Origin of the sequence: Thalassobacillus cyri, from assembly GCF_900107755.1 — a bacterium.
Classification (GTDB): Bacteria; Bacillota; Bacilli; order Bacillales; family Halobacillaceae; genus Thalassobacillus; species Thalassobacillus cyri.
Window position 1 is genome coordinate 57,672 of the sequence record NZ_FNQR01000010.1, and the last position, 98,126, is coordinate 155,797.

82 protein-coding genes, 2 tRNA genes, 2 rRNA genes and 4 pseudogenes (1 of these 90 only partly in view) are annotated in these 98,126 nt (G+C 40.6%); 30 read left to right on the forward strand and 60 right to left on the reverse strand.

The genetic code is table 11. The annotated features are described in order from the left end of the window. Positions 1-558, forward strand: the end of a protein-coding gene (locus tag BLV00_RS12800; RefSeq protein WP_093045380.1) for an MFS transporter. The gene continues 642 nt to the left of window position 1, outside the view; 558 of the gene's 1,200 nt are visible here — the last part of the coding sequence; its start codon lies beyond the left edge, outside the window; its stop codon occupies positions 556-558. A gap of 156 nt (positions 559-714) precedes the next feature. Here BLV00_RS12800 and BLV00_RS12805 read toward each other — a convergent pair whose 3' ends face one another. The 6 genes from BLV00_RS12805 to BLV00_RS12830 form a co-directional block, all read right to left on the reverse strand. Then, positions 715-1,479 (reverse strand): STAS domain-containing protein, encoded by a 765-nt coding sequence (locus BLV00_RS12805; RefSeq protein WP_093045381.1) that lies wholly within the window; start codon positions 1,477-1,479, stop codon positions 715-717. A gap of 212 nt (positions 1,480-1,691) precedes the next feature. After that, on the reverse strand, positions 1,692-1,907 hold the full coding sequence (locus BLV00_RS12810; RefSeq protein WP_176791529.1) for a DUF2187 family protein: 216 nt from the start codon (positions 1,905-1,907) through the stop codon (positions 1,692-1,694). A 148-nt stretch (positions 1,908-2,055) separates the two neighbouring features. After that, positions 2,056-3,486 carry a bifunctional metallophosphatase/5'-nucleotidase gene (locus tag BLV00_RS12815; protein WP_093045383.1) on the reverse strand — a complete coding sequence of 477 codons (1,431 nt, stop codon included), beginning with the start codon at positions 3,484-3,486 and terminating at the stop codon, positions 2,056-2,058. A gap of 80 nt (positions 3,487-3,566) precedes the next feature. After that, positions 3,567-4,199, reverse strand: coding sequence for a hypothetical protein (locus tag BLV00_RS12820; RefSeq protein WP_218131904.1), 633 nt, complete (start codon positions 4,197-4,199; stop codon positions 3,567-3,569). Positions 4,200-4,533: 334 nt separating this feature from the next. After that, the gene (locus BLV00_RS12825) at positions 4,534-6,072 is read right to left on the reverse strand and encodes a BCCT family transporter (protein ID WP_093045385.1); all 1,539 of its coding nucleotides are present in this window, start codon (positions 6,070-6,072) and stop codon (positions 4,534-4,536) included. A 285-nt stretch (positions 6,073-6,357) separates the two neighbouring features. Continuing rightward, positions 6,358-7,944, reverse strand: a complete 1,587-nt coding sequence (locus BLV00_RS12830) for a multicopper oxidase family protein (RefSeq protein ID WP_245728967.1) — start codon at positions 7,942-7,944, stop codon at positions 6,358-6,360. Between the two features lie 177 nt (positions 7,945-8,121). Between BLV00_RS12830 and BLV00_RS12835 the strand changes: the two genes are divergently transcribed. After that, positions 8,122-8,544, forward strand: coding sequence for a hypothetical protein (locus BLV00_RS12835; protein WP_093045386.1), 423 nt, complete (start codon positions 8,122-8,124; stop codon positions 8,542-8,544). 174 nt (positions 8,545-8,718) lie between these two features. Next, entirely contained in the window at positions 8,719-9,444 is a 726-nt protein-coding gene (locus BLV00_RS12840) for a toast rack family protein (RefSeq protein WP_176791532.1), read from the forward strand. 107 nt (positions 9,445-9,551) lie between these two features. On the opposite strand, the gene BLV00_RS12845 is transcribed toward BLV00_RS12840, so the two are convergent. Both BLV00_RS12845 and BLV00_RS12850 read right to left on the reverse strand, forming a co-directional pair. Continuing rightward, positions 9,552-10,148, reverse strand: coding sequence for a hypothetical protein (locus BLV00_RS12845; protein ID WP_093045388.1), 597 nt, complete (start codon positions 10,146-10,148; stop codon positions 9,552-9,554). Positions 10,149-10,343: 195 nt separating this feature from the next. Beyond that, positions 10,344-11,042, reverse strand: a complete 699-nt coding sequence (locus BLV00_RS12850; RefSeq protein WP_245728968.1) for a VCBS repeat-containing protein — start codon at positions 11,040-11,042, stop codon at positions 10,344-10,346. A gap of 145 nt (positions 11,043-11,187) precedes the next feature. Here BLV00_RS12850 and BLV00_RS12855 point away from each other — a divergent pair, with 145 nt between their 5' ends. Then, entirely contained in the window at positions 11,188-11,412 is a 225-nt protein-coding gene (locus BLV00_RS12855) for a hypothetical protein (RefSeq protein ID WP_093045389.1), read from the forward strand. A gap of 137 nt (positions 11,413-11,549) precedes the next feature. Here BLV00_RS12855 and BLV00_RS12860 read toward each other — a convergent pair whose 3' ends face one another. Next, entirely contained in the window at positions 11,550-12,074 is a 525-nt protein-coding gene (locus BLV00_RS12860) for a YehS family protein (protein ID WP_093045390.1), read from the reverse strand. Between the two features lie 286 nt (positions 12,075-12,360). Between BLV00_RS12860 and BLV00_RS22015 the strand changes: the two genes are divergently transcribed. Continuing rightward, positions 12,361-12,525 (forward strand): hypothetical protein, encoded by a 165-nt coding sequence (locus tag BLV00_RS22015; protein WP_176791537.1) that lies wholly within the window; start codon positions 12,361-12,363, stop codon positions 12,523-12,525. A 303-nt stretch (positions 12,526-12,828) separates the two neighbouring features. Here the strand turns inward: BLV00_RS22015 and rlmD are convergent, their stop codons facing one another. Then, entirely contained in the window at positions 12,829-14,298 is a 1,470-nt protein-coding gene (gene rlmD, locus BLV00_RS12865) for a 23S rRNA (uracil(1939)-C(5))-methyltransferase RlmD (RefSeq protein WP_093045391.1), read from the reverse strand. 205 nt (positions 14,299-14,503) lie between these two features. On the opposite strand from rlmD, the gene BLV00_RS12870 reads away from it, so the two are divergent. Continuing rightward, a complete protein-coding gene (locus BLV00_RS12870) occupies positions 14,504-15,262 on the forward strand; it encodes a DUF4397 domain-containing protein (RefSeq protein WP_093045392.1) in 759 nt (252 codons plus the stop codon). A gap of 133 nt (positions 15,263-15,395) precedes the next feature. Here BLV00_RS12870 and BLV00_RS12875 read toward each other — a convergent pair whose 3' ends face one another. Beyond that, positions 15,396-15,536 (reverse strand): zinc-ribbon domain containing protein, encoded by a 141-nt coding sequence (locus BLV00_RS12875; protein ID WP_093045393.1) that lies wholly within the window; start codon positions 15,534-15,536, stop codon positions 15,396-15,398. Between the two features lie 250 nt (positions 15,537-15,786). On the opposite strand from BLV00_RS12875, the gene BLV00_RS12880 reads away from it, so the two are divergent. The 3 genes from BLV00_RS12880 to BLV00_RS12890 all read left to right on the forward strand — a co-directional run bounded on the left by BLV00_RS12880 (position 15,787) and on the right by BLV00_RS12890 (position 18,361). Further along, complete coding sequence (locus tag BLV00_RS12880) at positions 15,787-16,527, forward strand: metal ABC transporter ATP-binding protein (RefSeq protein WP_093045394.1); 741 nt, start codon at positions 15,787-15,789, stop codon at positions 16,525-16,527. A 3-nt stretch (positions 16,528-16,530) separates the two neighbouring features. Further along, on the forward strand, positions 16,531-17,388 hold the full coding sequence (locus BLV00_RS12885) for a metal ABC transporter permease (RefSeq protein ID WP_093045395.1): 858 nt from the start codon (positions 16,531-16,533) through the stop codon (positions 17,386-17,388). Positions 17,389-17,470: 82 nt separating this feature from the next. Next, entirely contained in the window at positions 17,471-18,361 is an 891-nt protein-coding gene (locus tag BLV00_RS12890) for a metal ABC transporter solute-binding protein, Zn/Mn family (protein ID WP_176791541.1), read from the forward strand. Between the two features lie 67 nt (positions 18,362-18,428). Here BLV00_RS12890 and proB read toward each other — a convergent pair whose 3' ends face one another. From proB to BLV00_RS12910, 4 genes are all read right to left on the reverse strand, one after another. Then, the gene (gene proB / locus BLV00_RS12895; RefSeq protein ID WP_093045397.1) at positions 18,429-19,541 is read right to left on the reverse strand and encodes a glutamate 5-kinase; all 1,113 of its coding nucleotides are present in this window, start codon (positions 19,539-19,541) and stop codon (positions 18,429-18,431) included. A 407-nt stretch (positions 19,542-19,948) separates the two neighbouring features. Continuing rightward, positions 19,949-21,184: a DUF438 domain-containing protein gene (locus BLV00_RS12900; protein WP_093045398.1), complete on the reverse strand. Its 1,236-nt coding sequence runs from the start codon at positions 21,182-21,184 to the stop codon at positions 19,949-19,951. Positions 21,185-21,441: 257 nt separating this feature from the next. Further along, positions 21,442-23,583, reverse strand: coding sequence for a type IA DNA topoisomerase (locus BLV00_RS12905; RefSeq protein ID WP_093045399.1), 2,142 nt, complete (start codon positions 23,581-23,583; stop codon positions 21,442-21,444). 616 nt (positions 23,584-24,199) lie between these two features. Beyond that, entirely contained in the window at positions 24,200-24,721 is a 522-nt protein-coding gene (locus tag BLV00_RS12910; RefSeq protein ID WP_093045400.1) for a pyridoxamine 5'-phosphate oxidase family protein, read from the reverse strand. A 349-nt stretch (positions 24,722-25,070) separates the two neighbouring features. Here BLV00_RS12910 and BLV00_RS12915 point away from each other — a divergent pair, with 349 nt between their 5' ends. Then, positions 25,071-26,072 carry a tRNA dihydrouridine synthase gene (locus tag BLV00_RS12915; RefSeq protein ID WP_093045401.1) on the forward strand — a complete coding sequence of 334 codons (1,002 nt, stop codon included), beginning with the start codon at positions 25,071-25,073 and terminating at the stop codon, positions 26,070-26,072. 234 nt (positions 26,073-26,306) lie between these two features. On the opposite strand, the pseudogene adhE reads toward BLV00_RS12915, so the two are convergent. Next, positions 26,307-28,908: pseudogene (gene adhE, locus BLV00_RS12920) on the reverse strand (bifunctional acetaldehyde-CoA/alcohol dehydrogenase). 66 nt (positions 28,909-28,974) lie between these two features. Then, on the reverse strand, positions 28,975-29,202 hold the full coding sequence (locus BLV00_RS12925) for a hypothetical protein (RefSeq protein WP_093045402.1): 228 nt from the start codon (positions 29,200-29,202) through the stop codon (positions 28,975-28,977). A 199-nt stretch (positions 29,203-29,401) separates the two neighbouring features. Between BLV00_RS12925 and BLV00_RS12930 the strand changes: the two genes are divergently transcribed. After that, entirely contained in the window at positions 29,402-30,187 is a 786-nt protein-coding gene (locus BLV00_RS12930; protein WP_093045403.1) for an SDR family oxidoreductase, read from the forward strand. A gap of 104 nt (positions 30,188-30,291) precedes the next feature. Here BLV00_RS12930 and BLV00_RS12935 read toward each other — a convergent pair whose 3' ends face one another. From BLV00_RS12935 to BLV00_RS13030, 20 genes and pseudogenes are all read right to left on the reverse strand, one after another. Next, the gene (locus BLV00_RS12935) at positions 30,292-31,101 is read right to left on the reverse strand and encodes a 5'-methylthioadenosine/adenosylhomocysteine nucleosidase (RefSeq protein ID WP_093045404.1); all 810 of its coding nucleotides are present in this window, start codon (positions 31,099-31,101) and stop codon (positions 30,292-30,294) included. 532 nt (positions 31,102-31,633) lie between these two features. Next, positions 31,634-32,485 carry a DegV family protein gene (locus BLV00_RS12940; RefSeq protein ID WP_093045405.1) on the reverse strand — a complete coding sequence of 284 codons (852 nt, stop codon included), beginning with the start codon at positions 32,483-32,485 and terminating at the stop codon, positions 31,634-31,636. Between the two features lie 198 nt (positions 32,486-32,683). Then, positions 32,684-32,812: pseudogene (locus BLV00_RS22560) on the reverse strand (5-methyltetrahydropteroyltriglutamate--homocysteine S-methyltransferase); the annotation flags it as partial. Between the two features lie 461 nt (positions 32,813-33,273). Beyond that, positions 33,274-34,140: a MurR/RpiR family transcriptional regulator gene (locus BLV00_RS12950; protein ID WP_093045407.1), complete on the reverse strand. Its 867-nt coding sequence runs from the start codon at positions 34,138-34,140 to the stop codon at positions 33,274-33,276. Positions 34,141-34,286: 146 nt separating this feature from the next. Beyond that, a complete protein-coding gene (locus BLV00_RS12955; protein ID WP_245728970.1) occupies positions 34,287-35,216 on the reverse strand; it encodes a DMT family transporter in 930 nt (309 codons plus the stop codon). A gap of 60 nt (positions 35,217-35,276) precedes the next feature. Continuing rightward, a complete protein-coding gene (locus tag BLV00_RS12960) occupies positions 35,277-36,863 on the reverse strand; it encodes a BCCT family transporter (protein WP_093045408.1) in 1,587 nt (528 codons plus the stop codon). Between the two features lie 344 nt (positions 36,864-37,207). Beyond that, entirely contained in the window at positions 37,208-38,599 is a 1,392-nt protein-coding gene (locus tag BLV00_RS12965; protein ID WP_093045409.1) for a flavin monoamine oxidase family protein, read from the reverse strand. 36 nt (positions 38,600-38,635) lie between these two features. Next, on the reverse strand, positions 38,636-39,538 hold the full coding sequence (dapA, locus tag BLV00_RS12970; protein ID WP_093045410.1) for a 4-hydroxy-tetrahydrodipicolinate synthase: 903 nt from the start codon (positions 39,536-39,538) through the stop codon (positions 38,636-38,638). A gap of 64 nt (positions 39,539-39,602) precedes the next feature. Next, positions 39,603-41,093, reverse strand: a complete 1,491-nt coding sequence (locus tag BLV00_RS12975) for an aldehyde dehydrogenase family protein (RefSeq protein WP_093045411.1) — start codon at positions 41,091-41,093, stop codon at positions 39,603-39,605. A gap of 623 nt (positions 41,094-41,716) precedes the next feature. Continuing rightward, positions 41,717-42,841: a tyramine oxidase subunit B gene (locus BLV00_RS12980; protein WP_093045412.1), complete on the reverse strand. Its 1,125-nt coding sequence runs from the start codon at positions 42,839-42,841 to the stop codon at positions 41,717-41,719. A 794-nt stretch (positions 42,842-43,635) separates the two neighbouring features. Then, positions 43,636-44,604 carry an ornithine cyclodeaminase family protein gene (locus tag BLV00_RS12985; RefSeq protein ID WP_093045413.1) on the reverse strand — a complete coding sequence of 323 codons (969 nt, stop codon included), beginning with the start codon at positions 44,602-44,604 and terminating at the stop codon, positions 43,636-43,638. Between the two features lie 89 nt (positions 44,605-44,693). Continuing rightward, positions 44,694-45,746 carry a proline racemase family protein gene (locus BLV00_RS12990; protein ID WP_093045414.1) on the reverse strand — a complete coding sequence of 351 codons (1,053 nt, stop codon included), beginning with the start codon at positions 45,744-45,746 and terminating at the stop codon, positions 44,694-44,696. A 416-nt stretch (positions 45,747-46,162) separates the two neighbouring features. After that, on the reverse strand, positions 46,163-47,638 hold the full coding sequence (gene putP, locus BLV00_RS12995) for a sodium/proline symporter PutP (RefSeq protein WP_093045415.1): 1,476 nt from the start codon (positions 47,636-47,638) through the stop codon (positions 46,163-46,165). 477 nt (positions 47,639-48,115) lie between these two features. Beyond that, complete coding sequence (gene pruA / locus BLV00_RS13000; RefSeq protein WP_093045416.1) at positions 48,116-49,693, reverse strand: L-glutamate gamma-semialdehyde dehydrogenase; 1,578 nt, start codon at positions 49,691-49,693, stop codon at positions 48,116-48,118. Position 49,694: 1 nt separating this feature from the next. Beyond that, on the reverse strand, positions 49,695-50,621 hold the full coding sequence (locus BLV00_RS13005) for a proline dehydrogenase family protein (protein WP_425441682.1): 927 nt from the start codon (positions 50,619-50,621) through the stop codon (positions 49,695-49,697). Between the two features lie 204 nt (positions 50,622-50,825). Beyond that, a complete protein-coding gene (locus BLV00_RS13010; RefSeq protein WP_093045417.1) occupies positions 50,826-51,689 on the reverse strand; it encodes a MurR/RpiR family transcriptional regulator in 864 nt (287 codons plus the stop codon). An 806-nt stretch (positions 51,690-52,495) separates the two neighbouring features. Next, positions 52,496-52,892: pseudogene (locus tag BLV00_RS22765) on the reverse strand (HI0074 family nucleotidyltransferase substrate-binding subunit). Then, complete coding sequence (locus BLV00_RS13020) at positions 52,868-53,191, reverse strand: nucleotidyltransferase family protein (RefSeq protein WP_218131907.1); 324 nt, start codon at positions 53,189-53,191, stop codon at positions 52,868-52,870. The pseudogene BLV00_RS22765 and the gene BLV00_RS13020 overlap by 25 nt, the downstream one beginning before the upstream one ends. Before the next feature lie 188 nt (positions 53,192-53,379). Continuing rightward, positions 53,380-53,874 carry a DinB family protein gene (locus BLV00_RS13025; protein WP_093045419.1) on the reverse strand — a complete coding sequence of 165 codons (495 nt, stop codon included), beginning with the start codon at positions 53,872-53,874 and terminating at the stop codon, positions 53,380-53,382. 419 nt (positions 53,875-54,293) lie between these two features. After that, the gene (locus BLV00_RS13030; RefSeq protein ID WP_093045420.1) at positions 54,294-55,547 is read right to left on the reverse strand and encodes an aminopeptidase; all 1,254 of its coding nucleotides are present in this window, start codon (positions 55,545-55,547) and stop codon (positions 54,294-54,296) included. Between the two features lie 318 nt (positions 55,548-55,865). On the opposite strand from BLV00_RS13030, the gene BLV00_RS13035 reads away from it, so the two are divergent. The 5 genes from BLV00_RS13035 to BLV00_RS13050 all read left to right on the forward strand — a co-directional run bounded on the left by BLV00_RS13035 (position 55,866) and on the right by BLV00_RS13050 (position 59,297). After that, on the forward strand, positions 55,866-57,068 hold the full coding sequence (locus BLV00_RS13035; RefSeq protein WP_093045421.1) for an IS110 family RNA-guided transposase: 1,203 nt from the start codon (positions 55,866-55,868) through the stop codon (positions 57,066-57,068). 555 nt (positions 57,069-57,623) lie between these two features. Continuing rightward, the gene (locus BLV00_RS13040; protein WP_093045422.1) at positions 57,624-57,983 is read left to right on the forward strand and encodes a CidA/LrgA family protein; all 360 of its coding nucleotides are present in this window, start codon (positions 57,624-57,626) and stop codon (positions 57,981-57,983) included. Next, positions 57,980-58,669 carry an LrgB family protein gene (locus tag BLV00_RS13045; protein WP_093045423.1) on the forward strand — a complete coding sequence of 230 codons (690 nt, stop codon included), beginning with the start codon at positions 57,980-57,982 and terminating at the stop codon, positions 58,667-58,669. The genes BLV00_RS13040 and BLV00_RS13045 overlap by 4 nt, the downstream gene beginning before the upstream one ends. A gap of 35 nt (positions 58,670-58,704) precedes the next feature. Further along, positions 58,705-58,866 carry a Fur-regulated basic protein FbpA gene (gene fbpA, locus BLV00_RS21705; protein WP_143030723.1) on the forward strand — a complete coding sequence of 54 codons (162 nt, stop codon included), beginning with the start codon at positions 58,705-58,707 and terminating at the stop codon, positions 58,864-58,866. 125 nt (positions 58,867-58,991) lie between these two features. After that, entirely contained in the window at positions 58,992-59,297 is a 306-nt protein-coding gene (locus BLV00_RS13050) for a MerR family transcriptional regulator (protein ID WP_093045424.1), read from the forward strand. Positions 59,298-59,691: 394 nt separating this feature from the next. Here the strand turns inward: BLV00_RS13050 and BLV00_RS13055 are convergent, their stop codons facing one another. From BLV00_RS13055 to BLV00_RS13065, 3 genes are all read right to left on the reverse strand, one after another. Beyond that, the gene (locus tag BLV00_RS13055) at positions 59,692-60,270 is read right to left on the reverse strand and encodes a nucleotidyltransferase family protein (RefSeq protein ID WP_093045425.1); all 579 of its coding nucleotides are present in this window, start codon (positions 60,268-60,270) and stop codon (positions 59,692-59,694) included. A gap of 158 nt (positions 60,271-60,428) precedes the next feature. Beyond that, complete coding sequence (locus BLV00_RS13060) at positions 60,429-60,752, reverse strand: hypothetical protein (RefSeq protein WP_245728969.1); 324 nt, start codon at positions 60,750-60,752, stop codon at positions 60,429-60,431. A 104-nt stretch (positions 60,753-60,856) separates the two neighbouring features. After that, complete coding sequence (locus tag BLV00_RS13065; RefSeq protein WP_093045426.1) at positions 60,857-61,276, reverse strand: cytidine deaminase; 420 nt, start codon at positions 61,274-61,276, stop codon at positions 60,857-60,859. Between the two features lie 373 nt (positions 61,277-61,649). On the opposite strand from BLV00_RS13065, the gene BLV00_RS13070 reads away from it, so the two are divergent. Beyond that, positions 61,650-61,748 carry a YjcZ family sporulation protein gene (locus BLV00_RS13070; protein WP_082411984.1) on the forward strand — a complete coding sequence of 33 codons (99 nt, stop codon included), beginning with the start codon at positions 61,650-61,652 and terminating at the stop codon, positions 61,746-61,748. Positions 61,749-62,465: 717 nt separating this feature from the next. On the opposite strand, the gene BLV00_RS13075 is transcribed toward BLV00_RS13070, so the two are convergent. From BLV00_RS13075 to nirB (BLV00_RS13100), 6 genes are all read right to left on the reverse strand, one after another. Beyond that, a complete protein-coding gene (locus BLV00_RS13075; protein WP_093045427.1) occupies positions 62,466-63,086 on the reverse strand; it encodes a GNAT family N-acetyltransferase in 621 nt (206 codons plus the stop codon). A 601-nt stretch (positions 63,087-63,687) separates the two neighbouring features. Beyond that, positions 63,688-64,470, reverse strand: coding sequence for a uroporphyrinogen-III C-methyltransferase (gene cobA / locus BLV00_RS13080; RefSeq protein WP_093045428.1), 783 nt, complete (start codon positions 64,468-64,470; stop codon positions 63,688-63,690). Positions 64,471-64,525: 55 nt separating this feature from the next. Beyond that, positions 64,526-64,852 carry a nitrite reductase small subunit NirD gene (gene nirD / locus BLV00_RS13085; RefSeq protein ID WP_093045429.1) on the reverse strand — a complete coding sequence of 109 codons (327 nt, stop codon included), beginning with the start codon at positions 64,850-64,852 and terminating at the stop codon, positions 64,526-64,528. Positions 64,853-64,870: 18 nt separating this feature from the next. After that, entirely contained in the window at positions 64,871-67,282 is a 2,412-nt protein-coding gene (nirB, locus tag BLV00_RS13090; RefSeq protein WP_093045430.1) for a nitrite reductase large subunit NirB, read from the reverse strand. 139 nt (positions 67,283-67,421) lie between these two features. Beyond that, complete coding sequence (nasC, locus tag BLV00_RS13095) at positions 67,422-69,557, reverse strand: assimilatory nitrate reductase catalytic subunit NasC (RefSeq protein WP_093045431.1); 2,136 nt, start codon at positions 69,555-69,557, stop codon at positions 67,422-67,424. A 53-nt stretch (positions 69,558-69,610) separates the two neighbouring features. After that, positions 69,611-71,965: a nitrite reductase large subunit NirB gene (gene nirB, locus BLV00_RS13100; RefSeq protein WP_093045432.1), complete on the reverse strand. Its 2,355-nt coding sequence runs from the start codon at positions 71,963-71,965 to the stop codon at positions 69,611-69,613. Between the two features lie 381 nt (positions 71,966-72,346). Here nirB (BLV00_RS13100) and BLV00_RS13105 point away from each other — a divergent pair, with 381 nt between their 5' ends. Further along, entirely contained in the window at positions 72,347-73,816 is a 1,470-nt protein-coding gene (locus tag BLV00_RS13105; RefSeq protein ID WP_093045433.1) for a NarK family nitrate/nitrite MFS transporter, read from the forward strand. A gap of 398 nt (positions 73,817-74,214) precedes the next feature. Here BLV00_RS13105 and groL read toward each other — a convergent pair whose 3' ends face one another. After that, entirely contained in the window at positions 74,215-75,852 is a 1,638-nt protein-coding gene (groL, locus tag BLV00_RS13110) for a chaperonin GroEL (protein WP_093045434.1), read from the reverse strand. A 57-nt stretch (positions 75,853-75,909) separates the two neighbouring features. Next, a complete protein-coding gene (gene groES / locus BLV00_RS13115) occupies positions 75,910-76,194 on the reverse strand; it encodes a co-chaperone GroES (protein ID WP_028784560.1) in 285 nt (94 codons plus the stop codon). A 252-nt stretch (positions 76,195-76,446) separates the two neighbouring features. Between groES and BLV00_RS13120 the strand changes: the two genes are divergently transcribed. The 3 genes from BLV00_RS13120 to BLV00_RS13130 are packed head-to-tail and all read left to right on the forward strand — an operon-like array spanning position 76,447 to position 77,959. After that, complete coding sequence (locus BLV00_RS13120) at positions 76,447-77,166, forward strand: CPBP family intramembrane glutamic endopeptidase (RefSeq protein ID WP_093045435.1); 720 nt, start codon at positions 76,447-76,449, stop codon at positions 77,164-77,166. Then, positions 77,163-77,363, forward strand: a complete 201-nt coding sequence (locus BLV00_RS13125) for a YdiK family protein (protein ID WP_093045436.1) — start codon at positions 77,163-77,165, stop codon at positions 77,361-77,363. Before BLV00_RS13120 ends, BLV00_RS13125 begins: the two co-directional genes overlap by 4 nt. A 59-nt stretch (positions 77,364-77,422) precedes the next feature. Next, the gene (locus BLV00_RS13130) at positions 77,423-77,959 is read left to right on the forward strand and encodes a GNAT family N-acetyltransferase (RefSeq protein ID WP_093045437.1); all 537 of its coding nucleotides are present in this window, start codon (positions 77,423-77,425) and stop codon (positions 77,957-77,959) included. A gap of 34 nt (positions 77,960-77,993) precedes the next feature. Here the strand turns inward: BLV00_RS13130 and BLV00_RS13135 are convergent, their stop codons facing one another. From BLV00_RS13135 to moaC, 3 genes and pseudogenes are all read right to left on the reverse strand, one after another. Next, positions 77,994-79,412: an MDR family MFS transporter gene (locus BLV00_RS13135; protein WP_093045438.1), complete on the reverse strand. Its 1,419-nt coding sequence runs from the start codon at positions 79,410-79,412 to the stop codon at positions 77,994-77,996. A gap of 666 nt (positions 79,413-80,078) precedes the next feature. Further along, positions 80,079-80,468 (reverse strand): annotated as a pseudogene (locus tag BLV00_RS13140) (redox-sensing transcriptional repressor Rex); the annotation flags it as partial. Between the two features lie 5 nt (positions 80,469-80,473). Continuing rightward, positions 80,474-80,968: a cyclic pyranopterin monophosphate synthase MoaC gene (gene moaC, locus BLV00_RS13145; protein ID WP_093045440.1), complete on the reverse strand. Its 495-nt coding sequence runs from the start codon at positions 80,966-80,968 to the stop codon at positions 80,474-80,476. Positions 80,969-81,135: 167 nt separating this feature from the next. Between moaC and abc-f the strand changes: the two genes are divergently transcribed. From abc-f to BLV00_RS13190, 9 genes are all read left to right on the forward strand, one after another. Continuing rightward, positions 81,136-83,067 (forward strand): ribosomal protection-like ABC-F family protein, encoded by a 1,932-nt coding sequence (gene abc-f / locus BLV00_RS13150; RefSeq protein WP_093045441.1) that lies wholly within the window; start codon positions 81,136-81,138, stop codon positions 83,065-83,067. 154 nt (positions 83,068-83,221) lie between these two features. Further along, complete coding sequence (locus BLV00_RS13155; protein WP_093045442.1) at positions 83,222-83,932, forward strand: response regulator transcription factor; 711 nt, start codon at positions 83,222-83,224, stop codon at positions 83,930-83,932. Beyond that, positions 83,910-85,304, forward strand: a complete 1,395-nt coding sequence (locus BLV00_RS13160) for a sensor histidine kinase (RefSeq protein WP_093045443.1) — start codon at positions 83,910-83,912, stop codon at positions 85,302-85,304. Before BLV00_RS13155 ends, BLV00_RS13160 begins: the two co-directional genes overlap by 23 nt. 12 nt (positions 85,305-85,316) lie before the next feature. Then, positions 85,317-86,390, forward strand: coding sequence for an NAD(P)H-dependent flavin oxidoreductase (locus tag BLV00_RS13165; RefSeq protein ID WP_093045444.1), 1,074 nt, complete (start codon positions 85,317-85,319; stop codon positions 86,388-86,390). A 734-nt stretch (positions 86,391-87,124) separates the two neighbouring features. Continuing rightward, positions 87,125-88,036 (forward strand): 4Fe-4S dicluster domain-containing protein, encoded by a 912-nt coding sequence (locus BLV00_RS13170; protein ID WP_281243038.1) that lies wholly within the window; start codon positions 87,125-87,127, stop codon positions 88,034-88,036. 12 nt (positions 88,037-88,048) lie between these two features. Then, positions 88,049-89,323: an NrfD/PsrC family molybdoenzyme membrane anchor subunit gene (gene nrfD / locus BLV00_RS13175; protein ID WP_093045445.1), complete on the forward strand. Its 1,275-nt coding sequence runs from the start codon at positions 88,049-88,051 to the stop codon at positions 89,321-89,323. A 2-nt stretch (positions 89,324-89,325) separates the two neighbouring features. Further along, positions 89,326-92,427, forward strand: coding sequence for a molybdopterin-dependent oxidoreductase (locus BLV00_RS13180; protein ID WP_093045446.1), 3,102 nt, complete (start codon positions 89,326-89,328; stop codon positions 92,425-92,427). Positions 92,428-92,441: 14 nt separating this feature from the next. Continuing rightward, on the forward strand, positions 92,442-93,035 hold the full coding sequence (locus BLV00_RS13185) for a molecular chaperone TorD family protein (RefSeq protein WP_093045447.1): 594 nt from the start codon (positions 92,442-92,444) through the stop codon (positions 93,033-93,035). A gap of 17 nt (positions 93,036-93,052) precedes the next feature. Continuing rightward, positions 93,053-93,241: a twin-arginine translocase TatA/TatE family subunit gene (locus tag BLV00_RS13190; RefSeq protein ID WP_093045448.1), complete on the forward strand. Its 189-nt coding sequence runs from the start codon at positions 93,053-93,055 to the stop codon at positions 93,239-93,241. A 432-nt stretch (positions 93,242-93,673) separates the two neighbouring features. On the opposite strand, the gene tsaD is transcribed toward BLV00_RS13190, so the two are convergent. From tsaD to BLV00_RS13235, 9 genes are all read right to left on the reverse strand, one after another. After that, positions 93,674-94,708: a tRNA (adenosine(37)-N6)-threonylcarbamoyltransferase complex transferase subunit TsaD gene (gene tsaD / locus BLV00_RS13195; protein ID WP_093045449.1), complete on the reverse strand. Its 1,035-nt coding sequence runs from the start codon at positions 94,706-94,708 to the stop codon at positions 93,674-93,676. After that, a complete protein-coding gene (gene rimI / locus BLV00_RS13200; protein WP_093045450.1) occupies positions 94,695-95,153 on the reverse strand; it encodes a ribosomal protein S18-alanine N-acetyltransferase in 459 nt (152 codons plus the stop codon). The genes tsaD and rimI overlap by 14 nt, the downstream gene beginning before the upstream one ends. 1 nt (position 95,154) lies before the next feature. Then, positions 95,155-95,841: a tRNA (adenosine(37)-N6)-threonylcarbamoyltransferase complex dimerization subunit type 1 TsaB gene (gene tsaB, locus BLV00_RS13205; RefSeq protein WP_093045451.1), complete on the reverse strand. Its 687-nt coding sequence runs from the start codon at positions 95,839-95,841 to the stop codon at positions 95,155-95,157. Then, entirely contained in the window at positions 95,838-96,293 is a 456-nt protein-coding gene (gene tsaE / locus BLV00_RS13210; protein WP_093045452.1) for a tRNA (adenosine(37)-N6)-threonylcarbamoyltransferase complex ATPase subunit type 1 TsaE, read from the reverse strand. The genes tsaB and tsaE overlap by 4 nt, the downstream gene beginning before the upstream one ends. A 5-nt stretch (positions 96,294-96,298) precedes the next feature. Beyond that, on the reverse strand, positions 96,299-97,282 hold the full coding sequence (thiL, locus tag BLV00_RS13215; protein ID WP_093045453.1) for a thiamine-phosphate kinase: 984 nt from the start codon (positions 97,280-97,282) through the stop codon (positions 96,299-96,301). A 206-nt stretch (positions 97,283-97,488) separates the two neighbouring features. Then, positions 97,489-97,565, reverse strand: a tRNA-Asp gene (locus BLV00_RS13220). A gap of 106 nt (positions 97,566-97,671) precedes the next feature. Next, a tRNA-Met gene (locus BLV00_RS13225) sits at positions 97,672-97,748 on the reverse strand. 50 nt (positions 97,749-97,798) lie between these two features. Beyond that, positions 97,799-97,912, reverse strand: a 5S ribosomal RNA gene (rrf, locus tag BLV00_RS13230). Positions 97,913-98,033: 121 nt separating this feature from the next. After that, positions 98,034-98,126: ribosomal RNA gene (locus tag BLV00_RS13235) — 23S ribosomal RNA — on the reverse strand; the annotation flags it as partial.

Consider the following 98,126-nt stretch of genomic DNA (forward strand, 5'->3'; position numbering starts at 1 on the left):
GTGCCGATCGCCTTAATCAGCAGCCTGGTCGCATTATCTTACTCAAGCATCCTTTCATTCCTATCCGTTTATGCAAATGCTATCGGACTATCATCGGCAGCAAGCTATTTCTTCCTGGTTTTCGCGGTAGCCATGCTGCTCTCACGCCCATATTTAGGAAGGGCTTTTGACACTAAGGGACCGAGGTTTGTGATTCTGCCTTGTCTATTTCTCTTTGCAGTCGGACTTGTATTCATCAGCTTTACCAGCACAGCCTGGATGTTGCTTATTTCCGCTGCTATTATCGGGCTCGGTTATGGAACCCTGCTGCCAAGTTTCCAGACGATGGCTGTCCAGTCGGCTTCCATCAAGCGCAGCGGCCACTCAACCGCCACCTTCTTCATGTTCTATGACTCCGGGATAGCTGCAGGCTCATTCATTTGGGGACTGGTCGTCGCCCAGGCGGGATACCAACAGCTTTACATCATAAGCGCGGTTATCGTGCTGGTAGTAATCGCTTTATTCTGCATCCAGACAAAGAAACAACCTCGTTATGCACCAAAGGACAGCCCTGCATAAAAGGTAGGTATCCGCTGATCAAAAGTTTCGGGCTCTAAACAGTTGTCTAGTAAACACTGAGCTTAGTAACTTTAGCTATAGAAAAAAAAGGCATTTACAAAGCAGCCTCTTAACTGAGAGAAGCTACTTTGTTAATGCCTTTCTTTTTATAAAAATCTAATTCTGACCAGACTTTTTGATAATATACTCCAGCCCGGCATGCGCATTACGGAAAGTTGCTATTTCATTATTAAGTATTTCAAACGTCATCGCTAACTTCGGTGTGATACCGACAATGATGCACTCGGTGCCAATCAGCGTCAGGCTATTGTTCAACTGCTGGATTTGATGACTTATCCCTTCATCAAATGTATGCATGCCGCTTAAGTCGATCAAGGCATATTCAATATCTGCCGATGCACACGCTTTTAAAATAATAGAAGTCAGTTGCTCAGAACGCTCTCTGTCGAACATCCCAATCAAAGGTACTGCGATTGTCTTATCCCAAATTTTTATCAAGGGTGTCGACAATTCCTCGATCAGTTTGTCTTTCCTTGCTTCTTCTTCTGCCCTGGTGGTAACATCCATCAGCATCACGACGTACCCATCAATAGATTCCTCCTCATTTTTTATCGGAGTCACGACGATATCTGCTACAAAATTATTACGGATGTTGATACGGGCACGATGGGTATTCTCTATGTGTGCCATTATCTTTCGCTGAAATCCTGGGTTTTCATGAAATTGGTCCATATTCATCCCAATGACGTCTTCCGCTCTTTCAAGTCCATACAAAGGAGCTATTGCAGCAAAGAGCCCAAGCGCATTGTCATTCATCCATGTCACATGATAATCTTTATCTGCAATCAAAATATTTTCTCCGATGCTGTTTAAGGTATTTAATAATGATATATTATCTGGAATTTCACCATTACCCTTCATACTTATCACCTTACCTAACCTCGTTTGTAATGACCATTATATACCTTTTACCTTGATTTAAAAAATATCTATAACCTACAACATAGGAAAGCAACAGAAAATACAATAAGAAAAAGCCTGTATCCATTCTGATAGCTGGATACAGACTTTTTTCATTTTAACTTGTATAGCCATGACCGTAGCCATGGATTGGTTTCCATTTACTATATTTATCATTTTGATGAGTGAAGCACTTTATACTTGCCTGGAGCTACTACGGTATGCGTGTGTTCGAAACCTGTATCTTCCAGGTTCTCCATAACGCTAAGGTCCACCATGACACAACGCTGGCAGGAAGAAGTAACTACTTTCCCTTTGGCATCGACGCCATTCAATTTAAATGAAATGATATCTCCAATATTTGCTTCATGACCTTCAGGGGTTTCCATAGCTAACATCCTTTCGATTGAAATGAATATGATGTTTTCTGACATTATAACAAATTTATAGAAAATTTCCATCTTTTTGATACCTACCGGTTATTCATATCTTAAATTAAAAGGAGCAGCTTCCCGAGAACTGATCCGTTTATCCGTTTTATACACTAATGATATTTCCCATCTGCCCCGTTTCATAAGGACCTTTTTCCTTAAGAAAACTTCGCAGCACGTCGATGGCATGGGTTCCATTGTAGGTTTTCTGGGCCTCTTTCGTTTTGAATAACTGTTTTCCTCCCCCTGCCAGTTTATAAATTTTATGAAGATCAAGATCCTGTCTGCCTATCTGCATCGTTTGAATACGGTAACCTTTTGGATTGTACGGTTTAAAAGTCATCAACAAACCTGAGGAGCGCAGGATGTAGCCTCCTTTCTGTTGAAATGGATCATCAGAGAATACTTGCTCCAAGTTGTTTTCAAGGGTTTGCCACAGCGTATGACCATCCATTTCCAATGTAAACATCTCAGGATTAGTTGGTATGATGCTGTACAAATCTTCGAGCGATAAAGCACCATGAGACTTCGGTGAGCCATACCGCCAGCCATGGGAAAAAGCTAGATCACATTCGAACGCATGACGATAAGCATCGGTAAGAAAACGATCCATCGGAGCTTCATTCAATGTCATCCGGTGCAAAATAGAATTCGTGTCCCCCGCTATCGTTTCTCTTTCCATACGATAAGGTTCCATGGCTGTCTGAACGATTTCTTTCATCTTCCCATCTTCCCTAATAGTTTCATTCATATCAACCAATCGATAATCCGCATCCGTTACTTTACCGTTATCCATGGTGATATCCAGGTGACCTAAAAAAGAAGAGCTCGAGCCCGCTTGGACAATTAACGTTTCACCAGTAATAATCGGTTTTGTCACTCTGTCATGGCTATGCCCGGAAAGGACGACATCGATGCCACTCACCAGTGTCGCCAGCTTTGCGTCGAGCGGGAGACCCATGTGACTCACCAATATCACCACGTCGACTTCTCCTTTCATATCATTTACAATATCCCGTACTTCCTCGACCCCTCTGGAAAACTGAAGTCCTTCCGAAAAACTTCCAGGCATCGTGATGTCGACATAAGGGTATGATAAGCCGATAATACCAGCTGTCACCCCTTGCATTTCTTTAATGAGGTATGGATGGAGCAATGGTTCGCCCGTATCCTCATCTAAGACATTACAGGCAAGAGCCGGAAAAGGAAGGTGTCCCACCAGGTGCTTCAGCTGTTCTTTGCCATAGGCGAAATCCCAATTACCAGGAATGAAACCATCCAACTCCATCTGTTCCAATAAAGGAAGAATTGCTTCCCCTTTACTTGACATTAAGGGAAGGGTGCCATGGAAGAGATCGCCGCCATCAAAAAATAAAACATTATCATTTTCCCGTTTCACTTCTTTCACATAGTTGGCAATCCTTGCAAAGCCGCCAGCCTTTTTCAAGACAGGCCCATTCGCATGCCAATAAAGCTCATCGTGCATTTCGAGACATCCGTGGGTATCATTTTGTTGAATCAATGTCAATTTTTGCATGGTCCCTTCCTCCTCCGATTTCCAAACAAATCTAATCGTAGTGTTTTTAACATCAAAGAAATCATGCATACCCTGTTGGATTATTGTCCTGTCGTTGCCTCTTTCTTTCGAAAGATCAGTATCAGCACAAGGCCAGCCATAAGCAAGTAAAAGCCAGCGTGCATCCGGTAGCCCAGGATTGTCGGAGTATAAATGAACAGCCCTGTCACTCCTGATATCACACCAATCCCCACCACCAGCCAATAAGGATTACGAAACAGCAATGTTCCCAGAAGGAAGATTGCAGCTAGGACAAGGTCGACCCAGTGGCCGTTTTCAAGACCAAGTCTCGTAATCACTGTATAGCTGAAGAGGCTGATCGATAGCATGAGTATATAATCATAGAATCGCGGCAGATGATCAGCTCGCTTGATCCAAGCGACAAGCATTAATATAACGGAAGCGATATAGAATTCTTGTGTTCCACTGGGATAGGCAAGCACCGCCATCGGATTATCGATGAAGATCTCCCATTTGGTCACAAACTTGATACTGAAAAATAAAACGAACCACGTCGCCAAAAGTGAAATGAAGGAATCCATGCTTTTCTTTCTTTCACTTTTCGCTTTTTCGGTAAAAAAACAGAAAATGATGACTGCAATTATAAACGGTGCAACTCTCACTCCGAACAATGGTTGGATAAACATACCTTCATCACCTACTTCCTTTAACAATCAAGTATAAGTCTTTTTTATGAAGGAAAAATGAATCCACATTAGAAAGAACCCGGCTTGTCACCAAGGACTTATAGCGAAAACGCCTCCGTATTGATTTTGCAATTAAGCTCCCTTTACATGAAGAACAGTTTCGTGACTTTAGGTGGCGGTGATGGTGGCTGGGAAATCGAATCCTTCCCCAACACCCCTAATCTCCTCCAATATCGAAATTAAGTCTTCGAGTTTACGGCCCTATTGTTAAATAGGGCTCTTATGATGAATCAGTCACAACCTTTAACAGCGCCTTATAAAAAAATCTCTCACCAGCGAACTGATGAGAGATTTTATCACTTTATGATTTTCTAATATTGTGCTTCCAAGCCTGGTCTTTGTCGATCATCCGCTTCGCAGCATAGATGAGCAGGAATTGTATGAAGATAATCGGCAGACCCATCAGACCTGAAATTACTTCTAATGGTGGTAAGCCACCGATACGCATCAATAGCAATGCCAGACCTGTAATGACAGCGGCGATCACGATACGCAGTGTTTTAGGTGGTTCAAATTTACTCATATCCCTCGTACTCGTATAAGCCGCTACGGTATAGGTGGTGGAATCCAGTGTGGTGGTCAAGAAAATCAGTGCAACGATCATAAAGATGACAATAGCTATATTACCAAGAGGCAGTGTACCCAATATTTCCGGAATAGCTGCCATTCTTGCTTCATTTTCGACAAAATTCAAAATACCAAGGTCCCCTTCAAGATAACGATGGACACCTAATCCCCCAAGAACACCGGTGGCAATCCAAGAGATTAAAGTAGGGGCCAAGAGATACGTAAGAATCATTTCTTTGATTGTCCGTCCCCTGGAAATTTTGGCTGCAAACACACTATGGAGCATAGCCCATGTAGCACTATAGGCAAACCAGAATACAGTATTGCTTTGCACATGAGAAGCTTTCCCTTGATGTACCGACTCCGTGTTCAATGAAAGATTGATATAATTAGACAATAGAAATGAAATACTATCTGAGAAATAGTTCAAGATAAATACGCCTGGGCCAGCAATCAGTATGAAGATAGCGAAAAAACCGGCTATATACATATTCCATGTACTTAAGCGTTTGATCCCTTTCTCGATTCCTAAGTAAGCACTTAGTGAAAATAAAAATACCCAGATGATCGTGACAATGATGGTCATAGTGAATGACACTTCCATGCCTAACAAGTTGGATAAATTATGGGTAATAATCGGCGCACCAAGGCCTAATGTTACGGCAGCACCTGCCAGGATACTGATCAGGAATAAGATATCAAGGAACTTTCCTCCCCATCCATCTGTAAACTTATCCCCAAAAATGTCTCGGCAAGCTTCTGAGATACGCATTAACGGGCGTTTCTTCACATGAAGGATATAACCCATGGCTGGAGCAGCCATAACGAAGATAGCGAAAACCTGGAACCCCCACAAGAACATACTGTAGGAGTTCCCCCATAACAACGCTTCTGCTGATCCAGGGTCCACCCCTGCAGGCGGGTCGTTCGCTACCGATGTCCATTGCAGCATGCCGGTACGCATGATGGTCGAACCGACACCCATCGCAATTAAAATGGATGCATATTCAAAGAGAGTGAACCGGGGTTTTTCTTTCGGATCCCCCAGTACCACTTGCCCATATTTAGAAAATGATAAGTACAGCCCTGCTGCTACTAAGATAATTCCATACCAGAGATACCCCCAGCTGAACACCTCAACGATAAAGTCAAAAATAGAATTGAGTAATTCTAAGGACTCTTTTTCATATAAGGTTAATGGAATACTGATAGCAATGATGACTAGTAATGCTGGAACAAATATTGAGTAGTCAATCAGCTTCTTCTTATTCATCGAATCCTCCTCTATTTTCTCTCGCTTCGTAATGGTTCCCTTATCCCTAGTACCCTAAAACCAATATTTTTAACGAAAACTTAATATCAGCAACCATCCATTATTATCCATAACAAAAGCTCCGAGTCCTGGGATGACTGGAGCCAAATTACAATTAGGTTGTATATACAAATTTTGTTATCCTACCGCCTGGTGTCTCACCATTTTTCGATTGATGAAATGTTCGGATATCTAGTTCTATACCTTATTTTATAGATACATCGACTGGACCAAATAAAACTTCCATCATTTAAATAAGCGCTCTATTCTGGCTAATAATGAAGACCACATTTTTGATTTTTGAACTTCATAAGGCCGCATCATTTCATGGTCCTCATGTTCTAATATGTGACAATGCCAAACGTAACGCCCTGTATAAGGCTTAAAACGGGCGATAATCCTCGTCACTTCTCCTGGGTGTGCGTTTACGATATCCTTCCATCCCCGTTCATTTGGCTCTGGAGGTTTGCGATCACCGGTAAAAAGAATTTCCCCCTTCTCCTCAAAATGTTCTTCATCAAAAGGCTGGCGATCCAGAATCTGAAAATGAACTAGATGAAGATGGATAGGATGTGTATCCTCTGTTTCATTAATCAGGCGCCAAACTTCAATACCACCAAGGTGTGGTCTTTCTGAAATCGGATCATTCCACCGTTTATGATCTAATAACAGCAAAAGTCTCCCATATTCATCCTTTGTCTCAACAAGTGGCAAGTCTCTTATTTTTGTGGCTTGGGTTTCTGAAAGATATTGAATTTGACTTAATTCAGCAGTAATCGAACTCTTATCGACGTCTGAAAGGGGCAAGGAAACTCTGAACTGCATGATTTGTCCGGCCGTTTCCACATTTACTGGATCTCCTTCCGGAAAAGGCGTTGGCGCATCATTGGTCAACACAATCTTTTTTCCTCGCAAACCTGAAAAATCAAGGATAACATCGGCACGCTGGGCAGGTCCGAGCAATATTTCTTCAACTTGAACTGGCCTTTCAAATAAACCTCCATCTGTCCCAATGTGGAAAAAAGGCTGCCCTGAATCCAGACGTATACGGAAATACCGCGCATTTGCTCCATTGGCAATCCTAAAACGATATTTACGCGGTTCCACATCTAAAAAAGGATAAGCCTTCCCATTAACAATCATAAAATCTCCAAAGAATTCAGGTACAACCGAAGGGTCAACAGTTACAGCCGGGTCTTCAGATTTCCTTGGATAAAAAAGTGAGCCATCCTCAAGAAAAGATTTATCCTGTATTAAAAGCGGGATATCGTATTTGCCTTTAGGGAGGGTAAGGTCTCTTTCTTCATCATCATGAATCAGATAAAAACCTACTAAGCCGGCATAGAAATTCAGACGTGTGATCCCTACTGCATGATCATGATATAAAAGTGTTGCAGCCCTTTGTTGGTTAGGATAATCGTAGATTTTTTGGGTGAAAAAAGGTCCTGTTTCCTTAAAATCTCTTGTAAACCAGGCATCCGGGTAGCCGTCGCTTTCTGGTGGCACATGACCGCCATGCAAGTGAACAACGGTCCTTACTTCCGGACTATCCGGTTCGGCTCCATGTACTGTTTTATCTACTGGAAGCAAATGCTTAGAAGGGAGTGCATTTATCCATTTCACCTTTACGTGTTCCCCTTTTTTCACTTCGATGGTAGGACCAGGGTATTGAGCTTCATATCCCCATACTAAAGAAGGTTTAAGAGAAGCATGAAAAGAATGCTTGAATGGAAGCATCCGTACTTCATAATATATATCATTTTTAGCCCGTTGTTTAGGTTTGAGGGTCGGAGGAATCGGTAATTTATCAATGAACCTGATCAACCTCTTCAAGTGAAGGCCCCCTTTTCTTTTTCGTGTATATTATGATTTATGCGGGATAAGGCTCGTTCTATACAAAGCTCTGTTTTAATCAGGGAGAAATGGGTGAGGTAAATTTTGTGAATATTGTAAATTTATATTACTATTATACGGAGACAAATAAGTAATTAAAGGACAGTGATTAATTAGATGCTATATATATGGGATATTGAAGAAATCATAAAAAATACACTCCAAGAACACAATTTAGATATTAATTATGAAGCGAACAACAATTTGCCTGCACCGATGAGTTATAACGTATCGACTAATACGATAAGTTTCAATTATCTTGAAGTAAACGGGTATATCAGTAAAATTAAAATAAAGGAAACTGATGAAAACTTCGTAAAAATCATGCTATGCCATGAAATCGGTTATTACCACACCTTCAAGAAACACAAACACGATTTAAGGACGCTTAAGTATGGAGAAGATGATGAAATAGCCGAATTAAAATCTGAAATAGAAACGAATGCCTGGGAATATGGAAGAACATTGGTGCCAGTAAATTTACAGGAATCCTATGATAAAGTCCGGGAACTCAACGAAATGCTGATCAAGGGATTATAAGGTTCCTGACATTCATGCCAAATCCTCTCCAAAAATGGAGAGGATTTTTTAACCCCCTGAAAACACCTTTACGAACAATACGACTCTAGATCTAGATGAATTTATACCTGAAGCCGTTATTTATTCCCTATAAAAGATCTATAATGAAGATAGATGATTAAAGGAGCGATGTTTATGAAAAAGGGGCTTTTGTTATCCGTCGCAGTGGTGAGTGCTGGAATTCTATTGTTCACCGGTTATCAAATGGTGGGGGCTAAAGAAGGAAAAAGTGAAAAAGTTGTAGAACGAGACGACGCAGAAGCTTTAACTGTAGATTTGGAAATGGGAGTTGGAAGTCTGAACGTTTCACCAGGTACAAAGAAGTGGGTGGAAGGTCAATTCGAATATGATAATACAAAAAAAGAGGCTGTCGTTTCCTACAAGCGAAGCGGGAAAGAAGGCCATATAGACATCAGCGAAAAACGGAAATGGTTCCAGGTAAATATTTTCGGGTTCAATAAGAAAAGTGAGTGGAAGATACAATTGAACGAAGAAGTCCCAACTGACCTTAATGTAGAGACCGGCGTCTCCGATTCCTACTTGGATTTACGTGAGTTGAATTTGACAGAGTTGGATATTGATACTGGCGTTGGAGACGTCACATTAGATCTTTCCGGGGAAAGAAAAGAAAGCTTTCACACAAGTATCGATTCCGGGGTCGGTGCGAACAGAATATACCTCCCTAAGGAAATCGGAGTCAAACTGAAAGTAGATAAAGGCGTAGGTGATTTGAACATCGAAGACCTCATCGTCAAAGGTGACGGTACCTATGTAAATGAAGCGTATGAAAATGGAGCAGACGTAGTTATGGAGATTGATATCGATATGGGGGTTGGAGATATTACTTTAGAGGTGAAGTAATAGTAAAGGAACTTCCAGCGTGTAGAAGTTCCCTTTCATATCGTTATCAATATAATAGAGTAATAGTATAAGTTCGCCTATAAATAGAATCAGCTCAGCTCTCCGGTCTATTGATCGTAGAGCTTTTCTCTTTGATTTGTAATACTGGTATCTAATACCGTAATTTTTCTCTTTCCACTGATTAAGCTTCTTAATCGCGAATCCTCTTTTCTCGCTCTCCAAATGATTTGCGAAAAGTTTTCCGGGGTGAAATTGTAGTGATCGATCAGGTATTGCTCAAATGCTTCATGATCCACCTGATTGTTATGTTCCTTCGCATAGTTAATTAAAATACGGGTCAATTCCTTATAACTCATGCGTTTTGTTCCATCCTCTGAAACCGCTTCTGGATCTGTCGGAAGAATATAATCATTTTTTGCCGCTGCATTTGGTAAATGATCGTTGGTTTTGTGTGTCGCTTTTTCTACCACTTTATCTTCAGGAATATTTGGATTCAACTCTTTCAAATCGTTATCAGCTTCGTCAAAAGTCGCTATTACGGCAGCAGGATCATCGCCGCTCCCTTTTTTCTCCTCCAGCCGCTCCAGTCGAGCGATCAGTTCTTGCTGTTCTTTGGTAAGCTGATTCAGCATTTCCCGAAGCTGCTTTTTCTCCTCCTGGATATCCTCTAACCGCATGTATATAGCTTTACTCAGCGTAAACATGGTAAGGCACCCTCCTTTAATAGGAATGATTATAGTTATAATAGCATACGAAAAAGGCGGGTTATTAGATAACTGCCCGCCTAATTGAAAAATGATAGAAAAGTTGCTGTTAATATCCAGCGTTTAAGTAAGTGGAAATCACTTTAAAGAAAACTGTCTCATGGAGCCAAAGGCACGGAGTTATTTGAATTCCACCTATCCTTGAGAACCATAAATGGCTAAATCCTGATAGTCCAATACGAACATATAACCATTCCATTTTAATCTGTTTTGAATAGTGCCTAAAGTATCTGCATGATAGGTTCCAGCAATCTGCTGATAGGCAATGATTTCATACACATCATCAAATGCAAAATCAATTGGATATAAGCCGCTTATGGGATCTACCCATCCACTGACAGGCGACCTCAGCTTCCCATTTGTATCGTAAATTTCATTTAAATAACCTGGATCTCTCAGTGACAAATCGATCAGATACCTTGTGTTATTTCTTTTGCTTAATATTTCAACCTTGTAATTATCCTGGTACGTAACCTCATATTGATACGCCTGGTTAAATACCTCAGAGTCGAACAATAAACGGGCTTCGTTATTTACAAAAGAGAATATATAGTCATTTGTCATTCCACCACTTCCACCTGTAGGAATGGAAATTAAAATATCATTGATTCCATAACCGGTAAAATCCCCTAAAAACAGTGTGGGATCATATCCCATATTTTCCTTCAAGGGAATACTCACAGAAACTCCTGTCGCTCCATCCCGGATGCCGAGTGTCATATTTTGTATGATGGAAACATCTGACTCTCTGTAGCCGGTCACGTAAACAATATCGGGGATCTTGTCACCATTTACATCACCAGTTACAGAAGCGACCACACCAGAAACTCTCATGTTTGGGTTAAAATAATATTTATTCATATAAGGCTCCCTGCATGGATGCAATAACCTATGCACGCAACTGTATCCATGTTCACCACTTCATACAGGCACTTAGATCCTCTAAAAGTTATACAATAGAGTGGAAGGAGTGTCAGCTATGCCTTGGCAACAGAAAATTCAATACTTATATGGACAGCCGATTGGAGTTTCATTCATGGATGGAACAGGGACTTCAGGAATTTTATGCGGGCTTTCTGACGGCAAACTGCTCGTTATCGAATACTTATACCAAGCTCAATTCGCTTTAAAACAATACGATATGTATACGATTCAGGATATACATGGATTTCCACTTTGTCCGGATCAACAGCCACTATATTAATAAAACACATCAAAGAAAGTTGAGTAAAAATATAAAAATGAAAATGATCCCATGATATAAAAGATAGTTCGACTACTTTTATATCATGGGATCAGATTGTTCAGAGAAATAAAGCTTCCATGTTTGGACAAGCCACCCTATCCTCTAAATTTTATCGTTAATCCTTTTAAGAAATTCCGCGCGTACTTATCTCCACACTCTTTATAGTTCTTGTGCCCTTCTTTTCGTAATAACGCGCTTAATTCCCCTTTTGTTATCGTGACTCCCGCTTCATCTAAAATATCAATGATATCCTCACTCGTTAATTTCAGGGCAATTTTCACTTTTTTCAGCATGACGTTATTGACACTTGCATGATTCTTTATAGATCGGTCCGGTTTATTCGGCTGTCCAGGTTTTGGTTCTTGTGGTCCTCTTTTGAAAGTGATCAAACCATTTAAAAATGACTCTAACATGCTATTCGTGCATTTTATATGGTCATCATTTTCAACTGTATCCTCATTGTCATAGTCATCCTCGTAACTGTCATCTGATTTTGTAAGTACCTTTAACACTTCTTCTTTTGTCAAATCAACGCCACCAAGTTTAAATATTTCTACCATGTCTTGATCTTTTATATCCAGCGCATATCTCAATCTAATTAATATATCATTATTATCCATTTATAAACCTCCAATAATTTTACCTACTTACGTTACACCTTCTCAGTAATTCTAATATATAACCTTACAGAAATAATTCCAATACAAAAGGCATTTTATCAAATACGATCCTGATTCTTCAGTCATTATTATTTTTAGGGCGAATGATATAACTTTTCTACTTTGCGCTCCCTGTTTTATTTATTCCCTCACCCTTCCATAATATGGGCCAGCTGTCGAGGATATTTTTACTAAGGATTTTATTTCAATTAATGACAAAAGATAATAGTAAGAAGGAGGGTATCAAATGAAACGAAAAGCATTAAGAGATGGTGCATTAACTAACAATCAGACTCCTACAGAGAGCCTGCCTGAAAGGGAAAGTAAGGAGACATTTACAGATGCGGATGCTTCAAGAGCCCAGGAAAGAGCAAAAATAGCCGATCGGGAAGAGCTTGAAGGTAAAAAATAATAACAAAAGCGCAAGCGCCTTGTTCACCCCCGACAAGCTCAAGACAAGCCTTGCCGTGACGTTTATTGAACTTTCAGACCAATTTAAGTTTTTATTAAAGGTTTAAAGTATAAGTAAAACTAAGGCTTTCGCCATTAGGAAGCGGTGATAAGCCAAGTTTTTCTAATCACAGAGAGGATTGACTTAAGACCTCGAGGGGGTAGGCGCTGGAGCTGGATGCAGGTCGTTACAATGGGTGATCCTCACCCAGTAAGTTTTACAAATAAGATCTCTTAAATTCAACCAAGAAAAAGCAGGAACCCTTTATCGGTTACCTGCTTCTTTTAATACTAATTTTGCAACAGCTTCTACATGGTGGGTCTGAGGGAACATGTCCACCGGCTGAACACCTTCAACCTTATACCCATTCTTCACCAGGTACTTCATATCCCGTGCCTGCGTCTCGGGGTTACAGGATACATATACTACCCGCTTCGGCTGCAGCTTCACTACACTGGACAAGAAAGCTTCGTCACTCCCGCTTCGTGGCGGATCCATAATGACCACGTCAGCCTTCTCCCCTCGCGCTGCCATCTGCACCATGAACTCCCCGGCATCTCCCTGATAAAACCTGGCATTCTTCACGCCGTTACGTTTAGAATTGCGGATGGCGTCGCGAACCGCATCTTTATTCAGCTCCACGCCAATCACCTTTCCGGCTTTCCGGCTGGCAATCAGACTGATGGTACCGATCCCACAGTACGCATCCACCACGGTTTCCTTTCCAGTCAATTCTGCCATTTCAATGGCCTTTCCATACAACTTTTCCGTCTGTACAGGATTGATTTGATAGAAGGATTTCGCCGAGATTTCGAATTTCAGTCCGCAGAGGGTATCCGTTATGGTTCCTTTACCGAACAGCACCTTTTCCTGATCTCCGAGAATCATGCTGGTGTCCCGGTTATTTATGTTCATCAGAAGTGTGGTGATTTCCGGATGAGCCTTGCGCAGGGCTTTCACAAAATTATTCTTGCCCTTGAACACAGGTGAGGCCACTACAAGCACTACCATGATTTCTCCGCTGCCCTTGCCGACCTTTACCAGAACATGGCGCAGGAAGCCTTGCCCGGTGTCTTCGTTGTACGGCTGCATTTTAGAGGACTTAAGCATGCCCTTGATGGTCTGTACAATCTCGTCCGCTTTCGGATCATGAATGAGACACCGCTCCATTGGTATGATCTGATGGGTGTTCTGGGCGTACAGCCCGCCAATGACCTGCCGCTCCTTATTCAGACCGAATGTCGTATGGCTCTTGTTCCGATAATCATAAGAATCGTCCATAGTCAAAATGGCTTCCGGCTTTATGAACGGCTCCATAAGGGCATCTACAGTTTCCTGCTTGAAACGTGTTTGCGCCTGCTCGTTCATATGCTGCAGCTGACATCCCCCGCAAGCATAGTAATATTCGCACGGCGGCGTGATACGATCTTTAGACGGTTTGATCACCCGCTTCAGCTCGGCGTTAACATATCGCCCCCTTTTGGAAACGATCACCTCAGCCTTTTCACCAGGCATCAGATGCGCGACCTCCAGCCGCTTCCCTTCCCACTCGACAATGCCCTTGCCCTCATTGGTAAGACCCGAGCAGGTAACCTCAGCGGTTACGGTTTTCTGCTTGCCTTTAGGTTTGCCATCCGCTTGATTCCGCGACGAATTAGGTTTTATATTCTGTTTTTTTAATCGATTAGGTTTTTTTTCCGATTTTCTATGTCCTTTATGCTTTCGTTTATTCATAGGCACTTCCCATCTTTCTTCTTCCTTGACACTCCATTATATACTACCTTAGGCCGGCAGGTAAACGGTGCCTGCCTACCTCATTGTAGAGTTGATTAACTAGAGACCAGTCACCACGACAATGCATTCTTTATATAGGACAAAGTACCATCTTTTTAACATCGAATAGGCTAATGATGGAACTTTGTGTGAAAGGAGCAGAACAATGTATTATAATCCAAAGCTTTCTGCTGACCAACTGGCATGGAAAGCCATGAAATACGATTTGAAGGCAAACTATTATAAGTATTCCAACCCTGAGAAACATATTTATTATTATCAAAAACACCTTGCATGTATACAGCAATTAATGCATAGCCGTCAAGAAGGTTCGATGGGAATGGGCGGAAATCCAATGATCCGTGTGTTGCATGCTTCTCCAAACGCACCTGCAGTAGACGTGTATGCGAATGGACAAAGGATTTTGCAGAATGTTTCTTTTAAACAAACCAGCGACTATTTAAATGTTCCCGCCGGCCAATATAAAATTGAAATTTACCCTGCCGGTCAAACAACACAGCCTGTATTAACACAAATGGTTGAAATAGAGCCCAACAATATGTATACCGTTGCTGCTGCCGGTACAGTAGATAATCTACGATTAATTCCAGTAGTGGATAGTGAAAGCATGGCACCAAGAAAGGCTAAGGTCCGGTTCTGGCATTTATCTCCTAATGCCCCGGCTGTGGATATTGCTGTAAAAGGCGGTGATGTCCTTTTCCGCAATGTTTCATTCGGAAGAGCGACCCGTTACATCCAATTACCACCAACGACTGCCGAGCTTGAAGTCCGGGTTGCTGGTACGAATAATGTTGCGTTGACCATTCCAGGTGTGACATTAAACCCAAATCAAGTGTATACAGCAGTAGCTGTCGGGCTTGCCGGAGGGGAACCGCCTTTGGAGGCCATTTTTTTACACCCTTGAACGAAAGCAAGAAAAGCAGGCCTGTAATGGGTCTGCTTTTCTAGTAATAAAAGAAGACACTCTATATTCACGTAAAAATGTGCCTGACCCATTATCCCTTGGCATTAGCACGTCCTCAAAATTACCGTAAGAATCATTCTTCATCCCTTTTATGCCGACACTTCTCACATCTTTTAGAGTATACAAAAGCTTTTTGTTTATAAAACTGCTGTTCACCTACTGTGAAGATGAACCGTTCTCCGCATAAATAACATTTTAAATTCCCAAATTTCAATTTCTTCTACTCCTCCTGTTGACATGTTGTGAATAAAGTTATATATTTTGCATTAAGGAAACTTTTTAAGTATAAGGAAAATTTGTCACCTTTAAGTGTAACCGTCTATATACTACAAGGAATATTTTTTTACCCAAAAAGTTGCACTAAGGAAAATTGTATGCCTGATTAAAAATTTTATGGATAAACGCTAAAAATCTACTATAGGTTAAAAATGAGGGTGTATGTAGCATTAAAAGGAGGAGAATCCATGGAGAAAACGGCTATTTCTATCAAAGATCTGCATGTTTCCTATTATGGAAATGAAGCATTGAATGGAGTTAGCTTATCCGTACAACCAGGAAATGTGGTTGGAATTATCGGCCCTAACGGTGCTGGGAAGTCGACATTGATAAAAGCGCTGCTTAACCTAATTCCTAAGGATAAAGGTGATATCAAAGTACTTGGCAAGGCTGTAAAGGAAGTAAGGAAAAAGATTGCCTATGTCCCGCAACGCAATGATATTGATTGGGATTTCCCCATTACCGTACTTGATGCGGTACTTCTGGGCACTTATCCGAATCTCCCAATCTTTCGTCGCCCTAAGAAAAAAGAAAAAGAATGGGCGTTGGAGTGTCTTCAGCGTGTAGGCATGGAAGAATTCAAAAAGAGACAAATCGGTGAGCTGTCCGGTGGCCAGCAGCAACGTGTCTTTCTTGCCCGCGCATTAGCTCAAAAAGCCGAATTATTCTTCTTAGATGAACCTTTTGTTGGGGTTGATGTTTCCAGTGAAGAAATGATTGTAAAAGTATTGAAAGACCTTTGCTGCCAAGGAAAGACAGTTATTGTTGTGCACCATGACCTTAGTAAAGCAAACGATTATTTTAACCAGCTCATCCTGCTAAACAAAGAGTTGATCAGCTTCGGTGAAGTTAATGAAGTAATTCAATCTGAAATCATTGAAAGAGCCTACAAAGGCCAGTTTGCTTTTATGAAAGAGATGGGAGTGTAAAGGATGGCTTTTATTGAAGCGATTATGCAATACGGATTCTTACAAAAAGCGTTATTAACTTCGATTATGGTAGGAATTATCTGTGGTGTGATTGGCTGTTTTATTATTCTCAGAGGTATGGCACTGATGGGAGATGCCATCTCTCACGCAGTGTTACCGGGCGTTGCGATCTCCTATATGCTTGGCATCAACTTCTTCTTTGGGGCTGTTTTCACTGGTGTTGTTACAGCCATCGCAATCGGGTTTGTGAGTCAGAACAGCCGGATCAAACACGATACTTCCATCGGCATTATGTTCACGGCTGCCTTTGCGGCTGGGATCATCATCATAACCTTGCTGAAGAGTAGCACCGATTTATACCATATTCTGTTCGGGAACGTGCTTGCTGTCCGCTCATCAGATATGTGGATTACCCTTGCTATCGGGGTTGTTGTGCTAGCAGCTGTGTATCTCTTTTATAAAGAACTACTGATTACATCGTTCGATGAAACAATGGGAGCTGCCTATGGCCTGCCTGTCCGGTTGATTCATTACTTCCTGATGACCTTGCTGACGATGGTAACAGTTGCTTCTCTTCAAACCGTTGGTATTGTACTGGTGGTAGCAATGTTAATCACTCCAGCAGCTGCTGCCTATCTGTTAACGGATCGTTTATGGATAATGATTTTTCTTGCTTCTGCAATCGGTCTCATCTCCTCTATTGTCGGCCTGTACTTCAGTTTCACATACAATCTGGCTTCAGGAGCAACGATTGTTATTTCAGCAACCGCCATCTTTGTTCTCGTTTTCCTATTCTCTCCAAAGCATGGATTGTTATGGAAAATGTTAAAAGTCAAAAAGAAGAGAGCCTCACTTATTTAGTGTGAAATAATTGAAAATAGGAGGAAAATAAATCGTGAAGAAAAGGATTTTACTTTTAGCAGCCTCAATTTTAACGCTTATAATGTTAGTTGCCTGCGGAGGCCAGGAAGCCACCGGGAATTCAGCGAGTGATGGAAAGGTTCAAGTCGTGACCACCTACTCGATTGTATACGATATTGTTAAAAATGTAGGCGGGGATTTAGTGGATATTCACAGCCTGGCACCGATAGGGTCTAACCCCCATGAATATGACCCACTTCCTGAGGATGTTAAAAAAACAACGGATGCAGATGCCGTTTTCTACAATGGCTTAAACCTCGAAGCAGGAAACTCATGGTTTGACAATCTGATGGAAACAGCCGGAAAAAATGGCGAAAACGCTCCTGTTTTCCTTATGAGTAAAGGGGTCGATCCGATGTACTTAACATCGAAAGGCAATGAGGGTGAGGAAGATCCTCATGCATGGCTGGACATCCGTAACGGCATTCAATATGCCAAAAATGCAAGAGACGGCCTCATTAAAGTGGACCCTGAAAACAAAGAAGTCTATGAAGAAAATACCGAAAAGTATATTGCGAAACTTAAAAAAGTCCATGACAATGCTGTAAAAGAATTCAATGAAATTCCTGAAGAAGAACGTGTACTTGTGACAAGCGAGGGAGCCTTCAAATATTTCAGTGACGCCTATGGGTTCCAGGCTGAATATATATGGGAAATCAACCAGGAAAATCAAGGAACTCCCAATCAAATTACAAGAATTGTAGATATCATCAACGAAAAAGAAATAACCGGGCTATTCTTAGAAACTAGTATTGACCCGCGGAGCATGGAAGCAGTCTCTGATGAAACCAATGTCCCGATCAGGGGTACAGTGTTTACAGATTCCCTTGCCAAACCTGGTGAAAAAGGTGACACGTATATTTCTATGATGGAATCAAATATAAAAACTATTAAAGAAGGGTTAGAAGAGTAACCATAAAAAGCTGTCATCCTAAATTGATGACAGCTTTTTGAATGGACTCTTTTGCTAGATTTCACTCCTACTTCACGCTTTGGCTTACCCAATAGTCCCTATGAATAACGACCTTTTGATTACTATTGACTTTGATCATAGCCTCTGTGCTTGATAACCCCTTAATTTCTAACAATTGACTGGAAGAAAAATTCACACTGCCTTTTCCGATAAGCTGTCCCTTTACGTTAACTACCTCAACTACATCATTGATCTTAAAGTTACCAGTAATGTTTGTCACACCAGCAGGCAGGAGACTTTTCCCATGCCTTACTATAGCAGCTTCAGCACCATGATCGACTTCAATTTTTCCACTAGGAATGGAATGGAGTGCCAGCCACTGTTTAGCATTGTTCATACTGGCCTGTGAGCTGCTGCCGATATAAGTTCCATCGCCTTTCCCAGCCAGAATATCAACAAGCTTTTCTTCCCCCGTCCCAGATCCAATAAATATTTTCACACCTAAAGCTAATGCAGTGCGTGCTGCCTCTATTTTTGATTTCATCCCGCCAGTCCCTACTTTTGAACCAGTTTCTGAAGCCCCGTCTACTAAATGATCATCAATCGAATCAAGGAAATTATATCTTTTTGCAGTTGGATGAATGCGTGGATTCTGATCATAGATCCCATTGATATCTGTTAATATCATTAAAAAATCTGCATGCACCAGACCACTAACGAGCGCTGATAACATGTCATTATCACCAAAAGTCAATTCTTCAATGGCCACGGAATCATTTTCATTAATAATAGGTGTGACATTACGCTTTAAAAGCTCAGATAAAGTCGCATGTGCATTTTGATATTGCTCTTTGTGGAGAAAGTTTTGTCTCGTTAACAGTAATTGTGCTGCCACTATGCCATGCCTTTTAAACGCTTCCGTATAACCTTGCAATAATTGTCCTTGCCCTACTGCTGCGGCTGCTTGTTTTCCGGCTATGGTGACGGGCCGCGAGGAATATCCAAGGTCTTTAAATCCAGCTGCTACTGCACCAGAGGATACCAAAATCACCTCATGCCCAAGCTGCTTCAAACGTGCAATCGCATCTACGTGCTCACATAATTTTTCACTACTTAGTCCACCATTGATATTCGTTAGGGAACTGCTACCTATTTTGACAACGATCCTTTTCTTGTTCATTTTCCATTCACCACCCAACTTCTTGTTAGAAAAACTTGGCTTGTCGCCAAGTATTTATTGCGAAAGCCTTCGTATTTTCTTATCCTTTAATCTTTTAACAAAGTTAAACTTGAAGTGTAAAAAACGCCCTTCCACCCTTTTACAAAGGACAGAAGAGCATCGTCTCAGCAGTACCAGCTTCACTGATATTAGATATACTTAATATCCACTTTCAAATATCCTGATTTCATAGTATGAACCTTTCAGGCGATGAATGCTACTTCCTTTTACCTGAGGACTATCTAATGTTCCCTACCATTACTTTAAATTTTATAATTTTGTTAATATTCTATATTAATAAACTATTATGAAATAAATCTAATTAGGAGTCAATCTCTTTTCTATTACTATGGCATCATTTTCTTGAGCTATAACGATAAAATCCGCTTTTCGCCTTCAATTGCCTGGATAGGATCAATATCTTGCGTGAACTCCAAGGTACCCATATATTCATTTTGCTCATTTCGGACCGCGAAGTAGCGAATGTAAACGTACTTATCCTTAAACTTGATCCAAAAATCCTCACAATCTTTTTTTCCTGCCTTGAAATCATCCAGTAAAGCTTCTACGATATGTGCACTTTTGGGAGGATGGCAATTTTGAACGGTGCGTCCTATTACTGCCTTCGTTCGTGCAAAGATTCTTTCCTTTCCGTGCGAAAAATATCGGACAATATCCTTGTGACCGATGAACGTAATATCAACTGGTAAATGGTTTAGTATCAGCTCCAGCTGCTTAATTGAAAAAACACCGGTTTCCAGCTTGATATACCCTTCTCTGAATGTATTCCCATTTATATCAAGACTTTCAGGCTTCCATACCGCAGCTGGCTCAGTGAGACAGTACCCTATTTCATCACTTTCATGGGCTATTTTTATCCAATCATCCTCGGTTAAATTACTCAATGACATTGGAAATAGAATATGTTCCTCCCTGTATATCATTGCAGTTACTTGTTCCACTACATAATGCAAGGTACTTAGAACGGGCTCTTTATCCCCGTTATAATTTGGCAGCAGCTTTTTCGCATCCTTTATGGAGTCACGTATGTAATCATCCAGTCTCCACATATTTACGGAAGGGCCATTAATTCCATATTTCTCAAGGTACGGAAACAATAATTGCTCTTTCCGTGTGAAATGCTTATCCATGTCGTACAAGAGATTGCAGTCATCTATTAGCTTATAAATGTTGGCAGGCGAATCCTCTTTCTCAAATTCCTTTATACGTGGGATCAGTTTCGATTGCAGTAAACCCTCTATTTCTCTATTTTCCCTGCGAAAGGTGTGAATGGGATGGCCGGGTATATCTTGAGGATGCTGAACATCTAATATCTTTCCTTCCATAATGGTTAAATGAGCAGCAGATATTCTTTCAACTTCACTTTTAGACAAATCTTTTTCCTCTATCATCTCTCGTTGATACTGAGAGAGTTTGGCAATTTCGTCTATTGTCACTTTCCCCAGCTTTTCATCAACAAAGGCTTTAACTTCATCCACAGTTTTTCTATTATAGATATCCCAAAAAACTGATTTCAGCATTTCCTGGCGCTTCATGTTTTGATTCGAGCCAAGTTGCTCACGGTTGTTTATCAGTTCACTCATAAAATCTCTCCTTTTTAATTGCCTGTCACGTCAAATGAGAGTCATTCTCAATATAGGAAGTATATCACTTCTTATCTACGAGCTTAGTGACCGTAATCACAACCTAAACTGGAATTCATTCATTTTTTTAAACATTACTTCTTATTCCATTGTTCTTATGTTCTATTCCGTATCAGTAACTGAGCATATGGAACCATCCATATAAAAAAGCAGTTCAGTTAAGAGCGCAAATCGCACCTCAAAACTGAACTACTACCTTATGTTTTCTTCCCAAAATCAAATATGATTTTATAGTTTTTATCCAACACTAAAGCCGTGCTGAAGGCTTTCTTTCCTTTAAATCCTTTCAAAACCTTTGTACGCTTCTTCTCGCACAACGTCTTTATCATATGCTGCGTAAGCGTCTTCCCTGCTAGTTTCTTAGGGAAAGTCACGTTACATCCTTTTTTGTAGCCAGTGCACGCATAGAATTTGTAGCGGTCTACTACCGATCCATTCCCACAGGCAGGGCATTTGGCAATCGGTTCGTTCCACTTGCGTTTGTCAGGCTCACCAGTACTCCGTACATTCACCTGCTGGATGGCATCCGGCGTTTCCTGAATCAATTTATCTATGAATTGGCGGGTTTGCTTGATAAACAATTGCTTCGATCCATCGCCGCTTCCGATCTTCTTTAAATAAGACTCCCATTTGGCTGTCATCGAGGGACTGGACAGCAATGTCCCTTCAATTGCCTCACAGAGCATGACCCCTTTCTCGGTGATCGATACGTTGTTCCGCTTCACTTCTATATATTTTTGTGCTTTGATCGTTTCAATAATGCTCGAGCGGGTAGCTTCTGTACCGAGCCCCTCGACTTCCTTCAAAATCTCAACATCCGCTTCATCATTCACCAATTTCCCACACGTCTTCATCATACTGATTAGCTGACCTTCGGTGTACAGCTTCGGCGGCTGCGTCATGCTTTCCTTAATATTTAGTTTAGCCTCAACCTGATCCCCTTTTTGAACCCCGGGAAGGTCGGCTTCTTTTTCCTGCTTAGACTTGGTCGGCTTTGGAAACAGTTCCTTCCACCCTCTGTTCACATCTCTTTTTCCGGTAGACTTGAACGGTAAATCATGCACATGGGTAAAAATAGTCGTCTCCTCATATACATAGTCTTTGTGAAACATCGCAAGTGTCGTTGCCATGATTTCATTGTAAATATTGCGCTCGTCCCGGCTTAACCCACTCAACTTCTTTTGGGTAGGAACGGACTTTGTCGGAATAATCGCGTAATGTTCCTGCACCTTGCTGCTGTCCACATACCGTTTATTCGGTTTCAAGGACGAAGCCGTAAACGAGACGTTCATCGTTTCCTGGTACCCTTGTAAATTCTTAACTAAATAGGAAAACTCACTGTCGGTGATAAAATTACAATCCGTTCTTGGGTAGCTGACAAGACGCTTTTCATAGAGCTTCTGCATTATTTTGAGTACTTGCGACGGGGAATATTTCCAACGCCGGTTCGCGACACTTTGCAGCGTGGAAAGGGAGTGTAGCTTCGGTGACTTTTGCCGCTTCGTCTTTTTATCCATCCGCTGGATAACGCCTGGGAAAGCTTTCTTCTCCTGCAACTGATGATTGTCCAGCACAGCCTGGACCTTCGCTTTATCCTTTTCTTTTATCTCAGCCAGCCCTTTATATGTACCTGCCTGGGCATTGAAAAGTCCCTCGATCTGATAAAACGGCTCCGGCTTAAAATTCTCTATCTCCTTATGCCGTTGATAGATTAAATAAACAGTCGGCGACTGCACTCGCCCAATGGTAAGGTAGCTTCCATACCCTTTCTTCTGGAGCAGCAGAGTAAACAGCCGACTCGCATTGATTCCTACCATCCAGTCGCTGATTTGACGGGCTTTCGCTTCATCAAATAGGCGTAAGTCCTTTTCGTTATGTTGCAGTTGCCTGAACCCTTTCCGCACTTCGTCCTTTTCAAGCGAGTTAATCCATAAGCGTTGAATCGGCTTCCCCTTTACTCCAGTCAGCTGAAGGATACTGTAAAAAATATTCGACCCTTCCCGATCGACATCCGCTGCATTGACGATGAGATCCGCCTGCTGAAAAAGCTTTTTGACCGCCTGGAATTGTTCCCATTTCCCTTTCGCTACTTTTTCCAGAAACCGTTCCGGAACAATCGGCAGTTGATCCAGCTTCCACTTCTTCCACTCGGCTTTATAATCATGGGGTTCTTTCAATTCAACGAGATGCCCTACTCCCCAAGTGATGGTCGCCCCATTCGGGAAAGTATCATCCGCCCTGAGCTGGATGTATGTTTTTGTCTTCTCCTGTATCGTAAAAGCTTCGGCATACGCTTTTGCCTGCGAGGGTTTTTCCGCTAAGATGACTAATCTTGCCACGTCCTCGTACTCCTTTCGATGAATCACTGTTGAGGTTCGATGATAAAATTTAATTAATGAAGGGGGATGGTAATAAGGGTATTTAATAGGGGTGTCTGGAGTTTAAATCGAGAAGGATAAAACATTTAAACTAACGAAGAACATACATTCCCATCTATTATACTATATGTGAATAATGAATGGCAGGGAAAATATTCATCTCTTTTTAAATACAAAGGCGGGAAGCGCCTTGCTCACCCCCGACAAGCTTAAGCCAAGTCTCGTCGTGACGTTTTTTGTACTTTTAGATAAATCAAGTTTAATAAAGGCTTAAAGTATAAGTAAAACTAAGGCTTTCGCCATAAATTCTCGGCGATAAGCCAAGTTTTTCTAATCACAGAGAGGGTTGACTTAAGACCTCGAGGGGGTAGGCGCTGGAGCTGGATGCAGCCCGCTACAAAGAGGTTATCTACAAATACTGAATTTTATAACTTCCTAGATAACAAAAAAAGCAGGCACCTATGCTCGGTTCCTGCTTCGTCTTTACACATTCGCTTTTGGTTTCGTACCTGAGCCCACTTTGTGAAAGCGTTAAGGTAGAGGTCAGGTACTAAATTTGAGTTTGCTTAACAAAAAGTTATCTTGTGTTTTGATCAAAGTGGACCGTATCTTTTAAATCATTGCTATCATCTAATGATTTATTGCTGGTCATCTTTTTCACAAATTCCTTAACGGTCTTTACGTTCACGCCGGACTCCCAATATTCGGCGATTTCAGGTGTCACTTTGACCAGGACAACATTCGGGTCATCGGGAGAAGTGTTCAATAATCGTCCGAGTATCTTATTCCAATAGTCATTCTTCTTATCTTCATCCTGGACAAATTCAGCAGTGCCACTGATCGATACATAGGAGTTTCCTGCGTATGCCAGGTTAACGGCGGAATTACGTTCGATATCCCTATATTTTTCGGTATCTTTTTCGGTAATGAACCAGATTTCTTCCTTATCCATATCCATTTCTACTTCCTGGGTACGCATCGGCCGGGACATCAGCTTCCCTTCCGGAGTTAACGTGGTCAGCATCGCTACCTTCTCATCTTTAATCAAGTCTTTAATTTTCTTAATGGTTTCCTGGTTTTCTGAAGTTTGGTTAGCCATTTATGTTTCCCTCCTTCTGGTTCTTAGTAGTTATTGCTCTCCTTTTCCAAAAGAAAAAAACAGTCTACCTTCTATCCATCTTTTTCTTCTTGTTCCCGGATACACACAAATTTACACGTTCATTCTTTACCAAGAAGAGATCCACTTTTATTAATAAGGAAGTTCAACTATCTACCCCACTCATTTCCAGCGCTCTCGACGGCGACTTTCTCTTGCACTTTTCGTTTGATACCATTAAAGTATATATTGGTTGAAATCCAGCCTAAGTGGATATAGATAAGAAGCAGAAACATTTTCACTTTTTAATTTTGGAACGACCGCGTTCCTTAAGGAAAGGTTTAGATATATTATGAAAGATAACTTTTGGCATGAGTTGCCGCGACCGTTTTTTGTTCTTGCGCCGATGGAAGCAGTAACGGATGTCGTTTTTCGTCATGTCGTGAGTGAAGCAGCAAGACCTGACGTGTTTTTTACAGAGTTTACGAATACAGAGAGCTACTGCCACCCGAGAGGAAAAGACAGCCTGCGAGGCCGTCTGACGTTTACGGAAGATGAACAGCCGATCGTCGCCCACATTTGGGGAGATAAGCCCGAATACTTCCGCCAAATGAGTATCGGTATGGCAGAGATGGGATATCGAGGTATTGATATCAACATGGGCTGTCCTGCGCCCAATGTCGCCACAAAAGGGAAAGGCTGCGGGTTGATCCGTCGTCCTGATGTTGCAGCGGAACTCATTCAGGCCGCTAAAGCGGGTGGACTGCCCGTCAGTGTAAAGACCCGCCTCGGTTACACGGAAGTGGATGAATGGCATGGCTGGTTAAAGCATCTGCTGGAACAGGATATCGTTAACCTTTCTATTCATCTCCGTACAAAGAAAGAAATGAGTAAAGTCCCGGCACACTGGGAGCTGATTCCCGAGATCAAGAAACTTCGTGATGAAGTGGCCCCTGATACGCTTCTCACGATTAACGGGGATATTCCTGATCGCCAGAAAGGACTGGAACTCGTAGAGAAATACGGCGTGGACGGCGTAATGATCGGCCGAGGGGTCTTCCATAACCCGTTCGCTTTTGAAAAAGAGAAAAAAGAGCACACAAGCGAAGAATTGCTCGACCTCCTTCGCCTCCAGCTCGATCTTCATGATAAATATTCCGAAGAACTCGAGCCGCGTCTCTTCAAACCGCTCCTCCGCTTTTTCAAGATATATGTCCGCGGCTTCCGGGGAGCAAGTGAGTTAAGGAATCAACTGATGAACACAAAATCCACCGATGAAGTACGTGCACTGCTTGATGAGTTTAAAGAGGAATATGGTGGAGTAAAAGAAGAGAAAAGTTTTTCTATTTCGTAGTAAGTCTTTTTCGAGGAGAGAAAAGCCATTTGCGCTTTTCTCTCTTTTTTGAAGTGCCTGCTTCCCCACCGAGTTATCGCATTGACCGCTCATATGAAATTCGTACGTTACGAACAAGTTTAAAAAAGAGGCGTCTCAAAAGTTTTGGCAACTTATGAGACGCCTCTTTTAATCTTTAACCCATATAAGAGAATCGATTACATCTTACTATATATTTTCAGATAAGGTATGATGTTATACGCCTTTATACGCTTCGCGGTAAATCTGAGCTAACTCTGTTACAAGAGGAAGTTTTGGATTCGCAGTTGTACACTGGTCTTCAAATGCACGGTCTGCTAATACATCCAGCTTCGCTTCAAATTCTTTTGCATCCACCCCATTTTCCGCTAAGCTCATCGGAATATGAAGCTCTTGCGCCAAGCGGATAATGGCTTGTACTAAACTTTCCACACCTTCTTCAGTTGTACGTGCTGGTAAGGCAAGCATACGGGCAATTTCGGCATAACGTACATCTGCTTTAAAATGCTCATACTTTGGAAAAGCTGCAAATTTCGTTGGTTTCGTTGCATTGTAACGAATCACATGCAGCAAGAGAATAGCGTTGGAACGACCGTGAGCAATGTGGAACTCCGCACCTAATTTATGGGCCAAGCTATGATTAATACCCAAAAACGCATTCGCAAAAGCCATTCCTGCAATGGTAGAGGCATTATGCATTTTCTCACGTGCTTCCTCATCCTTATCCCCATTGCGGTAAGCTCTTGGGAGATATTCAAACACAAGCTGGATTGCTTTCATCGCAAGACCATCTGTATAGTCATTTGCCATATTAGACACGTAGGCTTCAATCGCATGAGTTAACACGTCCATCCCCGTATCTGCCGTAACCGTTTTTGGTACAGTCATCACAAACTGTGGATCGATGATGGCTACATCCGGTGTTAATTCGTAATCGGCTAATGGATATTTCACATTTTCTTCTTTATCTGTAATGACAGCGAAAGAAGTAACCTCTGAACCTGTACCGGATGTGGTAGGAATAGCGACAATTGAGCCTTCAACCCCAATTCAGGGTACTTGAATACACGTTTCCGGATATCTAAGAATTTTTGCTTCAATCCGTTGAAGTCTGTTTCCGGGCTTTCGTAAAAGAGCCACATTCCTTTGGCAGCATCCATCGCTGCCCCCCCACCTAAAGCAATGATGACGTCTGGCTGGAATTGCTTCATCATTTCCGCTCCACGCATCACGGTTTCACTAGATGGGTCCGGCTCTACATCAGAAAATATCTCACAATGTACATAATCTGGACGTTTGCGTAAGTAGTGCAGGATTTTATCGACATACCCTAATTTCACCATACCCTGTCTGTAACAATTAAGGCTTTTGAAATCTTAGGCATTTTAGCTAAGTACTGAATAGAGTTCTTCTCGAAGTAAATTTTTGGTGGTACCTTAAACCACTGCATATTATTGGTTCGCTTCGCCATTTTCTTCACGTTGATTAAGTGTACGGCCCCTACATTGTTCGATACGGAGTTCCCACCGTAAGTTCCGCATCCTAATGTTAAGGAAGGCATGTAAGCATTATAAATATCACCAATAGCACCTTGGGAAGACGGAGCATTCACGATTAAACGTCCCGCTTTCATGCGTAGACCAAAGGAGTCAATGACTTGCTGATCTGTTGAATGAATAACAGCAGAATGACCGATCCCTCCAAATTCAAGCATTTCTTCTGCTCTTTTTAAGCCTTCTTCTGTGGAGTTCACTTTATAACAGGCAAGTACAGGACTCAGCTTTTCTCTAGATAGAGGATATTTCGGACCAACACCCTTTAACTCTGCAACTAACATTTTCGTATCTACCGGAACGGTAATGCCTGCCATTTGTGCGATTTCGAAAGCCGGCTTTCCTACAATAGCTGCGTTTACCGCACAAGAATTCTCATTGATTACTAGCTTTTCTACCTTACTTCGCTCTTCCTGATTCAAGAAGTAACACTTGTTATCGATCATTTCTTGTTTGACCTGTTCATAAATTTCTTTATCAATAATGACAGCTTGCTCCGATGCACAAATCATTCCATTATCGAAAGTTTTGGAAAGGATTAAATCGTTCACAGATCGTTTGAGGTTAGCAGTTTTTTCAATATAACAAGGAACATTTCCTGGACCTACCCCAAGAGCTGGCTTTCCAGAACTATATGCGGATTTCACCATACCCGCTCCTCCTGTGGCTAAAATAAGGGACACACCCTCATGTTTCATGAGGCTTTGGGTTGCTTCTAAAGAAGGGGACTCGATCCATTGCACACAGTTTTCCGGGGCACCGGCGCGAATAGCAGCATCTCTCACAACTCTCGCCGCCTCCTGACTACACTTCTGAGCAGAAGGGTGAAAAGCAAAGATAATCGGGTTCCCCGTTTTGATTGATATCATAGCTTTAAACATGGTTGTTGAAGTTGGGTTGGTAACAGGAGTGACTCCCGCTATGACTCCCACTGGTTCTGCAATCTCAACCATACCCTCTTGGCTAAAATCATTAATCACACCCACGGTTTTATCGTATTTAATATTATGATAAACGTATTCTGTGGCAAATAGGTTTTTGATAATCTTATCTTCATACACGCCTCGCTTCGTCTCTTCTACTGCTAATTTAGCAAGTGGCATATGTTGATCTAATCCAGCAAGAGCCATCTCTTTCACAATGGTATTGACTTGTTGCTGATCAAGTTTTTTCAATCCCGCTAACGCCTTTTTCGCATTACCCACCAGCGCATCAACTATTTTCGATACCTTTTCCACCTTCAATTGCTTTTCTTCCACTGCCATTATCATCACTCCTATGATATTGTGAAGTATTTCGCATGATTAGTTTAAAAAAAAGCATTTCCTTTCCTATTCACAAACTGGATTTCGTGGAATTTTGACAAAAGAAAGATCTTGGTAAATCCGTGCATTTTGTTTAACCATCACAACATAATTAGTGGTCCAAATATAGGATGGTATTTCCTCCCCTTCCTTCACATACATTGCATGAAACTCATCGCCTATACTTTCTTCAAAAGCATCCAGCGTGTATGCTTCTAAATCAGAATTAAAGTCTTTCCATTCGCAAAGTATCATGATTATCACTCCTTGTTTCCTTTGATGACTTTATGATAGCACTTGATAACGCTTTCATATTGTGAAACATTTCACAGGTTTGTGAACAAAAAATATGTAAGATGTTGGGCAGGTGGCCGGCAGCCTCTTATGAAAAGTTTTAACAAATGGCCATGAGGGAACTGCCCTGACAAAGGATTTCGCAAGGGAGGAAATAAAGATGAGTAAAACAATTTTAATCACTGGTGCAGGAAGCGGTTTAGGTAAAGGCACAGCAATCGGATTAGCTAAAAAAGGCCATCACGTGATTGCAGCTGTTGAAATTATCTCCCAAATTACTAGTTTAAGAGAGGCAGCTTCAGAAGCTGGGGTAGAATTAGAGGTAATTAAATTAGACATTAAAAACAAGCGTGACCAGCAGTTAATTAATGAGTACGATTATGATATTTTCGTTGCCAATGCAGCTATTGGAGAAGGCGGCCCCATTGCGGAGGTTCCAGTAGACCGTGTCCGGGATATATTTGAAACAAATGTTTTCAGTACACTGGAAAATGCTCAAATTGCTGCTAAGAAGTTCGTAGAGAAGAAAGCAGGGAAAATTGTGTTTTTGAGCTCAATTGTAGGTATTGTCGGTATGCCGTACCTTGGTCCTTATGTAGCTTCTAAGCATGCAGTCGAAGCGATAGCGAAGACCATGAAAGCCGAGCTTGAAGAGTTTAATGTCCAGGTAGCTACGATTAATCCTGGTCCATTTGAAACTGGCTTTAATGACCGTATGTTTGAAGAGAAGTATAAGTGGTACGATGAAGACCAAAACTTTACACCAAGAGAATCGATTGCTAAAACGGAGAAAATTTTAGAGGATCAATATGATCCGCAGGATATGATCGATAAAATGGTAGAAGTGATCGAATCTGATCATCATGCTTTCCGAACAGCTTATCCTCAGGCTGCAGAAGATATGATGAAAGACGAAGAAGAGAAGAATTGGGAAGCGAAAATATAATTGCTTAAATTTTGAAAGTGCCTGCCCCCCACTGCGTTATCACTTTAGCATAGTGGGGGGCAGGCACTTATTAATCAGCCTCAGTCATCAGGCTTTTTTCATTCCTACATACCTTTTAACATTTCTTCAATCACATGACTGGAGTTCTTCGCTGCTTCTTCTACAAAGTTTTCTTGAATTCCAGCAGCTTCTTCCCCTGCATCATCGGAAGCTGAACGAATGACCACGTACGGTATTTCATTCAAGTAGGCAACTTGTCCAACTGCCGCTCCTTCCATTTCAACTACATACGCATCAAACGTTTCATAAATCCAGTTTGCTTTTTCTTCGCTTGCAATGAATTGGTCTCCTGTCGCAATCGGTCCCTTAAATACATCAACGTACTCAGGAAGATCTTTCGTACCTTTCTTTGCTAGCTGAATAAGTTTTTGATTGGCTTCAAAATACCTTGTGTCCATGTATGGAATTTGTCCTGGCTTGAAATCCTTAGCCGTTTCATCCATGTCATGATGCACGGTCTTTGTAGAAATAACAATGTCTCCAAGACCTAGATCAGGATGGATTCCGCCTGCAACGCCAGAGTTAATCAATACATCCGCTTCAAAATCACTGATGAGCATTTGAGCCGCGGAAGCTGCATTCACTTTCCCTATTCCCGATTTTACAAGTACAATCGGCTGGCCTTCTAAGTTTCCTTCATAAAAGGTCAAATTCCCTTTTTTAGTTGTCTCTTCCACTTCCATATGAGAATGCAGAATGTCAATTTCCACTTCCATTGGACCTATGATTCCTACTACTTTTTCTTCTTCCTTGTCAGCCGCTTCTGTAGCCTCGGGCTGGTCCCCGCACCCCGCTAGCAAGAAAACTAAAGTCACGACCCCAATTAAACCACTTATCTTTTGTTTTAAACTCATGCTACTCCTCCTACCGAATAAAATACGAACATTAAGTAATGAATACTTGATAATGTACGTATTTTATTCTACACAACTCACGATTCCTTGCCAACCTTACTTTTGAAATTTATATAGAACGAATTTTAATGAGCAAAAGCGCAAGCGTATGACTTAGTCCATACATATGACGGTGCCTGACCCCCGGCACACTACCCAGGGTTAAAGAAATATTATAAATAAAAAAGAGACTACTTCCTTATAAAGGAAATAGTTTCTTAGTTTGGTAGCTTTTTTCGTAAGGGGCTTTGAAAGGAAATCCTTACATCATGCCGTCCATAGATTCGCTTTAGTAAATAAAGATAAATAGAGTCTCATTCTTTAAATAAAAACAATATTATGGGATTCGACTTTAGCATCGATGCTAAAGAAAAGATCAAAACTGTCCACTAGTATGTCATTTAAATTTCCAGCACTTAAAGAATACGGGTAGTGTTTATTTAAAGTTGTAGGACAGATCCTCTCACTCCACTCACTCCTAGTCTAGCCCGTACTATTGCTCTAATCCTGCTACTCCAAAGCCTCCTGGGCCAGAGTGAGTAGAAATCATACCTCCAGCTTGGATCCATCTTATATTTTGGAAGCCGTTTGCTTTGGCAACCTCCTCCATACGCTGCTTGATCCTTTCATCGAGTCCGATTGAGTAGATAAAATAAAGCTGCTCTCTATCGATGTTGAATTCATTTAAGTAATCACTCAGGAGTTTTTCAGTAGCTCCACTCATTTTACCGCGGTACTTCTTTGTAGACATAAGCTTTCCATCCTTCAACTCTATGCATGGCTTTATCTTCAACAGAGCTCCTATCAGAGAAGCCATATTGCTTACCCGTCCTCCCGCTTTGAGAAACTCCAGGCTGCCTGGGATGAAAGCCAGCCTGGATTTAGGAACGATTGCCTCTATTTTTTCAACTAAGCGTTCCGGTTCAATGCCAGGTTCTTTTTCTAAAACTTTAGCAGCATACAATACAATCGCAGCTAATCCTCCAGTAACGTTCAGAGCATCAATGAGAAAAATGTCTTCAAATTCTTCCGCAGCAATGACAGCATTTTGAAAAGAAGAAGATGCTTTTGATGTATAACCAATATGGATAATGATGCAATCTGGGAAATTCTCTCTTATCGTTGCAAAAAACTCTTGATACTCATGAGCATTGGTGGCGGTAGTAGAAGGTATTTTCTTCGTACGTCTGTAATAGTCAAAAATATCCTGAACCGGCAAAGAACCGTCTAAATAATCCTTTTCATCCATAATAATGTGCATGGGAACTACTTGAACCTTGTACTTTTCAGCTAAATCATCCGGTAAGTCGGCACCGCTTTCGGTCGATAAGATTATCTTTCGCATTCTATTCCTCCCTGGTTATATTTAGGCCCGCCTTCACTCTTCCTGTTATGATTTAACTATACATGAAAAAAACGTATTAGCATTGTGATAACTTTTATTTTCCGTACTTTTAGTGCACATTTCGGGCATTTGATTACTACTACAGGTGTGAAGCTCTGTGAAAAACCTGCTTCTCTTGTATCTCCTCCATACACAACTCTGCCAAACATCATCCGTAATCTTCAACACATGATGGATCTTTTCCCACTGCTGCTCTTCCGTAATATCATTTCTTTCCTCCGTAGACACAAAGCCGCATTGCGGACTCAGACAAAGATCCTCCAGCGCGCATATCACTGAAAATATGAAAAGCCTCCCAAAAGTTCCGTGAACTTATGAGGGGCTCTTTAGATTTATAGTATTTTAAGCCAAGCATGTCATTTTGACATTATGGGTGAAGCAAAACCCCTGATTTCAAGGGTCATGGGAGCATAATTACATCATGCCGCCCATGGTTTCTTCTAAATAAATAGAGTATATTACTCTCCAAAACAATTGGAGAGTAAAGCTTTCAAAGAAATCAATTAAAATAAATTTACCAAGGAATCCTAAACAAATATGAGTAATAGTATGTCAAAAAGTATGTCACTCACTCGTAAGCTAGCATCAGCTTTATTATAAAATTTCTAGTCTTTAAAAATAATCTTTTGAAACCTTTTATTGTATCTCTCCCAGGAAAAATTCCCCCACTTATCGGACCTTATCAACCCCATAATTGTAGTATTGCACCCTGACGTAATACAGAGCCCTTAATACGAATAAGTTACATTATTTTCAAGAAGCGTTCTCTCTAGATTTTTCAACTTTTTAATTGATTCTTCCGAGGAACGTTTCCCAAATTCAATAACTAATGCCTCTATCAGGGCAATAATTGGTACCACTGAAAATTGTTTTTCACTTACTTCTACTTTTAATGTTACAAAAGCATCTCGAATAATAGGGCAAGATATATGATCCGTTATCAGTATAATCTTGATACCCATTTGGTGAGCAAGCTTAGCTGCTTGTATGACACGATTAGTGTATGGTTCAAAAGCAAAAATTAGTAAAACTTCACCCTTTTCCAATTGTAAAATTTTATCAAAGAGCACTTCGGTATCAAGACTTAATTGTCTTATCTTAGAATAAAACTCCCCAAGCAACTGCTCGAGATATAACGCCATTGCCTTGTATGGTCTGGTACCTAAAATATTAAGCTGACTTGAATGACTAATAACATCAATTACAGTTTCGAAATTCTCTATTAGGTTCGAGTCCAATGACCTATCCAGTATGTTCATCGATTCCTTCCAAACTTGTAATATGGTAGGAGCGCTCTCTTCTTTATTAGGGACTTCTGAAAATGACTTCTTTAACGTCCATTTCGATTCAGCGGGCAATGATTCATTAAAGATATCTTTTCGAAAATTATTAAAGTTGTCATACCCTAATGCATTTATCGCACGCATAACGGTTGAAACTCCAACTCTTGCATTATCTGCAAGCTCTTTAACAGTTGTCATCCCTATTGAATGATGATTCTTCAAGATATAGTCGCATAGTTGTCTTTGTTTTTTAGGTAGAGCATCCTTAATATTAATTATTTCCGTAATTAATGATTGGTTATCTGAGCTCATATGAAACTCCTTTCACCTATGGAGACAGGTAATATCAAAATTGTAATAATCATTAATATTATATCTCATTACAGTAGATGAAAAAATCTAAAAAAACGTCTTGTAATTTATAGGGATGATAATTAAAGGATTTCGGTTACCTAGCATCAATGAATTTTATACTGTTTCAAATCAACTGTTTTCTTAACCTTACTCCTTTTTTCGGCAACCAGAATTGCTGAGTATAAAATCAATCCAATTCCCAATACTTGCCAAGATCGAAGATGTTCCCCAAGAAAAAGTACTCCAGTTAATACTGCAACAATAGGTTCTATTGTTGCTAATATAGAGGCTTTGCTGGCTTCAAGATGTTTCAAACCTGAAGAATACAATAAATAAGCAGCTACTGTTGTCACTAAAGCCAGCAAAACGGCATAAACCAACACATCTAAATGTTGAAATCGACCAATCTTGCTCGTTATGTTACTGGTAAATAACATAAATATACTCGTGTAAAGAAACGTATACATAGTAATGGTTAACGCAGAGTATCGTTTAGTTATAGGTTTACTAAAAATACTATACAATGCATAACAGAACCCCGAAAGGATTCCCATCACTATGATCTTCATCGGTATACCTTGTTGGCCAAAAGGCAGTAAACCCACCACTAACGCACAACCAACAACAGCAAGAGCAAGTGCTAACCCTTTACGAACAGTCAAGGATTCTTTAAAAAATAGCCGTGAAAGAATGGTTACAAACAATGGACCGGTATATAATAGTGTGACTGCAAGGGATAAACTGGATTGAGAGAAAACTTCAAAGTAAAAATAATTAAAGAACGCAATACTAAAAATTCCTGCACCGCCAAAATAAAAGTGATCTCTTAATCTGGTTCGTACCTGGTCACGATAAAATACCACCATAATTAAGATGAGGATAACAAAGGAAAAAATCCCCCGAATGGCTACAACATCCCATGGTGTAAAGCCGTGAGCATACAATGGAGCGATAAATAAACCTATCAAACCCCAACATGCCGCGCCAGCAATTGTTACAAGGTAAACTCTTAAATCTAACATTCTTTTTTTCATAGCATCCACTCCAGCAAGCCCCCTGGTATCCCCATCAATTATTTAGGAATATAGGTTTCACTATTTTGCCTTTTTCATCTTTTCTCCTAATGTAGTACTCTTTTCAGGAAGATTATCAAGGTAATTCTTTTTCTTCAGCAGATTGCCACCAATGCGGAAGTTTTCAAGGAACAACCACAGCATAGGAATTGTCATCAGTAATCCTCCCAGATTCAACAGACCCTTAACGGAATCAGAACCACCAGAAGCAACTAGAAGGTAAGAAACAGTAGTTACAATGCTTCCCATTAAAATTTTTATCCTGGTAGGTGGTTCATCATCAATCTGCTGGTCATGAACACATAAAGTAGCGAGTACAGAACTCATAGGATCGGCGAGGGTTACAAAGGAAAGGATGACGGTTACAAGGAAGACTATTTGAATGAAAGTACCTCCGGGCATATTACCAAGAACCTGGTAAATGGTAGTCTGCATTCCTAACTCCTGTACAGCAGCCCAAACATCAACTAGTCCAGAAGACTGCACTTTCATAATCATTCCGGCAAAAACTCCAATCCAGATAATACAGAAGATAGATGGTACTAGTATGTTAAACAGCAAAAATTGGCGTACCGTTCGTCCTTTTCCAAGACGTGCCAAAAACATTCCTATTACAGGAGCAAAGATTATAAAGGCGTTCCAGTAAGTAATCGTCCACTCGTTCGGCCACTGATCCTGGGGCGCCATCGTATTATTATAAGTAATCTTGCTCCAAAAATTATCCATAATAGTGCCAAAAGCTTCCGTACTGATCTTACTGATAAACCGGGCGTCTCCGAAAACCAGTGCATATCCTAACAAGAAAAATAATAGGATCATGGTGATCGATGAAATTTTTGTCAGTCCTTTAGAAATACCAGTAACAGAGGAGATAATAAAAAAGGCACCAACAAAAACCGCGATAAGCAGCCAGACCAGATTGCCTTGAGCTATATGAAATACACTTTCAAAGCCTGCACCTATCTGCAGAAGACCAGCCCCCATGGAGTTGGAAACACCACTAGCAAGCGCATAGACAGCGAATATCTGTACAAATGTGGTCAGCCAGGGAATCTTACGTTTAAAACTATGCTCTACAAGTGAGCCAAAGGAAAGACTTTTATTGGAATTATAAGTTAACAGAGCGAATGCTAGACCACAAAAAGAATACATAGAGTACTGAACAAAAGACCAGTTAAACATTGTCTGGCTGACTGCGAAGATTGCAGCATCCCGAGAACCGGCGTCTACGTCAGCAGCTACGGGCGGGGTCATAAAATGATAGATTGGCTCTCCCATGGCCCAAAATAGCAGACCAACGCCAATACCCCCGCACGTAGTAATGGATATCCATTGCCAAGTAGTGTACTCCGGTTTCGCATCCTCCCCTCCAATTCGAACGTCCCCATACTTAAAAATAACGAAACAAATGGCGAAAATAATGGCTAACACAGATAAAAGGTTAATCCACCAACCAAAATTATCGCCTACCCAATAAATCGTGTTACTAAGGATGGCACCAAAATCTTCTGTAAACAATATGCCGAATAGAATTTCTACCGTAAGAATAATGACAGCCGGGATAAAAACCGCTTTATAAAGACTGTATGTTTTTTCGTTATTTCTCATATATTTCTTCATCCTCCCTATATTCTATTAATCTTATAAAGAACTTAATATACTTATAGATTGGAAACCCCCATTGCCCCCGTCGTTTACAAGTAATGATTCACTATTAGGAGAAACCTTTGAACTTTTAGATGATAGAGTACAAAACCTTAATAAATATAACTTTGACAAACAATTTCTTCCTTTTTCGAAATGGAAACGCTTACGAAAAATGTTTTTTTAATACCGGGAAGCATTTCTTATCCCGGCAGATCATAAAAGGGATTTAGATTTCAATGTTTTTTCTAATAGAATTAAAAGGTGATGGTTTGGAAACTTCAGTGTCCCTTTTCAAAACCAATTAACTAACTCGAAATCACAGAAGGGAATTTCTTTTCTTTTTGAAATTCAGTAAACCCAAATTCCAGTAAACTATTAATATTTTGTGCTGCCGTGAATCCTGTTTGAATAGCTGTTTCCGTATAATAGCTGCCTAAATAATCGCCTGCTAGGAACAATCGCCCGGCAGATTTCGTTAAAATAGGTTGTAGTTCGGCACGACCTGGAAAAATATATGCGGATCCTAAAGGAAATTTGTTTACTTGAGCTTCCACTACATGATCACTAAAACCAGGGAATATTTCATTTAATTCTTTCAAATAAATTTGAATAATTTCCTCTTCAGATTTATCAAGTAGACGGCGCCCGCTTTCCCCCGGGGAAAATGTCATAAAACTACTTCCTGGCTGCCTTTCATTTTCCATGGAACGGACTAGATTAGATTGATGAAGAATAATATCAAATGACCTTTTAGGCGTAGCAAAAGCATATACATCATCCCAAACTTGAGGGTCGGTTTCGTTTGTTAAAAATGCTGCGCTAACATGCGGACCGTAGGTAACCTGATCAAGTGCGTCTGCGATTTCCGGATCAATGTTTACTGCTATTTTTTTTGTGATTGGGGCAGGCGTTGCAAGTACTGCATAACGTGCCTCCTCCACATGCTTTACGCCATCTTGAATATAGTGGACGACGACCGAGTCTTCTTTTTGCATAACTTCTAACACTTTTGCCTTTAATTGGACACGTTCCCCTAAGGTGGATGCTATCGTATTCGTCAGGGTTGATGGCCCCCCAACAATATTTCTCGATAATCCTCCACTCTTATTCCATACTGTGTGAAAATATCCTACCCCTGATCCGGCTGTCATTGTTTCAGGACTGCCAGTTGAACGGCTGACAGTAGGTCTAAAAATTGCATCTGCGTCTGGTGGTAATTCCCCTGTAAATTCGGCAAAAGTTTGATCATCCATAAATTCTAAAACTCGTTGTTGTTGAGTTCTATAATCTTCAGCCGGCCGTCTCTTTGCTACTTGGCCATATTTGATAACAGCTGCACGTACTTTTGCCCCTGCGCGTATCATCGCCAATCTAGATTTCCATGACATAGGAACCCTAAATGGGTATAGTTCAACTCTGCCACCTAAAAGCAACTTGCCATTTAAATGCATGGCAGATAAGCTACCAGGGACAGGTAGTGCAGTTACACCTACAGATTTAAATAATTCATCTGTAGCTGAACCCTCTCCTGCATATAGATGTCCGCCCCAATTTAACCAATAATCTCCCCGGCGTTCAGAGCGTACTCGCCCACCAACACGATCATCAGATTCTAATAGTAAAATATCATGGTGCTTAAGGCGCCAGGCAGCAGACAAACCAGCAAGTCCGCCGCCTATAATAATTACATCTTTCATTGGTCTTCCTCCCTATCCTTACTATAATTCGCCTAATTAATGTTGTTGCACCTTAATTTCCCCTAATTCAATTAATATGTTTTCAATTCTTGACTTGTAGTTTTCAGAAGCGGGTACCAGTGGCAGTCTACTTGATCCTCCTGATAACCCCAATGCTTCTAACCCTGCCTTCACTGTACCTGGAATAGTCTCTTCTTCTATAGCATTATATAAATCCAGCAGATCTTGATTTAATTTAGTTGCTTCTTTTAAGTTGTTCTCGTTTACGACTAAGTCATATAGTTTTGCGAGTTTTCTAGGAGCCAGGTTGTGTGCTACTCCAACAGCACCATGTCCCCCTATTGCTAAGGTAGGCAAAATTAAATGCTCAAAACCAGTAAGTACCGCGAAGTCTGGATTGTCTTTTGTCAATGCAATAAGTTTAGAAGTATGCTCGCCATCCGCAGTATTTTTAATACCAACAATTCCATCTATTTGACTTATCTCATTAATTAGTTCCGGGTCCAGTTCAACACCTGTGGCATCTGGGTAATGGTAGATTACGATTCCAATACTTGAGTTTTCTGCTACAGCCTTGTAATGATCAATAATGCCTTGTCTACTAGTTGTCATATAATATGGATTAATTACCAAGGCGCAATCCGCACCAGCTTCCGCTGCGTATTTCGTAAGTTCAATAGTATCTTCTGTACGATGACATCCTGTACCCGCCATTACAGGTATCCTGCCTTTTGATGTATCACACACAAACTGAATTACTTCTTTTCGCTCTTCCATGCTCATTAGGGAGTACTCTCCAGTACTTCCTCCTACTAAGAGACAATGCATTCCTCCATCTATCAAATGTTGGATAAGTTGTTCAAGGCCCTTGTAGTCAATACTATTATCTTCTTTCATAGGTGTAGGTAAAGCAGGGATCATTCCGAATGGTTTATACATATATATCCTCCTCAAAATTTAAGTTTAAAGAATTCTATTAGATTTCCATTGTTTCTCTGCTCTTTCATTGTTCAATATTCACATACACGCTTTTTACTTCTGTGTAATTTTCCAGGCCATACACTCCTCCCATTTCACGACCAATGCCGGATTGTTTGTATCCGCCGAATGGCATTGTCTCCCACTCAAGCCCCACATCATTTATCCAAACTGTCCCGGCTTGTAGTTTACGGGCAATATAGTGGCCAGTTTTTATATTTTCTGTCCAAACACTAGCCGCTAAGCCATAAATACTATCATTTGCTCTTTTAATTACTTCTTCTACAGAATCAAATACGAAAACTGACATTACCGGACCAAAGATTTCTTCTCGTGCAATAATCATGTTATCTTCAACATCTGCAAAAATAGTTGGTTTCACAAAATAACCTTTATCAAAAGCTTTTTCGCCCCCTGCTACGAGACGTGCACCTTCATTTTTCCCTTTCTCAATATACTCAAGAACGGTTTGTTTTTGTTTTGCTGAAACAAGTGGGCCCATGTCTGTATCTGAATCCATTCCTGGACCTAATTTCACGTTACTCACATAATCCGCCAGTTTTTTGACTACTTGATCATAATGTTTACGGTGAACATAAACACGTGTACAAGCACTGCAATTCTGTCCATGATTATACATCGTACCGTTAAATGCACCTTCAATAGCTTCATTTATGTTTGCATCCTCTAAAATGATAGTTGGTGACTTACCACCTAACTCGAGCGTAACGTTTTTGATTTGATCTGCAGACTTTTTCATCACCCCTTTTCCAACAGCTGTAGATCCAGTAAATGAAACTTTGTCAACTAAATCATGAGTAACAATAGCTTCACCAGCTTCCCGCCCAGATCCAGGAACAATGTTAACGACACCGTCAGGAAAACCAGCTTCTTTAAAAAGCTCAGCTGCATAAAGCAGTGAAAGCGGTGTTTCACTTGCAGGTTTAATTACAACTGTACAGCCCACAGCTAGGGCAGATCCAAGCTTCCAGGCAGCCATCAAAAGTGGGAAATTCCATGGAATAATCTGGCCTACAACCCCAACAGGTTCATGCTCTGTATAGTTCAAATACTCTGGCGATACTTGCGTTGTTTTTCCTTGTATCTTAGTTGCGAAGCCTGCATAGTATCTGAAGTGTTCAATGGATCCATCAACGTCATCTGTTAACGCAACCTGATATGGTTTACCATTATCAAGTGCCTCTAGTTGGGCGAGTTCCTCACGATTTTCTTCCAAAAGATCTGCGAACTTGTAAATGACACGTGACCTTTGAAACGCTTTCATTTTTGACCATTCACCATCATCAAAGGCTTTTCTTGCAGCTTTCACCGCAAAATCCACATCTTCGGCTTGCGCTTCACTAACTTGGGCAAATGATTCTTCTGTTGCAGGGTCAATAACATCAAATGTTTTTCCACTAACCGCTTTTACGTATTCCCCATTAATATAGAGCCCTATATCCTCTTTTAGGAACTCTTTTACCTTTGGCTTTAACTCGTAACCAGTAGCTTTCATTATTTTAACCTCCCATTTTCTTTGATTTAAGGAACAGAATTTTCAAACTTGTTTGAAACTAATATAGCAAATCGATGAATTAATGTAAACCCTTTTTTTAAAAAGGGAATATTACATTTCATTTTAGTTGTGAATCCTTGAAAAATTTACATAAAAAAAGAATCCCTTGAAAATGGGATTCTCAAAAGTTAAAGTGCTGAGGATTTATTCAATTAAACTTTCCAATACTTTTTTTTAAAAAAACAATAATTTTAAATTTTAAACTTCCTAGATTACTTAAGTATCAACTCGAAATCAATTCTTACTTATTTAGTACACTATAGATGGTATCTAAGGTTGTAATCTTCATTATATCTTTTTCAAATTCCATTTTTATTTTCTCGCTTGTATACACTTTTACTCACTCCTCTTAATTATATTAAAAAAACTATTGTTATATAAAAACCATCTTCTAGCATTCATATTCTAGTGAAAATATTCACTTGCATTGTGAAGAATTAATGAAAATTTCCGTAGGGGAAATATGCGACCACCTCGGTTGAGAAGATGGTCGTATTTGAAATAGCACTATAGTAGCTACAGATTACCTGCTCCGCTTTAATCTTAAACAATAAAAACCATACCTAAGCCCAATGCGGAGTATCCCATAACTTTAATTTTTGACCAATTTCTTTTTCTTTAGCATTTTGATAAACTTTATACCCCCATGCAGCATCCTCAACAGGAAGTCCTCCTGTTACAAAAATAATAATATCTTTCTCTGAGGTTCTACCTTTTGTTTCCCCTAGAGCAATATCACCCAGATCTTTTATTTTTTGCTCATTAAGTTTTTTATTTTCCACTAATTCCAATAATTGTCCTGACATTGCCCAATCCAAGATACTATCTATTCCTTCCTCGTGTTCTAATCCATCTCGCAACCATCCTTTATGCATTCCCCATAAATCTGCAACAATTGTATTTTCAGTCAATACTTCATCAGGAAAGTCTACAGCACCTGTAAGAGTGATTAACGCCCCCTCTTTTATCCACTCTTTTTCAATCCGAGGTTTTTGGTGACCTGAAGTAGCAACAGTTAAAATATCTGATTCCTCAACACATTCTTGCATGCTTTCAGCCGCTACTGTTTCAACTCCCAATTCATTGGTTAATTGATTTGCAATTTCTTTTCCTTTTTCAAGGTTAATATCAAACAATGTTATCTTTTCAATAGCTGGATGTGAGGTGATAATAGCTTCTATACAAGCTCTATTTATAACCCCTCCTCCAATAGCTCCTACTACTTTTGCATTTTTGGAGGCCAAGTATTTTGTAGCAACTCCCGGAACGGCCCCTGTACGCATGGCACTAATCAAATTTCCAGACATTAACGCAAGAGGGGCGCCTGTGTCAGCATCATTTAAAGTTACCGTGTGAATAGAGCGTGGCAACCCTTTTTTTTGGTTTTCTATATTAGAGCCATACCATTTCTCCCCACAGACATTAAAATTACCACCAAGATAAGAAATGAGAGACATAAAACGACGGTCTGGTCCTTTAAGAGGCATATTAGAGAATGGAGAACTCTTGGGGAACCATAGCATTATTCCATGATCATTCCCTCTAGGCCCCCCCATTACATAATCACCTTTACCAAGAATTTTAAATGTTTCATCAATAGTTTCCACACAGTGAGCCATGTCTAGGGCCCCCGCTTCTATAATGTCTTCCTCGCTTAAAAATAAAAAGTCTAATTGTTGATTAGTCATATTTTCTCCTCCAAATTATAGTTATATTTGTAATCCTCTTATTCGAAAAAAATTCTTTATAAAGTTAATAGAAGTAACTACTTAAGAAAAGAACCTATTAAAACCTAAATACTACTACATAGTAGGTATATACATGTAGCAACTGATAGTTTTCAAGACTATTGTGATTTTTCTGAATACTGTAAGTAGTATTAGCTGTTTTATATTATTAATTATTCATTTAATACAAATGGGGATTAGGTTCAATCAATAAATGTCAATACTTTTGGAATCGTAATTCTTTTCATAACATTTTCTGCTTCATTTTTGGTTTGGAATTCATACATTCTTATATTTGATTCCGAAAAAGTAGTGATTATCCACATTAATATCTCACTCCTAAGTTCTATTTCACTTTTTTGCAATGATTCAAATTCTCCATTCATCTCTTTAGTTGGTAGTGAACCAACTTTAGAAAAAATAAATATGACTATAGATGAGAAAATGAATCCTGGAACAAGTTCGTATAATTCAATGGATTAATGGCGGCAGATGATCTAATACTTCTCCATATTAGTGCCCCAAAAAACATTAAGATTGTTGGAGGAAACTTGTCCCGTCTAGGATATGGCAGCTTTCCACCCCCTAGTTACCTCACCATCAGCTAATACACCTCTGGTCCATCTGTAAGCATTTGACCTAAAGACAAACTGATAAACACTTTTTTATGGAATCTAAATATAGGTTCAATTATCTAAATGTTACTCCCTATCACATTACAATGCTTCTTTTTGAATAAATACTTTTAAAAATGGCTATTTCACATCTTCCACTAATTCATGGTAAACAGCAATAGAAAGTGCGATATCTAAGACACCGGATCCGACACTTTCATAGAGAGTGATTTCTTGCTCATTTTCTCTTTTTGTTATTTTTCCAGTTAGCACCTCCCCCACCGTACCTGATACTTTATCTTTGGTAATCTTTCCTTGTTCGAATGGAATCAAAATATCGCCAGCGGCTTCCCATAAACCCTCAACGTGTTCCGTAATTACTTTATCCGATTTCAGTACTGTTTCTGTATCAATTTCCTGCATAAAAGAAGTAAAGGAACCAATCGCGTTGATATGTGTACCTGGTTTGACTGAACTTCCTTTAAAAACAGGAGTGTGTGAGGTAGTACAAGTACAGATAATATCAGAGGATGACACGCACTCGTCAGCCGTTTTAGCCGCAATGATTTTATATGGCCGATTTTTAATCTTTTCAATTCTTTCAATAAAACTTTCTATTCGTCCAGGATTAATATCATACACGTGAAGTTCCTCAATAGGTCGAATTTCTTGGATGGCCAATACTTGAGAGAACGCTTGGAGCCCTGAGCCGATAATCCCTAGTTTGTTGGCATCTTTTCTTGCCATTAAGTCAGTAGCGATTGCTGCACTACCGCTTGTTTTGTTGGCAGTCAGATAGTTCGCATCAATCAGTGCTTGAAGTTCGCCAGTTTCAGTTGAATATAAACTGATTTTAGAGATTGTACTAGGCAAACCTTTTTTTGAATTTCCAGGGAAAACGGATGAGAATTTTGATCCGAAATAAGGTTTGTTCGTACAATTAGCGACTAACCATTGTCCCACATTTTTTTCACCGCGAATAGGCATAAAAATACGATTTCCTGCATAAATTTTTCCTTCAACACAATCTTCATAAGCCTCTTTTATAACAGGGAGAACCAATTCCATATCAAGTATATTTTGTACTTGTTCTTCTGTAATTTGTTGCATAATATCCTCCTTAGATTTAAATTGTCTAACTTATATAAATTTTACAAGTTCATCAAGGTTTTATATTCAGTCTAATTTTCAAAAACCCCTTATGCCCATATATCTCCTATACTGAATCCGTTAGGAAAAGGATCCGTTGGATCCAGTACATAAGTGTTAAATCCAGTAATCCACGCCTGTCCTTTAACAGCTGGTACGACGGCTTTATAGTCACCAATTTTAACCTCATCAACAAGACGACCATTATAAACTGTCCCTAAAATCCCTTCGTGTCGGAAATCTTGATTTAATTTTAATTCACCCTTAGCATACAATGTGGCCATTTTTGCACTAGTTCCAGTCCCGCAAGGACACCGATCTAGAGCACCTGTCCATGTAGAAGGTTCCTCCCAATCAAGACTTCCGGAAGCGACGTTAACAGCATTCTTCCAATCTGCTTCAGAATTTGCAGATGGGCCAGAGAGCTGAGAAATGGTAATACCTACTTCCGGATAATCAGGATGTTCTACAGGTAATTGTTCCTGAGCAGCTTTGCGTATCATAGAGGAAATACGAGCAATTTCACGGCCATGTTCAGGGATAAGTTCCAGCCCCTTAAACTGGCGTACGTCAGCAATGACATAGAACATCCCACCCCATCCAACATCTACCTTTACTTTGCCTAAATGAGGCACATTAATTTCTGTGTCTATATATGGTGCAAAAGCTGGAACATTCTTAAATGTAACGCTAGTAACTTTACCATTTGAACATCCTGCTTTAATGTTAATAAGCCCAGCGGGAGCCTCTAGTGTTAGTTCTGTTAATGGTTCATGCATAGGCAACATTCCAGTTTCTAATAACACTGTAACCACTGCAATGGTATTCCCACCAGACATTACTGGGTACTCAACCTGCTCCATTATAATGTAACCAGCATCTGCATTCGGATGTTTCGGGGGCACGATAAGGTTACAACAAAGAGGAGGATATCCCCTTGGTTCCCTTAACATAAGTTTTCGAAGCTGATCGTCATTTTTTTCAAGCCAACGCTTTTGCTCTAAAACTGTTTTTCCAGGTATATTCGGAACTCCTCCAGTAATGACACGCATAGGCTCCCCGGAATGGGTGTCGACAGCGTGAATCATTCTTTTAAAACTCATATTTTCACACTCCTTTTTTCATTGGGAACTATAATATCACCACATTCTATTTTCCAATGATCTAGCCCAATTTTTGAAATTATCCGAAATTCTTGTATGAACTTTTCCATGTTTTCAAGCGATCTATCAAACACGTAAACTGATTTAACTAAAGTACTGGATATAGCCGCAAGAAGTTGTATATATCGCTTTTAAACTAGTCCCAATTAAGCTAACTGCTTCAGACTTTTTCTTAAAGAATCTCATAGCAACTCCAGAAACAGCTGCTGTTTTATGTTGTTAAAACAGTGCCGTTTATTATTGCCAGCCGATCTCCAGTTTGTCTATTATTAATTAACACTACCCTGTGTATATTGAAGTTCATAGACTCTTATATCTCACCCCAATAAGAGTGATAACCCAAATGTAACTCCAAGTTAAATATTGGTTTGTTGCGCTAACTCAAATTCTTTATTCATTTCTTTAGTTGGCGGGGAACCTACCCTCGAAAAAATTAAGATAGCTAAAGTGGAAAAAATGAAGCCCGGTATAAGTTCGTATAGTTCAAATGGGATAATGCCAGCAGTGGAAAGTAAGCTCCAAAATATAACTGTAAGACCTCCCACAATAATACCAGCCAGTACTCCATTTCTAGTGGTTCCTTTCCAAAACAGTGTTAGTAAAACGGAAGGACCAAACCCTGCACCGAAACCCGCCCACGCATAACTTACTAACCCTAAAATTGACGACTGGGGGTCTAAACCTACTAGTAGAGCTACACCGGTAACTACTATAATTGCCAATCGTATGACCCAAAAAAGTTCACGTTCAATAGCTTTCTTTCTAAACAAACCTTTATACAAATCTTCAGCCAAAGCAGTAGCTGAAACTAACAATTGTGTACTTACGGTACTCATTACCGCAGCTAATAAGGCAACTAATAACAAACCAGTAACCCATGGATTAAATAACAATTGAGATAATTGAATAAACACTACTTCTGGATCGTTTAGGGGATTATTAGCAAAAAAAGCAATTCCTGCTATACCAATAAACATGGCACCGTACATAGCTACCACATTCCATGTAGTATAAACAGCCCTTCCGATAGTGACGTCTTTTGAAGAACTAAATGCCATGAATCTTAAAATGGCATGCGGTTGACCAAAGTATCCAAGTATACCCCAGCCTAACCCCGAGATAACACCCAAAATTGTAATTCCTGAGAAGGCATCAAGATTGTTGGTTGAAACATGTCCCACCTGGAATATGGTAGATTTCCATCCTCCTAGCTCAGTGAATGCCACTATAGGAACAATCACTACAGCAAACAACATAATTATTCCTTGAAGAAAATCCGTCCAGGTTACCGCAAAAAATCCACCTGTAGTAGTGTAAATTAAAACAACTAAACCAATTAATAGTAAACCTTTAGTGTACGAGATACCAAAAGTTTGTTCAAAGAGCAATCCTCCTGCCACTAGCCCCGAAGAAACATAGAAAGTAAAGAAAATCAGAATGAACAATGAAGAAATAATTTTTATAGCTTTAGTTCTATCACGTGTACGATTTTCTAAAAATTCAGGAAGTGTCTCAGAATCACCGGCTACTATACTGAATTGCCTTATTTTATTACCTACGAACCTCCAGTTAACATAAGCTCCAATTGCCAGTCCGACTGCCAGCCAAACGCCACTTGAAATTCCTCCAGCATAAACTGCCCCAGGGAATGCTAATAACAACCAACCACTCATATCAGAAGCACCCGTACTGACTCCGCCAATAACTGGACCTAGTTTTCTCCCGCCTAATATATAGTCTGAAAAATTATTACTTTTTCTATATGCTAAATAACCAATTAATAGTAAAAGCGCAAAATAGGTGACAAATACAACCAAAGAAATATAATTCATATTTCACATAGGCCTCCTTCTATACTAATTTCCTCTCTTTTTCAGTTGATAAATTATTTTGTTTTTCTTTATTTGTATGACTGAAAACGGATACTATTGAAAATATAATGAGCAAGGGCATAGGAACAAATAAAACTAGTAATGTGCCAGTTGTAAACATAAATTTCACTACCTTTCAATTTTTGTTATAAAATTACAGTGAACGAAAGAGAGGTAAGCAGAAAGAAACTTCATCTAACAATAGACAATGAAAAGCTGTTACAACCTTTTCAAAATTGTATATGTGGTATAAGATTCCTCGATTATATTAATTGAGAACGCTTTAATTTAATATTCATTAATCAAACCCATATATTTGGGCTGTAAAGGGGTGAGCGGAACATAAGGTGGATAGACTAAGTAGGCTCTGTCATGTGGTAAATACAATTTGGTCTCCTTCCTCTCCTAGAGTTTGTAGGAGAGGAAGGAGACATGATTTTATTCGTCTGCTTGCGTATACGTTTTTCCTTGGCTGAACAATTTCAAGTATTCATAGCTGCCAGCTTTGGAGTCTGTACCAGAAAGGTTAAAACCACCAAATGGGTGTACCCCTACTAGAGCTCCTGTAATATCACGGTTCAAATAAAGGTTGCCACAATGCATACGTTCAACTGCTGCATCCAGGCGATCCTGTTTGGATGAGAAGAAACCGCCGGTCAATCCATAGTCCGTATTATTGTATATCTCAATCCCTTCTTCCCAATCTTTTGCTTTTGCAAAAGCGATAACCGGTCCGAAGATCTCTTCCTGCATAATACGAGAATTTGGATCCACATCTCCAAAAATTGTAGGGTTAATATAATATCCCTCTTCAGACGGAGTGTCACCACCTAATTTAAGTGCAGCTTCTTGTTTACCAATTTCAATATAGTCTAGAATTTCGTTATAAGCCTTTTCGTGAATTACTGGCCCTACGTCGTGATTTTCTTCACCATTACCAACTGACAGTTTTTTTGCTATTTCTATGACTTTATCCAAAAGCTCATCATAAACTTCTTCAACAACTATTACTCTAGAACCTGCAGAACATTTTTGTCCTTGGAAGGTGAAGCCTGAGGTTATAATTGATTGAGCTGCTTTATCCAAATCTGCGGTCTCATCAATCACAATTCCATCCTTACCACCCATTTCAGCATTCACACGCTTGATCCATATTTGACCTTCTGCAGTTCGACCAGCAATCTCATTGATGCGAAGACCGACATCTTTAGAGCCCGTAAAGCTAATAAAACGAGTAAGACGATGTCCAGTAATAAAGTCTCCAAATTCTTTCGAATCACCAGTAATAAAATTAATAACTCCCTTAGGTAAACCCGCTTCATTAATAAGCTCAAAAAACTTATAGGCTATAAGCGGTGTATAAGAAGCCGGCTTTAATAGTACTGTATTTCCAGTAACCACCGCAGAAACAGTAAGGCCAGTAGTAATAGCTAATGGAAAGTTCCAAGGTGGGACAATAAACCCGACACCAAGCGGAATGTATTTAAGATGATTTTTTTCCCCAGGAACTCTTTTTAAATAATGCGTATCATCTTCCAGTTGAATCATCGAACGAGCATAAAAATTCATAAAATCTATAGCTTCTGAAACTTCAGCATCTGCTTCTTCATAATTTTTTCCTGCTTCAAGAATTAGAAGTGCTGAAAATTCATGCCTTCGCTCTTGCATTAATTCCGCTGTACGAAATAAGTATTCTGCTCGATCTCTAGGTGCTACTTTTTTCCAGCTTTCAAATGTCTCTGTAGCCTTTATTAATGCCTTTTCTGCAAGCTCCTTATCTGCTTTACTGGCATATCCAATTACTTCATCTTTTTTTCCTGGATTAGTTGAGACAATTTTATCCTCGGTATAATACTCTTTCCCATCAATTACTACTGGGTGTTCTTTCGCTAAACCTTGCTGCCTCAGCTTATCAATTTCCTTCTGAAGCTTTTCTTGTTCCTTTGGATCTTTAAAATCAGTATTATTAATATTTTCAAAATATTCAATCTTCAAAGAGTCTAAAGTTTGTACCATACTATACAGCTCCCTTTTTAAATGTATTTTTCACAACAAATGTTAAATTTTCCGGCCTTTCAGCAAGTCGTCGCATAAAATAACCGAACCATTCGTTGCCGAACGGTAAGTAAACACGGACTTTATAACCTTCATCTCTTAATTGTTTTTGTAACTCTGGGCGAATACCATGAAGCATTTGAAACTCAAAGTTATTCTTTGGAATCTCATTCCGCTCTGCTACACGAATAGTATGCCTTATCGCATCATCATCGTGAGTCGCTATTCCTGCATAGTTTCCGTTTAACAAATGTGTAGTAATAATATTTTTATAATTTTTATCTACATCTGCTTTATTGGGGTAAGCAACTTCGGATGACTCATTGTAAGCTCCCTTAACCAATCTCAAGTTGGCATTATAATTATTTAAATCATTTATATCGTTCTCTGTTCTATACAGGTAAGCTTGAACAACAGTACCAATATTTCTATATTTTGTTTTCATTTCCTTAAAGATGTCTAAAGTCTTCTGACAATTTGAATAATCCTCCATCTCCAACCTAACAAACGTATCTGTAGCTTCTGACTTATCCAATATCCTTTGCAAATTCTCTGAGCAAACATCTTCACCTATTTCCAGACCAATAGAGGTTAGCTTAATGGATAAATAACAGTTCAATTGATGATCTTTTATTGCATCAAGTGTCCTCAATAGATCTTCGGTAGTTTCCGCAGCGCTTGTTTTGCTGTTAGTAAATTCCCCCAAATAATTTAACATCGCTAACATACCATTGCTATTTAACTCTCTTACGCAATCAACTGCTTGCTCCAAATTACTCCCGGCAACAAACCTCTTGGCACCAAACCGGAGACCATATTTCTTAGCCATCTTGTTGGCTATAGAATTTTTTGAAAGGTTTTGAAAGGTTTTACTTAAAAGAGCCTCCACTTTATTCAACACTCCTTTTTTTAGATTTTATTCCTTTTGAAAGAATCCCTCCTTAGAAGCAAGGTTGTAAGCGTTTACTTGAGGTATATATTATCACAATATTGAATTAATTCAACCCTTTTTTTTAAAAAAAGGACCTTTTGTTCCTTTTTTGAATTTAAAAAACCTCTATCTTTTTTCTTTAGATAGAGGTTTTGGGACCCTTTAATCGGTTATATAATTTTTTTCTCTTAACGTATTTACCAACTTTTTAATTCTTCTTACAGAATTTCCAGACTGTCTTCTGCCTAATTCTATAACCATAGCTTCTACCAAACCGAGCATCGGAACAAGAGTATAATATCGATCACTCGATTCAAGCTTTAACACCACGTTAGCTTTACTCGTTATTGGGCATGATAAATAATCTGTAATTAATATTATAGAAGCATTTTGCTGATAGGCTAATTCAGCTGCATCAATATCACGTTGTGAATAAGGAGAGAATGTGAAAATTACTAAAACATCATCTTCATCAAACTGAAGTACACGGTCTATGATAGCATCACCATCATGACTTAATTGTCTTACCCTAGAGTCAAATTCACCAATAAGGGCTTCAGTATAAATAGCTATCGCTCTGTATGGGCGTGAGCCAAGCAAGTTAATGGTCTTAGCATTCTCTAATAATTCTATAGCTGTTTCAAAATTCTCTAACAGTTGAGGATTTAATGAATTATCCATCACCTTTAACACTTCTTGCCATACACTATATAACGTTTTATTAACATTATCTCCTTGAACTTCGAGAAAAGAATGTTGTACATTTTCCCACTTATCCGAGTAGTCTTTTTGAACCTCATGAAACTCCTTTTTAAGCTCAAAAAAACTATCATATCCTAATTCCTGTACAAATCTTAACACCGTGGTTTTTCCAACATTCGCCTTTTCTGCTAACTCTTTCACCGTCATTAGTCCAATATCTTTGTGATTTTCCAATACATAATCACATAATAACTGTTGTTTTTTAGTCAATCTACTTTTATTAGAAATTATATAATCTAGTATATTTTCTTTATATTTTCCCATTTAACCATACCCTTTATATATAAGTTTAGATTTAACAACAAGTTGATATTAACGATTTATAACTGCAGAATTCCAACTTGATTGGTATATCCCATATTTAAATCTATTTATTTTTATTATAAACAATGACCGATAACTATATTCTATGAGAGATTAATATCATATTTCCGATTTTGGTTCCAACACCCTTAAACAAAGAAGTTCCTCCATAAAATAGTTAGCCCTGCCAAACCAATTATAACAAACAATACAACAAGTGTATGAGTAGTGAATGAGGACCACTCGGAAAACAACTCATAAGCTGAATCCTCCAGATATTCATTTTACTAAACTAGGCCAGAGCAATTGCGCCGGAAATAATACTTTTTTAACAAATATAAAACACACAAGAAAAAGCCTCTCAAAAGTTTTATGAACCAATGAGAGGCTAGCAAAAATATATTTTTATATATATTGAATGACAAAAAGTATGTCAATCAGGTATGACATTAGGTCATAAACCCCTTCACAACAAGGTTTTGGGCGTTATTACATCATGCCGCCCATTCACTCGCTTAGTTAATAGGATAATATTAAGTTCTGTAGAACCTTATTATCACAAGGTTTCCGTTAGCAAGCAAATTGATTACACAATAAGTTTTAATACTTTATGAACAGTATCCAGTCATAATCCAGTCACCAAAAATTCTCCTAGATTTCAGACTAAAAGAAATGGCTCTTTAACTGTTTGGGCTAATGCTTTTTTATAATATTCGGTTCACAAACTAGAAGTAGTTGCTAACGTCTGGGGCTTTATCTTTTAATGGCTATTCCATCACTTTACCATTCATCCGTTCAACCCATTGATGGAGAAGGTCATTATACCGGGACAAATTTTTGTGGATTTTTATGGCCACTTCTTCATTATAGGTATGGACTGTCAAATTACGATCGTTGACCATTTCCAAAGCCAGAACGGCCTCCTCATCCTCCAACAAGTTGCTCCCTGCAACTGCGAATGACGCTCTTCGGAGAGCCGACATCCACTCCTTCTATGTCATATAAATATTGCTTAGCCGCTTTCCAACTGGCCTCGAAAGAGAATTCAAATCGTTGAATCGCTGCATCTCTTTCCACATCATTCGGGTTTTTAAGGGTAGCTAGCTTTTCAAAGGAAGCCAACGCTTTTTCTGCTGCTTCTAATCGTTGGTGTAATCTTTCCATAAAATCCCCTCCTCTTTCACTTGTTGGACTAGAGATTCTTTGGCATCATGTAAATCCACCACATCTACCTTGTAAGGAATGGTAGACTCTTCGATTTGCTCGATCAGTTCATTCCATTTAAAAGGAGAGATCGGGGAGTGGGAGTCAATAGCGATGTCAATATCCGAACTATGTTTTTCTTCCTGTCGAGCCCAAGAACCAAATAAGTAAACACGCGCTTTTTCCTTGACGAGTTGTTCATTCAATATCGATTTTAGTTGTTCTAAAATTTGCTCCCGTAAATCTGCAGGACACCCCATAATATCCCTTCCTCTTTTTTGTCCCATTATAGCATATGTACATCTTTGATGGTTTTTCCTTCTCCACTTCCCCCAATCTTCGATTGCTGCCAGGGCCATTATTAACTACACCAAAACCTAAATGTGACTTGCATTATATTGTAGATAAGCCCCTATAATGGAAAAACTGTAAAGCTAATGAAGCTTTTTTAAAAGCTGCGTTTCCCTGCCCAAGCTCCTTGCATTTTACTAAGGAATACAATTTGCCCAATATGATATGCGTCGTGCATTGCTAAACTCTTCAATTCAAGCACTAATGAATTATTTTCACCTGGAACCTTTCTATACAAATCTGCATGGTTTGATTTTGCTAGAATTGTTTCAAGTTCACGATGAACATAAAAGTATTCTTGTTTTGTTTCCTTCCAATTTTCTACCGTCTCAGTTGGTAATCGAAATGTAGATTCATTATTTTCTGCCTGTGGTTCATTCGCTGTTTCACCAAGAAATCGCATCAGATATCTCTTTTCATAGAAAAGTAAATGACTAACTAATTCCCAAATGGAATTCATTGTCCCATTAGCTGGTTTCCAAATTGCCTGTTCAAAAGTAATATCCTCTAGCACTTTTTCAAGTGGTGGAAACCAGTCTTCTTCATCTAAGCAGCTTGCCCATTGTTGTAGCAAAAGTGTTTTTACCTCCATTTTCTATTCCCTCCAATTTAATCCCTTTAATAAATAAAATCATACAGAATTCTCCAAGGAATAAGATGGCATATGACGACACAACACGATATCGAGTAATCACAAATAAAAATAATTGTATTTTAAATACCCACTTACCAAAATATTCAATGTGTTTTTCCATTTTCCTGCACGATTCTTAAGATAAAAAAGGCAACTATTCTTATTGAATAATCGCACCCGTTTACGGAAGACTCGAATTCGAGATACATCTACTGTTATTTCACTTTAGCACCCGTTTATTTAAGTACATTCTTTCACAAACATAACCCATAATCTTCATTTGGTACAGGAATGCTGCCCAGTTTGTTTTCACTATAACTAGCACTAAGTATAATCCACCATAAATCAGTTTTCTCTGTTTTTAAGTTGTAGACGATTTAGAATTGGAAATCCCCATCCTTCATTAGCAGGACTTCAGTTCCACCTTCTTTAATGCCCACTACTTTCATATCTTCGGTACCAAAGGTCACATTGACTGACAAAAGTGAAGTATTCAGACCCGCTGCCTTCAACTCTTCCTCAGATTGGTCAATGCCATTTTGAATATTGGAAGGAGATGCATTTCCGATTCCAATATGACAGGACGTATTTTCATCAAACAAGGTATTGTAAAAAAGAGTATCTGCCTGAGCAAGAGGAGATTTATTAGAGACCAAGGCAATTTCACCTAGATAATGTGAACCTTCATCTGTTTCGATGAGATTTTGTAACACTCCCTGTCCCTTTGCGGCATAATAGTCGGTAATCCGTCCATCTTTAAAAATTAGATAAAATTCATCAATGACACTTCCCCCATAGATAAGAGGTTTAGTACCTACCAATTTGCCATTCACCTTATTTTTATGGGGAGCAGTAAATATTTCTTCCGTAGGAATGTTCGGAAAGAAAGGTATTCCATTTTTATCTATGACACCCCCACCGATAAAGACATGATTGTTAGGGATGCCGATGACTAAATCCGTTCCTCGGCTATTGGTAAAATGCAGGTTGTCAAACTGGCAATCGTTTAGAAACGTTTTCCGGGACTCGAAGGCGCGGTCATGATTCTCCCAGTCTATGGTAGGATTTGTTCCATCTGCCCGCGCTCCACGTAAGATGGCTTGCCATAACGATTGCACGGCTTCTTCTTTACTTACGTGAGGAAATACTTTCGTGGCCCATGCGAAGGACGGGACAGCTAGAAGACACCAGCGTACCTCGTGGGACATAATCTTTGCATAATAACACTCCAACTTGGTGCGGGAGACCTTTTGAAAGCGGCTGATCCGTTCTGGGGAAACCCCCTTAAAGACATCTAAGTTTTCAGAAATAATATGGATGTAAGCAGCACCTGCATCGTCCCACTCCTTAAAGCGGGCAGCCTGCCAATCAGGAAAGTGATCGATAACACTATCTGCTGCATTTAAGTAAAATTCTTTGGTAGACTGTTCATCTGTCCAATCTATAAATACATTTGAAGCTCCTGCCTCGTAGGCTACTGTTTGGATTAGACGGGCAAACGTAGCATTTTGTATATCACTATGAATAATCAATAATTGATTTTTTTGCAGATTTACACCAGCTCGTACAGCAAGTTCTGCATACTTTTTTAACTGTGCTTCACTTATAAATTCATATATTCCTTTAATCATTTAATATCTCCCCTGTGATGTTCTTGTATATGTTTATTCAAGAAATGCCCCCTCGTATATTATTATTAACCAGATTATTTCTGGTTTTAAATCCATCATACCTCTAGCCGAAGGTATAATGGGGTTAAATCAGATTGAGGTTGTCGCTCTGCCCCCTTGAAGCATTGTCTTCGTGCTAAAGACTGACACCTCTTTCTTTATAGAACTATTCGTATGAGCTGGATGGTACATCGTTGCCGTATATCGAACGAGGTTGAGTATCTATAAAGGTAAGAGGCTTCCTTTCATCTGATTAATATTTTGTGGGTGGTATTGTTGATGATTTATCTTGGCATTGATGTTGGAAAACGTCATCATGAAGCTGGTTTAATCGATGAAAGTGGGAATCCTATTGGGAAAACTATTCGTTTTGCTAATTCCAAAAAGGGTAGTGACAAGCTTCTTACCTTCTTAAATCAACACCAGGTGACACCTGATGATTGTGCTTGTGGGATGGAAGCCACGGGTCACTATTGGTTATCTCTCTTTTCATTCCTTCATCAACTTGGATACAAAGTGACGTCTTTCAATCCTATGCAATCGGATGCACTCCGTAATTTTTATATTCGCAAAACTAAAACAGATATGAAAGATGCGTACTTAATTGCTCAAGTGATTCGCATTGATTCTCCAGAAGCGACTCCTTTCGTTCAAGAAGATCTCCTTCAGCTTAGACACCTCGAGAGGCTGCGTTATGCATTGGTAGACCAAAGCTCAGACGTTAAGCGTAAAATCATTGCTTTACTAGATCAGGTTTTCCCTGAATATGAACAAGTGTTTTCTGATGTTTTCGGACTATCTTCCACAGAAATTCTTTTAAACTACACACTACCCGAAGACCTTTTAGAGATTGATACAGACAAACTGGCAGATGTACTTTACCGTGTCAGTAAGGGACGGTATGGGGTTACAAGAGCTCGTTGGAAAGCTGAACAATTGAAAGAAAGTGCCCAAAATACCTTTGGTATTTCCATAGGTACAGATGCATTTAAAATGCAGATCCATCTTCTACTGGAACAAATAGCTCTATTTGAAAAACAATTGGCTCAAATAGAAAAAGAATTAAAGGAGCTCTCGGACCGTCAACATCATTATTTAACAACCATAACAGGCGTAAATGACGTCACGGCGGCAGTCATTTTAGGTGAAGTTGGTTCCATTGATCGCTTCGAACATCCAAAACAATTAGTTGCCTTTGCAGGCCTGGATGCTTCCGTGCACCAATCCGGTGAGTTTAATGGATCTAAAACGAAGCTTTCCAAAAGAGGATCCCCATACCTTAGACGTGCGATATGGCAAGCAGCATTTGTGGCTAGCTTTAAAGATCCTGCCCTATCCCTTTATTATCAAAAGTTAAGAGAACGTGGAAAAGCTCACGGTACTGCCGTAGGAGCTGTAGCTCGTAAATTGACACACATTATATTTGCCATTTTGAGAGATCAAAAGCCCTATGTACCACGCCCTCAAACCAATGATAATTAAAATTGCTTATAGCAATTTTAATAAATACATAAGTGAGGTTTATTTGGCATGCCAATTTTAATTTCAGTAAATGCAAAAAAAACATCTATTTTGTTGCTTGACATTTTATAGCTGGTCTTTTCTGTAAGACTTGAGTTCGAGATATACTCGAGTAGATCTTAAACTAACGCACCCGTTAGCTTAATAAGAATCTTTTTATTTATTGATTATAGAAGAAGCAATTTTAATCAACTCGTCATTAGATAAAGCCTCATTTCCTTCATAACCAATTGGATATTCAACTTTATTCGCTTTTCACTTAATTATTTTGTAATTTATCATCTTTTATATAATGTACAGTCGTATCGCCTTCTATTTTTAATTCCTACCCTAGTTAGAAATTATATTCCCACCAATATTGATTGTCGCCCAAACGGTAATAGACTATTGTAATAATTCCTTACGTATCTTTAAGGAAAATTGCAAAAAATGCGTTAGATTTTCTTACAAGTTTACTGACAATCGGCATTAAGTGCTTTAAGCTAAAATTAACAATTAAATGGATGGAGGGAAAAAGTGAAAACTAGGTGGTTTTTACAGTTATTTACAATTATAGGCTTCCTCCTACTTGGGTCCGGGATTGCCAAGGCATTTCACATTCCTGTACCTGGAAGTGTTATTGGTTTGCTTCTCCTTTTCGTCTTTCTTCTAACCGGGATCATAAAATTAGAATGGATTGAAAGAGCATCTTCCTTTCAATTAAAGCACCTTACCATACTATTTATTCCACCAATTACAGGTCTCTTTTTATCATCAGCCTTTCTTGAAATTCTACATTGGAACGTTTTGATTATTTTAATTGTAAGTAGTATTTGCTGTTTATTAGGTACAGCATTTGCTGTTGAATGGATTGAAAAAAGGAGAGATGTTAAATGACAATGTTTATCGGAAATGTTCTTCTTTGCTTAGTTACTACTATCGTTTGTTACTATATCTGTCTAAAATTTTATCTAAAATACAAAAAAGGTTGGTTAAATCCTTTATACACAGCTTCTTTCCTTCTTATTCTTTTGATACTTGTTTGTCCCATACAGGTGGATAGCTATAAGGAAGGGAGTACCATCTTTAATTACCTATTGCAGTTTGCTGTAGTGACATTAGCGGTTCCACTTTACAAACAATGGTCTTTTCTAAAGAAAAACTACAAGAAAATTTTTATTGGTGTAATATGTGGCACATCGTTAGGGGTGATAACTGTCCTAGGAATGTCCCAAATTTTTCATTTGCAGGAACAACTGTTAGCCTCACTAATTCCAAGATCAGTAACCCTTCCTATAGCATTGACCGTATCCAGTGGTCTTGGAGGGTTGAGCTCAACTACTGTATTATTTGTTGTAATATCAGCCCTCATCTCTTTAACAATTGGTCCGAAATTATTAAATAAACTCGGTATAAGAAGTAAATCAGCAAAAGGATTAGCAATGGGTACCTCAGCACAGATGCTCGGTGCAACTCGCTCCCTTGTTTGGGGTGAAGAAGAAGGTGCAATGGGAAGTATTGCGATGACTATATCAGCATTATTTCTTTCTGTTTTGGTGCCAGTCTTTTCATACTTTACGTGAATAACAAATCATTGTTACTAAAATAGAGGTGGAACATGAGAAAAAGTTATCTTCGAGAAGCTGTAGAAGAATTGAAGAATTTCTATATTCAAGAACTTCAAGAGGCAGGATTGTTAATTGTTTCTGATGAAGACATTTCATCGCTTACCTTAAGCGAACTTGAAAATATGTATAAGTTTTATAACCTTCATAATTAGCCTTCCAATTTGAATACTACAAATCTTGAAGATTCCAAAGTGAAAGTTTATTCTTATATATTATTACAACCAGCACATACAGCAGTTCTTTAGGTGAACATAGAAGATGGAGAGGAGAAAATATAGTGACTTCTTATAAAGACAACAAAGTAATAACAATTGGTACTGTTAACGAATTAACGGGTTTATCTGAACGTCAAATCCGTTATTATGAGGAACGTGGATTGATTTATCCTAAAAGAACAAAACGAGGTACAAGAAGATATTCCTTTTCAGATATTGAAATTCTTATGAAGATTGCTGATAAGCGAGAAGATGGAGTTCAAACAAATGAAATCAGAAAAGATATGATCAACAAAAAGAAAGACACTGATATTCGCGATGAAATGCTCCGTGGTCAATTGAACGCCCACTTTAAGAAGTTACGATAAAAGAATAGGCTGAACTAGGAAGAAAAGTGCTAATGTAGTTCCATTATATCATATTTATAGCGTCTCCATCTACTGCCCGCCCGACGTGGGAAAAGTAAGGCAGAATTTTTGTGTTAGAGTATGAGTAATGATGGAAAGAAGATTTACTAGCGATTTATGTGAAATAAAAGCTGGAGATATGATTGAGTATCTCCGGCTTCTTCAATTTACAAACTTTAACAATACAGGTGTAATTTTAAAACTTAAAATATGTTTAACTAATCTTCCATCTTGAGTTAACCTACTTTGTTCTTACGGATTCTCGTAAACACTCCTTCTTCAACTCTTGCCCCCGTTAGTTGAAGACTCGAATTCAAGATGACTTCAATAAATATTTCACTTACGCATTTTAATTTTATTTACAGGTAGGAATACCGTACACCTTCAACCTATCCCACTTTTCACTCCAATTTTTTGTTGTAACTCTATGTATGTAAAATTCTTTTTTTTCTTTTGTATCATAAACTGGTGTAGGTCTTACTTCTAAATTTACAACATCATCAATCCCCCATGGAGCTGCTAATATTACATCATCATTTTCGTTAATCTTCACCCCTAAAGATGTGACTGTCTCGGGGAAATTAGAGATGCCGTCAACGGAAGAAGAATATGGAGTCATACCACTTTTAGTATGCATTCGAGCCTGATTTTTTACTGACCAAGGGATACTTGTAATAATAGTTTTCAGCTTTTCCTCGATTTTTTCCTCCTCTGCTTCACATACATTATTTGGATTAAAGTAAATCACATCAACATCTGGTAACGGAGTTCTCAAATTATAATTATGAATGACATCCCATATCTTTGAACGAACAAACCCTGCACAGATCCACCAATCAGGCAAATTCAACGTTTTTACAGCCTTTAGTATATCCATCATCCACTCATCTTCTTTTATCAATTTAATTACATTTTCCTCGTTCTTGATTCTCAATGACTAACCCCCAATATTAATGATTGTATTCGCTTTGGCTGCAACTTCCTCTATTACTTTTTATTACTATATATTAATGGTTTGCCCCCTCTTATGGAAGACTTGATATCGAGATATTGAAGCAGATCTTTAACTAACGCACCCTTAAGTTAAAGATCTCAAACTATTTTTGTTTCTTCTTTCTTGAAAATACCAACCATTAACATAACGAGTCCGATTATGAAGATAAAGGGAAAAATATACCACATTATCAATCCTGCCCAAGCATTTTCTACAATGAATGCATAGGTTAACCCTATCGCAAAAGCTAAAGCTGGTGAAATTGGTACCATAAGAGCAATGCCCCATACCTTATATTTATTATTTTTTGGTTTATCTACACTTAGCAGAAAAGCTACAAGCGCACCTATAAATGCAATTACATACCCTATAGCAATAGCCATTTTATAAATCCTCTCTTTTTTAATATCTTCTTCTTTCACTAAACTGCCCCGTTAGTTTAAAAGCGATCGTCTATATTGAACAATCGCGCCCTTTAACAGTAGACTTGATTTCGAGATATTGAAGCAGATCTATAACTCAACTGTTAGTCGAATAACTCTTCATCTTTGTATGCTTTAGACCAATGGTAAGGTTGCACTTCTTCTAGTGTTTTGAAAAGCAATGCTGTCTCGCCATTTGAAGTTACTGCTACCTTTACATCTCTTCCCCAGTACATCAACCTTTCCTGACAGACCCCACAAGGAGTTAATACCTTAAGTTCTTCATTTTCATCTTCTCTTACAATACAAATGGAATGAGTAATTTTTGTATTAAATTTATGTGCTTCCAAAATCGCACCTGTTTCTATACATAACTCTGTTAAAGCATTTATGACCTCTGGAGCAACACTCGTCAATATCTCACCCTTGTTAGTGTACATTGCTGCTGCACCACCCCAGCCAGTTGGGTATCTTTTTTCAAGCAGTTCTTTTGCTGCTTGATATAATTTTTGTTCAATATCCAATGTTGTTCCCCCTAGTTACTCCTTTTCTTATTACAGCATAATTGTAACACCTTAAACCGTTCTTAAACTAAACGGCTCGGTGAGTAAAAAAGCGATCGCCTTTATTGGACAATCGCCCCCTATAACGGAAGACTTGATTTCGAGATATTGAAGTAGATCTTCAACTAACGCACCTGTTAGTGGAACAAGTACATCTTCTATTGCACATTAGGGTCGTACTATTCATTAAGCCGTTTATATCCTTTTTTCAGAAAGAAAAGTTTCCACTATTACCATAGTTTTCTCGTCCATCCCTCTTAGGATTAGAAGCATATATTATCAATGTAAGACATCTTATTCTTACCAATAACTTTTTAAGGAGGCGAGTTTAGCTATGTCTGACGGCAGAAATAGAAATAACTTTGAGTTAATTGTTGTGTTGTTTATTCTACTGATTATTGTAGGTGCAGCTTTTGTAAAAGACCGTTACTAATATGTCTAAAAAAAATTTCTAATAAGAAGATTTGTTTTTTTCAAACTGCCATTACCATTCATCCCACCTTATGAAAGATTTTAATAATTTTATTGGGACTGCGATCCACAACTATTAGCCGCCTACGTAGTGTTGGTAGTCCTTATCCCTCAAGTCGAAGCATTGCTTCGACTTTTTATCATGGATCTCTCCATACCATAAGCGTCTTATTTTCATGTATTTCCAACTGCGTAATAGGGTCTAAACAACACAAAAACCGCTATTATGGTCGATTTTCCTCTTCCGCATAACTGAGAATGGATATGTTCATACTTATGGGGAGGCTGTCTGCCCGGGTATTCACTCCACCCTGTACGTTGGCAGAAGTCCTCCTTCTTTAAATAAAATAAAAAGAGGTGGAGCATATAGTGAATCTAATTATGAATAACATCGCCATTTTTATTTTCTTAATTCCTGGAATCCTTTTCTTTATAGGGAGTTGGATTATTTATAAAGTTTTTTCATTTCCTACTAAAGAAACAAAAAAGAAATAAACTTTAGAATATCGCAAAACCATTATTACTTACTAGCAGTATATTGTAGCATCAAATATCCTTTCCTTCTTCCGCTAACCTGCCCCGTTAGCACAATAAGCGTTAGCCACTGTGCAACTATCGCCCCCGATTATGGAAAACTTGAGATTGAAATGAATATTTGCCTAATACCCCAGATATTAATTTAGGATTTGTTTAGTATCTGAGTAGCTTTGTGAAAATCCTTTTGTTTAACTAGAATATCGTAGGTTGTGCCGAACTCATTACTGTCTGGTCCTGCCATTGGGGTAGAAGTTGCAATCTTTTTATCAAAAGGCTCAACTGTAGCATGACCTCTGAATCCAGCATGCAATACTTTTCCTGTTGTAATTATAGCTGGATTATTATCTATTGATGTAATTAAGACAGATGTAGTATTTAGAACTTCATCAAGTGTCTTATCGTGCAATGAACTTCCGACTCCCTTCCTTTTATGTGATGAATCAACAGCTAATTCTACAAATTCAAAACAATCTTTTAACCAATGGCTAGCTTGTTCTAGTGTCATTTGTTTTTCCAATTTTTCTCCATAAAATTGGCCAGGGAAACTTCGATAACCATATGAAAAACCTATTAGCTTTCCCCTCAGATCGGTTGCTTTTAAACCTATAAATCCTTCATAGGTAGTATGCTTATGTATATTTTCTACTGCTGCTTCTAGTTCTTCACTTGAGAAACTTTCGCCTGTAAAAGTACGACAATATAACTTGGCAATATCATGTAAGTCTTCCTCAAGTATGAATGAATAATTAATGTTTTCTTTCATAAAATCCCCCTGAATTTTCTATTTATTTCCACATTAATTATTTCAAAGGCCAACGATAAATTCAATTTTAAATCATTATTATCTCGAAACTGAGTCTTCCACAATTCTGCCCTATACTTGAACACTCAGTTTCGAGATAATAGTTCTGTCACTTAATAACAATTATTTCAAAGTCAACCCTTTGCCACTTGTATCTCTTACAATAAATAGGAGAAAAGCCTTTTAAAATAGGTACGTTTTTTAAAATATTTACTTATAGAATTCTTGTCTTAACTTGGTCACTCCATCCTAATAGATTATTTTGTTTTACTTCTAGCTTGTCTTAATTATTTTCCAAAGGGAGATGACCGGTCACCTATTAAAAGAAAGGCCTCTCAAAAGTTTATGAACTCTTGAGAGGCCTGTAGATTTAGTAAACGATTTTAAAAACCTGTCAAAATCCAGTCAAATTGTTCTCAAACCCTATGATGAAAGGGTTTTGGGCGCTATCACATCATGCCGCCATTAGGTTCACCATCATAAATTGGGGTATCTACTAATTTCATAGCCTTATTTATAAAATGAACTGCTTCATACACTGCTTCCATTCCCCCCTCCCTCGTCAAGCTTCTATAACATCTGGCCGGGGAACTGGATCATTGTTTAATAAGCTCAGTTGATGGAGGCGGTCTCGAAAACGTACGACTTCCCCTACTACAATTATTGCAGGGTTCTTAATTCTAGCCTTTTCTACTACATCGACAATGTTATCAAGTGTTCCCGATACAACCCTCTGATGCTCCGTGGTCCCCTGTTGAACAATAGCGACAGGAGTCTCTTTGTTTTTCTCACTCAGAAGGAGTTGTTCGCGTATGTATGGAAGGTTACTGATCCCCATATATATGGCCAGTGTATCCACACCTTTAGCTAAACTTTTCCAATCTACTTCCTCATGCCTTCCTTTACAGCGATAACCTGCGACTACAGCAAACGAGCTTCCCATATCTCTATGAGTAATCGGAATTCCGGCATAAGCAGGAGCAGCAATTCCAGAAGTAACACCAGGAACGACCTCAAAGGAGATTCCATGCTTAGCTAATTCTTCTGCTTCCTCAGCCCCCCTTCCAAACACAAACGGATCTCCCCCCTTTAACCGTGTCACGGTCTTCCCTTGTTTCGCGTATTTTACAAGCAGATGGTTGATGGTTTCCTGTTTTAAAATATGAAATTTAGGATGCTTTCCACAAAAGACTAAATCTACATTAGATTTAGCCTTCTCCAGCAGCTCTTCATTCACTAACCGGTCATATAAAATCACATCGGCCTTTTGAATACATTTCAGCGCTTTGACTGTAATCAATTCTGCATCTCCTGGCCCAGCCCCAACTAGGTAAACCTTTGACATATTATCCCTCCTCAGGTTCGTCTCTTTCAAATATGGATAGCAATCCGGCCACCATCTACTTATCAGGCAATAGGACATAGACTTCCCCGTTTTTTATCGCAACGTCAAACGTTTGAACACAACCTTCGTCTGGTTCCTGCACCTTTCCATCTTTGACGCTTATTTTCCAGTCATGCATTGGGCAAAACACATGTTCACCGCTTACCATTCCTTCAGCTAATACACCTCCTTTGTGAGGACAGCGATTTTCTATCGCATGAATCCTGCCATTATCCAACTTAAATATAGCAAGCTCAAGTTCGCCAACTACTGTGGTCTTTCCTATCTTCTCAGGCAGATCCTCTACTTTTGCAACAAAGACTTCATTTAGCAATGTTTCCACCGAAACCACTCCTCTAAATTAATAAGAATCTGAAGGTACTTTTACATTTTGATAGAGATCTTTCAGTATGTTCTGATCTTCTAACGCTTCCTTCCAAGGATCCTTAAGAACAGACAAAGCTTCATTCATTCTATGATTTAAATCCATGAACTTTTTCTTATCAGATAGGACAGATTTGATCTTATCAAACCCGACTCTTTCTACCCATGCTGATGTTCGCTCTAAATAAGTTGCATCCTCCCTGTAATATTGTAAAAACGCGGCTGAAGTATCTATAACTTCTTCCTCTGTTTTCACTTTACATAACAATTCCGCTTTCCTCATATGCGTGCCACCGTTTCCGCCAACATAGATTTCAAACTCACCATCCAGACCGACAACACCTATATCTTTGACAGACCCTTCTGCGCAGTTTCTAGGGCAGGCAGATACACTCATTTTTACTTTATGAGGTGTATTTAGACCTTCAAATTTCTTTTCCAAGCGAACTCCTAACCCGATGGAATCCTGAGTTCCAAATCGGCAAAAGTCAGCTCCAACACATGTTTTCACTGTACGCAGCCCTTTTGAATAAGCGGATCCAGAAGGCATGTCTAATTCCGACCAAATATGCGGCAAATCTTCTTTTTCTACCCCGAGCAGATCCAGACGCTGTCCTCCGGTGACTTTGATTAATTTCACTTCATATTTATCTGCCACATCGGCTATCTTTCTTAAATCATTCGAATTGGTTACTCCTCCGTACATCCGAGGAACGACTGAATAAGTACCGTCCTTTTGGATGTTCGCATGCAAACGTTCGTTTACAAAACGGGATTGCTTTTCATCTTGGTATTCTTTAGGATTAAGCATGCCAAGGTAATAGTTCAAAGCAGGCTTACACTTGGAACATCCTTCTTCTGAATTCCAACCAAGAACATTCATAACTTCTTTTGTATGTGTTAATCCTTTTGCTTTAATTTCTTCGACTACTTCCTCTTTTGAAAGTGTCGTGCAAGCACAAATTGACTCTTTAATATTTTGATTGAATTCATCTCCCAAGGTATGTTCTAAAAGTTCAGATACTAAAGATTTACATCCTCCGCAAGATCTTGAAGCGTTTGTACAGCCTTTAACTTCTTCTACAGTTGAGAGCCCTTGCCTGTTTATGGATTCAACAATGGCTCCTTTTGTCACTCCATTACATCCACAAATGATTTCTTCGTCCGGCATTCCTGCAACCAAATCCGCTCCTACTTCATCAGCACCGTCAGTATCTGTGTATTCTTCGATTGCGGCTCCTTTATTGATAAGGGATAACAGACGATTGCCATCCTTGGTATCGCCAAATAGAACAGCTCCTGTAATTTTTCCATCATCAATAAGGACTTTCTTATAAATTCCTTTCCAATCGTCAAACACTTTAATTGTTTTCGTTCCCTCTTCTTCATTGATTTTTCCTGTAGAAAATACATCCACTCCTGATACTTTCAATTGCGTTGATAAGACGGAACCCTCGTAACCTTCTCCTTCTAACTCGCAAATTTTGAGCGCCATTTCTTTCCCTTGCTGATACAAAGGTGACACCAAACCGTAGACCATCTCTCTATGCTCCGCACACTCCCCTACAGCAAAGATATTAGGAATCTGGGTTTCTAAATGATCATTGACAATGATTCCACGGTTTACAGGAATCCCACTTTCTTTAGCTAAGCTGATGTTGGGCCTAATGCCGACAGCCATTACAACTAAATCTGCCTCGATTTCTTCTCCATCTTTAAATTTGAGGCCTTCCACGCGGTCCTTGCCGGTAATTTCAGCTGACTGCTTCTCCAGAAGGAAATTCATCCCTTGCTCCTCAAGCTCCCTTTGAAGCATTTTACCTGCTGTTTTATCCAACTGTCTTTCCATTAAATAATCAGCTATATGTACGACGTCCACCTCCATACCAAGGTTCAATAATCCTCGAGCCGCTTCCAAACCTAAGAGCCCTCCGCCGATGACCACAGCTTTTTTATACTCCTTTGCACATTCCATCATTTTTTCACAATCTTTAATGTCCCGAAATGCTGTGACGCCTTCTTTATCTGCCCCAGGAAGTGGAAGCATAAAGGGGACAGATCCTGTAGCTATGATTAACTTATCGAAATCAACTTGACGATCCTTATCTGTAAAGATGCGTTGTCTATCCTTATCAATTACGGTTACAGTCTCTCCTGGATAAAGAAGGATATTGTTTTCTTCGTACCACTGCCAGTTGTTTAGAGTGATATCATCAATTTTTGTATCTCCCTGCAAGACTTTAGACAATTCAATTCGATTGTAATTTGGATATGGTTCACTTCCGAACACAGTAATTTCAAATTTTTCTGGTGATAACTTAATAACTTCTTCAACCGCCCTTATACCTGCCATACCATTGCCAATTAGAACAAGTTTTTGCTTTGCCATGCAACAGAACCTCCAAATAAATAGTGATATTTTTTTGAATAATTCAATTATTATTGTTGTTCATTGTATGGGCAGTTCTTAGTTCATTCAATCCTTATGTCATAAAACCTGACATGATTTTTATAGTAAGCCTTTTCTTTTACAAATAAGGACTTACTTTCACAGCAACCACTTTGAAGCCTGGCATACGGCAATCAGGATCCAATTTATCAGAGATGAGTCGATTGACATTCTGCTTACCACCCCAATGGAAAGGAACAAATACGACCCCCTTACTGACTTTGTTGCTCCATTTGCTTCGGACAACAATTTGTCCTTGTTCTGACTCAATCTTAACGAGCGTCTTGTCTTTCACCCCATACTTTTTCCCTGTTGTTGGGTGAATCTCCATACATGATTCTATCTCCCTTGCTGCCAAAGACGAACTTCTCCTCGTCTGTTCCCCTGTTAGATAATGTGACATTACTCGTCCAGTGGTTAAGGTAAGCGGATAATCGTCACTTACTTCGTCTTTATAAACTTGAGCTCTATTGGATATAATCGCCATTTTAGCTTTCCCGTCTTCATGAGCAAAAGAATGTTGGAATAATCTCTCTGTTCCCTTATGCTCCTGATCAGGACAAGGCCATAAAACGCCGTTTTGATTTCTCAATTTTTCATAAGTGATCCCATAATAATCTGCAATGCCTCCCTTACTTGCCAGCCTCAACTCATTAAAGATGCCTTCCGCATTAGTGAAAGAGAAATACTCCCCTTTTCCAAGCGCCTCAGCAATGTCGCAAATGATTTGCCAGTCATGCTTCCCTTCACCTGGGACAGAGCGACTGGCCTCCCTCAACGTCACCCTACCTTCAATATTAGTCATCGTCCCTTCATCCTCTAAATATGAGGAAGCAGGAAGTATTAAATCAGCCAATTCAGCTGACTCAGAAATAAATAGGTCGACAGCTACAAAGAACTTAAGTTTCTTTATGGCTCTCTTTACAAAATTCGCATTAGGGTTTGAAGCAACAGGGTTGGAACACATTAGAAACATGGCAGTTATCATTCCCTCATCCATTTTTTCGAACATTTCATAGGCAGAGACTCCTTTACCAGGCAGATCATTTTCTTTGATCCCCCAGACCTCTGACACATATTGACGGTCTTCGTTATTTTCAATTGAACGATAACCCGGAAGTTGATCACACTTCTGACCATGTTCCCGTGCTCCTTGCCCATTCCCCTGACCAGTAACAGCTCCATATCCTGAATAAGGCTTTCCTATCTTTCCTGTAGCCAAAAGAATGTTTAAAAAACCACGCACCGCAGCTGTTCCGTCTGTTTGCTGCTCGATCCCTCTCGCCGTGAATATCATCCCAGAATCTTCTTGACCAAAAGTGCTAGCAGCCTGATATAAATCCTCTCTTGAAATTCCAGTATGTTCAGTCACATCCTCTAATCGAATAGCAGAAAGATGGTGTGCAACATCATCAAATCCGCTGACACGTTGCCTAATAAACTCTCTGTCTATTAAATGATTATCAATGATGATTTTAAGAAGGCCATTGGCAAGAGCGGCATCTGATCCTGGTCGATTTTTTAAATGCAAGTCCGCAATTTTTGTAGTGGCTGTTTCGCGTGGGTCAATCGCAATAATGTAGGCTCCATTTTCTTTCGCCTTTTCAAAGTAGGGCGTAATGGTAGGCTGGCATTCCGCTATGTTTGTGCCAGCTAAAATGATACAACGCGTGTGAGGGATTTCCTGCAAAGAATTAGCGAACCCCCGATCCATGCCGAACGCTTGATTTGCTGCAGTTGCGGCAGAGGCCATACATAAGCGGCCATTGTAATCTATATGCTTTGTCCTTAATGCTACACGAGCAAATTTGCCTAATAGGTAGGCATCTTCATTGGTAAGCGAGGCACTTCCATAGACGGAAACAGCATCTAAACCGTCCGTCCCTTGTATCTCATTGAATTTAGAACGGATACAATTTAACGCTTCTGTCCATGTAACCGGCTTGAACTTTCCATTCTCTTTCAACAATGGCTGCTTGATACGCTCCCTGTGCAACACGTGCTGGTGAGCATTCATCCCCTTTACGCAGAGACGTCCTTGTGAGGTCGGGTTGTCTTTGCCGACCGCTTTATAAGTGTTCCTGCCCACACCTTTCTGCTCGATTAATTGCATCTTGCATTGCATGCTGCAAAAGGGGCACTGGGTATCATATGTGTTTTCTGCTTCCAGCTTCTTCTGTTGATCACGAAAATACTTGAGCATTAACTGGGTCACACTATCTTCTCCTTTTAAGTTCATAAACATTTATCATCGCATTTTAATCAACGTCATATCTTTACTAAGGACCTATTTCTTTGAGTCCTGTCCTTATCCATCCTCACTAATAACTCAGTTCGAATTTCATCATTGAATAATACTTCTCTTATATGAACAAGCCCGGCTCGTTCAATCCATTGCCAGGAACGCTCCAAGTAATGGGACGACTCACGATAATACTGAATGAAACTAAGCATAAATTCCTGCGCTTCCTCATCCGTTTCAACTACACTCAATAATCGACCTTGTCTAACATCTTTGCCGACGCTGCCTCCTACATAAATTTCCCACCTTCCCGATACTCTGATGGCTCCAAGATCTTTGAGTGTTGCATCTGCTCCGTCATGAAAACAGAAAGAGATACCTATGGTTATCCTGAATGGAGTTTTTAAAAGAGCAGTTTTTTGCTCCAAACCTGTCACTAAATCTAAATAACTGTAGTCAATACAATTACACAAATACACTCCGGCACTCGTTTGAATTGGCGCCACTTTATTGAATCCACGAGCATACAGCGGCATATCCAAATCCACCCATACATTATTCAGCTCTTCCTTTTTCACGCCGGATAACTGGATGCGCTGATCACCGGCAACAACCAGCTCTATGGATGGATATTTTTCAGCTACATATGTGATTTTTTTCATCTGATCAATATCCGGTCTTCCCCCATGGATTTGTGGAACGATGGTGTAAGTACCGTTGCTTTGTAACGTAGCATTCATCCGGTCATTTACATATAAAGTTTCTTCACTATTTTCAAACCACGGATAGATCATTTCTAAATAATAAAGCAAGGCAGCACGACATTTGGAGCATCCTTTTTCGGTTGACCAATTCAGTTGGTCCATTATTTCCTCAAGACTGCCTAAAGCTTTCAATTGTATTTCTTCTATGACTTCATCTTCAATTAGAGAAGTACAGGAACATAAAGAAGCCACCTTAACTTCTTCATTAAAATCATCACTATGAATATAGGTTAAGAGCTCAGCTACGGAGGGCTTACAGCCACCACACGAACCGGAAGCTTTTGTACACCTTCTCACCTCTTCAACTGTCTTCAAATTATTCTCTTGAACAGCTTTGATGATTACCTCTTTAGATACAGCATTACAGGTGCAGACGTGCTCTGTTATAGGTAAATTTGCCACATGAGATTTTGCAGGATTTACTGCTTCCAACAAGGAAGCTTTGTCCTTATCAGCTATGACCTTCTCTTTTACAATCATATCCAATAATTTGGGGCCTTCACGCGTATCTCCGAATAAGACAGCGCCAACGGCTTTGGATCCTTGAAAAAAGACTTTTTTATAAACGCCTTCAATCTCGTTTTGATAATAGATGCCTTGGGTTGTGTCATCTGGTATAAATTGGCCAACGGAAAATACATCAACGCCAGAAATCTTCAATTGTGTAGAAAGGACAGACCCCTGATAGGGGTTTGTGGGATCGTTACATAAATGTCTAGCTAGTACTTCTCCTTGTTCATATAAAGGCTTCACTAGACCATAGGTCATCCCTTCGTGTTCGGCACATTCTCCGAGTGCATAAATATCACAAGAATTGGTCGCAAGATAGCCATCAACAACAATGCCTCGGTTTGTTTTTATTCCGCTGCTTTTTGCTAATTGAATGTTTGGCTTAATCCCTACGGCCATTACGACCAAGTCTGTAGCTATTTCTGTTCCATCTTTAAATCGGAGTTTTTCCACACGCGCATCTCCAAGTATCTCCTCTGAATCTTTATTAAGGAGAAAATGGATCCCTTGACCTTCTAATTCTTTTTGCAGCATAATTGAGGCTGTTTCATCTAACTGTCTTTGCATTATGTACTTGGATCGATGAACCACATGCACTTCCATTCCCAGGTTCAATAGTCCCCTGGCAGCTTCAAGCCCTAACACTCCTCCTCCAATGACTACAGCTTTTTTATAAAGCTTTGCGGCTTTTGTCATGCGCCGACAATCTTCTATCGTACGGAAAGAAATCACTCCTTCTTTATCCGCTCCATTTAGCGGCAAAATAGCCGGGGAAGACCCAGTGGCTATAATCAGTTTGTCATAAGGTACTTTCCTCCCCTTATCTGTCTCTATTATTTTCTTTTCCTTATCAATAAAGATGACACTTTCACCAGTAAATAAATGAATGCCGTTCTCTTCGTACCAGTTAATTGGATTGAGCATGATCTCTTCGTACGTAGTGTTTCCTTGTAAAATAGAAGAAAGCATAATACGGTTGTAGTTCCCATGGGGTTCACTTCCAAAAATAGTGATATCAAAAGCTGCAGTACCTTCTTTTAATATGTGTTCAATACATCGGACGCCGGCCATACCATTTCCAATTAAAACCAATTTATGATTTCCCATGAATTAAACCTCCATATAACCCAAAAAACGTTATTCATCGAACCGGGTAATTTGAGAATATTTTAAATTTAACTAAAAGATTAGCATGGCTATATTCCTTTGTCATACTTTGTGTAAGAAAAACTAACAAGTTATTCTTACTTGAACATTTTATTTGCTTTTTTTATATTTAATTTTCTCCATCTATTAAAAGCTTTTATAGATAGCGTTAAATCATCCTGCAGCCCATCATAATGGAGAGTATTAGGGCTATTAAGAGCACGGGATTTTTTAGAAAATTCAAGTACAAAACAATGTTAGTGTTATAAAACCTTACATAACACGTGACAAAATTTAAATATTTGAAATAATCAAGCTATTACTATATTTGGAGGCTTGGTTATGGGAGAAGAAAAGATTTACAAAGGTAATATGAAGATTTTGTTTATGACGACGTTCGCATTCTTTTTAAGTTTCTTTGTATGGTTTAACATGGCACCATTCGTTTCAACAATCCGTGATTCTCTTCGGCTGACAACAGAAGAAATCGGTATATTACTTTCGATCAATGTGGCCCTCACCATTCCGGCAAGGATTGTTATCGGTATGCTGGTTGATCGGTTTGGACCAAAAAATGTCTACACCATATTACTATTAATCATCAGCATTCCTTGTTTTTGGTTCGCTTTAGCAGATTCATTCTGGCAGCTATTTATTGCTCGTGCCTTTCTTTCTGTTGTTGGAGCAGGTTTTGTAATTGGAATCCGGATGGTATCGGAGTGGTTTCCTCCTCGCCAGCTAGGACTTGCAGAAGGGGTGTACGGGGGGTGGGGAAATTTTGGTTCGGCCGCAGCTGCATTCACACTTCCATCAATCGCACTTTTGATTGGCGGTGAGAACGGATGGCGCTACGCCATAGCTTTAACCGGTGTCTTATGTATTGTCTATGCCTTTTTTTATTATAGATCTGTAGAAAATACACCTCCTGGGAAACAATATCAACGTCCAAATCGGAATGGTGCCATGGAAGTCACAAGTTATAAAAGCATGTTCGGCCTCATCCTTATGTCGATTCCTTTGTATGCTGCTCTTGCGTTGATCACTTGGCAGTTAAGTCTTACATCTCTTATTCCAACAGCAGCAGCCGGAATCACATACATCATTCTTGCGCTTACTTATTTGTATAACGTCTACAAAATCTGGAGCGTTAACCGCAAACATTTAAAAGCTGGTGTACCAAAAGAAGAGCAATATTCATTTAAACAAGTAGTGATATTAGATTTTGCTTATGCCATTACCTTTGGGTCTGAATTAGCTGTAATTTCCATGCTCCCCATGTTTTTCGAAGAGACCTTCAGTATCAGTACTGCCCAAGCAGGAATGGTGGCGAGTTCCTTCGCTTTCATGAATCTCGTCGCACGTCCTGGGGGAGGATGGCTGAGTGATAAATTCGGCCGCAAGAAAACTCTCTTAATCCTTTTAGTTTGTGTATCTGGAGCCTATGTCGGCATGTCTCAAATCGAGACGAGCTGGCCAATATTTGCATCTATTGCATTAACAATGACCTGCTCCTTTTTTGTACAAGCAGGGGAAGGAGCCGTATTTTCAATGGTCCCGCTCGTAAAGAAAAGAGTAACTGGTCAGGTAGCAGGAATGGTTGGGGCTTATGGAAATGTCGGGGCAGTCTTATTTCTTGCAGTTCTCGGGTTTTTAAACCCCTCCCTCTTTTTCATGTTCATCGCAGGCTCGGCTTTTTTCTGTTTTCTCGCTTGCTGGTTTTTAGAGGAGCCATGTGCTTCCAGAGAATCGAGGAAAGAGAATATTAAAGTTGAGAAATCAGGTAAATCAAAAGAGGAAGTCGCATATAATTGATTGGTCGAACTTGGTTCAGTTTCTGTAAAGAATTAATCATTTTACCTGTATAAAGATAAGTGGCTATATAATTATTGATTTTATATTTATAAAATATCGTTGATTAACATACTGTCAAATATTCATAAGTTAATTGCTATATACAAGAGAAGAACTAGTAGTTAGTAAAAAAGCCTTCTAACACTGTCTCCCCCAATCCTAATAGATTATTTTGTTTCACTTCTAGCTTATTTTAATTATCTTCCAAAGGGAGATGACCGGTCACCTTTTAAAAGAAAAGCCTCTCAAAAGTTTGCAAACTCTTGAGAGGCCTTTAGATTTAGTAAACGATTTTAAAACCCAGTCAAAATCCAGTCAAATTGTTTTCAAACCTTATGTTGAAAGGGTTTTGGGCGCCATCACATCATGCCGCCCATTCCGCCCATGCCACCCATGTCTGGCATGCCGCCGCCTGCGCCGTTGTCTTCTTCTGGAAGATCAGCAACGACTGCTTCTGTAGTCAAGAACATAGCTGCTACGGAAGCTGCGTTTTGTAGTGCGGAACGTGTAACTTTTGTTGGGTCTACGATACCTGCTTCAACCATGTTGACCCACTCGCCAGTTGCAGCATTGTATCCAATACCGACTTTTTCACCTTTCAGACGCTCCACGATGATAGAGCCTTCAAGGCCTGCGTTGTGTGCGATTTGACGTACTGGTTCTTCAAGAGCACGTACGACAATTTTTGCACCTGTAGCTTCGTCGCCTGATAAATCGAGGCTCGCTACTTTATCGTAAATGTTCGCAAAGGCTGTACCACCACCGGCTACAATACCTTCCTGGACTGCAGCACGCGTAGAGTTCAATGCGTCTTCGATACGAAGCTTACGCTCTTTCAATTCTGTCTCCGTAGCAGCACCGACTTTAATGACAGCTACGCCGCCAGAAAGTTTAGCAAGGCGCTCTTGTAATTTTTCTTTATCGAATTCAGAAGTTGATTCTTCTGCTTGTGCACGGATTTGAGTCACGCGGGAAGCGATTTGCTCAGCGTTTCCTGCACCTTCGACGATTGTTGTGTTTTCTTTGGTAACGACCACTTTAGAAGCACGGCCCAATTGCTCAATTCCTGTGTTCTTAAGCTCAAGACCAAGGTCTTCTGTTACTACTTCAGCACCAGTCAATGTAGCGATGTCTTCAAGCATAGCTTTACGACGGTCGCCGAATCCTGGAGCTTTGACAGCTACTGCGTTGAATGTACCGCGAAGTTTGTTTACAACTAGTGTTGCAAGAGCTTCACCTTCAACGTCTTCCGCGATCATTAGAAGCGGCTTGCCTTGTTGTACGACTTGCTCAAGTACAGGTAATACTTCCTGGATGTTTCCGATTTTCTTATCCGTAATCAAAATGTATGGATCTTCGAGAACAGCTTCCATTTTATCCTGGTCAGAAACCATGTACGGAGAAGCGTATCCACGGTCGAACTGCATACCTTCTACTACTTCAAGTTCTGTATTGAACCCTTTGGATTCTTCGATCGTGATGACACCATCATTACCTACTCGCTCCATGGCTTCTGCGATCAAGTGACCTACTTCGTTGTCACCCGCAGAGATGGAAGCAACTTGTGCGATAGATTCTCTGCCTTCAATCGGCTTGGAGATGCTGCGAAGTTCTTCTGTAGCAACGTTAACCGCTTTTTCGATACCGCGGCGTACACCAACCGGGTTAGCACCGGATGCTACGTTTTTCAATCCTTCGCGGATCATTGCTTGTGCCAGGACTGTTGCAGTAGTTGTACCGTCACCAGCTACATCATTTGTTTTAGAAGCAACTTCGGAAACGAGCTGCGCACCCATGTTTTCGAAATGATCTTCCAGCTCGATTTCTTTCGCGATGGTTACACCGTCGTTGGTAATCAACGGAGAACCAAATTTTTTCTCAAGAACGACGTTACGTCCTTTTGGTCCAAGTGTCACTTTGACAGCGTTAGCAAGTGAATCTACACCACGAAGCATCGCGCGGCGTGCTTCTTCATTAAATTTAATCTCTTTAGCCATGAAAATGCCCTCCTTATCAAACTCGTAACTGTACGTATTTTATTTGAAACTAAGGAATTACTGAATGACAGCCAATACGTCGCTTTCGCGGATCACTAAGTATTCTTTGCCTTCATATTTCACTTCTGTACCTGCAAATTTAGAGTAGATGACATGGTCGCCTTGAGCTACTTCAAGTGCTACCTTTTCACCATTATCCGTAACTCGTCCAGTACCTACTGCGACAACTTTACCTTCTTGCGGCTTTTCCTTCGCAGAGTCTGGAAGTACGATTCCGCTTGCAGTTTTTTCTTCCTGTTTTACAATTTCAATCACAATACGATCACCAAGTGGCTTTAACAATTCGGACACCCTCCTCAATGTGATTCTATTCTTGAATTATGGTTTATTAGCACTCGACATTAATGAGTGCTAACACAATTATTATAATAATCAATACGATTTTATTTTGCAAGAGAGATGGATAAATTTTTTTCTGAAAAGATTGGTGAAAAATGTCGGGTAAATCCTAATCGTTACGCTGTATTTTCAAACTATGTTAAAATACGGAGAGTGATTGAAAATGTAAAATGTATGCAAAGGAGTCGTTCGACCTTGCCATCGAGATATTGGTATATCATTGCTATATATATTGCAGCACAGTTGTCCTCTGTTATCGGCGTTCCCTTATTGATGATGGTCGGCATGGAGAAGGAAATTGCGATTACCAGCTGGGCCGTGTTCAGCTTTTTCGTCGCCACTCTCATCATTGTATTCATGCTGAAGCCGGATATGAAACAAGCTTCGGAGCAGCGTGAACGGTCAAGTGCAGGAAATATCGCCTTATGGTCTTTTCTTGGTGTTTTTCTTGCTTACTTCGCCCAAATGATTGCGATACTGATTGAAACCTTTCTCCTCGGCATCAAGCCAGGATCGGAAAACACCCAGGACTTGATGGAGTTTGCCCGGGTATCACCGGTATTCATCATTGTCATGGTTCTGTTCGCTCCGATATTAGAAGAAGTCATTTTCCGAAAGATTATTTTCGGTACGATTTATAAACGGACGAATTTCATTGTCGCTGTTCTTGTGTCAGCGCTGGCATTCGCCGCATCCCATTTCGATTTCACGCATATGGTGGTATATACAGCAATGGGTATCGTGTTCGCCTACTTGTATGTCAAAACTAAAAGCATCATCACTCCGATCATCGCCCACATGGCCATGAACACCGTGGTCGTACTTGGGCAATACAGTTTATCGGAAGAAGATTTCAAGCGGATGCAAGAGCAATTCGATCAGCTACAAACCATTTTGGGAGGCTTCTTTTTATGAAAACATCACCGCTATTCATGGCCTTCCTTTATTTTATTATGGGGATTGTCTTCACCTATATAGCGGCTCAAACTGTCGAAGATACGATATGGAATTTCATCACAATATTCCTGGCCATCCTTGCCACGTTTGATTTTGCCGTTTCAATACGATTATTCAATCTTCATTTCAGGCTGAAAAATACAAATAAGAAATGATCAGTCAAAGAGGCCTGTCACACCAGGCCTCTTTCTGTTTAAAAGGGGGATACATAATCATGAAAACATTATTACAGGGAGAACGGGTACGTTTAACCCAAGTGGCAAAATCCGATCTGGCAGCCATAGCTTCCTGGTATGATAACTCTGACTTCTCTAGACGGTTCGACGCCCTTCCTGCCGCTCCGCGAACGGTGGAACATTTAGAATCATGGCTGGATGAATCAAATGAATCCAACAACCAATATACGTTCGCGATTCGTGATGAAACAGATGCGTTCATTGGATATGTAGAACTGGAAAGTATTTTATGGATCCACCGGAATGGCTGGGTCAGCATTGCCATCGGAGAAGATGAATACCAGGGGAAAGGTTATGGTACAGAAGCCATGCAGCTACTGATCGATTTCGCTTTTTATGAATGCAGCCTGCACCGACTTCAGCTGACGGTGTTTTCCTATAATATCCCGGCGATTCAAATGTATGAGAAGCTTGGTTTCAAAAAAGAAGGCACCCACCGGGAGTTCATCCTCCGGGACGGTCAGACCTATGACATGCACCTTTACGGACTTTTAAATCATGAATGGACAAAATAAGACGCTGCACTCAGCTTCTCGCTGAGTAGCAGCGTCAGTTGTTTGCTTGTTTTTCATTTTTATCGCTCTCTACTCCTTTTAAGATGAAGGAGAACGGAACCGCAATAATCAGTATAATCGCTGATACCAGAAAAGCTTCATTCAATGTCTGTAAAGTGGCAGCTTGTGTATCAAGGCTGGTAGAAGCTTCGATAGCCGCACGTCTCACTTCATAATAAATAGAGAAGAATACAATACCTAAGGATGAAGAAATCTGTCTAAGAATATTATTCATCGCGGATCCCTGCGCGACAAGGTGTTCAGGAATAGCATTCATCCCCGACGTTGTTGCAGGCATATTTCCCATCCCCATGCCCATTCCTCTAATCGTGTTCAGTAACAAAATCCACCAAAAAGGTGTATCCAGACTTAAAAAACTCAACCCGAGCGTTGCTGCTGCCATGATTGCCAACCCGGGCGGCACAACAAATTTGGGTCCTTTTTTATCCAGCAGCCTTCCTCCAAGCGACATGAACAAACCACTGGCTGCCGCTGCCGGCAGGAATAACAGCCCTGTTTTGATTTCCCCTAAGCTATAGACATTCTGGATTAATAATGGCAATAGGAAAATACCAGAAAACAGCCCAATGGAAGCCGCTGATGTTACCAGAATCGATATCGAATAGGTTGGCACCTTGAAAACGGACAGGTTCAATAATGGCTGCTCCTGACGATTTTCATAGAAAACGAATGCTATAAGCGCCAGGATACCACCGACAATCAGCACCATATTCAACGGAGACATTAATAATTCCAGCGTCCTGCCCCTGCCAAGGGCATAAAGGATAGCGCCGATTCCCGCTGTGACGATGACAAATCCTCCCGCATCGAATTTTAAGTCCGGTTTTGTCTTGGTCGGCTTCAGATACTTGCTGGATAAAATGATTCCGAGCAATCCAAACGGGATATTGAACAAGAACAACCAGGGCCATGCAAAATATTGTATGATGACTCCCCCGATTGTCGGGCCGATTGCCGGGGCAACCATCACCGAAATTCCATAGATCCCTACCGCAAGTCCCCGTTCATTTCGGGGAAAAGCATTAAAAATTAGTGCCATGGCGATAGGCATCATCAAGCCCCCTGCCATTCCCTGAATAGCACGTGAAAGAATGATCATCCCTAAAGAGGGGGATAAGGACCCTGAAATGGAACCAATGATAAAGATGCTCAACCCTGTCAAATACACTTTCTTTTTACCGAACCGGTCCCCAAAATAGCCGGTCAGCGGCATTGTCATCCCCATGGATACCATGAAAATCGTCAGCATCCAGCCGACATCTACGGCATTTGCATCAAAGATTTCCATAAAACGGGGAAGCGTCGGATTCAGCATGCTATTATTCAGTATAACGGTGAATGTTCCAAAGAGTACAGAAACGACCACCAGCCATTTGGAAGGTAATTTACCCATACTGCTTCCCTCCTGCCAATCTATTTCGAAACCCGAACTATTATCTACTATAGCATAAGTCCATGCACGAATTCTTCCCACAAAGCTATACACGTTTTGCTCATTGCTTAAACAAAATGCTCTGGTAAATCTCAGTAGTGATCTTACAGTTAAGCTCCTTTTACTTGAAGGCTCAGTTTCGAGGGAAACTGTTTCCGTTACGGTGGTGAGCGTTTGGAGGTCCGGGAAATCACTCGCTTTCCATGGGTGTACGGTAAGCTACCTCGGGCTAAAGCCCTGCGGGATCTCACCATGTACTATTCTCCCATAGGACTTTGAATAAGCATCTTGAATAAACACCGCACGAAGAAAATGCGTAGCATTTTCGAGGAGTCTCGCAATTACCCGGACCTCCTTGCGTTTATAAGTGTAACGAAAACATCGGTAAGCAGAAATATCTTCACACATAGTAACAGCTGCAAAGAGGGCTTGTTTCCTGTATCATTGGGCTTTGTCATGCGTGCTTTGTAGAAGTTATGTTCTTACAACGTAGGGTTCCTTCTCATAAAAACGGAAAGGGTGGCGGGGAAACGGTGAGACTCCCGTGGGAGAAGGATCTAGGCAAGACCCCGGAAGACGAAGTCTGAGGAGGCTTGCCAGCTCCCCCACAGGAAAGCGAATCGTTTCCCCGCCGATTTCTGTGCCAATTTTATCAGCGTTAGTATCGAAAGCATACTCGATTTTGGTATTATTATTTTTCATAAAATTATAATGTAAGAAGGCTGTGCCAAGATTACCGACCCCGATTAATGCCACTTTCGTAATTTCATCCTGGTCTAGGGTCTTTCGGAAAAAGGAAAGCAAGTATTCTACATTGTAGCCATAGCCCTTTTTGCCAAGTGCTCCGAAATAAGAGAAATCACGTCGGATGGTTGCAGAATCAACCTTGACCGCTTCACTGAGCTCCTTGGAGGAAACCCGTTGTTTCCCCTGGCTATGCAGGTTGTTGATGAACCGGTAATATAATGGCAGCCGCTTTGCTGTTGCTTGTGGTATTTTATGTTGCTCGATATCCATTTCATTCACTCCTTGCTTTCTCTCTGGAAGTCCCCGCTTTTCCCGCCTGTTTTCTCCATTAAATACGCAGGACCGATGACCATGCCTTTATCGACGGCTTTACACATGTCGTAAACCGTCAGTGCCGTCGCTTGGGCGGCCGTTAGCGCTTCCATTTCAACGCCGGTGCTCCCTTTTGTTTTTACAGAAGCATCAATCATCAAATGAAAGTCATCTTCCCCTTCTTGCTTCCATTCAAAGTTGATATCTACTCCTTTTAACTGCAAAGGATGACACATGGGAATCCAGTCGGGAGTTTTTTTAGCTGCCATGATGCCGGCAACCTGCGCGACAGACAGTACATCCCCTTTAGCCATTTCCTGATTCGTTATTTTTCGATATATTTCATGGTTGACCTGGACACTGGTAACAGCTGTTGCCGTCCTGACGGTGACACCCTTTTCAGAAATATCGACCATCCGTGCCCTCCCCTGTTCATTGAAGTGAGTGAACTCTGACAAAGTAAAGCCTCCTTTGAAGCAGAATCATACCTTTGTGTGTACTTTACATTACTTGTATTTTACCAAAAATGCAAAAGATAGTCGTTAAGTTTTTCACAATCATCCATCATGCTTCTTGCCTGCTCACTTTGATGTAAGATACACTTGATTCATTGAGGTGAACAAACATGATTCTGATGCAAATGAATCAAATTGAAAAACGATTTGGTGCTGAACTCATTCTATCGAATATTAAAATAGAAGTACAAACGAATGACCGGATCGCAATTGTCGGGCGAAACGGCGCTGGTAAATCCACCCTATTAAAAATCATGGCAGGCGAGCTGAACCATGATGGGGGCGAAGTGTTTCAGCCGAAAGATGTCTCGATCGGCTATCTTGCCCAGAACACAGGTTTAGAATCCGATCAAACCATCTGGGATGAAATGGAGAAGGTCTTCAGCCATCTGAAGAAGCTTGAGCAGGAGCTTCGTTCTATGGAAAGCCGGATGGCTGATCCAGACTTGATTGCTGATGATAAGGAATACAAGCAGTTGCTGAAGGAATATGACAGCAAGCAGGAGACATTCAAGATGGAAGGCGGGTATCATTACGAAGCGGATATCAAAGCCGTTTTGAATGGCCTGAATTTTCATGACTTCGATCTTACGACACCGATCAATACATTGAGCGGTGGCCAAAAAACCCGGTTAGCGCTCGGTAAACTGCTGTTGTCGAAACCGGATGTCCTTATATTAGACGAGCCGACCAACCATCTCGACATCGATACGCTGAGCTGGCTGGAAACCTACCTCCAGGGTTACCAGGGTGCCGTTGTGATTGTCTCGCACGACCGCTACTTCCTGGATAAAATCGTGACGACTGTTTACGAAATCGCCTTTCAATCGTCGAAAAAATATCATGGCAACTATAGTGATTATTTGAAAAAGAAAGAAGCGGATTTCGAGCTGGAAATGAAGCACTATGAAAAACAGCAGGCAGAAATCAAACGAATGGAAGATTTTATTCAAAAGAATATTGTACGGGCTACGACCAGTAAGCGGGCGCAAAGCAGAAGGAAGCAATTGGAGAAGATGGAGCGCGTCGATAAACCGAAAGACGATAATCACTCGGCCAAGTTCTCCTTCCGCGTTTCAAGACAAAGCGGGAATGATGTGCTCCGTATCCGCGACCTTGCTTTTCGTTATCAGGAAAGCAGCGACAATGTATTTGAACAAGTCCATTTGGATGTTAATCGCGGTGACAGTATTGCGCTTGTCGGGCCGAACGGGGTCGGCAAAACGACGCTCCTTAAAACGATTATAGGCGACTTGAGCGCCCATCAAGGGACAATACAGATCGGCACGAATGTACAAGTTGGGTATTATGATCAGGAACAGACTAAACTGAATTCTACTAAAACCGTCCTGAACGAACTCTGGGATGAATATCCGATGAAAAATGAAAAGGATATCCGGACGATTCTCGGAAACTTTCTATTTACTGGTGAAGATGTATTGAAGCCTGTCTCTTCCTTAAGCGGCGGTCAAAAAGCCCGTCTTGCTTTAGCTAAACTGATGATGCAGGAAGCGAATCTGCTGATTTTAGACGAGCCGACCAACCATCTCGACTTAGACAGTAAAGAAGTATTGGAAGCAGCGCTTGTCGACTTTCCAGGCACGATCCTGTTCGTTTCCCACGATCGTTATTTCATTAATAAGATCGCTACCCAGATCTTTGAGATGACACCTGAAAATTCCCGGATGTTCCTGGGAGACTATGATTATTATAAAGGCAAAAAGCAAGAAGAATATGAACTGGAACAGCTGGAAAGCCAGGATCGTCAGCAAGAAACACAGACCGTTCCAGACAATAAAACAACTTTCCATCAAGACAAGGCTGAAAAGCGTGAAGCACGGAAACGGCAGCGGCGCATTGAAGAAATCGAAACTGAAATTGCGGAGATTGAAGCTAATATTGAAAGTAACGAGGAACTTCTATGCGATCCTGATATCTATCAGGACCATGAAAAATCATTAGAATTGACGTCAGCCAATGAACAATTGAACCATCAGCTGGAACAATTGATGGAAGAATGGGAAGAACTTCATACGGAATGAATACTTGTGATAGCTTTGCTGATGATTAAAATCAGTAAGGCTATTTTTTTATTGCTTCTTCCTTTTTTCCTATTAATTTTAAAAAAAATAGTTTTCTCTTACTAATACCTCCTATGGTAAGCTAGATGTATGTAATAGAACAGGAGTGTTGGTAATGATCAAGGTGCTTATTGTCGATGATGAGCCTATGATTCTGGAAGTCTTGGAAGCCTATATGCAGAAAGAAGGCTATGATGTTTATACAGCTGAAAATGGCCAGGAAGCCCTGGAGCAGTTTCACCATATCCATCCTCATTTTATTGTATTAGATTTAATGCTGCCGGACCTCAACGGTGAACTTGTCTGCGAAAAGATTCGTGAAACGTCAGACGTGCCGATAATGATGGTTACTGCTAAAGGTCAGGAAAACGACCGTATAAACGGCATCGAAATCGGAGCGGACGACTATATCGTCAAACCTTTTAGCCCGAGGGAAGTCATCGTTCGTATGAAGGCCATTCTAAAAAGAACGGGATCCCATTTAGTTGAGGATTCTTTATCTTTCAATAACGGGAAATTGACCATCTGCCCGGCGCAAAAACTTGTTTATATTCATGATGTACCGGTGACTTTGACACCGATTGAATTTCAATTGATTACACAAATGGCCAACAGGCCCAGCTACGCCTTCACGCGTGCAGAACTATTGAAAGTGATCCAGGATGCCGGCTACTTTGAAGGCTATGAACGAAATATAGATGTCCATATCAAAAACATCCGTAAAAAAATCGAAGAAGATACAAAACACCCGACATATATTCAAACGGTTTTTGGTACCGGATATCGATTTGGAGGGAAAGCAGATGTTACGAACCCTGCGCGCTAGAACCTTAATTGCATTTATCGCTATTTCTTTAATCGGTGTTGTTTTTATCAGTGGAGCCTTCAAATATGCTTTTGAGGACTGCTTCAGTGATTACCTGGATGACAAACGGGCAACAGAAGTAGACAGGGTGACCACTTTCCTGGAAAAAGAATATGCCAAACACGGGAAAATTACCGGTGACAGTGTCGATTCGATGCTCCCCTACCAGGCTATGACCGAAAGCTTATTCTATCGGATCTATGACAGTAATGGCGAACTTGTCCTCGACTCTACTGATCTTGTACGCGAAATTGCTAAACTAAAAGATGAACAAAATGACATTCAAAATTATCAAGATATGGATTATACCCAGGAAACAAAGAAATTGACGTATGCTGGTGAAAAGATAGGTACCATCGAAGTCAATTATCACCGCGGCTATGAAAAAGGTGAATTCCAATTTAAAACAAGGATTAATAAATATATTGCTGTTTCGGCACTTGGGATATTCGGTCTTTCCTTCGGGCTGAGCTTTTTGTTTAGCAATCAACTGACTGCAGGTTTGCGACGGGTCAAGGATGCCGTCCAGGCATTAAGCAACAATGATATGACCGTCCGTGTCACGAGAGGAAAACTGACCGAAGAAATCCAGCAAGTAGCCGATGCTTATAATGAACTGGCTGACCGGCTAAATAATCAACAAATAATAAGAAAACAATTCACAGCAGACATTGCCCATGAACTTCGTACTCCCATCACCATTTTAAAAACACAAATCGAAGCCTTCCAGGACGGCATCTGGCAGCCGACGCAGGAGCGACTGGCAAACACCCATAATGAATTGATGCGTTTAGTCAGGATGGTCAATGACTTGGAAAAACTGCTGGAAGCGGAAAATCCCGATATTACCTTGAACTATGCAAAGGTGAATGCTAATCAAACACTAGGATATATTAATGACCATTTTTACGTAGATGCGAAACAAAAGCATCTCCATCTCGATTTGCAGCTTCCGGAAAAGCCGATCTATTTCGATGGCGATAAAGACAGGTTCTGGCAAATCATGTTGAACCTTGTATCCAATGCTGTAAGGTATACACCAGAAAACGGGACTATTTCTATAAAAGCAAATGAAACGGAAGATAATGTTTTCATTACAGTAGAAGATGATGGTATCGGGATAGAGCCCGAAGACCTCCCCTATATATTCGACCGGTTCTACCGTGCGGAGAAATCACGCGCCCGTAAGACGGGAGGCGCAGGCATCGGCCTGGCAATCGTAAAAGCACTCGTTCAGGCGCATCAGGGGCAAATCAACGTACAAAGCACAGCAGGAAAAGGCACCAGAATAATCGTACAACTCCCTAAAGACAAGGGTACATCTACTACCTAGGAGGAGGATATTATGTGGGAAGAAAATAACGTGACATCTCTATTAACTATCGATTATCCAATCATTCAAGCAGGAATGGCAGGAGGCGTCACTACTCCGGAGTTGGTCGCTGCTGTTTCCAATGCAGGGGGATTGGGCACGATTGGTGCCGGATACATGAGTGAAGAAGATCTGAAGCAAGCGATACGCTCCACAAAACAGCTGACAGCAAAGCCGTTCGGTGTAAATGTTTTTGTACCGGAGGATGTCCGTGTCCCGGAATCTGAAATCGATGCTGCGAATGAGTTATTACAACCCTTCCACCGGGAATTGCAAGTTGCGCCGTCGAAATCGGCTAGCCACTCATCTGCAACTTTCCAAAAACAAATCGATGTCATCATTGCAGAAGAGGTACCGGTTTGCAGTTTTACTTTCGGGATACCTTCTAAAACAATTATTCATCGCTTGAAATCCCATGACATCCGCTTGATCGGTACTGCAACAACGGTGAAGGAAGCACGTCTCAATGAACAGGCAGGGATGGATATGGTAGTTGCCCAGGGAAGTGAAGCAGGCGGACATCGAGGGACATTTGACACTTCTTTTGAACAATCCTCCGTAGGCACAATGTCATTAGTTCCGCGAGTAGTGGATACCGTGTCTCTCCCTGTCATTGCCGCCGGTGGCATCATGGATGCACGAGGCATACTTGCCGCGACTGTGCTTGGAGCTGAAGGGGTACAGATGGGAACGGCTTTTTTAACTGCACAGGAAAGTGGTGCCAAACCTCCACATAAAAAAGCGATACTACATAGTGACGGGGATGATACGGTTATCACCAGTGCTTTCAGCGGTAAACCTGCAAGAGGCATCGAGAATGCATTTATTCGTTACTTACGCCTATATGAACACAATCTTCCAGCCTACCCCGTGATGAATACATTGACTAAAGAGATAAGGAAAGCAGCCGGAAGCCTGGACAGACCAGAATTTATGTCTCTCTGGGCAGGCCAAAGCGCCTCGCTCAGTCAAGAAATATCCGCTGGACAATTAGTAAAACAACTGGTCGAAGACATAAAGATACAAAATGAACGTTCCATTTTATAAACGCTCTGTTAAATCTCAGTACCGATTTTACAATCAAGTTCCCGTTTGTTGAGTATTGGTTTCGTTACTTTTGCTTGGAGAAAATGGGTTCTTGGAAATAGCTCGCTTTCCGCGGGGAAAACGGCAAGCCTCCTCGAGCTAAAGCTCTGCGGGGTCTTTCCAGTCTATCCTTTCCCGCAGGAGTCTCGCCATTTCCAAGACTATTACCATGAATGGAGTAACGAAACCATCTTTGTGATTGTAGTGGGTGTATTCTGTAAAAGGCGCTACCACGGTTATTTGTGCGTTATTTTTACCGTCCTGTACATGGTTGGCGTAACTCGATTTCAAGAAACTTTTATGGCAAGGTCCGGTGGGGAACGGCGAGACTCCTGCGGGATGAAAATGACAGGTGAGACCCCGGAAGACGAAGTCTGAGGAGGCTCAGCGCATGCCCGCGGAAAGGGAGTCGTTCACCACCGGACCGTTCTTCAGACAAACATCTTGAAATCGAGTCTTCGTCTATATAGCCTTATAGTTAATCCTTTTATGAAAAATCAGCAACAACGTTTAACACTTTATAAAAAATGCCATGAGCGACAACTCATGGCATTTTTTTGTGCCTAATTATGACTACTTCTTGGCTAACTTATAAAGAAGATATGAAGACCATTTTTTTCGTGATATTTGTCACAGTTGATCATTCACCTCTCTATCTACAATTAAACCAACGACAAGGATGAGAGGTGAAATCAATGCTTAGTAACATGCTTGGCAGTAAAAACATGACGGAAAAAGATTGGAACAACTTGCTCGATACTGCACTACCTGATGTTGAAAAAGAGATGGATGCATCTCCCTTTGATACAAAACTAAGCTTCAATATGGCAGATGATGCCAGAAAGGTGATCAATGAAAACCTGAATATCAAAGATTTCCATAAAAAATATCATTCGAAACTACTGAAAGAGTTCGGCGAAGAAGTCGGCCAGGATTTTGCATCTGGCGCAGATGAACCAGCCCAAGAAACGGATGGGGTCAAATGGGGAATGGTCATTGATTTAAGAAAATGTGTTGGCTGTGATACCTGTACCGTTTCTTGCAAAGCAGAAAACCGTACCCCGCCTGGAATTTCCTACAATGTTGTCCTTGAACAAGAAATCGGCGATTTTCCAAATGTCGCTAAGGTTAATCTTCCAAGGCCATGTATGCAATGTGAAAAACCATCCTGTGTGCAGGTGTGTCCAACCCGGGCCACCTATAAACTCAAGAATGGGATTGTAACCATTGATAATGACCGCTGTATCGGCTGCCGCTATTGTATTGTTGCCTGCCCATACGGAGCGAGATCCTTTGATTTCGGTGAAAGCTATGAAGATGAAATGCCAGGCTATAACGATGTCACAAGTCCAGAATATGGAATTGAACGCGGGGAAAGAAAGCCAGGCAAAACACCGATTGGCACCGTAAGAAAATGCAATTTCTGTCTGCATCGCCTGGAACGCGGGGAAGAACCAGCTTGTGTAGAGACATGTGTCGGAGATGCCAGGTTCTTTGGAGATTTGAATGACCCTAATAGTACCGTATCTAAACTTTCAAAAAGTCCACGGGCCTTCCGCTTAAAAAGTGATTTAGGCAACGGTCCGAACGTCATTTATTTAAAATAGGAGGTGGCACACATGGCAACCACTGCAGTAGCTGCACCAAGTGCCAGAGTTAAAGCAAAACAAAGCAAGCGTTTTAAAATATGGATAGGTTTTCTTTTTCTATTATTAATCGCTGGTGGGTATTTCATCGTTGAACGTCTTGTCCAGGGTCTTCCGGTAACCAACTTATCTTCCATCACGCCCTGGGGCGCCTGGATTGCATTTTATATCTTTTTTGTCGGATTAAGTGCTGGTTCCTTCCTTCTATCTACCTTGATTTATGTGTTCGGCATGATGGAATATGAACGGATCGGAAGGATGGCTCTCTTTACTGCGATTGTTTGTATGATTGTCGCCTTAACCTTCGTTTTGATGGATTTGGGGCGACCGGAGAGGATGTTGAATGCCATCATCTACTGGAATGTTACCAGTCCGTTAGCATGGGAGGTTCATTTCTATCTGGTCTATATCGCTTTATTGACAACAGAATTATATATCGCAATGCGTGAAGATCTTGTCCGATTGGCTGGGACAGCATCGTTGAAAGGAAAAGTAGCAAAATGGCTCACTTTCAAAAATAGTACCATCACTGAAAGTACCAAAAAACGCGACCATAAATGGATGAAAATTCTTGGAACTATCGGCATTCCACTGGCAATCCTGGGTGTTCACGGCGGTACCGGCACCATTTTTGCTGTCGTGCAAGCAAGGCCATCCTGGAATACAGGCCTCTTCCCTGTCATTTTCGTCGTATCTGCGATGGTTTCTGGAACCGCCCTGTTACTTGCTATGTATATCATTAAGAAAAAAGCTACGAAACAAAAAATCGACCATGGCATGGTTGTTTCACTCGCTAAAATGATGGTGGGCTTTCTATTCATTGACCTGGGTCTTCAATTCTATGAATACCTGGTCGGTGTTTATGGATTGGAGCACCACCACCTGGAAGGACTCGGAACCATGATGGGCAGCGCTTATAGCTGGTCATTCTGGGGAGTGCAAATGTTCCTCGGGGCAGCGATACCGATCTTCCTTGTTTTCAATAAAAAGACCGGCACCAATGTCAATGCATTGTTGACTGCGGCTATTTTGATCGTAATCGGTATCATAGGAGTTCGCTTCAACATTGTCGTACCTGCTCAAATCGTTCCATTGTTTGAAGGGTTACCAGCCGGTGACTACTTCCCGACTTTTAACGAATGGATGGTCAGCGTCGGAATTGCGGCAATGGGATTATTGATTTATACATTTGGAGAACAACTCTTGCCGATTGAAGAAATTCAATCATCGGAGAAAACGGAGGGCTGAACATGGAAAACAAACCGATGAAACGAAGAAGTTTCTTAAAAGCATTAGGCGCCTTTGGAGCAGTTGCCGTTGTCGGACCTGCGTTTATCGGCCCTGTAAAGCAGGTAGCCAGCGGTGTCTGGAGCGATGAAGGGCATGGTTATGGCACGGACTACCAGGATTATGGTGCAGAAGATGTCATTTTTACGACCTGTGAACAATGCAACAGCTTTTGTACGATCAAAGCTTATGTGACCAGTGGAAATAAGAATGGTCCATATACATCGATTATCAGAAAAATCGCAGGTAACCAATATAGCCCCATCAATATGGTACCGTATGGAGCCATCGCATATGGGACTTCTGTCGACGATGCGGTGAGGGGCACTGGCGATGTTAAACGGCTTGGCAGAGGATTCCGTGGCGGCCGTACCTGCTTGAAAGGGCAAGCAGGAATCCAGACTGCTTATGATACGTATCGCGTTAAAAAGCCTTTGAAACGTGTCGGACCACGGGGGAGCGGTAAGTGGAAAACCATCACCTGGGACCAGGCTTACGAAGAAATCATCAACGGCAGCAAAGACCTGCAAACACCAGGTTTGAAAGAGCTGTCTGCATTTGTACCTGAAGAAGAAGTAATGAACGACTGGGAAAAAGTAAAACAAAACAAAATGGAATTTGATGCATTTGATGAAAAATATCGCGACGTTTTGATCGATACCAACCACCCTGATTTCGGACCGAAAGCTAATCAAGTGACGTTTATGGTAGGCGACCGGAGAGACTTCATGGAAAGGTTCATCCAGCAAAGCCTCGGCAGTAAAAACTATTACCATCACGGCGGTGTCTGTGGGATCAGCTCTGTTACAGGAAATGTCCGCTCCTACTCTGCCAGTGAAAAGAAGAAAAAGCGCCAATACGCCGATGTCGAAAATACCTTGTTCCTCTTAGTATGGGGTACCAATCCGATGGTAGCTAATAAGGGGCCAACCTGGCTGGCACCTAAGATAACCAATGCCATTGAAAATGGCATGAAGATGGCCGTCGTCGATCCACGACTCAGTAAAACAGCTGAAAAAGCCGACATGTGGCTACCGGTCAAACCAGGTACAGATGGCGCCCTGGCTCTAGGCATCGGCCGCTGGATCATCGAAAACAAACAATATGATGAAACCTATTTGACCAATCCTAATAAAAAGGCAGCAGAAATGGATGATGAACCGACTTGGAGTGACGCTACACACCTTGTAAACCTAAGCGATCCGAAACGCCCTAAACTACGGGCAAGCGATCTTGGAATTGGATCTGAAAATCAATTCGTCGTCATCGAAAATGGAAAGCCTGTCCCCCATGATAAGGCAGTCGATGGACAGTTGGAAGTAGATACTAAAATCAAAGGCTTAAATCTAAAATCAAGCTTCCAGCTTTATAAAGACAGAGTCATGGAAAAAACGCTTGATGAATATGCCGAGATTACTACGATCGATAAACAGCAAATCATCAAGCTAGCTAAGACATTCACTTCTTACGGAAAACGTGCAGCCATCATGGCATACAGAGGACCGGCCATGCATGTGAACGGCTACTATAATCAACGGGCAATTGCGATGCTGAATCATTTGATCGGCAGTTATGACTGGAAAGGTGGAAACATCACTACCGGCGCTTCGTATCAAGAATTCACCGGCCGATATGATTTAATGACAGTGCCAAATGGAAAAAAAGCATGGGGAATTCCAACCGGACGTTATCAATCAAAATATGAGAACTCCACCTTATTCGAGAAAGATGGCTACCCTGCGAAACGGCCCTGGTTCCCGCTTAGTGGCCAGACAGTAGCTGAAGTGCTGCCGAGCGCATTAGAGGGTTATCCATATCCGATCAAAGCATTATTTACACACCGGATGTCCCCTGTCCTTTCTTCACCGAATGGGCAGGTACAAGAACAGGCATTGAAGGATCAGAAGGTTCTTCCATTGTATGTTGCTTCTGATGTCCAAATCGGAGATTCATCCAAGTATGCAGACTTCATTTTGCCAGACACTACTTATTTGGAACGCTGGGGCAGAGAATCCATCTATCCGAATATCACTACCAAATTCACTGGCGTTTACCAGCCAGTCACCCGGGTATTCCCTGATGTCCGCTCCTTTGAAAATAGTGTGATTGAGTTAGGAAAACGCATGAATCTTCCAGGGTTTGGTGACAAAGCATTTCCGGATGGCAGCTCCCTCCACCGCGAAGAAGATTTTTATATCAAGCGAGTTGCTAACATCGCCTATGATGAAACACCAGTCCCAAATGCTTCTCAGCGCGAATTGAACATTTTTGCCAGTGCACGGAAAAAAGCGCTGGGAAAATACTTTGAATCAGAGAAATGGAAACAAGCCGTCAAACCGGAAGAATGGGCCAAAGTGGTTTATGTATTGAATCGTGGCGGGCGTTTTGAAGAATCAGGCAGCGAGTATAATGGCAACCATATCAAATATCAGTATGGTGGTCAGGCCGACTTTTACGATGAAGGAGTGGCAGCCCATAAAAACACATTCAATGGCGAACACTTTGAAGGCATGCCTTATTATCAGGAGCTGAAAACTTTCGATCAAAAGCCATTAGAACAGACGAAACCATTGCAATTCATCAACTGGAAATCAAGGAACTTCGGAACCTACCGTAACGTAAGCAGCGCATGGCTGAGAGAAGTACGCTCAGATAACTATATTTGGATCAATCCGGTGGATGCCAGGAAACGGGGCTTGAAAACCGGAGATTCCGTTACCATCGATAATGGCAGCATAAAACTGACAGGCACAGTTTCCGTGACCGCAGGCATCGCACCAGGAGTAGTCGGCTCTGCCTATAACATGGGACAGACGGGTTATGGAATAAACAGGCAGTACGTTGATGCGGAAAAGACTAAAGAGCTCCCGAGCTACAACTATACCCCTTTTGAATTCAACAAGCCGATGCATGAAGAGGCAGGATTCCCGGGGTCACGTGGAGATGGATTTATCGTCAACAAATTGACATATGTAGATAAGAGCATGAAGCATGGTGTCATGTATGATGAAATTGGAGGTTCACCAGGCCAATTAGATATGTTTGTAGATATTAAGAAAGCTTAAAGGAGGATATTGGCATGCTTACGATCGAAGAACGTAACGGTCAATTAGTGTTGACGCAGCTGTTTACCCACATTTGGTTCGGCGACTGGGATAAATATGAGGCCATCTTGAAGCAGTTTCCTGACGATATAAAAGAGTCCTTTCCTTTTCACCAATATTATAACCGGGAGGACGTGGAACTCTGGTATGAAAACTACTTTTCTATACCAGGGGTCTACTTTATCCCCCCTTATGTTTCAAGCTATAGCGAAAAGACAGAGGAAGCCATGGATCGTTCCCGGCAGGACCTGCTTTGTTTGATTGGCACATTCGAGAATATGGGCTTTTACTATCCGATTGAAAAAGGAGAATTTCCGGACCATATCGGAAGCCTGACCGCCTTTCTTTCAGCTGCCTCGGCAGAGGAGGTAAAAGCGGATCAAGATGGATATATGGAACTTGCTCAAGAATTGTATCAAGCACAGGTAGATATGTATCAATCCCATATGAAGCAAGGGTTGAAGAAAATCGCTAAACATAGCAAAAGAAAGCTCGAAGACCCGTTTTTCTCCAGTTTCATCCCTTTCTATCTTGAAACAATGAAAGATTTATACGATTTACAAAAATAATATAGGAGTTGGTACTTATGTTATCAAATATCGGCATTCCTGGTTTAATTTTAGTGTTAGTGATTGCACTCATCATCTTTGGACCATCTAAATTACCTGAAATCGGTAAAGCATTCGGCAGCACGTTAAAAGAATTCAAAAAGGCGACCAATGAACTAGTGAACGATGACAACAGTGCAGATACAAATCAAAAGAAAGAGCAATAGCACGAAAGAAACGACTGCAAAAATGCAGTCGTTTCTTTTATACATCTCACCCAGATTACGAGCTCACATCATCCACATAGTTATTCACAGATAAATAGCTATTTTAATACTTTTGCACAGGTTTACTCACATTATCCACAAAACAAAGCAGAATTATCCACAAATCCCACAGCGATAATCAACACTTTTAATACAAGACCTAAACAATGACTATCCACAGTATATTTATGCAACTGTGTATAACTTTTCAGATTTCCACAAGCAGTTATACACACAATCACCTCAAAATATCTATTATAAAAATCGGGCTTGTCGCTAGGTACCTTATGGCGAAAACCTTAGTATTTTCTTATACTTTGAACCTTTGACAAAGTTAAACTTTCTTAAAGAGCAAAAAAAAACTCCCCTCATGGAGGGAAGTTCTCCTTGCAATTATTTGAGTGACCTTTTTGCATAACGTTCCAGGCTCAACGACGGGTCAGCATTCAAATCCCACCCAGCACGATGGCCCTGTTGATAAGCGACTGCTCCGGCTGCAGCAATCATAGCAGCATTATCTGTACACAGCCTTAACGGAGGAATCAATAATTCGATATCTTCCCCGTCAAATTTACTTTTCAATGCTTTTCTAAGTCCCTGGTTGGCCGCTACCCCACCAGCCACAATCACTTGCTTCACCTGGTGTTCCTTGGCAGCCTGGTAAGTTTTTGTGGATAACACATCCACAACACTTGCCTGGAAGCTTGCCGCTACATTTTTTTCTTCCAACGTTTCACCTTTTTGCTTGGCATTGTGCAGCTTGTTGATAACTGCTGATTTCAGCCCACTGAAACTGAAATCATAGGAACCGTCTTCAAGCCAGGCGCGAGGAAAATCGATGGTTTCCTCTCCCTCTTGAGCGAGACGGTCGATATGAGGTCCCCCTGGATAAGGAAGCTTCAGCGTTCTGGCCACTTTATCATATGCCTCGCCAGCAGCGTCATCTCTTGTTTCCCCGATGACTTCAAAGGACCCATGAGCTTTCATCAAGATCAATTCCGTATGTCCCCCAGAAACGACTAAGGACAATAAAGGAAATTCGAATTCCTTCTCTAAACGGTTGGCATAGATATGCCCAGCAATATGATGGACACCAATCAACGGCTTATCCTTGGCGAATGCCAGCGATTTAGCGGTATTCACACCGACAAGCAAGGCACCGACAAGTCCCGGTCCCTCTGTTACAGCAATGGCATCCATGTCATCCAACTGCATTCCTGCCTGGGCCAATGTTTCCTCCAGGGTAATTGTAATCTGTTCAATATGGTGGCGGGAAGCTATTTCAGGAACAACTCCACCGAAGCGTTTATGACTTTCTATTTGAGAGGCGACAACGTTCGCCACCAATTCCCGGCCGTTTCTCACAATTGCTGCAGCTGTTTCATCACAACTCGTTTCAATTGCCAGTATATAATTATCTTTGATCATGAAAATTCACCCACATCACTAATGCGTCCTCTCCGTTATCCGTGTAATAATGCTTTCTGATTCCACCAGGCACCAAGCCGAATTTACGGTACATATGCTGAGCTCCCGTATTGGAAACACGTACTTCAAGTGAGAGCATGATTGCTCCCCTTTTGACAGCTTGTTCAATGACACGACCAAACAATAAAGCACCATAGCCTTTCCCACGATGACTCGGTAAAATGGCAATGTTGGTTATATGCGCTTCATCAATGATCATCCATAACCCGCAATAGCCGAATATCCCGTTCCCATCTTCAATCACATAGTATTCCGCATATTCATTCTGCTCGATTTCTCCGGCGAATGCTTCCCGTTTCCAGGGGACAGCGAAGGAAGCTTCCTCTATCTGTAATACCTGGTCGATATCGTCCGCAGTCATTTCCCTGATTGATACGGTCTCCATTTCACTTCTTCCCCTGTTGTTCCAGCCATTTCGCTTCTGCTTCTACCAGTCTCAAATAGTTAGGGACCAGGGCGTGCAGCGGCCCAGCCTCTTTGTTCTGCCCTGCTAATGCCAGAGCACTTGGATGAGGCACATGCAAGGCCTTAGGAGGTATTACCGCCTTATCCTCCATCATCTCTTCTATGGCTTCCTGATGGCTCTCTATATCCGGGCTTAAAAATAGCACAGGCTTATCACTTGCTTTAAGCTCTTCCAGCCAATCCGTCATCAGCAGATTCGTTTCTGCTTTCACCAACTGCATCTCTTGATTATACAGACCTGTGTACACTAAACCTCTTCTGGCATCGAAGAATGGACAGATGTAGCCATCGAAAAACATTCCTTGATAAGCTAATACCTCTAGGCTTGATACACCGACTACAGGGATATTCAATGCCCATCCCATTGATTTAGCTGTCGTAAGGCCGATTCGGACACCTGTATAGGATCCTGGGCCTTTAGCTACGATAATTTTGCTTAAATCTGACGGAGCAATGGCTGTCTCCTTCATTAATTGGTCGACAGCAGGCATTAAACGGACCGAATGGTTCTTTTTAATATTCGTAATCAATTCCCCTGCCACTTCTCCGTCTTTCATAACAGAAACCCCTAATATTTGATTAGATGTATCTATGGCTAATACGTTCATAAAAAAAGCTCCTCGCATATCTTTTCCAAATTAGGGTCTTCTGTCTTTCCTTCAATGAAGCGACCGCTCTCATCGAGATATGTGATAGTGAGATCCAGCCTTCTTTCAGGCAAGTATTCCTGAATAAATTGCGCCCATTCCACTACCGTGACCCCATCTCCCTGAAAATATTCTTCAAAACCAATATCCTCTTCGCTATCCTCCAAACGATAAGCATCGATATGATAAAGGGGAATCCGTCCCTCATATTCTTTTACTATGGTAAACGTCGGGCTGTTGATCGTCCGTTTCACACCAAGCCCTTGCCCCAGCCCTTTTGTGAACGTCGTTTTACCAGCACCTAAATCCCCTTCCAAGGTCAATACATCACCAGCCTGTAACCGCTCTCCAAGCTTCCTGGCCAGCTCCATTGTCTGTTCCTCGGAAGTTGACGTGATTTTAAAAGATTTCACCCTTATCACCTATCCTGTCGTAAATGTGTGTAGCCTGATTTCATCAGCAGTGACTTTTTGTTTTCTTCATATAGATATACAAATGGTTCTGTATCGTTTGTTTCCAATACCCAACCTATTTTCGTTACACGTGTGGCAGAAGCTTCGGCAGCCTGTTGAACGGCCGCCCAATCTTTTTCCGGGACAGATCCGAGCAGCTCAAAGTCTTCTCCTCCTGATAACACCCATGGTTTACAAGTCTCTTTTTCCAGCTTGCCCAAATATTCGACTTTAGGCAAGTCCTCGTAAATGATATGTAGATCGACATGGGAAGCTGCAGCTATCTCATTTGCCTCACTGGCGATGCCATCACTGACATCATTCAGGGCAACACGCTCCAGTGCCTGCAGTTGAAGAGCAAATGACACACGTGGATTCGGCTGTCTGTGACGACCAATAAAATAGGCAGCTGCTTCATCATAGAAATGATGCTTGCCTAATAAATACTCCAATCCAGCTTGTGCATCTCCCAATGTGCCAGTCACAAATAACACATCTCCAGGTTGGGCGGAACTACGATATCTGCTTTTATCAGGCGGTACCAGCCCAAACACCGTAACAGATACGACCAGCTCTTTTCCTGACACCGTATCACCACCAATCAGATCCATCCGATATTCCTTAGCAAGCTGTTTCATGCCCGAATAAACCTCATCAATTTCAGCAGCAGACCAATCATCTGGAATAACGATGGATACCATAAAAAAGGCAGGGACGGCCCCCATAGCAGCTAAGTCACTGATATTGACCGCGAGAGCACGATAACCTACATGTAAAGGGTCCATGGTCTCCCTCGAAAAATGCACACCTTCTACCATGGTGTCTACTGCTGTGATAATGTCTTGATTATTCGCTCGGAACACTGCTGCATCATCACCAATGCCTTTCAATACAGATGGCTGGTAATAAACATCCTGCTTGATGGAATCGATGAAAGAAAATTCATCCATAGATGGCGAGCCTCCTACGTTCGTAAAAAGATAAGTTCATTATATCAATAACTTGTCCAAAGTTAAAAAAATGCATAACTCACTGATGTGGAAGTACCCGGTTAGTATACCTCACTATATATATTGACTTTAAAAGGATTACTATTAAATGAAGACACAACAAAAGCCTTAGGATTTACCTAAGGCTTATTATATCGAATTTATAATGGCGGTCCGGACGGGACTCGAACCCGCGACCTCCTGCGTGACAGGCAGGCATTCTAACCAACTGAACTACCGGACCATTTTATCATACGTTTATGTAAGTAAAAATTAATTGGTTGCACTTTACAGTACTACTATCTTTCACTGGCAATGTTGATTGATCGACGATGCAAGTGAAAATTAATTGGTTGCGGGGGCAAGATTTGAACTTGCGACCTTCGGGTTATGAGCCCGACGAGCTACCAGACTGCTCCACCCCGCGATAGTGTAAATGCCGTTTATTGAGCACTTACGATAATTATAAAATTGACAGCCTAGCAGCGTCCTACTCTCACGGGGATAAACCCGACTACCATCGGCGCTGGAGAGCTTAACTGCTGTGTTCGGCATGGGAACAGGTGTGACCTCTCCGCTTTCGCCACTAGACCTTTTATATTAGCGACAAGATTAATTATATTAACTTTCCGCTAAAAATGCAAGAGTTTTTTTATAAACCCTCAAAACTAGATAAGCAACATTCAACGACTAACGTCGTTCACGAATTATATTAGTTAAGTCCTCGATCGATTAGTATCCGTCAGCTCCACGTGTCACCACGCTTCCACCTCGGACCTATCTACCTCATCGTCTCTGAGGGATC

Coding starts and splice junctions, on each gene's coding strand:
- BLV00_RS12805 (WP_093045381.1), bottom strand. CDS start 1,479: ATGAAGGGTAATGGTGAAATTCCAGATAATATATCATTATTAAATACC.
- BLV00_RS12810 (WP_176791529.1), bottom strand. CDS start 1,907: ATGGAAACCCCTGAAGGTCATGAAGCAAATATTGGAGATATCATTTCA.
- BLV00_RS12815 (WP_093045383.1), bottom strand. CDS start 3,486: ATGCAAAAATTGACATTGATTCAACAAAATGATACCCACGGATGTCTC.
- BLV00_RS12825 (WP_093045385.1), bottom strand. CDS start 6,072: ATGAATAAGAAGAAGCTGATTGACTACTCAATATTTGTTCCAGCATTA.
- BLV00_RS12835 (WP_093045386.1), top strand. CDS start 8,122: ATGCTATATATATGGGATATTGAAGAAATCATAAAAAATACACTCCAA.
- BLV00_RS12840 (WP_176791532.1), top strand. CDS start 8,719: ATGAAAAAGGGGCTTTTGTTATCCGTCGCAGTGGTGAGTGCTGGAATT.
- BLV00_RS12845 (WP_093045388.1), bottom strand. CDS start 10,148: ATGTTTACGCTGAGTAAAGCTATATACATGCGGTTAGAGGATATCCAG.
- BLV00_RS12850 (WP_245728968.1), bottom strand. CDS start 11,042: ATGAGAGTTTCTGGTGTGGTCGCTTCTGTAACTGGTGATGTAAATGGT.
- BLV00_RS12855 (WP_093045389.1), top strand. CDS start 11,188: ATGCCTTGGCAACAGAAAATTCAATACTTATATGGACAGCCGATTGGA.
- BLV00_RS12860 (WP_093045390.1), bottom strand. CDS start 12,074: ATGGATAATAATGATATATTAATTAGATTGAGATATGCGCTGGATATA.
- BLV00_RS22015 (WP_176791537.1), top strand. CDS start 12,361: ATGAAACGAAAAGCATTAAGAGATGGTGCATTAACTAACAATCAGACT.
- rlmD (WP_093045391.1), bottom strand. CDS start 14,298: ATGAATAAACGAAAGCATAAAGGACATAGAAAATCGGAAAAAAAACCT.
- BLV00_RS12870 (WP_093045392.1), top strand. CDS start 14,504: ATGTATTATAATCCAAAGCTTTCTGCTGACCAACTGGCATGGAAAGCC.
- BLV00_RS12880 (WP_093045394.1), top strand. CDS start 15,787: ATGGAGAAAACGGCTATTTCTATCAAAGATCTGCATGTTTCCTATTAT.
- BLV00_RS12885 (WP_093045395.1), top strand. CDS start 16,531: ATGGCTTTTATTGAAGCGATTATGCAATACGGATTCTTACAAAAAGCG.
- BLV00_RS12890 (WP_176791541.1), top strand. CDS start 17,471: ATGTTAGTTGCCTGCGGAGGCCAGGAAGCCACCGGGAATTCAGCGAGT.
- proB (WP_093045397.1), bottom strand. CDS start 19,541: ATGAACAAGAAAAGGATCGTTGTCAAAATAGGTAGCAGTTCCCTAACG.
- BLV00_RS12900 (WP_093045398.1), bottom strand. CDS start 21,184: ATGAGTGAACTGATAAACAACCGTGAGCAACTTGGCTCGAATCAAAAC.
- BLV00_RS12910 (WP_093045400.1), bottom strand. CDS start 24,721: ATGGCTAACCAAACTTCAGAAAACCAGGAAACCATTAAGAAAATTAAA.
- BLV00_RS12915 (WP_093045401.1), top strand. CDS start 25,071: ATGAAAGATAACTTTTGGCATGAGTTGCCGCGACCGTTTTTTGTTCTT.
- BLV00_RS12925 (WP_093045402.1), bottom strand. CDS start 29,202: ATGATACTTTGCGAATGGAAAGACTTTAATTCTGATTTAGAAGCATAC.
- BLV00_RS12930 (WP_093045403.1), top strand. CDS start 29,402: ATGAGTAAAACAATTTTAATCACTGGTGCAGGAAGCGGTTTAGGTAAA.
- BLV00_RS12935 (WP_093045404.1), bottom strand. CDS start 31,101: ATGAGTTTAAAACAAAAGATAAGTGGTTTAATTGGGGTCGTGACTTTA.
- BLV00_RS12940 (WP_093045405.1), bottom strand. CDS start 32,485: ATGCGAAAGATAATCTTATCGACCGAAAGCGGTGCCGACTTACCGGAT.
- BLV00_RS12950 (WP_093045407.1), bottom strand. CDS start 34,140: ATGAGCTCAGATAACCAATCATTAATTACGGAAATAATTAATATTAAG.
- BLV00_RS12955 (WP_245728970.1), bottom strand. CDS start 35,216: ATGAAAAAAAGAATGTTAGATTTAAGAGTTTACCTTGTAACAATTGCT.
- BLV00_RS12960 (WP_093045408.1), bottom strand. CDS start 36,863: ATGAGAAATAACGAAAAAACATACAGTCTTTATAAAGCGGTTTTTATC.
- BLV00_RS12965 (WP_093045409.1), bottom strand. CDS start 38,599: ATGAAAGATGTAATTATTATAGGCGGCGGACTTGCTGGTTTGTCTGCT.
- dapA (WP_093045410.1), bottom strand. CDS start 39,538: ATGTATAAACCATTCGGAATGATCCCTGCTTTACCTACACCTATGAAA.
- BLV00_RS12975 (WP_093045411.1), bottom strand. CDS start 41,093: ATGAAAGCTACTGGTTACGAGTTAAAGCCAAAGGTAAAAGAGTTCCTA.
- BLV00_RS12980 (WP_093045412.1), bottom strand. CDS start 42,841: ATGACTAATCAACAATTAGACTTTTTATTTTTAAGCGAGGAAGACATT.
- BLV00_RS12985 (WP_093045413.1), bottom strand. CDS start 44,604: ATGCAACAAATTACAGAAGAACAAGTACAAAATATACTTGATATGGAA.
- BLV00_RS12990 (WP_093045414.1), bottom strand. CDS start 45,746: ATGAGTTTTAAAAGAATGATTCACGCTGTCGACACCCATTCCGGGGAG.
- putP (WP_093045415.1), bottom strand. CDS start 47,638: ATGAATTATATTTCTTTGGTTGTATTTGTCACCTATTTTGCGCTTTTA.
- pruA (WP_093045416.1), bottom strand. CDS start 49,693: ATGGTACAAACTTTAGACTCTTTGAAGATTGAATATTTTGAAAATATT.
- BLV00_RS13010 (WP_093045417.1), bottom strand. CDS start 51,689: ATGGGAAAATATAAAGAAAATATACTAGATTATATAATTTCTAATAAA.
- BLV00_RS13020 (WP_218131907.1), bottom strand. CDS start 53,191: ATGGGGTGTCCTGCAGATTTACGGGAGCAAATTTTAGAACAACTAAAA.
- BLV00_RS13025 (WP_093045419.1), bottom strand. CDS start 53,874: ATGGAGGTAAAAACACTTTTGCTACAACAATGGGCAAGCTGCTTAGAT.
- BLV00_RS13030 (WP_093045420.1), bottom strand. CDS start 55,547: ATGATTAAAGGAATATATGAATTTATAAGTGAAGCACAGTTAAAAAAG.
- BLV00_RS13035 (WP_093045421.1), top strand. CDS start 55,866: ATGATTTATCTTGGCATTGATGTTGGAAAACGTCATCATGAAGCTGGT.
- BLV00_RS13045 (WP_093045423.1), top strand. CDS start 57,980: ATGACAATGTTTATCGGAAATGTTCTTCTTTGCTTAGTTACTACTATC.
- fbpA (WP_143030723.1), top strand. CDS start 58,705: ATGAGAAAAAGTTATCTTCGAGAAGCTGTAGAAGAATTGAAGAATTTC.
- BLV00_RS13070 (WP_082411984.1), top strand. CDS start 61,650: ATGTCTGACGGCAGAAATAGAAATAACTTTGAGTTAATTGTTGTGTTG.
- BLV00_RS13075 (WP_093045427.1), bottom strand. CDS start 63,086: ATGAAAGAAAACATTAATTATTCATTCATACTTGAGGAAGACTTACAT.
- cobA (WP_093045428.1), bottom strand. CDS start 64,470: ATGTCAAAGGTTTACCTAGTTGGGGCTGGGCCAGGAGATGCAGAATTG.
- nirB (WP_093045430.1), bottom strand. CDS start 67,282: ATGGCAAAGCAAAAACTTGTTCTAATTGGCAATGGTATGGCAGGTATA.
- nirB (WP_093045432.1), bottom strand. CDS start 71,965: ATGGGAAATCATAAATTGGTTTTAATTGGAAATGGTATGGCCGGCGTC.
- BLV00_RS13105 (WP_093045433.1), top strand. CDS start 72,347: ATGGGAGAAGAAAAGATTTACAAAGGTAATATGAAGATTTTGTTTATG.
- groL (WP_093045434.1), bottom strand. CDS start 75,852: ATGGCTAAAGAGATTAAATTTAATGAAGAAGCACGCCGCGCGATGCTT.
- BLV00_RS13125 (WP_093045436.1), top strand. CDS start 77,163: ATGAAAACATCACCGCTATTCATGGCCTTCCTTTATTTTATTATGGGG.
- BLV00_RS13130 (WP_093045437.1), top strand. CDS start 77,423: ATGAAAACATTATTACAGGGAGAACGGGTACGTTTAACCCAAGTGGCA.
- BLV00_RS13135 (WP_093045438.1), bottom strand. CDS start 79,412: ATGGGTAAATTACCTTCCAAATGGCTGGTGGTCGTTTCTGTACTCTTT.
- abc-f (WP_093045441.1), top strand. CDS start 81,136: ATGATTCTGATGCAAATGAATCAAATTGAAAAACGATTTGGTGCTGAA.
- BLV00_RS13155 (WP_093045442.1), top strand. CDS start 83,222: ATGATCAAGGTGCTTATTGTCGATGATGAGCCTATGATTCTGGAAGTC.
- BLV00_RS13160 (WP_093045443.1), top strand. CDS start 83,910: ATGTTACGAACCCTGCGCGCTAGAACCTTAATTGCATTTATCGCTATT.
- BLV00_RS13165 (WP_093045444.1), top strand. CDS start 85,317: ATGTGGGAAGAAAATAACGTGACATCTCTATTAACTATCGATTATCCA.
- BLV00_RS13170 (WP_281243038.1), top strand. CDS start 87,125: ATGCTTAGTAACATGCTTGGCAGTAAAAACATGACGGAAAAAGATTGG.
- nrfD (WP_093045445.1), top strand. CDS start 88,049: ATGGCAACCACTGCAGTAGCTGCACCAAGTGCCAGAGTTAAAGCAAAA.
- BLV00_RS13180 (WP_093045446.1), top strand. CDS start 89,326: ATGGAAAACAAACCGATGAAACGAAGAAGTTTCTTAAAAGCATTAGGC.
- BLV00_RS13185 (WP_093045447.1), top strand. CDS start 92,442: ATGCTTACGATCGAAGAACGTAACGGTCAATTAGTGTTGACGCAGCTG.
- BLV00_RS13190 (WP_093045448.1), top strand. CDS start 93,053: ATGTTATCAAATATCGGCATTCCTGGTTTAATTTTAGTGTTAGTGATT.
- tsaD (WP_093045449.1), bottom strand. CDS start 94,708: ATGATCAAAGATAATTATATACTGGCAATTGAAACGAGTTGTGATGAA.
- rimI (WP_093045450.1), bottom strand. CDS start 95,153: ATGGAGACCGTATCAATCAGGGAAATGACTGCGGACGATATCGACCAG.
- tsaB (WP_093045451.1), bottom strand. CDS start 95,841: ATGAACGTATTAGCCATAGATACATCTAATCAAATATTAGGGGTTTCT.
- thiL (WP_093045453.1), bottom strand. CDS start 97,282: ATGGATGAATTTTCTTTCATCGATTCCATCAAGCAGGATGTTTATTAC.